Below are 115,343 nucleotides of genomic sequence, written 5' to 3' on the forward strand. Positions count from 1 at the left end.
TGACCACGCCCAGGATGCGGGCGCCACGGTCCAGCATCGATCTGGCCATCGCGAGATTGGACGTCAGCCGGTCGATATGAAGGACGGCATGGCAGCCTGCGACATCAACGGTCATAACGACCGGCCCGTACCGCTGTTTTCGGTTGCTTGCATCGTCTCCGCTCTGAAAATCCGACCGGAACCCGCGGGTCCCGGACCATTCACCGGCAATTGGCCGCCATCAATGGGCTGCTGCCGGGATGACCGCGGCGTCGGCCGGGCCATGGGCTCCGGCCGGGTCGGGGCCGTGTCCCGTTCCATGGTCGGCGCCATGGCCTCCCCCATGCCCACCGCCATGGCCGCCTCCGAAGATCGAGGCGATCGGGCTGGAATGCCCGCCGCCGTGATCCCCGCCATGGTCGTTGCTGACACCGAGCAGGCCGTAAATCACCAGCAGCAGGACGCTGGTGCTGTGGCCGCCGCCATGGTCGTCATCGTGGCTTTCGCCATGGCCCTTGCCCTTGCTGCGGTGCGCCGACGCATGCTTGACCTCGGCATGGACCGGCACCGCATGCCGGACTTGGCGGCCACTGTGCCCGCTGCCGCCGCCATGCCCACCCGCCGCAACGGCCGGAGCCGCCGCGACCAGGATGGCCATCGCCGCCGCCACCGCGGCGATGGCAGCGGAAATGGTTGTGGAGTGTGCGTTCCGCCTCATGCTTCGGCCCCCCTCCGTCATACCGTCAACGTCCTGCCGCCCGTCAGTTCATGCTGGCGGTGGCCGGCACGTTCTGGACGGTGCCGATCAGGTTTTCCGTGTAGACGACCTCCTTGGGCGCAAGCTTCAGCGCCTTGGCGGTCATCCGCTCCGCCTCCTCGCGGCGTCCCTGGGCGCTCAGCACCTCGGCCCAGCTCGAATAGACGTCGGAGAAATTCTGATCGGTCCGGCTGGCTTCGTCGAACTTGGCGTAGGCCTCGTCGATCCGGCCGGTCAGGGCCAGGGTGAAGCCCCATTCGCTCAGCGCCGCCGCCTTCACCGCCGGGCTCTGCGCCACGTTGGGGTGCTGCACCACCGCGGTGAAGTTCCGCACGGCCGAATCGTATTCGCCGAGCCGGGCATTGACGACGCCCAGGTTCAGGAGCGGCGACAGGAAGTTCGGGTCGAGATGCACCGCCTCCTCGAACTGGTGGATGGCGCCGTGGCGGTCGTTCTGCTGGTACAGAACCATGCCCCACAGATTGTGCAGCCAGGGGGCGTAGCGCGAGTCGTGCCCTTCCAGCTCCCGGCGAAGGATTTCCAGGGTCGGGGTGAAATCGCGCGACAGCCGGTCGCGCTTGAACTGGTAGGCGGCCAGAATGTAGGGGTTCACCACGCGCATCGCCTCATAGGCGGCGCCGTGGATCAGGCCCTTCATGTCGTCGACCGAGCCGTTGCGCGAGATGCGCGTCTTGTTGTGGTGGCTGTCGTAGCTGCGCAGGATGAATTCGACCTGCTGGTCGTGGCGCACGATTTCCCCGGAGAAGGTGAAGGGGATCATGTGCGCCGATTCCTGCACCACGCGGATCAGCGGGGTGACGCCGAGATATTCGCCCAGCACCGAGGTGGCGCTCTGGTCGGCATGCAGTTCGACCTGACGGGCTTCGGCCTTGGTGAAGGCCTGCCGCTCGATCTCCTGCATGTCGTCGGCCAGCTTGGTGATCACCACCGCCGGCGTCAGACCGGTTTCCTGGGAGATCGAATCGGGCACGTCGACATAGTCGAAATGGATGGTCTGGGTGTCGGTGAACACGGCGAAGCCGAAGGCCATCGCCAGTGTCACCAGCGGAATGGTGAGAAGGCCGAAATCCATGTGTTTCCCCCTGTCGCTCTGCTTTCGCTGTGCCGTCTGTCTGCTGTCAGGCTGCCGTGGACGCCGTGGCGGCGGTCACGAGGCGGCCTTTTCGGCGATGGACAGGAAGCGGCTGGGATGGACGTCGCGCACGTTGTAGACCCAGCCCTTGATCTGCTGGCTGACCAGAGATTTGGTGGAGAAGTGGTAGATCGGGATGACCGGGTCGTCGTCGATCATCGCCTTCTCGGCCTGGCCGAGCAGGGAGGAACGCTGGGCCGCATCCTCGCTGGCCGCCGCCTTGGCAAGCAGGTCGTCATACTTGCGGCTGCGGTATCCGGGATCGTTGCGCGGCGGCAGGGCGGTGGACAGCATCAGGTTGAGGAAGACGGTGGGGTCGGCGTAGTCGCCGATCCAGGCGGCGCGGACGATCTGGAAATCGCGCCGCGCGCGGCGCTTGAGATAATCGGTGCGTTCGACGCTGACCGGCTTGACCTGGATGCCCTTGCCGAAGGCGTCCTGCCACATGGAAATGACAGCGTCGGCGATGACGCGGTTGTTTTCCGACTGGTTGTAGAGGATCTCGACCGCCAGCGGCTGCATCGGGCTGAAGCCCGCGGCCGAGAACAGGCGGCGCGCCTCGCGCAGGCGGTTGTCCATCGGCTCGGCGATGAAGTCGGCGGTCTGGCGGCGATAGTTGGGGACGATGGGCGGCACCAGCCCATAGGCCGGCGTCTCGCCGGCGCGCGTCACCTTGTCGACGATGTTCTCGCGGTTGACCGCCAGCGACAGCGCGCGGCGCAGGTCGCGGTTGCTCTTGAACGGCTCGACCGTGAGGTTGAAGGCGTAATAGTAGGTGGCCAGGAAGGGCCTGTTCCAGAACACCTTCGGTTCGGTCAGCGAAATCCACTTCACCCGGTCCTGCGGCACCTCGTAGGTGAGGTGGAGGGTGCCGGCCTTGAAGCGGTCGACCTCCTCGGCGGCATCGTCGATGGGGAAGAAGTTGACCTTGTCGATCGAGATGCCGCTGCGGCCGTGGAAATTGGCGTTCCTGCCCAGGCCGATCTGCTGGCGGGCCCGCCATTCCTCAAGCACATAGGCGCCGTTGCTGACCATCTTGCCGGGGTCGGTCCAGCGCTCGCGCTGCGACTCGACGGTGCCGCGGTGCACGGGCAGGGCGCTGTTGTCGGCGGCGATCAGGTCGAGGAAATAGGGAGTGGCCGCCTCCAGCGCGATGGTCACGGTGCGCGGGTTCGGCGCCGCGACGCCCAGCGTGTCGGCCGGCTTGGTGCCGTCGATGACGGCGGCGGCACCCTTGATGACGCGCATGTTGGAGGAGGGCTGGATGCCGTCCTTGGGCGTCAGGGCGCGGCGCAGGCTGTAGACGAAATCCTCGGCCGTCACCGCATCGCCGTTGGACCAGCGGGCGTCGGCCCGGAGCTGGAAGCTGTAGAGCTTGCCGTCCTCCGAGACCTGCCAGCTTTCGGCGACGCCCGGCAGGATGCGGCCATCGGGGCCATACACCACGAGCCCTTCGAACAGGTCGCGCAGGATGTTCGATTCGATGCGCCCGTCCGTGCGGTGCGGGTCCAGCGTCGACGGCTCGCCACCGTTGCCGCGGTTCAGCACCGTTGCCGCCTGCGCCACCGTCCCGGCGAAAAGCGCAAGCCCGGCGGCAACCATCACCGCCGATACCTTCTTCTTTAGCTCTGTCACCGGTAGCCTCGCAATCTGGCGGTGGAATCGGAAAATGATCGGTGTCCGGCCCACCGGTCCGGGGCTGCAGGCCGCCAGGCGGCCGGACGCGCATCCCGGCAGTGGGCCGAATTCCTTATTGGGTGCCGGCGGCGCTCCAACTGCGGATCCTGGTTTCCAGGAAGGCGCCGGTCCGCTCCGCGGCCAGCCGGGCGCGGGCGTCGGCCAGCCAGGGTGCCGCCACCGGTGCGGCAACGCCGTCGAGCGACGCCATGATGTCGATGGCCGCCGCAAGTTCGCCGGCTTCGAGCCGGGCCGCCGTGGCCGCCAGCAGCGCCGGGGTCCTGGTTTCGGCCGGTTGGGGAGCCGCCGCTTGCGGAGCCGCCACTTGTGAAGCCGTGGTATCGGCCGCCTGCGGCGGCGAATCGGACGCCGATGCCAGGATGACCGTCGAGAGGCCGGTCATCCAGCCCCAGACGGTTTCGCGCAGTCCGCCTGCACCGTCCTGCACCTCCGCCTGGAGAGCGGACGGCACCAGCAGCCCGAAGGACGCATAGAGCTGGGTCCGGGTCGGCACGCCCTTGGCCGCGTAGCCCGACACCGAATCGAGCGTCTTCGAGAGTTCGGGATCCGCCGCAGCGGAGAGGCGCATCAGAGCGAGGTCGTCGGCGAAGGGATCGGACGTGCCGAGCGACTCCTTCAGCAGGCGTGCCGCCATCACCGATACCGCGCGGCCGGTGACGGACTGCTGGTCGATGCGCTTGCCGGTCGCCGCGACCGCCTGTTCCAGCGCCGTCAGCTTCTCCGGCATCGCCGTCAGCCCCGCGACGGTCCGCTCCAGCGTATCGAGCTTCAGCTGGGTGCGGCTCGGAGACAGGAAGGACGAGCGCAGGTCGTCGGAATAGAGAACGGTGCCGCACACCGCCGCCGCCGCCAGCAGGATGGTCAGGACGATGGGACCGTTGCTGCGGCTGGGCTGCACGATGGCGGGCGCGGTCTGGAGTCCGGGCGTGGCCGTTTCGGACGCCTGCCGGTCAATGCCGGATCGGCTGCCGGTTTCTTCTGTGGATTGGACGTCTTGCATACGATCACGCTCCGCTCGGGTTTGGCATGGCTGCTACGGTTCGCGAGTCACTGTCGACGACCGATTTCCAAGCCGGCGACAGGGGCGGCGCCGACGGTGCCGGGTGGCATCGTCTTCCTGCGGCATCGGCATGTGAAAAGGCGGTCCTTGATTCGAGTGTCCAGTAGTCCGCATATCTCATATCGGACAGGCTACCTCAATCAGGGTAAACGGAAAAGAGTTCACGGGAAATTTGCAGACTCCGGCGGTGTTGAAACTTTTTGTTCCGAATCAGAGTCTTATTGTTGTCTATCCGAGAAATTTTCATCAAAGGATGCAGTGGCTTATCACTGGCAAAATGTTAAGTTGAAAAGGTAATCGTCGACGATAACAAGGATTCTTGTCGCCGGATTCCTTGAAAAGTTACGGCTCTTAACAGTCTTGGCGGAGTGATCCCTGTCAGAAGATTTCGCAATCCTGCCGTTTATATTTCAGAACGTCGCATCCCAACATGATCATTCATAATTCGTTAGGCTTCCTCGGGTCCAATGACGGCAGGCGGGGTTTGCGCGCCGGCCGGGGGAAGCGGGTCCGGAAGCGGGTCCATATCCGGGACGGTCGTGCGTTCGCTGCTTTGCCGACCGGATCCGACATCATCGAACGCCGGAATCTACATGCCGAATGTGTTTGGAACGGTGGATCGCACCATGGCGGGCCAAGAACAGCCTCATGCCGTCGGCTCCGCAACGCCGGCGAAGGGCCCCCGGCAGCGGGGCCGGCAGCTGCCCGGCCGGCCGATGGCGCTCGTTCGGAGCGTGGGGCTGTCCCGCGCGGTGTCCTCGGCGGTTTCCGCCGCAATTCTTCTGGCATCGCTGTCCGCGGCACCTGCCGCGGCCTGGAGCCGTCACGGAACGGAAGCGGAGGATGAGGCTCCCGTCAGGGTGCGGCGCCCGCCCGCCGCTCCGGCCGTCACCTCGACTGCCGCCTCGTTCGCCGCCTCGTCCGCCGATGGGGCTTGGCTGTCCGGCACCGGCCAATGGATCGGCTCGACCGCCTGCTCGGCGGCAAGCGCGGTGGTGAACACGGCAACCGCACCGGTCGCGGCGGTCGGCAGCTATATATCCAGCGGATCGAACGCCCTCAGCCAGTTCAGCTGGGAAGTCGCCTATATGTTCGGGGTCAACCGCACCCCGGTCAGCCAGGTCCATGTCACGGACGCCGCGATGCCGGCGGTATCCGCGCAGGATCCTTCGGCACGGGAGGCCGGCCAGACCGCTCCCGCAGCGCCGTCACCCGTTCCGAACGCCGCGTCTCCGGCCGCTGCCGTTGCTTCGCCGTCGTCCCAACCTGCTTCGTCCCAACCGGCTTCGTCCGAACCGGTGCCGGAAGCAGCCGCGCCGAAGCCCCCGGTTGCAACATCCGAACCGGCAACGCCGCCGGTGGCCGCCGTGGCCGAAGCGGTGGCCGCCGCGCCGCAACCGCGCGCGACGGATGCGAAGCTGCTGGCATCGCTGGCGGTCGACAAGCCTCAGCGCAGGCCGGACGGCTCCTACTTCGTGCCGAAGCCGCTGCAACGGATGTTCGACATCCGCACGCACAGGGCCGACAGCGTGCGCACGCCGCTGACGGTCAAGCTGCCCGGCCGGATCGTGCCGGACCCGAACGCCCATGGCGATGTCGAGGCAAGCCTGCTCGGCCGCATCGAACCGCCGAAGACCGGCATGCCGGTCCTGGGGGAAACGGTGCGCAAGGGACAAATCCTCGGCTATGTCGCGCCGGCCATCGGCGTCGTCGATCGCAGCCAGGTCCGGCGCGAGGTCGCGCGACTGACCAACGAGATCCGGATCACCGCCGAGAGCGTGGAGATCCTGAAGCAGTTCTGGTTCGTGCCCTTCCGCGACGGCAAGGTGATGCAGGCGGAAGTGCGGCTGGAAGGTCTGCGCCGCGAGCGGGAGGCCCTGCTGCCGATGCTTCAGACCCAGGAGGTGCTGCGGGCGGCCATCGACGGCGTGATCAGCGCGTCGACCGCCATCAACGGCCGTATCGTCCATCCCGGCGAAAAGATTTTCGAGATCGTCAACCCGCAGCGCCTGTGGATCGAAGCGGTCGCCGCCGACCCGGAGGTCGCCCGCGGCACGCAGTTGGTCCAAAATGCCAGCGCGGTGACGCCGGAGGGCGACGCGCTCGACCTGACCTTCATCGGCAGCGGGCTGGCGTTGCAGCAGCAGTCGGTGCCCCTGATGTTCCGGATCGAGAATCCGATGGATGGACTTCGGGTCGGCCGTCCGGTGACCGTCACGGTCCGCAACGAATCGAAGATGCGTGAAGGCATTCCCATCGCCCGTGAGGCGGTGGTCAACGATTCGGGCGGGGCCGAGCAGGTCTGGGAACTGGTCGAGCCTGAGGTCTTCATGCCGCATACGGTCAAGACCGAGATGATCGATGGCCGCAGCGTGCTGATCTCCGCGGGATTGGAGCCGGGCGCCCGGATCGTCACCCACGGTGCCCGTCTGCTGTCGCAGTTCCAGTAACGCCGCCCTTCCGTTTCCGCCCGGCAAGACCGACGCCTGGCCGAGACGATGCCAAGCCAAAACAATGAACGCAAATACAGTGGAGGACGCCATGGAATTTCGCAGCAAGACGGCAGACTGGCTCCGTTGCGCCGCCGCCGGCACGGCGTCCGCCGTGCTGGCGGTGTGTCTGGCGACAGGGCTGACCGCCGGTTCCGCCGGCCGGGCGCTGGCCGATGAGGCCGGGACTGCCGCGTCGCCGCGTGTCGCGATGGTCTTGGACCTCGCCCGGACGATGGTGAGGGGGGCTGCCGCGGAACCCGTCAGCGTCGTGGTGATCGCCAACCAGAAGCGGCTGTTCGCCTTCGTCGACCGCTATGACAGCAGCGAGGCTTTGAGCGGAGCCGAACTGCGGATCGACACCCCGCGGCAGACGCTGGAGCTGAGCGAGGTTTCTCCCGGCATCTACCGCTCCGAACCCTACCTGCCGCCGGCCAGCGTCACGCCGCTGACGGTGAGGATGGCGCTGGCCGGGGCGACCGCAACCGGAGCCGCCGACCTGCTGGTGCCGCGACTGGCGGACACCGTCCCCGGCGCCGCATCCGCCCACCGGCCGATCGTTTGGGCGGGGGTGGCGGTCGCCCTGATCGTGGCCCTCCTGTGGCTGTGGCAGCATCCGGTGGCCATCCGCCGCCGCTGGCCCGGCAGGCCGGCCTGATCCTTCGCCACCTCCAGCCTTCCGGCCGCCTTCGGAGACGCCCGTCGTCATGTTCACCTTTCTCGTCGGAATCAGCCTGCGCCAACGTCCTCTCGTCCTGATCGCGGCGCTGCTGATCACCGGCTGGGGCGTTCTGATCGCGCGGGACATGCCCATCGACCTGCTTCCCGACCTGCATCCGCCGATGGTCACGATCGTCACCGAGGCCGGCGGCTATGCGCCCGAGGAGGTCGAACAGCTCATCACCTATCCGATGGAGCTGGTGCTGAACGGCATGCCGGGGGTATCGCGCATCCGTAGCGCGTCGAGTCCCGGCTTTTCGCTGATCTATGTCGAATTCGTCTGGGGCACCGACCCCAACCGCAACCGGCAGCAGGTGACGGAACGGATCGGCATGGTGCGCGAGCGGCTGCCGGCCGGCGTCGTCCCGCATCTGGCGCCGATGTCGTCGGTGATGGGGCTGGCGATGCAGCTGGTGGTGCAGGCTCCCGGCATGGATCCGATGGCCCTGCGCGAGGTGGCCGACTGGACCGTCCGGCCCCGGCTGATGGCGGTGGAGGGGGTGTCGCAGGTCTATGTCGTCGGCGGCGACGTGCGGCAGTTCCGCTTCACCCCGAATCCGGTCGCCATGAATATGCTGGGCATCACGCTGACCCAGGTGGAACAGGCGCTGACCGCTTTCGGCGGCAACAGCAGCGGCGGCTTCAACGACCTCTACAACACCGAATTCATCATCCGCAACGTCGCCCGCAGCCGCAGCCTGGACGATCTGCGCAGCCTCGTGGTTGCCTTCCGCGACGGCCGTCCGGTGCTGCTGAGCCAGATCGGCGAGGTCAGTTTCGCCGCCAAGGTGAAGCGTGGCGAGGGCAGCTTCAACGGCGAGCCGGCCGTGCTGATGGCGATCCTCAAGCATCCGAGCGCCAACAGCGTGGCGCTGGCGGAGCGGGTGGAGAACATGCTGGCGGAACTGACGCCCTCGCTGCCCCGTGGCGTGCAGGCCAACCGGATCTCCTACAGCCAGGCCGACCTGATCAGCGCCTCTGTCGACAATGTCGAGGATGTGCTGCGCGACGCCATCGTCATCGTCGCCGTCGTGCTGGCCGCCTTCCTGTGGAGCGCGCGCACCACCGCCATCTCGCTGCTGGCGATTCCGGTGTCGCTGATTCTCACCATCATCACGCTGAAGCTGATGGGGTCCACCATCAACACGATGACGTTGGGCGGCATCGCCATCGGCATCGGCCAGCTGGTCGACGATTCGGTGGTCTATGTTGAGAACACGCTGCGCCGGCTGGGCGACAACCGACGGCGCCACCGGCCGCTGGAGGTGATCGAGGTCATCATGCGCGCCTCGCAGGAGGTGCGGTCGGGCATCATCTACGCCACCGCGATCATCCTGCTGGTCTTCCTGCCGCTGTTCGCCCTGCCGGGGGAGCAGGGGCGGCTGTTCGGCCCGCTCGGCATCGCCTACATCGTGTCGATCTTCGCCAGCCTCCTGGTGTCGCTGACGGTGACGCCGGCGCTCTGCGCCTATCTGCTGCCCAACATGAAGCATCTGGAGGAGTCGCATGACGGCCGGCTGATCCGCTGGCTGAAGCGGTTGAACGGCCGGGCGCTCGGTTGGGCGCTCGACAATCCGCGCGCGCTGCTGGGCGCCGCCGCCGGGCTGGTGGTGCTGTCGGCGCTGGCCCTGCCGCTACTGCCGCGCTCCTTCCTGCCGCCCTTCAACGAAGGCACGCTCTATGTCCAGCTGCTGAACCGGCCCGGCATCTCGCTTGCCGAATCGAGCCGGGTCGGGGCGATGGCGGAACAGATCGTCCTTCAGGTGCCGGAGGTGGTGAGCGTCGCCCGCCGCACCGGCCGCAACGAGGACGACGAGGACGCCGATCCGGTCAACAGCAGCGAGTTCCCGATCCGCGTCCGGCTGGACGGCCGCAGCCGCGCCGAGGTGATCGAGGATCTGCGCGACCGCCTGTCGGTGCTGCCGGTCGATCTGACCGTGACCCAGTTTCTGACCTCGCGCATGGAGGTGGCTCAGAACGGCGTGCGCGGCGCCATCGTCATGAAGATCTTCGGCGAGGATCTGGGCACGCTGCGCATGCTGGCCGGCCGCTTCCGCGAGAAGTTCGACGAGATTCCGGGGCTGCGCGACCTGCTGGTCGAGCAGCAGGTCCAGGTGCCGCAGATCCGGATCACCCTGGATTACGAGCGTGCCAAGCTGTTCGGCGTGACGCCGGCGCAGCTGGCGCAGGCGCTGGAAAGCCTGTCGAACGGCCGGACGGTGTCGCAGGTGATCGACGGCGGCAAGCGGTTCGACGTGGTGCTGCGCCTGTCGGATGCCGACCGCACGCCGGAAACCCTGGCCCAGATGCGCATGGAAACCCCGGCCGGCTATGTGCCGCTGTCCTCCGTCGCCACCATCGTGAACGCCGCCGGACCCAACCAGATCATGCGCGAGGCGGGGATGCGCCGGATCGTGCTGACCGCCAACACCGACGGGTCGGACATGTCGGCCATCGTCGCGCAGATGCGGGCGAAGATCGCCGCAACCCCCTTGCCGTCGGGCTACAACACGCTGCTGGAGGGCAGCTTCCGCCAGGAGGAGGAGAGCCGGCCGGTGATGGCCGGGCTGTGCGCGGTTTCCATCGCGCTGGTGTTCCTTGTCCTGTACCAGCGCTACCGCTCGGTGGTGCTGAGCCTGATCGTGATGGCGAACATCCCGCTCGCCCTCATCGGCTGCGTTGCCGCCCTGGTCGTCTTCGGCCAGGATCTGAGCCTTGCCGCCATGATCGGCTTCATCGCGGTGACCGGTGTCGCGGTGCGCAACGGCGTGCTCAAGATCAGCCATTTCATCAACCTCGCCCTGCACGAGGGGGTTCCGACCGGCCGGGTGCTGATCATGCGCGGCTGCGAGGAACGGCTGACGCCGGTGCTGATGACCGCGCTGTCGGCCGGGCTGGCGCTGATCCCGCTGCTGTTCTCGTCCGATATGCCGGGGACGGAAATCCTGCATCCGGTGGCGGTCGCCATCTTCGGCGGGCTGATCAGCTCCACCCTGCTGGACACGCTGACCACCCCGGTGCTGTTCCAGTGCTTCGGCCAGGAGGCGCTGGAGCGGCTGCGCGTGGTGGCCGAAGGCGACCTCGCCAGCGAGACCTTCTGACCCACGAGGAGACAGCATCATGGAGCCGACCTCCCTGACCGTCCTGGTCGTCACCGCGTCGCTGCTCGGCGGCATTGCCATGGACGTGGGCATGAACACGCTCCAGAACTGGTACGACACCTTTTATCAGGACGCATTCTGGAGCAGCCGGAAGGTCAGCCCGGAGCTGGAGGCCCAGCTCGCCCGCGAAGAGGCGGAAATCGACCGGCTGATCAGGGCCAGTGACTTTGTGAACGAGGAAAGCGCGAAACCATGAATTCGACCCGTCCGGCCCTTCGTCCGCTTCCCCTGGCCGCCTTGGCTCTGTTCGTCCTGGCCTCGCCGTCGACGGCCGGGGCGCAGAGCGCGCGCGACACGCCGCCGGCGCAGGTCACGCCGCTGGACGGAGACTTCGTGGCGACCGCGCGGATCAATGTGCGCGAGCAGCCCTCGGCGCGGGCGGCACGCATCGAACTGATCGATGGCGGAAGCCGCCTGCGGGTGACCGGCAAGGTGGCCGACGCCCCCTGGTACAGCGTGGTGACGCAAAGCGGCCGGACCGGTTTCGTCTCGGCCGACCTGCTGCGTGCGGCTGCTCCGGCAACCGGCGGCGCCTCCGGCCCGGCAAACGCACCGGTTCCGGTCTCCACGCCGGTTCCCGTCGCCGCGGCGTCCACTCCCGCGCCGGCACCCGCCGATCCGGTCCTGCTGGAGCGGCTGGACAAACTCCAGGCCCGGTTGGACGAGATCGAGCGGAAACTGGCGGCGATGCCCGACCTTCAGGCCCTCGCGGATCGCGGTGCCGGAGATACCTCCCGGATGGAGACGCTGAACGCCACCGTCGAGATGGCGAAGGGAATGATGGAGACCCTGTCCGCGTTGCAGGAACAGGCATCGACCCGGCTGAACGAGCAGCGTGAGGAGTTTGGCAAAGTCAGCGACCGGCTGAAGTCGGTCGAGGAGGACATGCAGCCGGCCGTCGAGTGGATCAAGCAGTGGAAGGACAAGGCCCCGCCGCTGGCGGAGGAGGCGAAGGGATGGTTCTCGACCGCCACCGGGACCGTGTATGGCTGGATCGGCGCCTGGCTGCCATGGGGCGGGCGGGCGTCCTGACCCCTGTCGCCCCCCGGCGTTGCCGGCAGACGCATGAAGCCGGGGCTCTCCCGGCCGGCAAACCGCCGGCCGGAGGCAGGGTGCGTCAGGCGGTGCGGTCCTGGGACAGGTTCAGCTCCTCGATCATGGTCTGGCGCATGACGAATTTCTGGATCTTGCCGGTGACGGTCATCGGGAATTCTTCGACGAAGCGGATGTATTTCGGGATCTTGTAATGGGCGATGTTGCCCTGGCAGAAGGCGGTCACCTGCTGTTCGGTGAGCGCCGTCCCCGGCTTCGGCCGGATCCAGGCGCAGAGCTGTTCGCCATACTGCTGGTCGGGAACGCCGAACACCTGCACGTCGGCGATGTCGGGGTGGGTGTAGAGGAATTCCTCCACCTCGCGGGGATAGATGTTCTCGCCGCCGCGGATCACCAGATCCTTCAGCCGGCCGACGATGTTGCAGTAACCCTCTCCGTCGATGGTGGCGAGGTCGCCGGTGTGCATCCAGCCGGCTTCGTCGATGGCCCTGGCGGTCTGCTCGGCGTCGCCCCAATAGCCGCGCATCACCGAATAGCCGCGGGTCAGCAGTTCCCCCGGCGTGCCCGACGGGACGATGCGGCCCTCCGCATCGACGATCTTCACCTCCAGATGCGGCTGGATGCGCCCGACGGTCGAGACGCGCCGTTCGAGCGGGTCGTCGGTGGAGCTTTGGAAGCTGACCGGACTGGTCTCGGTCATGCCGTAGGCGATGGTGATCTCGCGCTGGTTCATCTCGGAGACCACGCGCTTCATCACCTCGATCGGGCAGGGCGAGCCGGCCATGATGCCGGTGCGCAGGCTCGACAGGTCGTAGCGCGCGAAGTCGGGATGGTCGAGCAGGGCGATGAACATGGTCGGCACGCCGTGCAGCCCGGTGCAGCGCTCCTCCTGCACCGCGCTCAGCACGGCGACGGGGTCGAAGCCCTCGCCAGGAATCACCATGCAGGCGCGGTGAGTGATGCAGGCGAGGTTGCCCAGCACCATCCCGAAGCAATGATAGAAGGGGACCGGGATGCACAGCCGGTCCTGTTCGGTCAGGCGCATCGCCTCGCCGACGGAAAAGCCGTTGTTCAGGATGTTGTGGTGGGTCAGCGTGGCGCCCTTCGGGCTGCCGGTGGTGCCGCTGGTGAACTGGATGTTCACCGGATCGTCGAATTGCAGAATGCCGGCCAGCCGTCCCAGCTCCGCCACGTCGGCCGGGCGGGCCAGTGCCGGCAGGTCGTCGAAATTCAGCATGCCCGGCGTCTTTTCCGCTCCCAGGCGGATCAGGTGGCGCAAGGTTGGCAGCCGTTGCAGCGACAGGGGCTTGGTGGCCGCCGCCTGCGCCAGTTCCGGCGCCAGTTTGGCCATCATGCCGAGATAGTCGCTGGACTTGAAGGACGGTGACAGGATCAGGGCGGCGCAGCCGACCTTGTTGATGGCGTATTCCAGCTCGTGCAGGCGGTAGGCCGGGTTGATGTTGACCAGGATCAGGCCGGCCTTGGCGGTGGCGAACTGGGTCACCACCCATTCGGCGTTGTTCTGCGACCAGATGCCGATGCGCTCGCCCGGCTTCAGCCCCAGCGCCACCAGCCCCGCCGCCACCCGGTCGACGGTGCGTTTGAACTCCGCATAGGTCCAGCGGACAGTCTGGTGACGGACGATCAGGGCAGGCCGGTCGGGGGACAGCGCCGCCATGCGGTCGAGATGGGCGCCGATGGTCTCGCCCAGCAACGGGGTGTTGCCCGCTCCGTGAACATAGCTCTGGGTCAGCGACGTGGTGTCGGTACTCAAGGCTGCTTCCCTTCCCCGGATAATTTATGGACCGGCGGTCCTTTATGGGCACCGCCCCCCGGTGGGAGCGGTGCGGTTCCCCTACTGAACCCGCGCGGAGGCGGCCTGTCGATCCCCCGTTCGGCTAGTTGGCCCGGTTGATGATTGTGAGCTGGGTGAATTCGGCCAGCCCCTCCTCGGCGAACTCGACACCCAGGCCGGACTGCTTGGCGCCGCCGAAGGGGATGGTCGGGCCGAAATCGAGATGGGTGTTGATCCAGACGGTCCCCGCCTCCAGCCGGCATGCCACCCCATAGGCCCGGTCGGGGTTGGACGACCAGACCGACGCGCCGAGCCCGTAGGGAGAGGCGTTGGCGCGCCGAACGGCATCGTCGATGTCGGTGACCTTGATCACCGGCAGGATCGGGCCGAACTGCTCCTCATCCACCAGCCGGGCGCCGTCGGCGATGTCGCGGACGATGGTCGGGCGGATGAACCAGCCGGGCCCGCCGGTGACGGCACCGCCGGCGATGATCCGGCCGTCGCGTCCGGCCTCCTCCAGGAAACCCAGAACCTTGTCATACTGCGCGCGGTTCTGGAGCGGACCGATCCGCACGTCCGGCAGCAGCCCGTCGCCGACCACCGCCGCCTCAGCCAGGGCGGCCAGCTCGGCGCAGACCGCGTCATAGAGGCGCTCATGCACATAGAGCCGCTTGATCGCCAGACAGACCTGCCCGGCATTCATGAAGGCACCGGCGAACAGCTTCGGCGCCACGGCCTTCGGGTCGGCGTCGTCCAGCACGATGGCGGCGTCGTTGCCGCCCAGTTCCAGCGTGATCCGCTTGATCGTCGCCGCGGCCGAGGACATCACCCGCCGCCCGGTCTCGGTCGAGCCGGTGAAGGTCACCTTGCGCACGTCGGGATGGCTGGAAAGGCGGGCGCCCAGGTCGTTGGCGTCGGTCACGATGTTGACGACGCCGGGCGGCAGGGTTTCGGCGCACAGTTCGCCGAAGCGCAGGGTGGTCAGCGGCGTGGTCGGCGCCGGCTTGATGACCATGCTGTTGCCGGCCAGCAGCGCCAGCGGCAGCTTGAAGGCGACGATCAGCAGCGGGTAGTTCCACGGAATGATCGCCGCGACCACGCCCAGCGGCCGGCGGTGCAGTTCGACCCGCCGCTGCTCGCCGTCCTCCACCACCCGAACCGGCAGGTCGAGCATGGCGAGGCTGCGCAGGAAGGCCTCAGTATAGGCAAGCTCGGCGGTGGATTCCGACAGGGGTTTCCCCTGTTCCCGGGTCAGCAGCCGGGCGAACTCTTCGGCGCGGCGGTTCAGCGCGTCGGCAAGCCGCAGGATCGCCGCGCGGCGGTCCGCGATGGGCAGCGCCGCCCAGCCGGGGAAGGCGGCCTTGGCGGCGGCGACCGCCTCGTCCATCTGGGCCGCCGACCCGCGCGGGCAGTCGGCGATCACAGCCTCCGTCGCCGGGTTGACGACGGGCATGGTGGTGTCGCCGGCGACCAGTCGGCCGCCGATCAGCAGTTTGTAATCGGACATCGGGATGTTCCGGAATTGTGGAGGGGCAGGCGATGCTCGGTGGGAAGCGGCGGAAGTATCGCCGTCGTGGGGCGCTCGATCTATCCGCTTTGCGAACTGATTAAAGGGCGGATGCTTTTCCCCACCCCCGCGGCGGCCAGGGCGTCAGACCAGACGCCGTTCCGGCCCGTGCCAGCGGGCGGCGCTGTGCAGATGGGCGAGAGCGGCCTCGCGCGACGGCGGGGCGGCGGCGGCCAGCAGGCCGGCGAGATGACCGACGGCGAGGCTGGCGCCGCCCACATGCGGGGCGCCATCCAGCCGGCGCGGGCAGGTGCCGAAAGCGGCGGGCAGGACGGACACCTCGCCGGGGGCGCAGCGGGCGTCGCCGGTCGCGGCGATGACGCCGGGATAGGCGGCGGGCCACACCGGGCCGCCGCGCGCCGGGCTGGCGGCGACCAGCAGCAGGCCGTGCGACAGCGCCTCTTCCACCGCGGCGCGCAGCACCGGGCGGTCGGCGGACAGGCCGAGGCTGAGGGTCGCCAGCCGGGCGCCGCAGCCGACGGCCCAGCGCAGGGCCGCCGCCACCGCGGCAGGCGAGGCGGTGATGCGGTCATGGAAGATCTGGGCGTCGATCAGCGCCGCCGTGGGGGCCTGCGCCAGGATCGCCGCGGCGACGGCGCTGCCATGGCCGATGCGGTCAGGGGCGGCCGGGATTTGCTCGATGCCGAGCGTATCTTCACGCAGCCGGAAGGCCGCGCGCTCGGTCGCCTGTGCGTTGGGCAACGAGATGCCGCTGTCGATCACTGCGATGCGCATGCGGCCTCCAGGGGTTGAGTGACCGGCTCCAGACGGCCATGCTCCAGGCGGTACACCGCATCGCAGCCGGCCAGCGCCTCGCCGCGGTGGCTGATGACCAGACGGGTGCGGCCGGCAAACAGGCGGTCCACATCGGCGATCAGCCGCTCGGCGGCGGCGGGGTCGAGGGCGGAGACCGGCTCGTCGAGGATCAGCAGGTCCGGCTTGCGCAGCAGGCAGCGGGCCAGTGCGATCCGTTGCCGCTGCCCGCCGGAGAGGGCGGAGGCCCAGGCGCCGACCGGCGTGTCCAGCCCGCGCGGCAGGCCGGCGATCCAACCGCTGAGCTGGGCGGCGGCCACCGCCTCGGCCAGCGTGTCCCGGTCGAGCGCCGCGCTCTCCGCTGCGGTCAGGCCGAAGCGCAGATTGTCGGCGATGCTGCCCGGCAGCAGCGGCGCGTCCTGGCCCAGCACCGCCACCCGGCGGCGCAGCAGGGCGGGGTCGAGGTCGCGCAGGTTGACGCCGTCGAGCGCGATGCGGCCCCGCTCCGGGTCGTAATGGCGGTGCAGCAGGTCAGTCAGCGTTGATTTGCCTGCGCCGGAGGGGCCGAGCAGCCCGACCTTGGATCCCGCCGGGATGGTGAGGGACAGCCCGTCGAGCACCGGCCGGGCGGGGACATGGCCGAAGACCACGCCTTCGACCGACAGCGCACCGCCCCGGCATGCCGGGATGACCATCCGGGCCGGGCGGTTTATGGCAGGGAATTCGGACAGCAGTTCGCCCAAACGGTCCAGCGACACGCGGGCACGCTGCGCCCCGACGATCAGGCCCAGAAGCCCCTGGACCGGACCGGTGGCGCGGCCGAGATAGGCGGAGAAGGCGATCAGCGCGCCCAGCGACAGCTCGCCGTCGATCACCCGCAGGCCGCCCCACAGGAACACCGCCGCCGTTCCGGCGGATCCCAGCAGGCCCGGCACGCCGCCGGTGACGATGCCGACGATCTGCTGGCGCAGAAGCTGGCCCAGGCAATCGCGGTCGAGGGCGGCGAGGCGGTCGGCCTCCTGGCATTCGGCACCCAGCGACTGGATCAGCTTCATGGCCGACAGGCGCTGCACGAAGAAGCCGGTCAGCGCTGCCATGGAGTCGCGGAGCGTGCGGGCGCTGCGCTCCACCCAGGGCCGGGCGCCGCGCAGGAACAGTGCCTGCGCCGGCAGCAGCAGGAAGGCGATCACGGTCAGCGCCGGATCGATCAGCAGCATCAGCGCCACCGCCCCGGCCAGCGTCAGCAGCGCGTTCAGCGCCGACAGCGGAGCATCGACGGCGAAGCGCTGCACCTCCGCCAGATCGCCGTCGAGCCGGCCCAGCACGTCGCCGGCTGACCAGCGGGCGTAGAAGCGCGGCGGCAGCGTCTGGAGATGGCCGTACACATGCTCCCGCATCGCGAACAGCACGCCGGCCGACGCACGGGTGTAGACCAGCCGGTTCGCCCCCGACAGCAGGGTGGAGACCAGCCCTGCCGCCAGCATGCCCAGCGTCAGCAGCACCAGAAGCCGGGCATCGCCGCCGGTCAGCCCGTCATCGACGATGCGCTTGGTCAGCCAGGGCTGTGCCAGCCCGATGCCGGTGCCGGCCAGCGACAGGACGACGCAGACCGCCAGACGGCTCCGGTGCGGCCGGACGAAGCCGCCGGCCCAGCGCAGGGAATGGGGCATGGTGGATATCCTGGGTGGCGAGGGCAACAAGTCGCCCTCTCCCAGGGCGGGAGAGGGCATTAACCTAGCGCCGGATCACCCGCAGGGAGGCGATGCCCTGGTCGGGGCAGCCGGCGATTTCCACCTGTCCGACGCGGTCGAGCGTATCGGTGCCGTAGACGCCGATGTCGCAGGCGGTGCCGCCGACATAGACTTCCTTGCCATCGCTGGAGACGTTGATCGAATAGTAAGTGTGCGGCAGGTCCACCCGCTTCACCAGCTTGCCGCCGTCGGTGTCGATCTTCGTCAGCTGGGTGTAGACGGAATAGGCCTCCGTCCGTTTCACCGGGCTGACGACGGACGAGAAGATGACGGCGCTGGTGTCCTCGAAATCCCGCATGTCCATCCGGCCGGTGGCGAGGTCGAGCGTCATCAGGCCGGTGCGGAAGGCGCCGGGATCGGTCGCGGCCAGATCGGTGCGGGCGGTGAAGTAAGGGGTGGAAAGCGTCGCCGCCTGTTCGAACTGCGGCCAGATGTCGAGCACGTCGGGCGGGCTGTGGTTGGCGCGGGTCCAGTTCAGCACCTTGTGCGTCTCCTTCACCGCTCCCGTTTTCGGATCGAGGCCGTAGAGGTCCCAGCCGAGCGCCCACAGCGTGCCGCCATCCTTGGAGAAGGCGAGCACGGCGACCCGGCGCGGTGCCGGCAGCAGGCGCACCGGTTTGGCGCCGACGCCGTCGGCGGTGCTGTAGACGGCGATGCGGGTGTCCTCCACCCGGTACTCGCCGGGCAGCATGCGCACCGGCGCCTGGAAGACGTACAACTCCTTGCCGTCGGGGCTGACGTCCATGCCGAACAGGCTGCGGACGCGCAGCTCTGCGGTCGAGAAGTCGGCGCGGAAGACCTGCTTGCCGCTGTCCAGATCGATGCCGGAAACGCTGCCCATGTGGTTGCTGACGACATAGGCGATGCGGCCGTCCGGCGAGGGCACGATGGTGCCGGGCGCCACCCCGCCGCCGGGGATGGTCAGCACCCGCTCCACCTTGCGGGCGGCGGCGTCGACCAGCACCAGCTTGTCGGGCTTGGCGCCGGTCAGCAGATAGTCCTTCGCCGCGGCGGGAGAGGCGGCGAGCAGCACAGCGGCGAGCAGCCCGCCGAAATGGGAGATGGAACGCCGGCTTCTCATCGGACGGACTCCGTTTGCATGGGTCTTCATGGCGGTCAGTCCTTCGGAAACACCGACTGGAGGGCGCGCCAGTCGTTCTGGGCCGAGGCCGCCTTGGCGTTCCAGTCCGGGTAGCTGTTGATGGTGTCGGGCACCTGCGCCGGCCACCAGCAGGGGTCGGAGCAGCCGTAGAGGTCGGCCTCCATCGGTGCGCAGAGTGCTGCGACGCTGCCGAAGGGATCGACTTCCCAGCCGGGATCCATGGTGGACGCGCAGCCGACCACCACCTGCATCGCCACCACCTCGTCCAAATGGCCGTTCTCTACGGCCTGATCGACCAGACGGGCCTTCTTGTTGATGGGCGTCAGATGCTTCATTTCATCCCCCTGCGCGGCGCGACGTGGCGTTCGATGAACTGCGGGTTGGCGACCATGATTTCGGCATACGCGCGGATGCCGAAGTCGATCCAGTCGCGCATCAGGTTGCAGTAGTGATAGGTCGGGTGCGCCGGATCGGCGTAGCGGGCGTAGGATTCGTGATAGCAGCCGCCGGCGCACAGCTTGCGGATCCAGCAGGTCTCGCAATCGGTGCCGGTCCGGTTCGCCATCCCTTCCAGGAAGCTGCCCAGACTGTCCTTGGCGATGCCGTCGTCGACATTGCCGTAGGTCGGCTGCGACGATCCGGTGAAGCGGTGGCAGAGATGCAGGTCGCCTTCCTTGTCCACCGCCAGCATGCCGAGCCCGGCGCCGCAGGGCAGCGACTTGGTCGTTCCCTCCGTCAGATCGGTCATCAGCTGGTGCATGTTGGAAAAGCCGGTGTTGACGCCGTGCTTGGCCGCCTCGACATAGGCCAGCCCAAGCGTCTTCATGTTGTGGAAGACGGTCGCCAACTCGTCGCCGGTCAGGTTGAAGGCCGACATCGCACCGGAGGTGACGGGGGAGAATCCCACTTCGAAGAAGCCCAGATCGGTCTTCAGATGGTCGTGGATCGCCACCACGTCGGTGACCCCGGCGGTCAGCGTCACCCGCGCCCCCACCGGGCGGGAACGGTAGCGCGACAGCAGCATCCGCGCCTTCGCCGCCACGACGTCGTAGGACCCCTTGCCGCCGACGGTGCGGCGGTTGCGGTCGTGCAGCGGCTTCGGCCCGTCCATGCTGATGGTGATGCCGAAGCGGTGGGCGTCGAGCCAGTCGACGGTCTCCTCGGTCAACAGGACGCCGTTGGTGGTCAGCGAGAAGTCCATGCGGACCCCGGCCTCGCGCCCGCGCTCCTCGGCATAGGCCACCACCTGACGGATCAATGGCAGGTTGGTCAGCGGCTCTCCGCCGAAGAAGACGACATTGACGCTGTCGCGGCCCCTGGCCTCCTGCAGCAGCAGATCGACGCTGCGGGTGGCGGTGTCGAACTCCATCCGCTCGCCCTTGGCGGGGGTGGTCAAATCCTCCTTGTAGCAGTAGGTGCAGCTGAGGTTGCAGCCGGTGTTGACGTTCAGCACGACGGTGCTGAGCGGGAACTCGCTGATGGTCACCGGCGGCTTCGTCCGCCTGACGGCCGGGCCGCTCTCGACGACGCGCAGCGTGATCAGTTCGCGCAGGCTGTCGATCACCTCGGCCGGATCGGCGACGCCGTCGAAGCGGCGGCGGACATCCTCCTCGCTGACCTCGCCCAACTCGGCGAACAGGTCGATCAGGGCACCGCCGACGCGGTCCAGCTCGAACAGGCCGCTGGTGGGGACATGGAACAGGACACGCCGGTCGCCGACCGTCACGTCGCGCAGGTCGTCGCGAACCAGATGAAGGGTTGCCATGGCTCTGCTCCTCAATGGATGGGCGGGTCGTTCCAGCGCTGGACCGTGCTGATCAGGCGGCCGGTGCCGGTCAGCGTCGCGGAACCGTCGATCACCGTGCCGACGACCTTCAGGTCGCCGATGTTGTTGGTGCCGAACTGGCGCTGCGGGTTGGGGCCGGCGCCGGCGGGGGTGAACAGGCCACTGGAGCCCATGGCGCCGGCGAACCTCACGTCCTCCATCTGCGCCGCGGCGTCGTTGAAGGGCTCGACGCTCCAGCTTGCCGGCATCGGGCCGACGCGCACGTCGTCCGCGGTGCCGGGCTTGCCGTCCGGGCCATTCAGATAGCCGACCGCCTCGAACTGCGCGGTCATCGGCGGGACCGGCCCGCCATTGCCGCCGACGCGGGCGATGGTGAAGTCCGGCTCCACCCGGATGCTGTCGAGCGTGGCATAGACCGCGAAGCCGCCGGCCTTGGCGCCGCCCACCGTCAGGCTGCGCGCACCGGGGGCGGCATCCGCGGCGGCCGTTGCCTCAACCGTTACGGAGGTCGGGCCGCGCGACAGGATCTTCGCCGACACGCCGGGGCCGAAGCCGACCTCGCCGCGGTCGAGCCCGCTGCCCCACAGGGTGATGCGGGCGGTGCTGCCCGCCTTCAGGAAGCTCTGGCTGGTGCCGAGGATCATGCTGTCGGCACCGCCGGCCCGCACCGCATGCAGGCTGCCGCCGACCTCGTCCTGTTGGGTGAGGAACCAGCGGCCGTCGAGCCGGCTGCCGTCGCGCGACGCGGCGAACACCTCGCGCACCGGCTTGCCGTCCAGCGTGCCGGTGCCGCGCCATTCATAGCCGGTGAACACCGTCGATCTGCCTTCGCCCTTGAGCGGCTTGCCGGCGGAATCGGTCAGGTCGTAGGTGATGCGGTAGCCATCCCCATCCCTGGTGGCCTCCTTGGCGATGGTCGCGGTGCCGCCATAGGAACCGATGCCGGCCCGGTGCCCGGCGACCGCCCAGCGGCCGGACAGATCGGGCTTGGGCGCCGCCTGCCAGCTGGTCCAGGCGTCGGTCTTGAAGGGGAACTTGCCGCCCAGCGTCTGCGGAACCTCGGTGGAGGCGATCTCCCACCATTTGCGGTCGCGGCCCTGGGCGGAATATTCGATGGTAGGCCACTGGCCGAGATGGAAGTTGACCAGACGGCGCCATTCGTCCTCATCGCGGCGCTGAAGCCCGACGCGGGCGACGCTGTGGCAGCGGGCGCACATCACCGACAGGTCGCCGTCGGTCACCGGCTCCTCCACCACCGACGGGCGGCGTTCGAGGACATAGCGGTAGGGGGCGGCCTCCTCCGGCGCCAGACCCTGGCGGTCGGCGAAATAGCGCACCAGCGTGCGCTGTTCCTCGTCCGACAGGGCGACGCCATGGAACTGGCGCATGCGGAACAGCGTCATCGTCCAGCCTTCGGGCGTCTTGCGCACATGATCGATGCGGTGCAGCGACCCGTCGGCCTCCTTCTGGTGACAGGCGGAGCAGCGTTCCTCGACCAGCGCGCGGCCCTGCATGCGGCCATCGTCGGCCAGCGCTTCCTGGGCAGCCGTCAGCGCACCGCCGAAAACCACGCCGCCGGCAACCGCACCCAGCAAAAGACCGGGCCAGCGGCCGGGCCCTCTCGGTTTCTGTCCCATCGGTACTCCCCGTTCTTACGAATTGGCGTTCTTCATCGTTGTCGTCATTGCCGAAGGCGGCTTTGTCCCGCCCGGCAGGAACCCGTTGTTCGCCAGCCAGGCGAGGGCGACCGCCACCCGTCCCGGCGGCTGGCCGAGCAGCCGGCCACAGCGCTGGGCCAGATCGCCGTCGAGTCCTCGGTCGCTCGCCACGCTGTCCAGCAGCGGGCCCAGCTCGACCCCGTCGATCGCCAGCACGCCGCGCGGCAGGGCGGGCGTGACCAGGACCGGGCGTTCCTCGATCCGGTCGTTCACCACCACGGCGCGGCGGCGGATGCCGCGGTCGGCGGTGGGCAGCGGGGCCGGCGGCCAAGCGGCGCGGCGTCGCCAGAAAGGGCGGCCGGACCAGCGTTCCTCGGCCCGGTAAAACTGCTTGCCGGCGTCGGCGGCGTGGGCGAACAGTCCGGCACAGCGATCCTCGACGAAGCGTTCGACCGCCGGCAGGGCCGCGGGGTCGGCGGCCAGCGTGTTGACGGCGGCGGCAGTGGCGAAAGCCCAGGCCACCGCGGCATAGACGCCGTGGCCGGACAGCGGATCGACGGCGAAGGCGGCATCGCCGATCCGCAGCCGGTCGGCTTCCACGCCGGGCGACCGCCGGATCGCGGTAGCGTCGCGCACCTCCGCCTCGCCCATCGGGGCGCAGCCGGCGATCCATCCGGCCGCCTGCGGCAGCGATGCGACCGTCGCCGCGTACCAGGCGGTCAGGTCGGCGCGGGCCGGGCTTTCGGCACCGTCGATGACGAGTTGCACGGCTCGCCGCCCATCGGGCAGGGCAGCCAGCCATGCCCAGCCGTCGGCGAAGGAGAAGGCGGCGCTGCCCACTTCTCCGCCCGCCTCTCCGCCCATGTCTCCGGTGGGGCCGAGGTAGAGACGGCCGACCGCCAGCGTGCGGGGGCCGGACTCTCGTGCCGGCGCGTTCGGCGCCCTGCGGCCGCGGGCCTCCACCAGAAACCGGCCGGAACCCAGCATCGTGCCCGCCGCATCGACCGCCAGCCAGCCATCCTTTCCGCGCCTGACCGCTGCCACCGTGCCATGGGACAGGACAACCGCTCCGGCACTGGCATCGCGCAGCAGGGCGGCGTCGAGGCGGCTGCGGTCGACCAGATGTTCGCCGTTCAAAGCGGTGTGCAGCCCGTTCCAATCGACCCGGCGCGCTGCCGGCATGCCGGCCGCCGCGACCGCTTCCAGGCAGCCGGCGCGCCGCAGCCCTTCGACGGCCCGCAGGGACAGTCCTTCCACCGCCGGGCGCCGGGCGCAGGTCACCAGCGTCACGCCATGCCCCAGGCCCGTCAGACGACGGGCGAGCACCGCACCTGCCGGTCCGCCGCCCAGGATCAGCACATCCGTCATGCCGTGCCCTCCCTGCCGCTTCCGATGTCCCATGGGGTCACCCCGGCCTGCCGTCTGTTTCGGCAGTGCCGTGGTTGACCGGGATCGTGCAATGGCGACCTGGGTTTGATCTATCCGCTTTGCGAAAATCTTCGGGAACTTGGCAGATTTTTCTGAATAGCCTTAGTGAAAATGAGAATCTCGGAGCGATGTTTTGGGGATAATCTTCGCTGATATATTTGAAGAACTGATGATTATCTGGTTGGTAGATTTATCGATGTGAAATTGTTCGATATTTTATTTCTGGTAGTCTGATTTTTTCCGATGTACTTACGGAGACTATAGGCAATGGCGATAATTTGTTTGCTTACCGTATTGTTTTGGGAGTCCGGCAATAACCCTCTCCTGAAACCGCTCTTGGCCGTTTGAAAATCGCACATGCGTTTGCAGGGTCGGCAAAATGGGCGGAAGCCTTAAAAATTTTCAACTCCGCCGGCATTTTTGTGACGATCGATCGTTAGTCAGCAAGGATGCATGTATTCGCCATTCTGCCCACGACTTTGGCAGGATATATTTTCACAAGGCAGCGAACTGTTCAAAAAATAGTCTTATCCGTTTTGCGAAATGGAAGAGATCATCCTTCTCTGTGTTTGACATCTTCTTGAAAGCGCGGAACATGGGCGTTCAGGCAAGACCGCTGCCTGGACATTGCCGCAATAGCCACACGAACCGGCCCAATCGTGCCGTGCCTGGAGCAACAGCGGATGGTGGAACCCAAGACCCTCCTGCTGGACACCGACATCGCGGAAGATGTGTGGGAGCAGGAAAAGGCTCTCGTCGGCTGGACCCAGCATTACCGCCAACTGCAGCCCGGCCGTTTCCTCGGCCGGCTGAAGGAGGTCGTGGCCCCGGGCATCAGCGTGTTCCAGGAGGACACCAACCTTCGCCTGCATCAGCACACGGCCCCGCCGCCCGACACGCTGGTGGTCGCCGTCCCGCTGCCGGGTTCGGCCCCGGCCCGGCTGGACGGCCGGCCGGTCGGCGAGAACGAGGTTCTGCTCCTGCGCGGCGGCACCTTGTCGGAGTTCCTGTGCAACGGCCCGATGTCGGTGCTGGCGCTCGCCATCGACCGCCGGCGGGCGGAGCAGCTGCGCGTGACGGTGCCGGATGCCGCCGAGGTGCCGGCCAGTTCCTTTTCATACGCGCGTGCCGGCGAACTGCGGGCGGTGCTGCAATGCGTGCTCGCCGCGTCGCCCGTCCTGCTGGAGCAGAGCGAAGTCCTTCTTCCGCTGCTGGACCAGTGCGTGTCGGTGGTGGAGGCCGGCATCATGCAGGCGGTCCGCCCGCCCACCATCGGTCATTCGCAGCGCCAGAAATTCGTCCGCCAGTTCCGCGACCATGTGGAGGCCCATCCGGACGACCGGCTGTCGGTGGCGCAGGTCGCCCAGGCCATCGGGGTGACGACGCGGATGCTGGAATACAGCTTCGCCGACGTCATGGGCGTGTCGCCCAAGGATTACCTGAAGATGGTGCGGCTGAACGCGGCGCGCCGGGCCCTGCGCGTTGCAGACCCGCGGACGGCGACCGTCGCCGAAATCGCGATGGACCACGGATTCTGGCATCTCGGACGCTTTTCCGCCTATTACAGCGAGATGTTCGGGGAGAAGCCCTCCGACACCCTGCGGGCGAACGCTTCGTTCGGATGAGGCGCCGTTGCGCCGTGTATCCATGCAACCGATCGAACGGCCGCTGCCATCATTCGTGGTGCACAGCTTTTGTCGGAGGGTGAGTCGCCCTATAGTGCCCCCCGTCTGTATTCCTGAAGGGGCATGAAATGGTGGAGCTTGGTGGCGCGCCGGCGGATGCGCGGCATCCGACGATCTCCGAGCTTTTGGGGGAGCGCCTGAACAGGGCGCCCCTGTTGACGGGCTTCTCGGACGGGAACATCCGGCAGCTGGCCTCCATCATGGACGGTCCCATCCGCGTCCCGCAGGGCCAGATCCTGTTCGAGGAAGGCGCGCCCGGCGACGCTCTCTACTTCATCCTGTCCGGCAGTTTCGAGGTTCTGAAGCGGGATGCCGGCGGCGCCGCCCTCCATCGGCTTGCCCTGCTGACGGCGGGGCAGTCCATCGGCGAGGTGTCGCTGCTGGACAGCGGTCCGCGCTCCGGTGCGGTGCGCGCGGTCGAGGACAGCGAGGTCATGGCGGTTCCCATCGCCCGCCTGCGCGAGCAGCCCGATCCGCCGCTCGACGTCGACAGCCGCCTGAAGATCAACATGGCCTATGAACTGGCCGCCCGCCTGCGCCGCACCAACGAGGTGACGGTGGAGACGCTGCGCAGCCGGTTGAGCGAGGCGGAAAACCGGGTGGAGATGAGCAGGTTCATCTTCCGCCTGCTGGTCGGCCTGTGTTTCTACATGTTCGCGCTGGGCGTCACCACGGCGTTGAGCAAGGTGGTTCCCGACACCTCCCTGATCAGCCTGCCGATCCTGACCGGCTTCGCCTTTGGCGTCTACCGCACGGTCAAGACCAGCCCGTGGCCGCCCAGCACCTATGGTTTCACGCTGAAGAACTGGCGGGGCAACGCGCTGGAAGGCATCGTGCTGTCCATTCCCGTCGCGGTGCTGATCGTGCTGCTGAAATGGATCGGCGTGACTTTCATCCCAGCCCTTCAGGGGCAGGCGGTGTTCGACTTCGCCCGCTCCACCGGCCTGTCGGTGGGCGAGGTTCTGCTGTATGGCAGCGCCTATTGCGCCTTCACGCCGATCCAGGAAACCATCGCCCGCGGCACCCAGGCGTCGTTCCAGCTGTTCCTGACCAGCAAATACAAGACGCTGGAAGCCATCCTCCTGTCCAACATGCTGTTCAGCGCCACCCATCTGCATGTGTCGATCCTGCTCGCGCTGGCGGTGTTTCCCTTCGGCCTCTATTGGGGCTGGATCTTCGCGCGCCAGGGATCGCTGGTCGGCAGCAGCGTCTCCCATGCCCTCCTGGGTGTCTTCGGCCTGATGATCGTCGGCATTCCGGTTTTCTGATACCGGTGAGCGGAGCCGCTGACTCACTGAGAGGGATTCCCAAGGCCGGCAATCCGTGATTCGATAATCCATCGCGATGGGGAAGAGTCTGGCTGTACCTGCGCGAGCGCTTTCTGTCCCATCGGCTCCTGGACGACTACGATGCCGTCGTCCAGGCCTGTTGTTACGCCTGGAACGCCCTCACCGCCACACCGGAGCGCCGACACTTCCTCACAAGCTACCCTTGGCTCCCATGTGTCAATGCTTAGGCGCGGCGATATAAGAGGCTGTTGAGAAGAGGACTGAGCAGATTTATTGCAATTCCGAAGGTGGACGAACAAGTCGCTTCACGAGAATGATGGCTCATTGCCATGTAAATGAATGTCTCCTCTGACTCCGGAAGGCGCTCGTAATCTTTTGACAAACGGCGATGTCTTCCAAGTCATGCGAATGTTCTTTCCGCGACCCAGCGGCGCGGCAGAACATGAAACCCCTTGGGAATTTCTGGAGGTTCCTGGCCAGGGGCGAGCCAAAAGCCCTGAATACCGGTCCACCAGTGCTTGACGACTTCGATGGTCCAGCCGAGCCGGTCTTTGGCCCAAGTTTTCAGGCCTTGATAATGCGTGTCCGCCCACACGAGTTGGATCGTAGGAAACCACAGGTGCAAGCCCGTCAGCAGGAGCATGCCCCCTACCTTGTCATGAAGATCGGCCGGATGTACCCGCACCTTCAGAAGATCGCCTTCCGTATCGACTAAGGTCTGCCGCTTCCGCCCGCTGACCTTCTTGCCACCATCATAGCCACGTGGGCCACCAGCCTCAGTCGTCTTCACTGATTGACTGTCGATGGCTGCCGCAGTTGGTTGGGCTTTGCGGCCACGCCGGGTTCGATACTGCTCGCGCAGCACCGCATTGACCTGTTCCCACTTCCCGCTTTTGCGCCAGCGACGGAAGTGATCGTACACGTCCGCCCAGGGTGGTAGATCATGAGGCATCATGCGCCAGGAGATGCCTCCACGCAGGACATACAGGCATCCGTCAATGATGCGCCTCAGATCATGTTTCCGCCGCGCTCCACGATGCTCACTCTTCGTGAAGAGTTTTGAGACCACAGTCCACTCTTCGTCCGTCAGATCTGATGGGTATCGGTTCGGTGACATGCGATTGTCTCCTGTGGCGGCGACATGGCATGTATTATCAACAGGGAAACTGCAATCAGCGTCTCAAACCAACTTCAACGCTGCATTTGTTGTATTTTTTTCTCAACAGCCTCTCAAGGCGTACCGGCGATGCCAGCGCACTGCCCAGAGCAAGATTTCACCCTCGAAGTAGCGACCTTTGAAGTCAGACACGGCTTGGCTCGGTCCAACCTTCAGCCATTCCGCCGCCTGCCGGCCAACTTTGCAACAGAGCACGGCAACAAGCGTCCCTGCTGCAATCAGCGCCCTCTCCATGGTTGAAAAATAAATCATAGTATAGTCAAATATAAATCCTGAGCGGTCGAAAATCATACATCGGTAATCATGGCGAAGTACATGGATTTGATGCCGCGCGATACCTTTGTATCCTAAGTAATGATTTTTGTTTGCTCAAGAATCAACGAATCATTGATTGGAGCAATTGACTTATGAGTGTTGCATTGAACCAACTCCAGAATGACCGGCTGGTTCATATCCTGGACGGACTGAAGGCCGGGAACGTCCCGTCGGCGGGCGATCCGGCGCACACGGCGTTCCTGCAGGACAACGCCGAACGCAGCGGGCTGACCCCCGCGCGCTACCCGGGGCTGTTCAAGGCCATCGGGAGCGGAGGCGCGGCGACGGACAGAGCGGCCGAGAGCAGCGGCGTTACCGACGGCCAGTATGTCGAGTTCATTTCGAGCAGTCAGAGCAACAAGGCGGTCACCGGCCGCGCCGTCCTGAGCCGGATCCGGCCGGTGGCCCAGGCCATCGTCTGGTTGAACGTCGTCAACGAGAACGGCGACACCAAGACCTCGCTGGCCTCCGGTGTCGCGGTCAGCTTCGCCACCCAGACGATCTTCGTGGAGACCAACCCGGAAACCGCCCTGCCGCCGCTGCCGACGGGCACGATGACCGGCATCATTTCCTTCGCGATCACCTACCTGGACGGCACGGTCGAGGTGTCCTCGACCGCGGCTCCCTGGGCCTCCCAGGCGTCGCGCGACCCGGTCGTCGTCGATCCCGCCATCCGCAGCGACCGCAAGACCGGCGACTTGAACGACATCGTCATCGGTCTGGCGCGCGGCTACGATAACAACCAAGGTACAAGGAATAAAACCGACGTCGATTACTGGTATTGGCAAAATATGCACGATCTTGGTACGAATCCTCTGCTTGTTCCGCTGTCCGGGAGCATGAAATTCGATTACAAGCTGGCTCCGCTCGACAGCTACCCCCCGTTCTTGGAGTTCTACCTGGCTCACAAGGAGGGCGGCATCTCCGAACTGAACGGCGGCGACGCTTCGCGCTACCTGCCGCACTTCCGGATCGACGATGCCGATCCCGAAGGGCGGACGCTGACGTTCGTGCTGAGGGCGTCCTACAACGATGCGGGCAACGCCATCGAATTCCCTTCCAAAAAATGGGCTGCGGACACGCAGGCCTTCTTCAGCGCCCGCGTCACCGTGACCTTCGAGGACTATGAAAGGCACGGATCGGGTTGGTCGAGCATCGTCAGCTCGCTGTCGCCGGACACCGATTCGAAGGACGGCGTCGCCTTCATCAAGCCCATCGTCTATGTCTGGCACTGCCTGGTCGCCGGCACGCAGATCACGCTCGCCGACGGCACGACCAAGGCGGTGGAGGACTTCACGTCCGAGGACGTCGTCGTCAGCGGCGATGGAACCCGGCCGGTGCAGGCGACCCTGGCGCAGCCGCACAGCGGGCCGATCACCGTGCTGGAGTTCGCCGACGGCGCCACACTCGCCGGATCGGCCACCCACCCGGTGGTGACGCCGGCCGGCACGGTCCATGCGGGGGCGCTGGCGGTCGGCGACACGGTGCTGACCCGCCACGGCACGACGACGGTGACCGCCACCCGCCAGGAGACCCAGACCAACGGCGGTCTGTTCAACCTGTGGCTCGTTCCCGAGGGGGCCGGGCCGACGACCATGATCGCCAACGGCATCGTGGTCGGCGACTACCAGATCCAGGTCCAGCTTCTGCGGGACGCCGCCCAGGACGACCGCGCCGTCCGGGCCAAGCTGCCGGAAAGCCTGCATGTGGATTTCGACAGCTGGGTGGCCGACCGGGTGGCGTCGGCCTGATCCAGGCTCACCGCATCCACGCTCACCGCGCGGCCCGGCGGCTCCAGAAGGGGGCGTCGGGCCAGCGGCCTCCGGCGGTGTAATGGCGGGTCCGCTCGGCCAGATAGCGGCGCAGCGTGTCCTCGGCGCGCCGGGCGTAGCCGATCGCGGCGTCGCGCGCCGCGGCGCCGTCGCCGGAGAACCAGCGCAGGATGGTGTCGGCGGCGGCCAGCGCGTCGTCGAGCGCCCCGGCAATGCCGGAGGAGGTCAGCGGGTCGAAGCCGATCAGCGCGTCGCCGACGGCGATCCAGCCGGCGCCGACCGCCCGGTCGACGTGCTGCGAGGCGGCCGAGAAGACCGCCGGGGCCGTTCCGGCGCCGGGGCCGTCTTCCGGCGGCGGAACCAGATCGCGCAGGCGCGCGGTGGCCGCCCAGGCGGAGCGGAAGGCGTCCGCGCCGGCCAGACCGCCGGCGCGGGCGATGTCGTCGTCGGTCATCAGCGTGACGATGGCGCGCCCGCCCGGCAGCACCGCCGCGTACCACCAGCCGATCTCCACCGCCTCCACGAAGGAGCGGCCGTGGAAGCCCCCGCCGGCGGGTCCGGCGGCCGGAGCGGCCTCGACCGCCAGGGCGATCAGGCGGTCGAGCCGCCGCCGCCTCGCGCCGAGCGCGGTCGCCAGCGGCGCCCGCCGGCCGCCGGCGTCCACCACCACGCGGGCGGTCACACTGCGCCGGCCGGCCGCGTCGCGCAGCCCGACGGTCCAGCCGCCCTCCGGCCGGCGTTCGATCCCGGCGAGGGTGGCGGGGGCCAGGAGGCGGGCGCCGCGCTCCGCCGCCGCCTCGCGCAGCCAGCGGTCGAAGCGGGCGCGGTCGAGATGCCAGCCGTGCCCGCTGCCCCGCCGCAGGAAGTCGTCGGCGCTCTCCCCGTCGCCGCTCCACAGGCTGAGATTGCCGTGGTAGGGGCGGTGGCCGAGCCGCCCGAGATCGTCCGGCAGGCCGAGCCGGGCCAGCAGCGGTCCGACGTTGGGCGTCGCCGATTCGCCGACCCGCAGCGCCGCCCGCTCCGGTGAGCCGTGGGCGGCGCGGTCGACCAGGACCACGCGCGGCACGCCGGCCGCGCGCAGGGCGAGCGCGGTGGCGGAGCCGGCCGGCCCCGCCCCCACGATCAGGACGTCCGCCGCGTCCGTGCCCGGAGGCGCGCCCGGAAGCGGGTCGCGCAACGCCTCGGGGGACAACGCTTCAGGGGACATCGGCCACCAGCGGCCGCGCCGGCTCGCCGATCCCCGCGGTGTCGCCCTGCGAGCCGGGCGTGCGGGGAAGCCGGCGCGCCACCTCGACGAAATAGGGATCGTCGGCGCTGCCGATGTTGAAGACGAAGCCGAGCTGGTCCCACAGCTTCACCATGTCCAGATCGTCGGCGAACTGGATGTAGTCGTCGGCCTTCTGGTTGTACTCGGTGCCGATCCACGACACCTGCGGCCCCAGGGCCGGACTGGGCTCGGCCAGGAGGGCCTTGGGATCGGGCGGCAGATAGACGAATTCCGGCCGCTGCGCCGGCCACCACCACAGGATCCGGCCCTCGATGGGCTGCGACGAGCATTCGTTGAAGTCGGCCTGCCAGGGGACGGCCATGTAGCGGCTGACGTCGCCGGGCTCCATGCCCGCCGCCGGATCGAAGCCGAGGCTGAGCGGGCCGGACACGTCCGGCCGTGCCTTGATGCGGAAGGGGCCGTCGTAGATGGCCGGGTTGCGGGAGATCCAGGTCATCTCGATGCCCGGCGAGAAGGCGCCGCCGACGCAGTTGGCCAGCACGCCGCGGGTGACCGGATCGCCGGCGGTCCCGGCCGGTTCGGCCCCCGGCTCGAACCATCCGTCGGCCCATTGCTGGAGGAGGAAATACTGGGTGTCGGTCAGGCGCAGGTACTTCGAGGTCGCCGCGGTGACGGTGCCGGGTTTCGAGGCGCCCAGCGCGTCGTCGCCGGCCAGATAGGGCATGGCGGTGGCGCCGGTGCTGGCGTTCACCAGGACGTTGTCCGCGCCGGGCGGGCGGATGATGTCGAGGATGTAGGCGCGGAAGCCGTTGAGCTTGGGATCCGGATTACCGAGCCTGGCGAAATCGAAGCTGTGCGGCTTCGGCGGGATCGCCGCGACCCAGGGGTAGCGGGCGACTCGCTCGAAGATCGGCTTGATGTCGGTCTCGAAGAAGGGCTTGTAGCCGGTCGGCCCGGTCTTCCACATCCCGTCCGCGAACAGGTCGGGGCGGAGCCCCTGCTTGCGCACCACGACGTCGAAAATGGTGTCGTACAGCGTCACCAGATTGGGGATTTGCGGCGCGTAGGAGGGCGGCCCGACCATCACCCAGGCGCCGCCGACCTCCACGTCGGGGGGGGCGTCCACCTCGTCCAGCAGGCTGATCTTCACCGACACCGGCCCGTCCGAGGTGTCGTCCCACCAGCCGTCGTTGTTGGCGTATTGCCCGATGTGGGGCGACGGCCTGTCCGATCCGGAATGCCCCAGCCCGCCCAGCACCAGAAGGCGGCCCTCTTCGTCGGTGCGCAGCTCGCCCAGCGTGTCGATGGGGTAGGGCTTCAGCCCCTCCGGCGGAAAGCTGCCGGCGTAGCCCGGCGGGATGGTGTCGCGCGAGAAGTGCTCGGCCGGGGCGTCGCTTCCCTCGATCGAGCGGGGACCGGCGTCGATCATCAGGGCGCGCCGATCCTCCACGCTGGTCCGGTCGGCGTTGCGCAGCGGGTGGTTCGACGCGTAGCCGTCCTCGCCCTTCGAGGTCTGGAACTCGTACCAGCTCGACTTCTTGTTGGCGAGGTGGACGTACCAGCGGATCGAGGCCACGCCCTTGCTTTTCAGCGTGACCTCCTCGGGCGGTCCGCCGTCGACGCTGCGCATCAGGCGGAAGCGCGCCGCCTGCCGGCACAGCCGGCCCTCGTCGTCGCGGAAATCCCGCTCCCCGACGGGGCTGCCGTCGGGCAGGGTGGGCAGGGCGCCCTCCGTCTCGGGGCCGATGTAGAAAGCCGTCGGCGCGTTGCCGACGCGCGCGATGCCGATGGCGGGGACGATGGAATAGACGGTGTTGGACATGGTTTTCCCCTCGCTGTCCCGATCTGGCCGGGTTGGGTGGTGCCGTTTGGGCAGTGCCGGTCGGGTTACAGCCCGAGTCCGATGGCGTCGGAACGGCTCTTCAGCGTCCGGACGCCGTCGATCACCCCGTGCAGCGCCTCCCGGTGCCTGGGGGCCGGGCCCGGCGGGGCGGGCGGGGCCACCGGGGCGACGAGCAGCGGGGGCAGCCCCTGGTCGGCCAGCAGTTTGTCGAGGACTTTCAGGGCCGCGAGGAAGCTGTCGAAGCTGGCGTCCTCGACATACTCGAAGGTCGGGGCGGCGTTGGGGCCGACGGACGGGTCGCCGTCCGGGAAGACGGGAAGCTGCATCAGCAGGTTGGCCAGGGTCGGCAGCTGGTTGTGCATCAGCGGCAGGGCCAGCGTGAAGTAGACGTCCGCCGCGCCGCCCGCCTTGGTGAAGGAGGCCTCCAGGTTCTTCAGCATCACGCTGTAGCCGACATTGAACGTCTTGACCGCCTGGACGGCTGTGGCGTTGGTGAAATCCGACACCCGCGGGTTGGAGACGATGGGAAGCGTGTCGGGGAAATCCGGCGCGTCGGCCACGCGCAGGAACTTGTAATAGTGCGACAGCTCGTAGGGCGTGCCGAGGATCGGCCCGTAGGTGCCGTCGGTGCGGGCGCCGTAATGCTCGTAGGCGCCGTAGGGCTGCTGGGGGACCAGAGGGTGGGTCGGGTTCACCGCGCCCTCGCCCTGCTGGACGATCTGCTGGATGCCGAGTTGGGCGCTGTCCGCGTCGGTCACCTTCACGGCCTTGCCGCCGAACTTGCCGAGGTAGATGTCGGTGCGCTGCTCGGCCATCGGATTCTCGGCGAAGACCGCCGCCGCGCCGTACTGCTCGACGCAGTGCTCGATGCCGTCCGACAGGGCCTTGTAGAGCTGGCCGATGGTCTGATAGTCGCTGCCTTGCGGCGGCGCGGTGAAGGGGGCGGGGGTCTCGATCGCCATGAAGACGTTGCGGAACACCGCCTGCGAGGCCCGGTACAGCCCGACATAGGGCGTGGCGGTGGTGCTGGCCGAGGGCAGATAGGCCGGGTAGACGGGCACCACGCTCCCGGTCAGCTTGGGCTGCCCGCCGATGCCGACCAGGATGTTGGCCGCCTGGTTGAGGTGGAACATCTCCTCCACCACGACGCTGCGCAGCGCCTGGTAGGCGGCCGAGCTCTTGTCGGTGATCGAATAGAGCGCCGTCAGATAGGCGGGCACCGTGGTGAATTCGACCTGGATCGCCAACTGCGCGGCGGCGCGCAGATCCGCAAGGGTCGAAATCGGCGTGTAGGCGACCGACAGCGGGGCCGCCGCCTTCCCCTGCGCCCGCTCCAGAAGACGTTGCTCAGTCATGGTCCGCGTCCCTCCCGCTCGGTGATGCCGCTCGCACGCCGCTGTTCCGGCGCGCGTTGATGCGTCGCGTGCGTCGAATATCTGCAAGAAATTTCAAATAATCAACGAGTCAATGTTCGGTTTTGAATGCGCATACCATGATATGATTTTGGATTGTTCGCATATTTCTCTGAATTTTATCTGAACGAGCACGAATAATTTTAGAATTTCCGGCATAGCAGATCATAGAAAATTAGATTTCTAAGTATATTGCCCTGAATTATTTGGTTTGATTTTCGAGAATGCTCCGACAGTATCGGACGATACGCAAAAATCGGGAGTTCATGCGCATGGCAAGCGTTCGCGTTGCGGCATGGCCAATCGTTATGATGGGCCTTTCCGTGTTTCTCACCTCCAAGGCGGGTGCCCAGCAGGCCAACATCACCGGAAGCGTGACGATCCAGCAGCAGGAGGTGATGAAGGGTAGCGTACCCCTGCGGCGGATCCTGGAATCCGGCGCTCATTTCTTCAGCTATCCCTACTTCCCGCAGGATGGCTGGGGCGAGGGCGCGGACGGCCCGCGCGCGTGGCAGCGCAAGGCGCTCTACCCGAATTCGCCTTTCAGCCCCTACGCGACGGCGGATGGGACCGTGCCGCCGCCGATCCCCTTCCTGCGCCTGAACGGCATCGACAGCCAGAGCTGCTACGAGTGCCACACGTCGATCGGCGCCACCGTCCAGCCCGACCTCGCCGGCGCCAACCCGCCCGGACCGGCGACCCGCACCCAGCCGGCGATCGGCGGCGCCGCCGGCATCGCCAACACTGCCTTCATCAACGGCCAGTTTCCCAACCCGCTGACCCAGCTGGTCCGCAACCCGCCGCACGTGTTCGGGACCGGCTACACCCAGGCGCTGGCCAACGAGATCACCGGGCAGCTGCTCGGGCAGCAGGCCCTTCTCGCCGACCATGCCCGCTACACACCCGACAAGCCGGTGACCCTGCCGCTGGCGGCCAAGAACCTGTCCTTCGGCTGGCTGGGCGCCACCTACGACAGCAAGGCGCAACGGATCGTCTATGATTACAGCCGGCTGACCGGGGTCTCCCCGGATCTGGTCGTGCGCCCGTTCCAGTGGAAGGGCATCGCCTCGTCGGTCCGCCACTTCGCAGCCTCCGCGACCCAGTTCCACTTCAGCATGGAAGGGGTGGAGATCGTCGGGGAGAACAACGACAACGACGCCGACGGGGTGATCAACGAACTGAGCTACGGCAACGTCGGGGCGCTGACGAGCTTCGTCGCGATGACCCGGCCGCCGGTGGTCGAGACGCCGACCGATCCGGCCGCCAAGGCCAGGGTGGCCCGCGGCGCGGCGCTGTTCGCCGGCACGGCGGCCGACGCCGGGCTTCCGGCCGGCATGTGCGCGTCCTGCCATGTTCCGGCGCAGACGCTCGACCGGCCGGTGGTGACGATCGAGTGGGGCACCGTGCTAGGGCATCCCGATCGGGCCGGCTCCGACGCCGGGATCGCGCTGCCCTCGCGGGTCCAGGGGCGTGCCGAGGAAACGCGCAGGCGGACCGTCGCCTCGCCGACCCTGGTCAACGCCTTGCCCGGCACCGACCATCTGCCGGTGGTGCGCGAGGCGCGGGCGCGGCTGGCCAAGGCGTCGGCGGATGCCGGCGCGGCCGTCCGCCAGGGCGCGCCGGACGCGGCGGTCGCCGCCCTCTACGCCAAGGCGGTCGCCGATGCCGACACCGTGGCGGTCGGCGGGCTGGAGATCAACCTGAACACGCTGGCGAGCCGGGCGGCCACGACGATGCCATGGCAAAATCTGGACGGCGGAAAGGCCGAGGATCAGGCAGGGCCGCTGCCGGCCTACGCCCGCGCCCGGCTGCCCTTCAAGACGCCGGACGCTCCCCTGGACGTGCCGCTGCTGAGCGACCTGCGCCTGCACGACATGGGCCCCTGCCTCGCCGACATCGCGCCGCAGGGCACCGACGTGGCGGACATCGCCGTTCCCCCGCAGCAATTCCTGACCCGGCCCCTGTGGGGCGTTGCCGACAGCTGGCCTTACCTGCATGACGGGCGCGCGCTGGATCTGGTCCAGGCGATCCGCTTCCATGGCGGTACCCGCCCGGACAGCATCGCAGCCGAGTTCCCCTATCAATGCGCCGGCAGCGAAGCGGACCCGGTGATCAACGCCTTCTACGCCTTGAACCCTGGCGACCAACAGGCACTGATCGCTTATCTGGCGAGCTTGCGTCTGCCGCCCCTGCCCGGAGCGGTGGTGCCGTTCTGACCGAATAGCGCGCTTCGGCTCCGGCGGGCGGAATGGTGTCGACGAGTTCGAGGATTCGCCGGTCATTGAAACAGTCGACCCATTCCAAGGTGGCGAACTCGACGGCCTCCAGACTACGCCATGGTCCGCGGCGCCGGATCGGGTTCCGTTGCAAAGTTTGACGGTGGGCGCGGAGAGGCGCGGCGCCCACGTCGTCAAGCGGCCCAGTTGGTGCTATCGGCGTCCTGCGCCGAGCGCGAGGGCAGCGCGACCACCTTGACGGCAAGGCCGCCACAGGATGTCTCGCGGTATTTCGGATCCATGTCCCTACCGGTCTCGAACATCGTTTCGATGACCTTGTCGAGCGAGACGAGCGGTTCGCTGGTCCGGTGCAGGGCCATGCGCGTCGCGTTGATGGCCTTCATGGCACCCATGGCGTTGCGTTCGATGCAGGGAATCTGCACCTGTCCGCCGACCGGGTCGCAGGTCAGGCCGAGATTGTGCTCCATCGCGATCTCGGCGGCGATGCACACCTGTTCGGGACTGCCGCCCATCAGGTCGGCCAGGCCGCCCGCCGCCATCGAGCAGGCGACACCGACTTCGCCCTGGCAGCCGACCTCGGCGCCGGAGATCGAGGCGTTCCTCTTGTACAGCGCGCCGATGGCGGCGGACGCCAGGAAGAAGCGCACGCAGGCGTCGTCGTCCAGCGGCTTGATGAAGTTGTGATAATAGGCGAGCACCGCCGGGACGATGCCGCAGGCGCCGTTCGTCGGCGCGGTGACGACGCGTCCGCCCGCCGCGTTCTCCTCATTCACGGCGAAGGCGAACATGTTCACCCAGTCGACCACATTCATCGGATCGCGCGACAGCGCTTCCGACGACGCCAGCTGGCGGCGCAGCAGGGCGGCCCGGCGGGGCACCCGCATCGGCCCCGGCAGCACGCCCTCGGTGGTCATGCCACGCTCCATGCAGGCACGCATCGTCTGCCAGATGGTGGAGAAATAATCGCGGATTTCCTGATGACTGTGCAGGCTGAGTTCGTTCTGCAGGATCAGGCCGGAGAAGGACAGGCCGGTCTTGCGGCAATGCGCCAGCAGATCGGCGGCCGAGGTGTAGGGGTAGGGAAGCTCCACCTCCTCTCCGCTCTGCTTGCCGAAATTCTCCTCGTCGACGACGAAGCCGCCGCCGATCGAATAATAGGTCTTGCCCAGCAGGAGCCGGTCGCCGTCGAAGGCCTGGATCGTCATGCCGTTCTCGTGCCGGGGCAGGTTGGACCGGTGGAAGGTGATGGCGGTCGGCGGGAAGTCGATCTGCCTGCCTTCCCGGCCAAGCGGAAGGCGGTGCGAATTGCGCACCTGTTGCAGAAAGGCGGGGATGGTGTCGATGACGACGCTGTCCGGCAGGTTGCCGGCGAGGCCCAGCATCAGGGCGGCGTCGGTGTGGTGGCCCTTGCCGGTCAGCGCCAGCGAGCCGTAGATGTCGACCGCGACGCGGGTGGTGACATCGACGCCGCCGCAGGAGCGCAAGGCATCCACGAACTGCCTGGCTGCCCTCATCGGTCCCACCGTGTGCGAGCTTGAGGGGCCGATACCGACCTTGTAGAGGTCGAACATGCTGATCATGGCTTGCTTCCTTCCTGTGGACGGCCCTGGGGCGATGGTCTTCTCTTCGCCGCTTCAGGCGGCGGCCCGTCACGTCTGGACGGGGCACCACCCGAAGCGGAAAGCGGTATGGGCGTCAGAGGCTGAGCAGGGAGTAGAGGATGGCGGAGATCGCCACGCTGCCGATGAACATCACCACCACGTTGCCCGGCTGGCCGGCATATTTGCGCATCGCCGGCACCTTGCGGATCGCGTACATCGGCATGATGAAGAGCAGGGCGGCGATGATGGGGCCGCAGAGCGATTCGATCATGCCGAGGATGCTGGGGTTCAGGGTGGCGGCGATCCAGACGGCGGCGACCATGAACAGAGCGCTGAAGCGGTTGATCGCCTTGAGGTCGATGGACTTGCCCTGGCCGCGCAGATGCTGGGAGATCAGCCCGTTCAGACCTTCGCGGGCGCCGAGATAATGGCCGAAGAAGGATTTGGTGATCGCCACGAAGGCCACGGCCGGGGTCAGCAGCGCCATCAGCGGGTTGTCGAACTTGTTGCCGAGATAGGACAGGATGGAGATGTTCTGGGCCTTCGCGTCGGCCAGTTCCTGCGGGCTCAGGCTGAAGACGCAGCTGAAGACGAAGAACAGGACGACCAGCACCATCATGACGACCGCGTATTTCTCGATGCGGGTGGTCTGGGATTCAGCCTCTTCGCCATAGTGGTTCTGCTGGGCGACGACGAACCGCGAGATCGCCGGGGAGTGGTTGAAGGAGAACACCAGGGCCGGGATGCTGAGCCACAGCGTCAGGCTGAACTGTCCGGCGGTCGGCACCTGGTCGAGGATCGCGCCGTTCCAGTCGGGGGCGAGATACAGGCCGATGCCCATCAGCACCACGACGAAGGGATAGACGAGCCAGCTCATGACCCGGACGACCATCTGTTCGCCCAGCTTGATGACGGCCATCAGTCCGAGAATCAGGCCGAGCGACAGCAGGATGCGGGGCGGCGGCACCATGCCCAGCTGATGCACCATGAAGCTCTGGACCGTGTTGGTCAGGCCGACGCCGTAGATCAGCAGGATCGGCAGGATGGTGAAGAAGTACAGCAGGGTGATGAGCTTGCCCGCGGTGCTGCCGAAATGCTCGGTCACGACCTCGGTGATGTCGCTGCCCGGCTTCGACGAGGACAGGATGAAGCGGCACAGCCCCCGGTGGGCCAGATAGGTCATGGGGAAGGCGATGACCGCCATGACCGCCAGAGGCCAGAAGCCGCCAAGACCGGCATTGATGGGAAGAAAAAGCGTTCCCGCCCCAATGGCGGTTCCGAACAACCCAAGCATCCACATGGTATCATGCTTGGTCCAAGACAGTGGAGGATTGCCGAGTCTCGTGGATTCCGTTGAGATGCTGACCATTTTATGCCTCCAGCATGCCTTCCATCGTGGATCTTCAAGCCATCACGGTAAGGCTGCGCTTTGTTGACCTGGAGGAAGCCTATCAACGCTCCGCTTGCAATTCCCGGCTGAACTCAGGAGCGGTGGAATAGCGAAATGAGCGGCGGAATGGAAAAATGAGCGGAGGCCGCCGGAAGTGAGCGGCGCGATGGAGGAATGGGCGGTGCGGCAGGCGGTGCCTTTCGCCGCATCTCCAACCCGGTCCCGACCGCCGCTTCTCCCTGGCCTTTCGGCCGCGAATGGGTCAAACCAAGCGCCTCAACCAAGCATAAGCCGTCGCTCGCCTGCCCGCACCGGACGGCCCGGACGCGCAGGTGCAGGGAGTCCTGACCGATGCAAATTGACCCCGTGGGCCTCTCGCTGGTCCTTCTCCAGCAGATGTGCGTCTATCTCGTGGTGGCCTATCTCCTCAGCCGGACGAAGATCTTCATTCCGCTGACGCACGCCACGATCCGGCCGCCGCACAAGCTGGCCTGCTACGTCATCTTCTCCCTGTTCTGCATCATGGGGACGATCCTCGGCATGCCGGTGGTCCATGCCATCGCCAACACGCCGGCGATCGGCGCGGTGCTCGGCGGCCTTCTCGGCGGGCCGCTGGTCGGGCTTGGGGTCGGCATCACCGGCGGGCTTCACCGCTATTCGCTGGGCGGGGCCTTCGCGCTCGCTGCCGGAATCGACATCGTTGTACAGGGGGTGCTGGGTGGCCTGATGCACCGCCATCTCATCCGGCAGGGCAGGACCCGCGCCCTGTTCGATCCCGTAAAGGCCGGTGCCCTGACCTTCGCCGGGGTGCTGCTGGAACTGCTGATCGACCTTGCGGTGGCGAAGCCCTTCGACCAGACGCTGGAGATCGTGCGGCTGATCGCGGTGCCGGAACTGATCGCCAACTCACTGGGTGCCGCGCTGTTCATGGGGATCCTGATCGACCGCCGCGCCCTGATCGAGCGGCAGTCCAGCCTGTTCTCCGCCAAGGCGCTGGCCATCGCGGCGCGCGCCGACGGCGTGCTGCGGCGGGGCTTCAACCAGGAAAACAGCATGACCGTCGCGCGGATCATCTATGAGGAGACCGGGGTGGGCGCCGTCGCCATCACCGACCGCGAGAAGATCCTCGCCTTCATCGGCATCGGCGACGACCACCATCTTCCCGGCACACCGATCTCGTCGCTGAACACGTTGGAGGCCATCGCGCACAATGAAGTTACCTATGCCGACGGCAACGAGGTGTCCTATCAATGCTCGATCAGCCCGACCTGCCCGTTGGGGGCGTCGCTGGTCATCCCGCTGGTCGGCGAGGACAGCCATGTCATCGGCACCATCAAGCTGTATGAACCCAAGACCAAGCTGTTCTCCACCATCAACCGGACGCTGGGCGAGGGCATAGCCAAGCTGCTGTCGAGCCAGATCCTGGCCGGCCGCTATGAACAGCAGAAGGCTTTGCTGGCACAGGCGGAAATCAAGCTCCTGCATGCCCAGGTCAATCCGCATTTCCTGTTCAACGCGCTGAACACCATCGCCGCCGTCACCTGCGACGAACCGGAGAAAGCGCGTGACCTGATCGGCGACCTGTCCACCTTCTTCCGCATGAACCTCAAGCGCCCCAGCGAAATCGCCTCGTTGGCCGAGGAGATCGAGCATGTGAACGCCTATCTCCAAATCGAGCGGGCGCGCTTTTCCGACAGCCTGACGGTGGACATCGACATCCCCGACAGTCTTGGCCGCGTACGGCTGCCTGCCTTCACGCTTCAGCCCGTCGTCGAAAACGCGATCAAGCATGGCACGTCGCAACAGCTCCGTCCGGGGTATGTCGCGATCAGCGCTCGCGAGGACGGCGATGAACTCGTCATCGACGTGCAGGACAATGCCGGACTTTACGAGCCGAAGCCGGCCGGGCAGGGGCTCGGCATGAGTTTGGTGGACCGCCGCATCAGGAACTGTTTCGGCCCGTCCTATGGTGTTACGGTCGCGTCCGACCGGGATGTCTTCACCCGCATCACGATCCGGGTTCCGCTGGAGGCCGCATCCAAATGATCACCGCCCTCATCGTCGATGACGAACCGTTGGCCCGAAAGGAGCTTCGACGCGTCCTCTCGAAGGCCGACGACATCGCCATCATCGCCGAATGCAGCAACGCCATCGACGCCATCGGCGTGATCAACCGGGAAAAGCCCGAGCTCGTGTTCCTGGACATCCAGATGCCGCGGGTGAGCGGCATCGAGATGCTGAGCATGCTCGACCATGAGAGGATGCCACATATCGTTTTCCTGACCGCTTACGACGAGTATGCCGTGCAGGCGTTCGAGCAGCATGCCTTCGACTATCTGCTGAAGCCGGTCAACCAGTCCCGCCTCGACAAGACCCTGGAGCGCCTCCGTCGCGACCGCGAGCCACAGAAGATCGGCCAGCTTCCGGGCGCCAACCAACTCCGCCAGATCCCATGTTTCGGACAGCACCATGTCCAGTTGGTGAGGATGGAGGAGGTCGAATATGTGGCGTCCGGTGTCAGCGGCGTCTGTGTGGTCACCACCGACGGCAGCGAACTGCCGACCGAGCTGCCGCTGCATATCCTGCAGGATCGAACGCCTCTGCTGCGTTGCCACCGGCAATATCTCGTGAACATCGACGTCATTGAGAAGATCAATTTTCTGGAGAATGGCTTGGCGGAGATTCGAACGAGACGCGGGCAGATCATCCCCGTCAGCCGGCGTTTCTTCCCGCAGATCAAGGAGAGGCTTGGAATCCTCTGATCCGGCTTGAGCCTGCGGGAAGTCGGACGGCTCTGTTGCAAAGTTTGCGGGCAGGCGCGAGATGATGGTTACCGGCATCATCGCCGACGCTATTCGTCCTGGAGTTCGAGCTGCTGGCTGATGAACCGGACGGCGTCGGCAAGCGCGCCGGGTCCGACGTTGAAGGCCCGTTCGACGAGGCGCGCCTTGCCCCGCATGTCGCGGGCGATGTTGACGCTGAACGCTTGGTCTTTGCGGAGCGCCCGCATCACCTCAAAGCCCTTGATCGTTGCGTAGGCCGTCTTCAGGGTCTTGAAGCCTCGCACCGGGCGGATCAGCTGCTTCAGCTTGCCATGGTCGATCAGCTCGCCGGGCCGTTGGCGGCGATCCGGATTTGTTCATGGTTGGGCGGTCGGACCGAGTCGGCGGAAGGCGGCCGCGTAGGACCGGAGCTTGTCGGTGGTGACCCGGGTTGGCGCGAAACCATGTTTCTTCAGCAATTTACGCATCAGCTTGCGGGCTGCGGCTTTATCGCGCCGGCTCTGGACCAGCACGTCGAGAACAAAGCCGTCCTGGCCCATCGCGCGCCACAAACAGTGCTTCTTGCCCGCGATGCCGAGGACGACTTCATCCAAGTGCCATTTGTCGCCTTGGGCCAGGCGACGTCGCCGGATGCGGGTGGCGATCGCGCGCCCGAACTTCAGGCCACACTGACGGATCACTTCATGGCTCACCGTGATGCCGCGCAGCGCCACCATCTCCTCGACCATGCGCAGGCTCAAGGGAAAGCGGAAGTCCGGGTACACCGCGTAGCTGATCGCCTCGGCAGGGAACCGGTAGCCGGCGTACATCGGATCGGGGCGCGCCGTCATGCCGGCCTATACCGTCACACCGGCGTCCCCGGCCAGCCCGAACTTGACGGTGCCCTCTAAACCGAGGCCGCCGCCGGTTCCATCAGGCGACGAGGAACCCCGATCCGACCGGGTCGTTGCGGTCGATGACCCAACGGGCCGTCCCCAGGATGCTGGCGGTGCCCTTGACGGTCGGCCGCACCGCGCGCACGCCGTTCAGGCGGGTCTCGCCGAGCAGGCAGCCTTCGAAGGTGCCGCTGCCCAGCAGGCCCTCGGAACGGATCGTCTGGCCGATGGTCATTTTGCCGCGCGCCTCGAACATGGCCATCATGGCGCTGGTGCCGGTGCCGCCCGGCGAGCGGTCCAATTGGCCGGCGCTGAACACATGGACGTTCTTGTAGAAGGCGCCTTCGATGGTCGGCTCATGCCAGAAGGTCACGAAGTTGAAGTTGTTGATGTGGGCCGAGGCCGGGTGCTGGATGGCGACCTTCTGGCGCAGCTGCTCGCGCGCCAGCACGCCGTAGCGCGACAGCGCCGTGCCGTTCTCCGGACCGATGCGCAGGGCGGTGCCGGTCAGGTCGATGATGCCGAAATAATTGCCGCCCCACACGATGTCGGCCTTCAGGGGGCCGATTTCGGGCAGCTCGAACGGCACGTCCTGGGCCGCGACATAGGCCGGTACGTTCTCGAACCGGGTCCACAGCACGGCGTCGCCGTCCGTCGCCACCTCGGCCACCACGAGGCCAGCGGTGGTCTCGAAGCGGATGGTGGTGCGGTCGCCCTCGCCGCGCCGGACCAGCCCCAGCGCCACCATGGCCATGGCCACGGCAATCGTGCCGTGCCCGCACATGTGGGAATACTGGGTGCCATCGATGTAGATCAGCCCGGCGTCGGCATCCGGACCGGACGGAGGCGTCAGGAAGACGCCGAACATGTCCTTGTGCCCGCGCGGTTCGCGCATCAGGGCGCAGCGCAGCCAGTCGTAGTGGGTTTCGAGGAACTGGCGCTTCTCCAGGATGCTGGAGCCGGGAGGATAGGGAATGCCGCTGTGGACGATGCAGAGCGGCTCACCCTCGGTATGGGTGTAGACAACGTCGAACACGTCTTGCTTGTGCATGACTTGAGGCCTCTCGGGGTGTTGGCGGGAAGAAAGGGGACCGGGACGGGGTCAGCGCCGCTTCGACAGCACGTGGAGCCCCACGGTCAGGTCGAGAAGAACGATGGTGACCGCGGCCACCGCGATGGTGATCGACGAGACCGCGGCGATGACCGGGTCGATGGTGTACTGGACGTAGTTGAAGAGCTTGACCGGGATCGTCGTCAGCTCAGCGGTGGTGTTGAAGATGCTGAGCTCGACGTTGATCCAGGACGAGATGAAGGCGAAGATCGCCCCGCTCGTCAGTCCGCCGCGGATCTGCGGCAGCACCACCAGCAGGAAGGTTTCAAAGGGCCGGGCGCCGAGATCGGCCGAGGCCTCCTCCAGGGCGCGCTGCTCGGGCGTCAGTTGCGGCAAGACGGAGCGCAGCACGAAGGGCGTCACGATCACCACATGGCCGACCAGCAGGGCCGCAAAGCTGCGCATCAGGCCCAGGGCGGCGCAGTATTGCAGCAGGGCCGCGCCCAGCACCACATGCGGCAGCACCAATGGCGACATCAGCAGCGACAGCAGCGTCCGCTTGGCCGGAAAATCATGGCGCGCGATGGCCAGGGCCGCCGGCAGGGCGAGCAGCACCGCCCCCGCCGTGGCCGCCAGCGCCAGCGCCGTGCTGGTTCCGAAGGCCGCCACGTAGGAGGTGTCGGCCAGCATCCGACCGTACCAGTCCAGCGTGAGGCCCTGAGGCGGGAAGGCCAGATAGCTGGTGGCGGTCAGCGACGCGCCGACGATGACCACGAGCGGCAGGACGAGATAGGCCATCACCGCCCAGGCGACGATCCGCAGGAGAACGCGCGCGATCATGACCGGTTGCCTCCGCCGCTGCCGATCCGCCCGGCCAGCGCAACCAGCACCAGCGTGAAGACCAGGAGGGTGATGCTGAGCGCACCGCCGTAATGGACGTCGAACACCGTGCTGTATTGCTGGAAGATCAGCATCGGAAAGACGGTGATCTTGCCGCCGCTCAGCAGCGCCGGCGTCACGTAGGCGCTCGCCGCCAGGGTGAAGACCATGATCACGCCCGCGATCAAGCCGGGAAGGCACAGGGGGAAGGTTACGGTCCAGAAGGTCGTGAAGGGGCTGGAGCCGAGATCGGCCGAGGCCTCCTCCAGCGTCGGGTCCACCGTGGCCAGCGCGTTGCCGACCGCCAGGACGATGAAGGGCAGAAGGATGTAGACGAGGCCGATCACGATGCCCGTTTCGGTGCCGAGGAAGCGGACCGGTCGTTCCAGCAGCCCGATCCCGACCAGCGTGTCGTTGACCAGACCGTTGCGGCCGAGCAGGATCATCCACCCGAAGGACCGGACGATGTTGCTGGTGAACAGCGGCAGCAGCAGCAGGATGACGCAGCTTCGCCGCAGGACGTTCGACGACACCACCCGCACCAGATAATAGGCCAGTGGATATCCCAGCAGCGTGACGGCCAGCGTGGTCAGCGCGGCGATCCGGAAGGTGACGGCCAGGACGTCCCAATGATACTGGTCGAGCAGGACGCGGGCGTAGTTGGCGAGGGACGGCGCACCGCCGGCCATGAGGCTGGAGGAGAGCACGACGACCATCGGCACGGCGAAGAAGGCCACGAAGAAGGCGACGGGGGCGGCCAGCAGCGGCAGGGCGCGGCGCAGGGCGGTGGGCGGCGCGGCGGCGGGGACCATCGCGGGGTCGCCGGTCAGGGCGGCGGTCATGGCGCCGGCTCGCCAACGACGACGTGCAGATGCTCCGGGCGGAAGCCGACGACGACCTGGGTTCCCCGGCCCAGGCCGGCGCCCGGCATGCCCAGGCGGCGGCTCGCCAGCAGGGCGTCGCCGACCCGGACCATCACGAGGGTCTGGCCGCCGGTGTTGATCACGTCCTCGACGATGCCGCGTTCGGTGAGGAAGCCGGGCGCGTCGGCCCGGTCGAGAAGCTCCAGATGCTCGGGCCGCAGCACGCCGGTGCGGCTGTGACCGGCGCCGGTGCCGGGCCTGGGGCTGGACCAGGTGCTGGGATGGGGGCCGGGATCGGGAATGGCCGCCGACCCGAAGGCCAGCCGCAGCCCACCGTCGCCGTCCACCGCGCCGGGCAGCAAATTCGCCTCCCCGATGAATTCGGCGACGAAGCGCGTGGCCGGCGTCGCGTAGACCGCCGTCCCCGACCCGACCTGCTCGATCAGGCCGCGATTCATCACGACGATCCGGTCGGCCATGCTCATCGCCTCCTCCTGGTCGTGGGTGACGAACACGAAGGCGATGCCCAGCTTCTCCTGCAGATGCTTCAGCTCGATCTGCATCCGCTTGCGCAGCTTCATGTCGAGCGCGCTCAGCGGTTCGTCCAGCAGCAGCAGCTTGGGCCGGTTGACCACCGCGCGCGCCAGGGCGACGCGCTGCTGCTGCCCCCCAGACAGCTCGCGCGGGTAGCGCGCGCCCAGCGCTTCCAGCCCGACCAGTTGCAGCGCCTGTGCTGCTCGCTCCGCTGCCTCGCCCCGCGGAACGCCGTGCCGGCGGGGGCCGTAGGCGATGTTGTCGAGAACGCTCATGTGTGGGAACAGGGCGTAGTTCTGGAAGACCGTGTTCAGGGGCCGCCGGTGCGGCGGCAGCCGCGTCACGCTGTCCCCGGCGATCCGGATGTCGCCGGAATCGGGGGTGAGGAAACCGGCGATGCAGCGCAGCAGCGTGGTCTTGCCGCAGCCGCTGGGGCCGAGCAGGGCGATGAACTCGCCATGCTCAACCTCCAGCGACACGCCCTTGAGCGCGTGGAATCCACCGAAACGCTTGCCGAGATCGCGGATGGACAGTAGGGCCGGGGGCATGCCTTGGTCCCCTTACTGGCGCGCGAGTTCGCGGTTCCAGGCGTCGGTGATCGCGCCCCGGTCGCGGTTGATGTCGGCCCAGTTGAAGAGTTGCAGGTTCTTGACCGATCCGCCGACACCCCAGGGCAGCTTGCGCTCGATGTCCGGCGCCACGGAGACGCCTTGCACGGACGGGCCGAGATAGAGCTTCTCGGCGAGGCAGGTGGCGGCCTGCGGGGTCAGGGCGGTGTCGATGAAGCGTGCGGCTTCGGCCGCACGGGGCGTGCCCTTCACCAGATGCAGGCGCGCGTCGGTCGCCCACACACCTTCCTTGGGAACGACGAAGCCGATCGGCAGGCCCTTGTCCGCCAGATCCCAGGCGCCGACGCTGAAATGGGCGCCGACGATCGCCTCGCCGCTCTGATAGGCGTTGGAGGCCGCGCCCGAGCTGTCGAAATAGAGCGCGGTGTCGAGGGTCTTCAGCTTCGCGAAGGTCTTGGACAGGTCGTTGGCCGGGTTGCCCCAGATCTTGTTGAGAAACAGGATGAAGGGAACACCCGACGAGTTGGCCGGGGACGGGATGGTGACGGCGCCCGCGAATTCCGGGTTCCAGAGATCGTTCCACGAGGCCGGGGGCGTCTTGACCTTTTGGGTGTTGTAGGTCAGCCCCAGCGAGTAGTAGCCGGTTCCCACCGCGAAGACGGTGCCGTCGGCCTTGTAGACCGCTTCGGGCGAGACTTTCGCGAGGTTCGGCACGGCCTGCGGGTCGATGGCGCCGGTGACGCCGGCGGCCTGCGCCAATTCGCTGATGCCGCCGTCCATCCAGGCGACGTCGATGGTCGGCGCGCCCTTCTGCTGCTGGAGCTTGGCCAGCGTCACCGTCGAGGTCCCGATCTCGGGGACGACCTTGATCCCGGTCGCCTTGGTGAAGGGTTCCGCGACGCAGGTCCTGAAGGCATCGCCCCAATTGCCGCCGTACCAGGCGACGGTCAGGGAGGTCTGCGCGGCGGCGGGCTGGGCGGCGGCAATTGGGGCGAAGGCGGCACCTGCCATCAGAGCGGCGCAACAGGTGGCAGCACGCAGAGAAGTCATGACGCTCTCCCTCGATGTCGGCCCTTGCGGGCGTGAAACCCTTGCAACAGGGTCGATGCTAGCCAGCGGGCGGCTTTTTCCGATAGAAGATTGCGGACGGATGCTTGAATAATTCCGACATGAGCAGCGAACACCCCGGCACCCGACCCCCTTCCGGCGCGGACCCAGGCATAGTCCCCGGTACGGTCCCCCGCCTGCGGATCGGCTTCGTCCTTCTGGATCAATTCACGCTGACCGCCTTTTCGGGGCTGATCGACGCGGTCCGGCTGGCCGCCGATCTCGGCGGGCGCAGCCGGCAGATCGACGCCAGCTGGACGGTGATGAGCGTCGGCGGGCAGGCCCGGCGGTCGAGCTGCGGCGTGCTGGTCACGCCGAACGAGGATCTGCGCGATCCGACGTCGTTCGACTACGTCGCGGTCTGCGGCGGCAACGATTACCTGAACGACGTCCAGCCGGCCCGTCTGACCGACTATCTGCGGCGAGCGGTGTCCGGCCGCGTCCGGCTGCTCGGCGTCTGCACCGGGACCTTCGCCATCGCCCATGCGGGCCTTGTCGGCAGCCGGCGGGTGTGCGTCCATTGGAACGTCCTGGACGCCTTCCTCGAGCGTTTCCCGACCGTCACCGCCACGGTCGACCAACTGTTCATCGACGAGGGCGACCTGATCACCTGCGCGGGATCGACCGCCGCCATCGATCTCGGCCTCTATCTCATCGGCCGACACTGTGGGGGTCAGAAGGCGCGGCAGGCGGTCCGTCACATGATGCTGCAGGACATCCGGTCCGCCGCGCTGCCGCAGGCTCATTTCTATGCCAACCTGGACGGCATCGCCGACATCCGCGTCCGGCAGGCGTCGCATTTTATCGAGCAGAGGCTCGATTCCCCACCGTCGGTCGAGGCCATCGCCCGCTATGTCGGGGTGAGCGCCCGACAGCTGGAGCGAGCCTTCCAGGCGGCGCTCGGCGTTTCGCCGGCGGCCTTCCAGCGCCGGTTGCGGTTGGATTACGGGCGTTGGCTGCTGGAGAACACGCGCCGCTCGATCACAGAAATCGCGTTCGATTGCGGGTTCGCCGATACCGCGCATTTCTCACGGGATTTCAAGGCCCAGTTCGGCCGCATGCCGAGCAAGGCGCGCGGCCCCGCGCCGGGTTTGTGAAAGCACCGTCAACTTGGAGTGCTGCCACAGGACGGACGAGAAACTATGGCAAGGATACAGAGCCGGAACATTGGGCATAACAGGGGCACCGTCAAGTTCGCGCTGGCAGGGGCGCCGACGGGATAGGGCCGGCATGACGACGCGCCCCAACCCGATGCCCCGACCCGATGTGCGTCGGCTACGCTTCACTGCCGAGGTGATCAGCTAGGCGGTGTGCCTATACCTCCGCTTTCCGCCGAGCTTTCGGATGCTCGAGGAGTTGCTGGGGCTGCGTGGGATCACGGTCAGCCATGAAACGATCCGTCAGTGGGGCCTGAAGTTCGGCTGCGAGATCGCGGATCGGTTGCGCCGGCGGGCGCCACGCCGGGGCGATAAATGGCACCTCGATGAAGTGATGCCGACCATTGCCGGCAAGAAGCGGTATCTCTGGCGCGCCGTCGACCGCGATGGCTTCGTGCTCGATGTGCTGGTGCAGAGCCGGTGCGATGCCAAGGCGGCCAAGCGCCTGTTTCGTAAATTGCTGAAAATGCAGGGCCGTGCGCTGCGGGTGCTGGTGACTGAACCGCTCCGGGTTTCCTGGAGGCCATGTGTGTTGAGTCACACCGCCATGGCGACGTCCTCGGTTTGGGCATAGTAGCGGGCTTCGGCATCGGCGGGCGGAATGTTGCCGATGGGTTCGAGGAAGCGTCGGTGGTTGAACCAGTCGACCAACTCGAGGGTGGCGAACTCGACAGCCTCCAGGGTGCGCCATGGCTCACGGCGCCGGATCACTTCGGTCTTGTAGAGACCGTTGATGGTCTCGGCCAAGGTGTTGTCGTAGGAATCGCCGACACAGCCCACGGAGGGCTCGACCCTAGCTTAGGTGAGACGCTCGGTGTAGCGAATCGCAACATATTGCGATCACTGGCGCCTCGTTGACTGTCGATGGCGGCCTGTCTCTGTGACTCATTCCGTTCGCCAGCTTTAAGGCAAGGAACCTTGCCCTGGCGCAGCGTCGAGCCTCCTTTGCAGACACCACCGGTCTCAGGGGTAAGCCGAAAGCGGCATCGGACAAAGACGTGAGATGGGATCGCGAGATTCCGATGGACGATGACAAATTTTTAATCTTAAAGTTATGCGCGATGTCAGCGTCCATCGTCTCAACCGCCATGCGCACATGCTCATCAAGCGGTTCATCAATGTTTGTCATGATCCGAACAAGCATTTTGTTCTGTATGTCTGGCGCGTTTGTTCTGCACAGAAAATACGCTTTCGGCAAATAGGCGGACGGATCGCCAAGATTTGTTTCGCGAGTGGCGTTACGGAACAGGTTGCGGTTCTTGCGCGCCTGCTGTCTCGCGGGAGGGTACGGCACCAGCAAACAAAACACGTCCATCTGGAAAGGATCCATGATGATGAACGTCATCACCACCAAGGACGGGACGACGGTCGCGGAACGCGATTGGGGCAAGGGACGTCCAATTCTGGCCCGCCACAGTCGATTACTGTCATTGCGATCCCGGAATCGGCCTCCCAATGGCCGGGGGAGTTCCATGATTGCAGCAATGGCTGCCAGTGCCGTTCCGGTCCGGCCACGGGCGGCCGGTATCGGCAGACTGCCTCCAATCATCCTTGCGATTGCCTGCCTGTGGCTGGCCGGCGCAAATGCCGGGGGGCCAGGCCCGGCCCATGCCCAGGCGGCCGGGGCTGGCGCACCGCCGGTGACGGTCAGCCGGCCGCTGCGCAAGGACATCGTCGAATGGGATGAATTCACAGGCCAGTTCCAGGCCGTGGATTCCGTGGGGATCCGTGCCCGGGTCAGCGGCTATCTCGATTCCGTCAACTTCCGTGACGGCCAGATGGTAAAAGCCGGCGATCTGCTGTTCGTCATCGACCCACGCCCCTTCGAGGCGACGCTCGCCTCGGTCCGGGCCGAACTGCAGCAGGCCGAAGCCAAGCTGGATCTGTCGAACCGTCAACTGGCCCGTGCGGCCGAACTGCGGCGTAGCGACAATGTCGCCGCCAGCGTCTACGATGAGCGGCAGCAGCAGGTCCGCGTCGATGCCGCCGGGGTCGAAGTCGCCAAGGCCTCCGTCCGCACTGCCGAATTGAATCTCAGCTTCACGCGCATCCTGGCGCCGCTTGCCGGCCGCATCAGCCGCCGCGAGGTCAGCGTGGGCAATCTGATCGCCGGCGGCGAAGCCGGGGCGGCGACGCCGCTGACCACCATCGTTTCCCTCGACCCGATCTACTTCACCTTCGACATGAGCGAGGCCGACTTCCTCGCCTATGTCCGTGCCGCTCAGAAAGGGACCCTGCGCTCGCAGCGTGACGGCGGCATCGAGGTTGAAGCCCGCCTGTTCGACGAGCGCGACTGGACGCTGAAGGGCACGCTCGATTTCGTCGACAATCAGGTGAATGCCGGGTCCGGTACCATCCGGGCGCGCGCCGTCTTCCGCAACCCCAACAATGTCCTGACGCCCGGTCAGTTCGGGCGTCTGCGCCTGCCGGGGTCCGACCGCTATACCGCGACCCTGATCCCGGACCAGGCGGTGGTCAGCGACCAGGCCAATAAGATCGTGCTGACGGTCTCCGACGACGGCACCGTGGTGCCCAAGCCGGTGCGGCTCGGCCCGATGGAAAACGGTCTGCGCATCGTTCGGTCCGGATTGGCGGACACCGACCGGGTGATCATCAACGGGCTGGTCCGCGCCCGGCCCGGCGCCAAGGTGACGCCGCGGGAGGGGCCAATCGAGCCGCCAAAAATCGAGCCGCAGAAACCGCCGGCCGGGTGAGGGGCGACCGTCATGAACATCTCGCACTTCTTCATCAACCGGCCGATCTTCGCGGCCGTCCTGTCCATCGTCATCACGCTCATCGGCATCTTTGCCTACCTGACCCTGCCAGTCGCGCAGTATCCCGAGATCGCGCCGCCGACCATCGTGGTGAACACGACATATCCCGGCGCCTCGGCGCAGGTGGTTGCCGACACCGTTTCCGCTCCGATGGAGCAGGAGATCAACGGCGTCGAGAACATGCTCTACATGACCTCGCAGGCGACCAGCGACGGCCGTCTGCAATTGACCATCACCTTCAAGCTCGGCACCGATCTCGATACCGCCCAGGTGCTCGTGCAGAACCGGCTTGCCGTCGCCGAGCCGCGGCTGCCGGAAGAGGTGCGGCGCATCGGCGTGACCGTGCGCAAGAATTCGCCCGACATGCTGATGGTGATCCACCTGAATTCGCCGGGTGGGGAGCGCGACCAGCTCTACATGTCGAACTACGCGCTGTTGCAGATCAAGGACGTGCTGGCACGTCTGGACGGCGTCGGCGACGTGCAGGTGTTCGGTGCCCGCGACTATGCCATGCGCGTCTGGCTCGACCCCGACAAGGTGGCGGCGCGCGGGCTCACCGCCGGTGACGTCGTCCGCGCCATCCAGGCGCAGAACGTCCAGGTGTCGGGCGGCGTCATCAACCAGCCGCCGGTTCCGACCCCCGGTGCGTTCCAGCTGAATGTGGAAACGCTGGGCCGTCTCACCGATGCGCGCGAATTCGGCAACATCATCGTGAAGACCGACGGCACCGCCGTCACCCGTCTGCGCGACGTGGCCCGCATCGAGCTTGGCGCCCAGGACTACAACCTGAACGCCTACCTCGATCGCCAGTCCGCGGTGCCGCTGGTGGTCTTCCAACGGCCCGGCTCCAACGCCCTGGAAACCGCCAACCGCATCCTGACGACGATGGAGGACCTCTCCAAGGGCTTCCCCGCCGGCATGCGCTACGATGTCGTCTACAACCCCACGGAGTTCATCGCCCAGTCGGTCGAGGAGGTCTACAAGACGATTTACGAGGCCGTCGTACTGGTCGTCGTCGTCGTCATCCTGTTCCTCCAGTCCTGGCGCGCCTCCATCGTTCCCATTCTGGCCATTCCGGTGTCGCTGGTCGGCACCTTCGCCGTGCTGGCGGCGCTGGGCTATTCGCTGAACACGCTGTCGCTGTTCGGTCTGGTGCTGGCGATCGGCATCGTGGTCGACGATGCCATCGTCGTGGTGGAGAATGTGGAGCGCTTCATCAGCCGCGGCATGAAGCCCAAGGATGCCGCGCACGAGACGATGAACGAGGTTGGCGGGGCACTGATCGCCATCGCTCTGGTCCTGACCGCCGTGTTCGTTCCCGCCGCTCTGGTCAGCGGCATTTCCGGCCAGTTCTTCCGGCAGTTCGCGGTGACCATCGCAAGCGCCACGGTGATCTCCTGCCTCGTATCGTTGACGCTCAGCCCGGCGCTCTGTGCCCTGCTGTTCAAACCCCACGAGGAGCACCCGGCCAAGCCGTCGCTGCCGATGCGGCCGGTCGCCGCCTTCTTCCGCGGTTTCAACGCCGGGTTCGAGCGGCTGTCCAACGGCTATGCCGGACTGACGCGGCGGCTGGTGCGGTTGCCCTTCATCGTCCTGCCGGTCTATCTGCTGCTGCTCGGACTGACCGGCTGGCAGTTCAACCGGGCACCGACCGGCTTCATTCCCAACCAGGACCAGGGTTACCTGATCACCGTGGTGCAGCTGCCGCCGGGCTCTTCGCTCGCCCGGACCGACGAGGTGGTGCGCAAATCGGTGGATGTGCTGCTGAAGACACCCGGGGTCGTCCATGCCGTTCCCTTCGCCGGCTTCGATGGCGCCACCTTCACCAATGCGCCGAACGCCGGGGCGATCTTTGTGACCCTTGCCCCCTTCGAGGATCGCATCAGGGACGGACATTCCGCCGATGCGGTTCTGGCCGATCTGAGGCAGCGGCTGGCCGTGATCGAAGACGCCTTCATCATCACCATCCCGCCGCCGCCGGTCCGCGGCATCGGCAATGCCGGCGGCTTCAAGATGATGGTGGAGGACAAGCGGGGCCGCGGCCTGCCGGCACTCGATGCGGCCGTGACGGAGCTGTCCGCCGCAGCCAACAAGATTCCGGGGCTGGTCGGCGTGTTCACGCTGTTCAACACCAAGACCCCCAAGATCTACGCCGATATCGACCGTCAAAGGGCGGAGATGCTGGGGGTGACCGCCGATCAGGTGTTCGAGGCGCTGCAGATCTATGTCGGCTCGGCTTTCGTGAACGAGTTCAATCTCTTGGGCCGCACCTACCGGGTCACCGCGCAGGCCGACGGCCGTTTCCGCCAGGACCCGCATGACCTCGCCAATCTGAAGACGCGCAACGAGCGCGGCGAGATGGTTCCGATCGGTGCGGTGGCTGCCCTGACCGACATCACCGGCCCTTACCGTGCCGCCCGCTACAACCTCTACCCGGCGGCGGAGCTGCAGGGCAACACGCTTCCCGGCTTCTCCACCGGCTACGCCCTGGCCGCCATGGAAAAGGCCGCCGCCGAGGTGCTGCCGGACGGTTTCGGTTTCGAGTGGACGGAATTGGCCTATCAGGAAAAGGCTGCTGGAAACAGCGGCTTGATGGTCTTCGGGCTGTCGGTGCTGTTCGTCTTTCTGGTGCTTGCGGCCCAGTATGAGAGCTGGACCATGCCGCTGTCGGTCATCCTGATCGTGCCCATGTGTCTGTTGGCGGCAGTGACCGGATTGATGATGCGTGGCATGGCTGTCGACATTCTGGCCCAGGTTGGCTTCGTTGTTCTGGTCGGTCTTGCTGCCAAGAATGCCATCCTCATCGTCGAATTCGCCCGCCAGAACGAACTCTTCGAGGGGAAGAACCGCTTCGAGGCGGCAGTGGAGGCGGCGCGTACACGGCTTCGTCCGATCCTGATGACCTCTCTCGCCTTCATTCTCGGCGTCGTGCCGCTGATGATCGCGCAAGGAGCCGGATCGGAGATGCGACAGACCCTGGGCACGGCGGTGTTCATGGGGATGTTGGGCGTCACCATCTTCGGCCTGATCTTCACCCCGGTGTTCTACACGGTCATCCGCCGTCTCTTCAGCAGACCCTTGGCGGTCAACCAGCATCCCGTCGCTAAGGAAGAGGTTGGTCTGCAGACGCGGCATCAGCCTGGAGAATGACAGCGTATCAGGGCAAAGCGGGGCTTAGGGAAGCTCCGCGGCGCCGATGGCACCGTCAAGTTCGCGCTGGCAGGGGCGCCCGGGTGACGGTATGGGGCCGGCATGACGACGCTCCCCGACCCGATGCACTGGCCCGATGTCCCGACCCGATTTACGCCGGCTACCGTTTCCCTGCCGAGGTGATCAGCTACGCGGTGTACCCGGACTTCCGCTTTCCGCCGAGCTTGCGGATGGTCGAGGAGATGCTGGGGCAGCGTGGGGTCACGTAATCACTTCTGTCCACCGGGCATTCCTGGTCATACCGCGCCCGCCATCATCACCGGTGCTGTCATACAAGGGAGCGCTCCCGTCTCTGCCGGCATTCCTACTCGTCCGGAGCACCGCCCGACAATCGGATTGTCCGGGGAGGCAATCTCCAGAGTGGGGTGGCGGACAGTGTGGCGAACTGTCGGGGAGTGCGCTTCTGCGTATCAAACCTTGGGCGGCATTTATCCGGGTGTGCTTGCCGAGTATGTCGCCATGCCGGAAGAGTGGTTCGTTCCGTCGACCGAAACGCTCGAGCCGTGGCAGGCCTGCACGCTTCCGGTCGCCGGTCTCACGGTCTGGTTCGCGCTTGTCGAACGGGCCGGGGTGCGGGCAGGCGACACGGTTCTGATCCCCAGCACGGGCGGGGTCGCCCTTTTCGGACTGCAGATCGCCAAGGCCAATGGTGCCAGGGTGATGGTCTGCGGTCAGCCCGACTGCGAGACGCGCGCGACGGCGCTCGGCGCCGACCACTTCATCGACGCTGGGAGTGATTGGATGGAAACCGTCTACAGGCTCACCTCCGAACGCGGCGCGCTCGACGGCTGGGACATCCAGGCACCGGCGATGCCCCTGATGATAAAGGACATCACGATCCACGGGATCGGAACCGGCAGCAGAAGGGCGCTGGAACGGTTCGTCCGTGCGATCGATCAAACGGGCATCAAGCCTGTCGTCGATTCGCGCCATCCGCTCGCTGATCTTCCTGCAGCATTCGACCGTCTGGACCGGGGACCGTTCGGTAAAATCGTTATCGACGTCACGTCATAGAACAGTCTGTGGTCCGGCTTGCCGCATGGAGTTCGATGCCCATCCGCCAGTTGGAAAGGCAGACGACGATAGGCGGGATCGGAGGAGGTCGACCGGGAGACGATGGCGGCGACCCGGCGCTAGGTCCGGGAATATCTCGACACGCTGGACGAGGCTGCCTGGGGGGCCGCCAGCGAGGTGAAGCCCAAGTTCGTCTCGCGCTCGGATCCGGCCGCGCAATGGTCGGGAGCGCACAAGCGCTATGCGTTCAGGGCCATGCCTTCTTCGCCTACGCCACCGACTACCTGTTCGACCTCGACCTCGACCACGCCGTCATCGTCGATGTCGCGGGTATCGAACCGAGCGAGAGGCGGTTCTCCGGGTACAATGCGGTGGTGGTGGGACGGGGGACCTGCCGTCTTGGAGACGGGGCGCGACAGCGGCAGGTCCATCCACGGGCGCCTGACGGAGATGATCAGGGGGCGACAGCGACTGCCCGCGCCCGCATGCCACCCATCACGACCAGGGCGGCCAGCAGCAGCACGATTCCGCTGGCGCCGAAGACCCCGCCGGCGCCGCTGACGCCGAAGATGGCGCCGCCCACCGCCGCACCGGTGGCGATGGCGAGTTGCACCGCCGCGACGAAGAGGCCGCCGGCGCTTTCCGCCTCGTCCGGCACGGTACGGGTGATCCAGGTGGACCAGGCCACCGGCACGGCGCCGAAGGCGACGCCCCACAGCGCGATCAGCACCGAGGCCACGCTCGGCGACCCGCCCAGCGCGGCCAGCCCGAGCCCGAGCAGCCCCATGGTCAGCGGCATGACCGTCAGGGTCAGCCGCATGCTGCGCGCCAGCAGCGCGCCGCCGAGATAGGTGCCGGCGAAGTTCGCCACGCCGAAGCCCAGCAGAATGCCCGACACGCCGCTGACGCCGACGCCGGTCACCGTCTCCAGGAACGGTCGGACATAGGTGAACAGCGCGAAATGCCCGGTGAAGACCAGGATGATCGACACCATGCCGAGCCCGACGCCCGGCCGCGCCATCACCTCGCCCAGGGTGCGGAGGCTGGTGTGGCCGTTCGGCGCCATGCGCGGCAGCGTCAGAACCTGCGCCACCAAGGCCACCAGCCCCAGCCCGCCCGCCATCAGGAACACCTCGCGCCAGCCGAGCAGGTCGCCCAGATAGCTTCCGACCGGGGCTGCGAAGACGGTGGCGGCGGACACGCCGCTGAAGATCATCGACAAGGCCCGCGGAATCATCGGCTCCGGCACCAGACGCATGGCGATTGCGGCCGACATGGCCCAGAAGCCGCCGAGCGCCACCCCCAGCAGCACCCGCCCGACCAGCAGCGACAGTAGGTCGGGGGCGAAGGCGACCGCCAGGTTGGACACCAGAAGCAGCGCCGAAAAGGCGAGCAGCACATGGCGCCGGTCGATTCGGCGGGTCGCGGCGGAGATCAGCAGGCTGGCGACCAGCGCCACCGCGGCAGTCGCGGTGACGGCCTGGCCGGCCATCGCCTCGGTCACATGCAGGTCGGCCGCCATCGGCGTCAGCAGGCTGGCCGGCAGAAACTCCGCCGTTACCAGTCCGAACACGCCGAGCGTCAGGGAGAAGACGGCACCCCAGGCGGGCTCCGCCGGCGCGGTGCCGGCCTGCCTCACAGGTTCCATCATGGTCTGTCCTCACAGGAAGATTATGCTGCGACGCAGAATAGAATGGAGTCTCCGGACGATCCATGCCATAACGTCCGTATCTTTTGATCGATAGTCCTGATATGCCCGACTCACCCCGTCTCCCTCCCACCACCGACCTCGTCAGCGAGCTTCTGCTCGGCATGCGGCTGACCGGCGTGCAGTACCGCCGCATGCAGGTCGCCCCTCCATTCGGCATCGGCTTCGGGACGGTGGAAGGGCGGGCGCAATTCCATTTCATCGCCCGCGGGCCGGTCGTGCTGAGGCTGCTCGCCGGCGACACCTTCTCGCTGGACACCGGCGATGCGGTGCTGCTGCCGCGCGGCGGCGCGCACGAACTGCTGTCGGCGCCGGAACTGCCGGCCCGCGACGTCGCCAGCTTCGCGACGGCACCGCTGTGCGGCAATGTCGGTGCACTCGAATCCTGCCCGCCGGACAGCTGCCGGACGAAGGATGCGGTGATCTTCAGCGGCTGCATGGAGTTCGACCTTGGCGCCATGCAGCCGCTGGTCGGCCTGATGCCCGAGGTGATGCAGGTCGGCACCCTGCTCGACCGCTACCCCGAAATCCTGCCGATGCTGGAGGCGATGGAGCGGGAGGCGCGGGCGGAGCGCGCCGGCTATGCCGGCATCCTGGCGCGGCTGGCCGACGTGGTGTCCGCCTCCATCGTGCGGGGCTGGGTCGAATGCGGTTGCGGCGATGCGCGCGGCTGGATCGACGCCCTGCGCGACCCGCGGCTCGGCCGCGTCATCACCGCGCTGCATCGCGATCCCGGCCGCAACTGGACCGTGGCGGAACTGGCTGCGGAGATGGGCGCCTCGCGTTCGGTCTTCGCGGAGCGCTTCCTGGAGGTGACCGGCGTGACCCCGGTCCGCTACGTGACGGAGCTGCGGATGCGGCTTGCCGCCCAGTGGATCGGCCGGGAGCGTCTGCCGATCGAAACCGCCGCACATCGGCTCGGCTACGGCTCGCAGGCCGCCTTCAGCCGTGCCTTCAAGCGCATCATGGGCTATTCGCCGGGCGCCTCGCGCAGTGCGGAATCATAGCACCGGCACGATCAGGATCAAGTGGGGGCAGCTCCTTTCGCAAGCCGGTCCCGCACGTCCTCGCGGGTGACTTGGCCAACTTTGGAACAGAGCCCGACGGTATGCGTCCAGCTATGGCGTGAAACAGCTTTCTCATCGGCAGCCCTTCGCCAGGAGATCGCGAAGCCGCCGGATCCCATTCTCAACCGCCTTTTGCAGGCCGTCTGCTTCCCGGCACAATGCGCAAAGTCCAGCTTAGGTTTTCGCCGGGTTGAGCAGCACCCACAGTCTGGCGATCCTGCCATCGACGACTTCCGCCACATCGCTTCCCGTGACCGCAACCGGGCCATCGGCCGGACCCGCTTTCCATGAAAGATATCCGAGACCGTGATGGCCCACGGCGTCGCCCTGCGGCTGGAAACGAAACGCAGGTCCGAACCGCTCCAGGAGAGCGCCCGCGACCTCCGAGATGGCCGCACGTCCCCTTACGATATCAGTCGGTTCGTACATGATCGGCTCGGCCACGAAGAGCTCTGCGATGGCTGCGGCGCGCTTCCCGGCGTCCCGCTCATTGAAGACGTGTTCCAGGTTCGAGCGCAGAAGGCGGTTGTAGTCCGGTTCTTCGGATGAATGCGCCGTGTGATCCGCATTGGACATTGTGCTTCCCCTTGCTGGAGCGGCCTGCCGGCCGCCGTGGAACGGTTCAGATTTTCACCAGGTTCAGAGCGGGGAGTGGTCCGCCGGGGAACTGGGTCAGGCGGCTGCCGAGGGCGAGCGAGCCGAGGTCGATGCCGAAGAAGCCGAGACGGTCGATCAGAGCGCCCACCCGGGCCTTGGCGTCGGCATCGTCGCCCGAATAGAACAGCACGCGTTTGCCGCCATCGCCGGACGGATCGCCGGAAAGCAGATGCGGCTGGAGATGGTTGAACGCCTTCACCAGCCGCGCACCGGGGACAAGACCGGCGACCACCTCCGAGGATGACCGGTCGCCAAGAGGCACGGGCTTGAACAGCGGTGCCTCGATCGGGTTGTTGGCGTCGACGACGATGCGCCCCGCCCAGTCGGGCAAACCGGCGAGTGCGTCCGGCAGCTTCGACCAGTTCACCGCGACGAACACCATGTCCTGGGCCGCCGCCTCGGCCGGCGTCCCCGCCCGTATCGACGGCCCGAGGTCAGCCGCCAGCGTTGCCAGGGTCTCCGGGCCGCGGCTGTTGGCGATAATGGCGGCGATGCCTCTGGCGGCGAGAGCCGTCGCAATGGCGCGGCCGATGTTGCCGGCGCCGATGATGCCGATGCTGGTCATGGATCATGCTCCTGCTTTGAAGGAATGGGGATCAGGCGATCTGGCCGCCGTCGACGGTGAGGGTCGCGCCGGTCGATCCATCCGGACTGGCGGAGCACTAGGGAATCGTCATGCGCTCCGTCCACACTGGCCGTGCGCGCCAATGGGCGATGCGTGACGCGGCAGGTGTCGAACTGCCGGCGATGCTGCCGGAGAGCATTGTTGTCAACGATCCGGCCGCCATGCGCGAGGCGGCACTGCTCGGGCTGGGCGTTGCGCTTCTCGCCGTACCGGACGTGCTTCAGCATCTTGAGCGAGGCGATCTGCTACGCCTCCTACCCCGGTGGTACGCGGACGCAGGCGCGATCTCGCTCTACTATGCGAGCCGGGCCCAGATGCCGGCAAAGACACGGGTTTTCATCGACACGCTGCTCGACCTGTTCCGCCGGGACCGTCTTACCGAGCGTTTTGCCGGAAGTTTGGGGTAATTGCTGCCGCGGAAGAAGCCCTCCCGCACACCGCCGGCCCGGCTATTTTGCACCAACGTCCGAGATCACGGCTCATCGGTCCGGACCGCCCGGAGCCTTGCAAGCGGCTATCGCTCGCCGTCAGCATGGCCTGATCCAACCGGCCATGCTTCCCGGCATCCATGGCACAGGCCATGGCCCGGTAGAACTGGCTGCCGTCGAGCGCGAACAGCAGAAGATCGACGCCGGCGTTGAACGCCTCGACGACAGCCCGGCACAGCCCGTACTGATAGACAGGCGTCATGAGCATGTCATCGGTGACGATCAGGCCGTCGAACCCCCAATTCCGGCGGATCACCCCGTCGATCAGCGGCCGCGAATGGGAGGCCGGCCGGTCAGGATCGACGGCCGCCACGATGGCATGGCCGACCATCAGAAGGGTCTGCGGATCGGCAGCCAGCACGCGGCGGAAGGGCAACCAGTCGGTCGCTTCCAGAACCTCGCGCGATTCGGCGATGACGGCGCGGAAATGGTGGGTGTCGCTTTGCGCCCGACCCAGCCCGGGGAAATGCTTCGCCGTCGGCCGGACGCCGCCGTCGATGACGCCCCTGGCATAGGCCGCGGCGACGTCGGCCACCACGTCCGGATCCTCGGAAATCGCCCGCTGGGCGATGAGGCTGTGGAAATCCAGCGGATCGGGCGGACGGTCGCGGCGCAGGTCGAGGACCGGTGCGAGGTTGACGGTCACGCCGATCGACTGCAGGTCCCACCCATGCGCCTGCCCGAGAGCGCGCGCGGCGGCCCGGCGCTCGTCGGAGGGCAGGCCGGCCAGTGCCGCCGGGGCCGGGCGATGCGGCAGCCAGGGCGACAGCCGGGACACAATGCCACCCTCCTGGTCGGCGGCCACCACCAGCGGCGGCAGCCCGGCCCGCCACCGGATCTCCTGCAAATGGCCGATCTCGTCGCGCAGCGCTTCGGCCGACCGTCCGGCCAGATTGTGGCGGGACACGAAAATCCCGCCGATCAGCCCGTGCGCCGCCAGCGCCTCGACCTCCTCGACCCGCCGGTAGCCGACGATGAAGTGCTGTCCCAGCTCGACCGCCAGCGGCTCCTGCATCGCCAGGACATGCACTTTGCGGATCTGGAACACCGCCTCCGCCCCCACCGTGCAGAGGGGTACGACCAGCCAGAGCAGCGCGAGCATCGGCCGCCGGCGAACGCCCGGCCGTCGCAGGGCGAGCAGGCCGCACAGCCCGGCCGCCGCGATCAGGGGCAACGACCAGCCCTTGACCGGGGTCAGGTAGGGATCGTGGATGTTGGCACCGGCGAGAGCCAGCAGCAGGCCACCAACCCACCAGGCAAAAGCCCTCACGGTTCCTCTCCCTGCCAATCCACGCGCTGGGTGACGGCCATGACCGCCGACAGGACCAGGAACAGGGCAACCGTCCCCACCAGCAGGGAGTAGTTTTCCAGCCCGATGAGGAGGTGGAGGAAGGCGAACAGGCCCCCCAGCGCCGCCGCGAAGACCAGGGTCGGACCGGCGCGACGGGTGACCGCCGCAGTGTAGGCCGTCGCCTGGACCAGGACGAGTGCCGCGCTGATCCAGTAGCCGGCGACATAGCCGAACGGTTCGGCGAAGGACACCAGCAGAAGGGAGAACAGCGTCATCGACAGCCCGAGCAGGCCATACTGGACGATGTGGATGCGCACGCTGGAGAGAAGCTCGAACAGCGCATAGACCGTGAAGGACAGCACGACGAAGAGGCTGGCGTATTTCGAGGCGCGGTTGATCATGCGGTAGGTGGGAACCGCCTCCAGCAGCTCGACACCGACCGAGGGGAGATACTGGGCATCGGCGGAGTCCAGCAGCGCCGCATCGGAGCGGAGCGGCGGCCTGGAATAGTCGGAGACGTTCCACCGCGCCTCGAAGGCATCGGCGGTCACGGTCGGGTCGGACGGTAGCACGGTGCCGACGAAGCTCGGGGTCGGCCACGGCGCCTTGATGGCCGCCGTCGCCTGCCGGCCGTCCAGGGTCTGGTGGAAGGCTCCGGTGCCGCGCAGCGTCACCGTCGCCTGGAACCTCATCTCCAGGTTAGTGGCGGGGGCCGCCGCCATCGTCGGACGGGCGGCGAGCGCGGCGCCCCAGCAGTCCTCGGCGCGGGCGACCAGCTCCTGGCACCCTCGCCAGGGGACGGTCTCTCCGTTCCAGACCACGCGGTCCTCGGCCGTCATGCCGGCCAGCCCCGACACCTGGAGCAGGAAGACGCTGTCCTGCCAGGAGATGGAGCCGCCGCGCCCGACCAGCTTCTCCAGGCTGGACGCGGACGGGACCGCGAAGCTGCCGGTCATCTCCAGCGCCGCGGTGTAGACGGTCGCGGAGAACAGGCCGCGCCTCTTGCGCTCCGGCACCAGCGCCGCCTGCGTCGCCAGGGTCGCGGGCGCGATCTTCAGGTAACCGCGGGTCTTGCCGTCGGCGGCGAGATAGGGCACCGCCAGGACCGGCGTCCGCACGGTCTGTTCCGGACTCCAGCTCCGCGCCAGTTCCTCCTGCATCTCGGCCTGCCGGTCGGAGCGTTCGCCGATGATGCCGGAGACCGGCAGGCCGGCGACGAGGGTCACCGCCAGAAGCAGGACGATCTGCAGGAACTTCGCGGACCGGCGATTGCGCCGCGCGGGCGGGGAATTGGCCGGGGAATCGGGCGGCACGGTCATTCGGACACTCCACGAGGGGATGGGAAGCAGGTTCCCAGCGTGGCGTCCCGGCATGCAGCAGCGATGACGCGGCCGTGCAGGCGGGAAGGAATCTCCGTGCAGAACTTGTGCAGATTATCGGGTAGGGTTGCGCAGCCATGACCAAGATCCTGCTGATCGACGACGATCCCCACATCCGCGACATCGTCCGCTTTGCCCTGAACCGGGAGGGCTTCGCCGTGGTCGAGGCCGGGGATGGCGTCCAGGGGCTGGCGCTGGCCCAGGCGGACTTCCCCGACCTGATCCTGCTCGACATCGGCATGCCCGAGATGGACGGCACCGAGGTCTGCCGCCGGCTGCGCCGGGACAGCCGGGTCCCCATCATCTTCCTGTCGTCGCGCGACGACGAGATCGACCGGATTCTCGGCCTCGAACTGGGGGGCGACGATTACGTCACGAAGCCCTTCTCGCCGCGCGAGCTGACGGCGCGGGTCAAGGCGGTGCTGCGGCGGACGGTCCCGCCGGAGCCGCCGGTTCCGGAGGGTCCGGCCCCGGTCCTCCGCCACAACCGCCTGCGGCTGGACCTGGACGGCGTGCGCGCCTTCTGGGACGAGACGGAGGTGGTGCTGACCGCCACCGAGTTCGGCCTGCTGCGCACCCTCGCCGACCGGCCGGGCAAGGTGTTCAGCCGCGACGCCCTGATGGACGGCGCCTATGCCACCGAACGCTATGTCGCCGACCGCACGGTCGACAGCCACATCCGTCGGGTCCGGGCCAAATTCCAGGCGGTCGGCGGCGCTCCCGTCGAAACCGTGCATGGGTTGGGCTACAAGCTGTCGGACTGCCGATGAAATCGCCGTTCGGGAGGTCGCCGTCCGGGAAGTCGTCATCCGGACGGCGGCCGTCGATTGCGACCGTTCTGCTGGTGATGACGGTGGCGGCACTGGTCCTGCCGCTGAGCGGCCTGTGGATCCTGCGTCTCTACGAAAGCGCCCTGATCCGCCAGACCGAATCCGAACTGATCGCCCAGGCCGGGGTGGTCGCGGCCTTCTACCGCGACGCCTGGCGCCGGGCCGGCGGACGTGCGGAGGAACTCGGCCCCCCGGTGGATCCGGCCTGGACACGCCCGCCGGGCTTCGATCCGCCCTGGACGCCCCGCTTCGCCAGCCTCGATCTGGCCGAGGATCCGATCCTTCCCCCCGCCCCCGATCCGGTCCCGGCGGCGGCGAGCGACCCGTCCGCCGCCATTGCCGGATCGACGCTCGGCCCGATCCTGCGCGACGCGCAGCGCATCACCCTGGCCGGTATGAGGGTCACCGATCGCCAGGGGGTGGTCGTCGCCAGCACCGGCGAGGAGATGGGGCTGTCCCTGGAACGGCAGGACGAGGTCCGCCGCGCCCTGGCCGGCGAGGCAGCCAGCGTCCTGCGCGAACGCACGAGCCATGACCGCCCCGGCCAGGAGAGAATCGGCTACCGGTCCGGTTCGGACAGCCCGGCCGTGCCGGACCGCAGCCGGTCGGTACGGGTCTTCACCGCCCAGCCCGTGCTCGACGACGGGCGCGTCGTCGGCGTGGTGGTGGTGTCGCGCACGCCGCGCAGCATCGCCGACACCCTCTACGGCAAGCGCTGGCACCTCGCCGGGCTGGCGGTGCTGCTGCTGGTGTCGGTGGGTGTGTTGGCGCGGCTGGGGACGGTCGCCATCGCCCGCCCGCTCCGGGCAGTCACGGAGCTGGCGAAACGCACGGCGGACGGCGAACGGGGCGTGATGGTCCCGCTGCCCCGCCCGGTGGTGCGCGAGGTCGCCGAACTGTCGGACGCGCTGACCCGGATGGCCAGGACGCTTGAGGAGCGGGCCGACTATATCCGCGACTTCGCCGCCCATGTCTCGCACGAGTTCAAGACGCCCTTGACGACCATCCGCGGCACCGTCGAGCTGCTGCGCGACCATATGGACAGCATGCCTCCCGAAGACCGGGACCGCTTCCTCGCCAACATGGACGCCGAGGCCGGGCGGCTGTCCCGCCTCGTCCGCCGCCTGCTGGAGTTGGCCCGTGCCGACGTGATGACCGTGACCGACGATGCGGTGACCGACGCCGTTCCGGTCGCCGCCCGTCTGGCCGGGCGCCATGGCGCGAATACGTCCCTGCCGGCGTCGCTGCCGGTCGCCATGGGTCAGGAGTCGCTGGAAAGCGTTCTGGCGAACCTGATCGAGAATGCGAGACACCATGCCGGCGCGGACGCGCGGGTGACCGTCACCCTGCGGGCCGAGGGCGGGCGGGCGATCCTGCGGGTCGCCGACGACGGGCCGGGCATCTCGCCGGCGAACGCAGACCGGGTCTTCGTCCCCTTCTTCACCACCGCGCGCGACCGCAGCGGCACCGGTCTCGGCCTCACCATCGCGCGGGGACTGGTGGAGGCGCATGGCGGCAGCATCGCCCTGCTGCCCTCCGAACGCGGCGCCCTGTTCGAGGTCGCCCTGCGCCGGGTCCTACCACTCAGGTAAAAATTCCGCCGGGCGCCGCACAGCGTTATGGTGGCCCCGCCCTGGTGGCGTCCGCACCCGGGAGTTGGCCCCAAGCCGAGGGAAGACATGCAGCCTATAATTGAGATCCGTGGGTTGAAGAAGACCTACGCATCCGGCTTCCAGGCCCTGAAAGGAGTCGATCTCGACATCCGCCGCGGCGAGATCCTGGCACTGCTCGGTCCGAACGGTGCCGGCAAGACGACGCTGATCAGCATCGTCTGCGGCATCGTCCGGGCGACATCGGGCAGCGTGACGGTGGACGGCCACGACATCCGGCGCGACTGGCGCGCCGCGCGGTCCCTGATCGGTCTGGTCCCCCAGGAACTGACGACCGAGGCGTTCGAGAGCGTCTGGGCGACCGTCAGCTTCAGCCGGGGCCTGTTCGGCAAGCCGCCCAACCCCGCGGTGATCGAGAGGATCCTGAAGGATTTGTCCCTGTGGGACAAGAAGGACACCAAGGTCATGGCGCTGTCCGGCGGCATGAAGCGGCGCGTGCTGATCGCCAAGGCGCTGTCGCACGAGCCGCGCATCCTGTTCCTGGACGAGCCGACCGCCGGTGTGGATGTGGAGCTTCGCCGCGGCATGTGGGAGATGATCGGGCGCCTGCGCGACAGCGGCGTCACCATCATCCTGACCACCCACTATATCGAGGAGGCGGAGGAGATGGCCGACAGCATCGGCGTGATCTCCGGCGGCCGGATCGTCCTGGTGGAGGAAAAGGCCGCGTTGATGCAGAAGCTGGGGAAGCGGCAGCTGACCCTGCAATTGCAGAGCCCCTTGAACGCCATCCCGTCCGAACTCGCCGACTATCCCCTGACCCTGTCGGAGGGTGGGCGGGAACTGGTCTACAGCTTCGACACGCAGCAGGAGCGCACCGGCATCGCCGGGCTTCTCCGCAAGCTGGGCGACCACGGCATCACCTACACGAACCTGCGCACCGAAGAGAGCTCCCTGGAGGAGATCTTCGTCAATCTGGTGAGGGAGCGGGCATGAACCTTCATGCGATCAGGGCCATCTATCTCTTCGAACTGGCCCGCACCTGGCGCACGCTGGCGCAGAGCATCGCCGGCCCGGTGATCTCCACCTCGCTGTATTTCATCGTCTTCGGGGCGGCGATCGGCGGGCGTTTCACATCGATCGAGGGCGTCAGCTACGGCGCGTTTCTCGTCCCCGGCCTCGTCATGATGTCGGTGCTGACGGAAAGCGTGTCGAACGCGTCCTTCGGCATCTACATGCCGCGCTATTCCGGCACGATCTACGAACTGCTGTCGGCCCCCGTCTCCGCCTTCGAGACGGTGATCGGCTATGTCGGCGCGGCGGCGACCAAGTCTCTCATCCTTGGAACGCTGATCCTGCTGACGGCGCGGCTGTTCGTGGATTTTTCCATCGCGCACCCGGTCTGGATGGTCGCCTTCCTCGTGCTGACGTCGGTGACCTTCAGCCTGCTCGGTTTCATTCTGGGCATCTGGGCCGACGGCTGGCAAAAGCTGCAGATCGTGCCGATGCTGATCGTGACACCGCTCGCTTTCCTGGGCGGGAGCTTTTATTCGATCAAAATGCTGCCGCCGTTCTGGCAGACAGTCACCCTGTTCAATCCGGTCGTCTATCTGGTCAGCGGCTTCCGCTGGAGCTTCTATGGCGCCGCCGACATGCCTGTCGCATTGAGCCTCGGCATGACCGCTCTGTTGCTGGCGATCTGCCTTGCCGTCGTGTGGTGGATTTTCCGCACGGGCTACAAGCTGAAGAACTGACCGGCCAACGGCTTGGCCTGAAGCAGGAAAAGAGAAGGCCCCGGCGGATGAACCGCTCGGGGCCGAGGCCGTGGGCCGAAGCCGGGGAGGAATGAGACGTAGCCCGGTGCTCAGCGCTGACGGACCAGGGCGCCCTGGCCGGCGGCGTTGCCGATGCCGGCGGCGAGGTTCTGCACGTTTGCGAGGTTCGGGGCGCCGAACGGCGTCCGGCCGCCGGAGCGCTGGAGCACCGTCACGCCCTGCATCGCCGAGTTGCCGATGCCCGCCGCGGTGTTCGACACGTTGGCGGCCGAGCCGCCGGGGAACAGCCCGCCGCTGCGCTGGCCGACCAGCACGCCCTGGCTGGCGGTGTTGCCGATCCCGGCGGCGAGGTTCGAGACGTTCGCCGCGTTCGGACCGCCGAACAGCCCGCCGCTGCGCTGCATCGTCGTGACGCTCTGGGTCGCGCCATTGCCGATGCCGGCCGCGGTGTTCGACAGGTTGGACACATTCTGCGCCATGGCGGGGGCGGTGAGCAGGGCCAGGGTGGCGAAGCCGGCGAGCAGGGAGGTGCGGATCATGGTGTGGTCTCCTGGGTGGGGTCGGTGCGGTGCATCCGGCGGGTTGTCTCGATGACATGACCCTAGCCGACCCCGCCCGCCGCCGATGTGAGCCGGACCACAACCGGCCGCATCTTTCACCACGCTCCAGAACTCCAGGGGGCTTCGCTGCAAAGTCAGCCGGCAGGCGCGAGGCGATGGTTACGGGCATCGCCGCCGACGCAATGCGTTCTGGAGTTCGAGATGCTGGCTAAGGTCTTGTCGACCCGCCAGCTGGTCGACCGCGGGCAGCGCCACTGCCAGCGTAGCCGCTTCCCGATTTCCGGCGCGTACCTCTGTGCCCAGCGGTAAATGGTCGGGTGACCGACCGTGACGCCGCGCTCGGCCATCATCACGCCGGCTGTCCGCCTTGCGCTCCCTCACCGGAATTGACGCGAGATCCGGCGGACTCTGTTTTCCGCCGATACGGCGGACGAAACGACAGTGTCGGTCATCTGCCGTCCATTGGCTGGGGATCGTTCGCCGCGCTGAAATATTGTGACTCGTCGAAGGTCCGGATGAGTCGCGTCAATGCGGGAGACAGCCGTGGTCGGTCGCGGACGATCAGTTGTACCCGACTGCTTTGCAGAATGGAGTTGGCAATTGGGCGGGCGATCAGACGGCCGTCCGCCAACTCCGTAGCCGCCGCCTGTGCAGAAAGGAAGGTCAACCCCAGACCCGCCTCGGCATAATGCTTCATCGGCATGACGGTGTTGGAAACGAAACTCGGCCGCAACTCGACGCACTCGTCGTCCGCTGCCGACTGGATCAGCGTACGCAGCCCAGTCCCCGGAGCGGCCAGAGCCAACGGGTATTTCTGAAGCAAGGCAAGGGTCAGCGGCGCCTCGATCCTGGAGCAGGGATGGTCGGGGGCCATGAGGGCACAGATCGGGTGGGCGCGCTGGCTGACGACATGAATGGCCGAACTTGTCGGCGGCGACAGGGCCAATCCCAGATCGCAGCGATCCTCGGCAAGCGCCCGCACCGTCTCGCTGGTGCCCCCGACCTCGACGGTGACCTCGACCCCTGGAAACTCGCCGCAGAAGCGCCCGACCACCAGCCTCATGACGGTGTCTACGAACCCGTCGCCCACCATCAGGTGAAGGCGGCCGCGCTTCAAGCCCTCAATTTCCAGGAGCTGGGTTCGCAGCGTATCGTTGCCGGCGACGCGATCCCGGCAATAGGCAAGGACGAGCTCTGCCGCTTCCGTCGGGACCACGCCGCGGCCGCGCCGCTCCAGCAGGCTCACCCCCAGATCGGCTTCCAGGGCGGCGACCTGTCGGCTGACGACGGACGGTTCCACGTTGCAGGCGTCGGCCGCACCGCGGACCGATCCCGTCCTCAGAACCTCCATGAAGTAGGACAGTTGACGGCTGCTGGGTCCGAGCGGCATCGGCACTGACTTTCGTTGCCTCAATCGCAACGTATCACAGCGTATTTTATCATTGTTGGCAACAGCTGGCAGAGGAATGCTGGTTGCAAGAACAATAGGTACCCGACAGGAGGTCTTCTTGAACGCGCACGTGACCACAATCGCCGGACCGATGGATCCGGCGGCGACCGACCGGGAGAAGGCGCGTATCTTTAAAAAGGTGGGCATGCGGATCCTGCCGTTGCTGATCCTGTCCTATGGGCTGGCCTATCTGGACCGCGTCAATATCAGCTTCGCCAAGCTGCAGATGCAGAGCGATCTGGGCTTTTCGGAAGCGGCATACGGGTTCGGCGCCGGCATCTTCTTTCTCGGCTACGTGCTGTTCGAAGTTCCAAGCAACCTCCTGCTCGCCCGGATCGGAGCGCGACGGACGATGAGCCGGATCATGGTGCTATGGGGGCTGGCCTCGGCCGCGATGATCTTTGTCCATGACGAGCGGACCTTCTACATCCTGCGCTTCCTGCTCGGCGTTTTCGAAGCCGGCTTCGGACCGGGCCTGCTCTATTACCTGACCCTGTGGTACGGCCGGACCCATCGTGGACGGGTGATGGCGACGGTGCTCCTGGCGAGCCCGGTCGCCGGGGTCGTCGGCGGTCCGCTGTCCACCGCGATCATGGCCGGGCTGAACGGAGCGCTGGGGCTCGCGGGGTGGCAATGGCTGTTCCTTGTCGAGGGACTTCCCTGCGTCGCCCTCGGCGTCTTGCTGTTCCTGGTGCTGTGCGACGGTCCCGAACAGGCTCCGTGGCTCACCGAGGCCGAGCGCGCCCTGATCAGGGCTGACCTTGCGGAGGAATCCGGCGGACAACGGCACGACGGCTTTTCCCGGGCGCTGCGCGACCCGCGCATCTATGCTCTGGCATTCTCCTATTTCTGCATGATCGCAGGGCTTTATGCCGTCAGCTTCTGGCTGCCCACGCTTCTGCGGTCTGGAGGCATCTCCGAGACGTTCACAATCGGGCTTCTCTCGGCGCTGCCTTATGTGGTTGCTGTGGCGACCATGCAACTGGTCGCCCGTCGCTCCGATCGCAGCGGCGACCGCTATGGCTACAGCATTGCAGGCTGTTTCATCGGTGCGGCGGGTCTGGCGGCTACCGGTGCAGCGCTCGGCAATGTGCCGGTGTCACTTGCCGCCCTGGTCGTGGCAACGGCCGCCATCTATTCGGCCTATACGGTCTTCTGGACGATTCCGGCGGATCTGCTCCGCGGCACGGCGGCGGCTGGCGGCATCGCGCTCATCAACAGCATCGGACTGCTTGGCGGCTTCATCAGTCCGATGGTGATCGGCACGATCCGCGACGCGACCGGGTCCCTGCAAGGCGGGCTCGCGGCAATCGCCTTGGCGCTGGCGGCTGGCGGCGTGGTGCTGATCCTGCTGCGCCGGCGGCGGCAGGCCGTTCCCGCCTGATCGGCCGGCCCCTCCATTTCGATCCATCCCTTGAGAAAACCATCCATCCCTGGAAAAACGATGAAGCCACTGCGCGTCTTCTCCGGTTCCCTGGCGACGGAGACCAACACCTTCGGTCCGATGCCGACCGGTGTATCGAGCTTCCACGAGCGGGCGTTCTTTCCCGCCGGACAGCATCCCGATGCAATGCAGATGCACAGCGGCCCATTGTGGGCCGCCCGCAAGCTGGGGCGCGAGCGCGGCTGGCACCTGTCCGAAGGTCTGGTCGCGGCTGCCGTCCCCAACGGGCTGGTGACGAAGGCCGCCTATGAACAGTTGCGCAATACGCTGCTCGACGACCTTCGGGCGGCCCTGCCGGTCGACATGGTTCTGATCGGGCTGCATGGCGCGATGGCGGCGGATGGCTATGACGATTGCGAAGGCGATCTGCTCACCCGGATCCGGACGATGACCGGGCCGGACGCCGTCGTCGGGGCCACGCTCGATCCCCACACCCATCTGAGTGATGCGATGGTCGGCAACGCCAATCTGCTGATCTGCTGGAAGGAATATCCCCACACGGACATCGCGGAGCGTGCGCTGGAACTGGTGGAGCGCTGCGCGGAACTGGCCGAGGGGCGTCTGCGTCTGCGCCCGGCCGTCGCCGACACCGGCATGATCGGTCTGCTCCACACCACCCAGGAGCCTGCCCGCGGTTTCGTCGACCGGGTGAAGGCCATGGAGGGCCGGGACGGGATCGTCTCGATCTCGATTGTCCACGGCTTCGCATGGGGCGATACGGCCGATATGGGCACCAAGATTCTCGTCTACGGCGACGCCGATGAGGATCGCGACGGCACCCGCGCCGCATCCGTCGCCGACGCCCTGGCCAAGGACCTGTTCGCGCTGCGGGACCGGCTTGCCAGCCCCATGCCGACAATCGATCAGGCCATCGATCTGGCCCTCGCCACGCCCGGTCCGGTGGTGCTGGGCGACGGCAGCGACAATGCCGGCGGCGGTGCTCCCAGCGATTCCACCTTCATCCTCCGGCGGCTACTGCAGAGGGGCGTCGGAAATGTCTGCCTCGGCCCCCTCTGGGACATGGTCGCCGTCCGCATCGCCTTCGACGCCGGTGCCGGCGCGAGGATTCCGCTGCGCATCGGCGGCAAGATCGGTCCGCTGTCGGGCGATCCGGTGGACGGGATCTGGGAGGTGAAGGCGCTCAAGCGCGACATGACGATGACGGGGCTTGCTGGCACGCCCGCGAAGCTCGGCGACTGCGCGCTGGTCGCCTGCGACGGCATCGACGTTGTGCTGACGAGCTTCCGCTGCCAAGCCTTCGGCCTCGACCTGTTTACCCAGCTCGGCTGCGACCCGGCGGACCGGCGGATCGTGGTCGTCAAGTCGTCGCAGCACTTCCGCTCGGCTTTCACGGCAATCGCCTCGCGGATCGTCATGGTCGATGCCCCGGGCGTCGTCACCCGGGATATCACGACGCTGCCCTTCCGGAAGATCAGGCGGCCGAAATGGCCATTCGACGCAGCCGCGGAGCGTCCGTCGTGAAGAAAGTCGATGTCCTCGTCGTCGGTGCCGGCGTCGTCGGTGCCGCAACCGCCTTGCACCTGCAGATGCGCGGACGGTCCGTCGCGCTGGTGGACCGGCGGGGTGCGGCCGGGCGGGAGGCGTCCTATGGCAATGCCGGTCTCATTCAACGCGAGGCGATCTTTCCCTATGCATTCCCCCGCGACATGGCGACGCTTCTGCGCGTCGCCGGCAACCGGGGGAGCGACGTCCATTACCATGCGAACGCCTTGCCTGGGCTCGCTCCGTTCCTGCGGCGCTACTGGCATCACTCGCATCCGCTCCGGCACGCGCGGATCGCAAGGGACTATCACAGCCTGATCGCCCGCTGCCTGGAGGAGACCCGCCATCTGGCCGGAAATGCCGAGGCCGGGCATCTGTTGCGCCCGACCGGCTGGCTGAAGATCTTCAGAACCTCCCGCCGGCAGGACGCGGAACTGCAGCAGGCCGAGGAATTGCAGCGCCTTTTCGGTGTCCAGGCGAGGCCGCTCGACCGGACCCGGCTCGCGTCGCTGGAACCGGACATCGACCCAGGGGTGTTGGGCGGACTTCACTATCCCCAGCCGCTCACGGTGACGGACCCCGGCCAGCTTGTGGATTCCTACCGGATCGCGACGGAACGGCTGGGCGGACTGTTTCTGACCGGGAACGCCGGCTCGCTCCGGCAGGTCACTGGCGGCTGGTCGGTCGAAACGCAGGACGGTGCGGTCCAGGCGGGTGCCGCCGTCGTCGCCCTGGGCGCCTGGTCCGATCAGGTGACGGCGAGGCTGGGGTATCGCTTTCCACTTGCAGGCAAGCGCGGCTATCACATGCATTTTGGTTTGCAGGCCGGGGTGCAGCTTGGGCGACCGGTCCTCGATGCCGAGCGGGGATATGTCCTCGCTCCGATGCGCCAGGGTGTGCGCCTGACCACCGGTGCCGAGTTTGCCCGACGCGACGCCGAGCCGACACCGGTTCAGATCGACAGGGCTCTGCGGCATGCGCGGCGCCTCGTCCCGTTGGGAGAAGCGTTGGATTCCCGGCCATGGATGGGCATCCGGCCCTGCCTGCCGGACATGCTTCCGATCATCGGCCCCGCTCCACGGCATCGGGACCTGTGGCTCGCCTTTGGGCACGGCCACCAAGGATTGACGCTTGGAGCGATTACCGGTCGTCTGATCGCGGAGTCGATTGTTGGCGACGATCCGGTCGTTGACCTGGAGCCGTTCCGCGCGGATCGGATTGCACTGCGATGATGGTGGGGCCAGCAGATGTCATCGACTTCGCGCCCTGCTCAGTCCTCGTCCTGCCACCTGCGCAGGTCAGTCTGGTCATGGTAGGCCATACGGTCCGGCGTGGTGATGAATTCCATCGTCGTGCCCCAGGGCATGCGGCAGTAGCACACCTTGTTTCCAGGACCTTTCTCGGTTGCATAGGGAATTGCGCGCGGCGCGGTGAGGGGGGTACCTCCGGCCTTCTCGAAGCGCTCGACCGATGCGTCGATATCGTCGGTATAGAGAGCGAAGTGCGTGATGCCGAAGTCGCTCGCCCGGATCGGCTGGGCTTGCTCGGGGCCGTGCATTTCGAAGAGCTCGATATCGGGTCCGGTTCCGATCTTGACCATCGCCTGCGCACGCACGACCGTTCCGGGGAAAGCGCCGACGGCCCGCTCGAATTCGGGTCCCCGCCGCGGTGGATCCTGCGGTCCGAAGGATTGGTAGATCACCCGACCGCCAAAGGCTTCCACCAGGAAGGATTTTGCCGCTTCGATGTCGGGCACCGTGATGCCGATGTGATTGACGCCGCGAATGAGGGGTGCAGTCATGACAGTCTCCTTGATTTTGTCGATCCGCTCGGCCCGCGACGGCCCGGGCGCAGAGTTTCAGCTGGCCTTGAGGAAATCGACCAGGGCGGCCGCGACTTCATTGGGCCGCTCATCCGCGACATAGTGGCTGCACCGCGCGATCGAGCCACCTGTCACATTGCTGGCGAACTCTTTGAGCATCGGCACCATCTGCGCACCGAACCGCTGGTCCCCACCCAGACCGAGCACCGGTATCCCGAGGGGGTTCTTCTTGTACTCAAGAGCAGCCGCATGATCGGCGGCGAGGGTGCGATACCATTCCATGCCGCCGCGCGTGCGGCCGGGAAGAGCCATCGCCTTCGCGTAGATCTCGATGTCCGCCGGATTGAAGGTGCCGTGATCGTAGAACCGCTCTGCCATGAAGGTCGAAACATAATCATATTCGCGGCCATGGATCAGGCGCTCGGGCAGATCCCGGTTCATATGGAAGCTGAAGTGCCAGAGCCTCGAAGTCGTCGCCTCCCATCCGGTCCAGCCGGGAAGCGGCACATCCAGGACGGCCAGGTGGGTGACGGCCTCCCGGTAGATGGCGGCCTGCGGCAAGGCGACCATTCCGCCGATGTCATGTCCGCACACGGCGTAGCGGTCATGCCCAAGGGCGATCATGACCTCGTGCGCGTCGCGCGCCATCGTCGCCTTGTCATAGCCGTCGAGCGGGCAGTCGGAAAAGCCTGCGCCGCGCAGATCCATCGCCACCACGCTGAAATGCCCGGCCAGCAGCGGCATCACCTTGTGCCATTCCCACCATGTTTCCGGCCAGCCGTGAAGCAGAAGGATCGGCGGGCCCGAGCCCCCCGTGACAGCGTTGATCTTGATGCCGTTCACCGGCACCAACTGCTGGGTAAACCCCTTCAAAGTTGCGATCATGATCGCTTTCCAGTCGGTGTTGACGTTCAAACAGAGCTTGCGGCGAGCGTCAGGGCTGATCGGCGCGTTGTGCCGCGGCGAGCGCAAGGCGCCGTCCGAAGCCGCTTGAGCGGCCGGTGATGAGCCAAGTCTTCATCATGTCCTCTCCGTGTTGCCTTCAGACGGTGCCAAGCCGTCGCCGCCGCGAACCGTCATGTCGGCCATGATCGACCAATCCTTTTTCCCGAAGCCCGCCGAGACAGCTTTGCCGAGCCCCTCGCGGACAGCTTCGAGCATCGGGAGCGTGCGTCCGATCTCGTTGACGGCCTCGGTCGCGAGACGCATGTCCTTGAGCGCGAGCTCGGCTTTGAAACCCGGCTCGAACGACCGTTCCGTGATCTGCGCGCTGTAGCTCTCATAGGCGCGACCCGAGAAAAGGGTGCCCAGGATGAGCTCGAAGAAATCCGCACGGTCGAGGCCGACGCTCTCGGTCAGCACGACACCCTCGGCCATCGCCTCGATGGCCATGGCGATCATCATATTGCAGGCCAGCTTCGCCGTATTCGCCCGAGCGGGGTTCTCCCCCAACTTCCAAACCTTTTTGCCGAGTGAAGCGAGCAGCGGCTCGACCGCTGCAACTGCATCGGCCTTCCCGGCCGCCAGGATGTTGAGCTGGCCACTCGCCGCTACGTTCGGTCGCCCGAGGACCGGTGCGGACACGTAGCCAAGGCCTGCCTCTTCGTGCAGCAGCTCCAGTTCCCGAGCGAAAGCCACCGAGATCGTCGAGGTGACAACATGGGTCAGCCCTGGTTGCGCGCTTGCCAGCAGGCCGGCATCGAGGATCACCTCCCGAATGGCAGGGTCGTCGGATAGCATCGTGAAGACTGCGTCAGCCTGGAATGCATCCGCCGCGCGCTTGACCAGCTTTACCCCGGGAATGCTTTCCTGTGCGACCTTGCTGCGGTTCCAGGCCCGCACGTCATGGCCTGCCTTCACGAGGTTCAGGGCTATTGCCGAGCCCATATTGCCGAGACCGATGAATCCGATCTGCATGTTCTTTCTCCTGTTGTTCGGATGAGGGCTGTGCTCGGGACCGGACTCAGGCTGCCGGGCGATCGCGAGGCCGAGACCTGCGCCGGCAGATTGGCCAGCATCGGCGCACGCCCTGCCGAGTGCGTAGAAGACACCGCCGATCACGGTGACGCCGGCCGGGGCGCAGACCTGGAGAGATCAGCGGCCCCCGCAATCGACAGGCACCCCCGTGCCGCTCAGAGCGGCTTAACGATGTTGCGTTGCGGTTTGACGGCGGTGACGATGTCGACGTCAGCCATGACCTGGGCGGTTTCCGGCGACCTGAGCGCCGCATCCATGGCGGCTTCGTCGCGGAAGTTGACAATTCCGACCGCGATCAGCCCGGCACCATCACCTTGCGGGAAGAACCCTCCGGCGCTGACCAGCCCATAACGTCCCCAGCTTTCCCGGACGAGCGGGAGGTGCAGGTTGATCCAGTGGTCGCGGTCGAATGGCGTTTTCTCATCGCCCGCATAGGTCACCAGCATCGTGATCATCGTCGAAGTCCTCATATGCGAGTATCGGGGCGGGCCGCCGCGTTCCGCGACCCCTCAGGGAAATCCTCTCTGTTCAGTCCGGACGAGCTTTCCTTTGGTCCCGCAGCCAGGGTCACTGTTCCTTCGCCCAGGCGGCGGCCCGCATGGGTCTGGCGGATCCGCAGCAGGGCCTTTGTCCAGACGATGAGAGCAATCTAGGCATTTAGATTTGTTCCATAAGTGACATAACTGTACTCTCGGCGTTCAATTTTGTGCGGGTGGGCGTGATGGAATGGAGTGATGTCAGGGTCTTTCTCGCCATCGCGCGATCCGGCACGCTGGGTGCCGCCGCGCGGTCTCTCCAGACAAGCCATCCGACCGTCGGCCGGCGCCTCCGTGCACTTGAGCAGGCGATCGGCCACACGCTCTTCCAGCGAACCGCGGACGGTCTTGTACTGACCGAAGAGGGCCACGGGATCATCGCGCTGGCGGAGCAGATGGAAGAAAGCGCGCTGGCGATGGAGCGCCGGCTTGCGGGGCAGGAGCAGAATCTCAAGGGCAATCTGCGCATTTCATCCGCGGACTGGTTCGGGGCCTATGTCCTGCCCCCCATCCTGGCGGATTTCTCGAAAGCCCACCCCAACGTCGACATCGAGATCCTGACCGGGACGCGCCTGTTCAACCTCGCCCAGCGGGAGGCCGACGTCGCTTTTCGTATCGTTCCGTTCGACACTGCCGACGTAGTTCAGCGACGGCTCTTCCGCCTTGAGTATGGCGTTTACATCGCGGAGGAGGCGCAGGAGCCGAAATATGGCGATGGGACCGGCTTCCGGCTGATCACCCACGACACGTCCACCGGCCATTTTCCTGACATTGCGTGGCTCATCGAGAGTTTCCCCAACGCGAGACCGGTCCTGCGGTCGAACAACCGCAACGTCCAGGGGCGCATGTGCAGGCAAGGCGTCGGCATCGCCGTCCTGCCCCGGGTGGTGGGCAATCAAATCCCGGGTATCCGCAGACTGGAACTGCCGACGCCGCCGCCGGCGCGAGACATCTGGATGGGATATCACCGGGACCTACGGCGTCTTCAGCGTCTTCGTGCGTTCATCTCGACCGTATCGGACCATCTTGTGAATGCGACCGCGTGATTGTCCCGTCGGCGCTGGACGAGCACCTACAGAACTTCACCTTCATCATCGACGGCCCGGCACAGACACATCATACCGGTGAGCGGAGCCGCTGACTCACCGAGAGGGATTCCCAAGGCCGGCAATCCGTGATGCGATAATCCATCGCGATGGGGAGGAATCTGGCTGTACCTGCGCGAGCGCTTTCTGTCCCATCGGCTCCTGGACGACTACGACGCCGTCGTCCAGGCCTGCTGTGACGCCTGGAACGCCCTCACCGCCACACCGGAGCACCGACACTTCCTCACAAGCTACCCTTGGCTCCCATGTGTCAATGCTTAGGCGCGGCGGTATGCGGCCAAATCATCCGGCCCGGAACCAGCGGGAGAGTGCCGACAGCCACGGGTCGCTTTCGTCGCCGGCCTCGCCCGCCGCGATCCGGCGGGCGAGGCGACCCAGCGGTCGGTCGGCCGGAATCATGTTCAACACGGCCTGCACTGCCGCCGCCAGGGGAGGGGACAGCCCGCAGGCTGCGGCAAGCGCCTTCGCCCTTGCTTCGAATGCCGGGCGCGGCTGGTTGGGCTCCTCGTCGGCCAAGGCGGGGCCGACCCCGTTGATGGCGTCGAGCACCGTCCTCTTGCGCTCCGCCAGCGGCAGGCTCGCCAGTTCCTCCGGCCACAGCGGCCGGCCGATGTGGATGTCCTGGCGGGCGAAGCCGAGGGGGAAGTCCAGCCGGCCGGCTGCCGGTTCGACCGGCAGGGCGCCGGCGAAGCGGACGGGAACGATGGGGATCTCCAGCCGCGCCGCCAGATCGAGGAAGACCCCCGACAGGCGGCTGACCGGCGTGCGGCAGGAGAGCGAGCGCGTGCCCTCGGCATGGACCATGATGGACAGCCCGTCCCGCGTCACCGCGGTGCGCGCCTGCTCCATCAGCCCCAGCATGGCGGCGGGATCCTCGCGGTCGAACAGCATCATCATGGCCGGCAGGCGAAGCTCCGGAGCGCTGCCGCTCAGCGTCAGCAGGCGGCCGAGCCAGGTGTCGCGGTGTTCGGCCTTGGCGACGGTCAGGATCGGTCGGCCGGTCAGGGCGGCGCCAACCAGCGCGAAGGTGAGGGACTCCACCGCCACCTGATGGTTGGCGAGGAACAGCGCGCCGCGCTCGCCGATGCGGGCGAGCTGGTCGGGAGCCGCCACGCGGACCTGTCCGACGAACTCGCCGGCCAGCGCCAGGAACAGATCCTCCACCGGCCAGTCGCCGGTTCCCAGATGTGCACGCCAGAACCGTTGCAGCGGGGCGAGGTCGGGGGCTGCGGAAGCCGTGCCGGTCACCAGCCAGTCGGCACCCTCCTGCGCGATCGACAGCGGGACCGGGGTGAGCGGCGCGGCAGGGCAGCGGGCGATGCCGTCCTCGACCGTCACGGTGCCGGGGTGGACACCGAGATGGGCGCCGGCATGCTCCTTGGCGGCAATGGCGCGGGCCATCTCGGCGGGGGTGCCGGACACGCCGTAAATGGTTTCCAGCGTTCCCGGCAGCCAGTTGCTAGCTGCGACCTCGCGGGCGTTCAGGCGGGTGATGCCGTCCTCCGACCGGGACAACCGCAAGCCGGGAGCGGCTTGGCGGTCACGCAGGAAGGCCTGACGGGCCAGGGCGGGTGCGTTGCCGAGCGCGCCCTTGGGGAACAGCACGTCGGCCAGTTCCATCTCGGCCCAAACCCGGCCGCCGGCCAGCCATTGCAGGCGGGAGCGGGCGCGGCCCTGGCCGTCGAGCGGCAGGGCGCGCACCTCGATGCGGATCAGGCCGTCGCACGGCGTCGGGCCGAACAGGCTCAACCGTTCGATGGCGCTGGGATAGGCCAGCATCCCGGCTGCCCGGTCGCCCCACCAGAGTTCGGGCGCATGGCGGGGCATGGCATGCAGTCCGGCATCGAGCAGCGCCGGGCCGATCGGCCCCGGCACCTGTGCCGCCTTGGCCGCATCGAGCGTGGCGGACGCACCGCGCGGGCCGGTGCGCAGGTCGCTCAGGATCTGGAAGGCGGGTCCGTGGAACAGCTCGCCGGCGCTGTAGGGGCAGGGGGAGGGGCGGGCGTCGTCCAGCGGGGTGAAGGGCTGCGGCGGAGCCGGCCAACCGTCCGCCCGGATCACCCGCCCGGTCGCCACGGCCGCGCCGCCGTCCCGCAGGGTGACGCGACCGTCGTGCTCCGCTTCGGGGCGCAGCGTCACCGGCACCGTCACCCAGCGCTGGACCCGCACATCCTCAAGGGCCACGATCCGCCCGCCCGGCACGGCGGCAGCCATGGCGTCGGCAAGGCAGGTCAGCGGGACCGCCGGAGCGGTGTGGGTGGGGCGATGGTCGCCGAGCCAGGGGGCGCTGTCCAGATCCAGGCGGAGGTCCGCCGGTTCATCGCCGCTGGGCCCATCGCAGTTGCGGGGCACATCGCCGCCGGGCACGAGGCGGGCGGCGAGGCCGTCCACCTCGTAGATGCGCAGATCGTCCGCCCACAGGCTGCCGCGGGCAACGGCGAGGATGCCGCGCTCGTCGCGCTCGATCCGCACAATCTCGATTTCCGTGGAGACAGTGTGGTTGGTCGGCACGACCTGACCGCGATATTTCCAACGCAGCGGCTCGTCCAGCGCAGCACCCTCGAAACGGGGCGACGGCATTTCGCTGTCGAGCCCGGCCAGCAGCATGGCGCGTTCCAGCAATTGCAGCAGCGCCTCGACACCCAGCGAGCCGGGCTGCACCGGGTCCTGGAAGAAGTGGGCCTTGAAGTACCAGGATTCCGGATCGACCGCCTGCCGGCCGCGGACAAGCCCCAGGCCGGCGGCTCCCCCCTGCGGCCACCAGCCGGTGACCTCGTCCACCATGCGCAGCTTGCCCTCCGCCAGTCTGGTGTGGCGGGGTTCGATGGGCGGCGTCGCGGGCGGAATGCCACGGGCGGTGTCGGCAGGCAGGGTCGGCAGGCCGTTCTGTTTCGCCAGGGCGGCGGCGGCGAAGAAGCCGAAGGCGGTCTCCAGCTCCATCAGCGGCCGGTCGTCCACCCAGGCGCGGACCTTGAAGGCGATCAGGGTGATGCCGCCGGCACGGGAGAAACGGGTCAGCGTCGCTTCGGTCCGGACGCAGGCGTCGGCGGGCGTCACCTCGGCAAAGACGCGGGCGGCGTCGCCGTCCAGGTTGCGGATCGCCGAGATCCTCGGTGGAGGCGAGCGCGAAGCCCATGTAGGACGCCAGCCAGCCGCAAGGCTGGAGCAGCACCTCCATCAGCACGCAGAAGGGCATCACCGGGGCGGCATTCTCGGCGAAGTACCAGGCGTCCGGCTCCACCGCGCAATCGACGAGGATGGTGCCGCCGACGGTCGGTTCCCCGGCCGGGCAGTTCACCGACACGACGCTGGTCATGAAGTGATAGGGCGGCCCCGGCAGGCGCGGCACCCGGCCGGCGTCGAAGCGGGCATACATGCTGCCGAAGGCGGCGGACGGCGCCCCCCAGGCGCAGGCCAGCAGCGCCTCGTGATCGCCGCGCACGTCGCCGCGGGTGCCGACGATGCGCGGCGCCTCCAGCCGTGCCGGCAGGGCGTGGCGGCCCTGGCCGAGCGGCCAGTCGGGCACCAGCCGTACCGCGAAGGCGCGGCAGTGGAAGACCTTGAAGCCGTCGGCGCTGCACAGCAGGGCGGCGCGGACGATGGGTGTCGGACCGTCCTCGATCTCCTCGACGAAGACCTCGTAGACCAGACGATGGCCGGTGTCGGGGATCACCTGCCCGCGGCAGACGAAGCGGGCGGGCTCGTCCGGCACCGGTTCGAACCGCCAGGAATCGCGGCCGATGGTGAAGCCGCCCGCCGCCATGAAGGTCGCCACCGCCTGCACCGCGCCCTCGGCCATCAGGGTGCCGGGCATGCAGGGATCGTTCTTGAAATGGCCGGCATAGAACCACGCATCGGCCGGCACATGGCTTTCGGCGCGCAGATAGCCGCGGCCCCAGGGACCGCCCTGCGGTTCGAAGACGGTCACGCTGTCAATCAGGCGCATGCGGCCCTGCGGGATGGCCGGGGTGCGCTGGTGGCTGCCGGCCAGCTCGAACCCCGCGCCGAAGCAGGCGAAGGCCCGGCCGGCGGTCCAGAGGTCGAGCTGTTCGGCGGTGAAGGAGCGGTGGCGCGACGGGCAGGGCAGTGGGTCGAGGCGGGCGTCCTCCCTGGGCCGATCCTCCTCGGCGCTCCACAGCACGCCGCCGGAGTTTGCGAGTTCCCGGTCGGTGAAGAAACCGGCCTGACCGTTGCGGACCGACAGCACCAGCCGGTCGCCGATGCGGCAGTCGTAATGGAAGAAGAACAACCCGACCTCGCCCATGCGGGCATGGCCGTCGATGTGGATGTCGTAGCGCAGGGTGTCGCCGACCCTGGGCAGACCACCCTCAAGGTAGGTCATCTCGCAGCCGAGCAGGCGGTAGACGCGCTCGCCCCTGTTGCGGAAATCGGCGCCCAGCCAGGAGACCAGCAACAGGTCGGCCTGCCCGGATTCGATGGCGATGCCCACCGGCATGCGGCCGTTGTGCAGATACCAGGCGTCGGCCGTGACGTCGGTCTCGGTGACGATGGAGCCCATGCCCATGCTGCCCGGCTCGCCGGCGATGGAGACGACGCGGTCGACCAGCAGCAGCGGCGGTTCCGGCATGCGGACCTGACGCGCGTAGCCGTCCTGCTGCGCGAACAGCGGGCCGAAGATGTCGGAGACCTTGCCGGAGGCGAGGGTTTCCAGCTGGGCGCGGTTCCAAAGGGGGGCAAGTCCCCTCTCCCCCCCGGGGAGAGGGTTAGGGTGAGGGGGAACCACAGCGACCGTTTCCCGAGAATCCACCCCATGCATCCCCCTCACCCCGACCCTCTCCCCGGGGGGGAGAGGGAGGGCGGACGGCGTCGGCACGCCGAAGCCGTGCAGGTAGGTCCGGTGCAGGTCCGACGCGATGGTCAGGTAACCGGTGTGAAGCTCCGCCGTGCGGGCGAGGATGCGGGCAATCGGGCTGTCGGCCGGCGGGACCTGCGCTGACACCGTTTCGGACACGACCGGCTCCGGCACCTCGTCCAGGGGGCGGCGTGCGGCCAGATCGGGGGGCGGAAGGCCGGCGACCGGCGGCAGGGGCGGTGCGGGGGGCATCGGTTGTCCGAGCGTCACCACCACGGGGGCGGCATGGGCGGGGAAGGTCAGGGGCTGGGCCGGCGGTGCCGCAACCGGACGCTCCAGGCGATGGGCGACCTCGGCCATGGCAGGGTCAAGTCCGGCGGCGAACAGTTCGGCCGCGACATGCGCCAACTGCTCCAGCGGCGCGCGGCCCGGATGGTCGAGGCTGACCGCCAGATGGTCGCGGCCGGACAGGATCGCGGCGATGGAGCGGGTCAGGGCGTTGCGCGGGCCATGCTCGACGAAGATGCGCACGCCATCGTCATGGGCGCGGCGGATTGTGCGGGGGAAGTCCACCCGCTCCACCGCCTGCTGGGTCAGCGCCTCGGCGCAGAGCTCGATGGACGGCGGATAGGCTTGGGCGAAGGCGTTCGCGTAAAGGGCGACGCCCTCGGGCGCGGTGGTCTGTCGCCGGTGGATGCGGCGCCAAACCGGGGCGCAGGGCTCCAGTTCGGCGCAATGCACCACCATGTCCTGGCCGAGCGGCAGCGCGCGGTGAGCGCCGAGGCGGGCGATGGCCTGCCGGCAGGATTCGGCATCGCCGCCGATCACGCAATCCTGCGGCGCGTTGACGATGGTGATCGAGACGCGGGGCAGGCCGGCCAGCGCCGCTTCGACCTCCTCGACGGGGGCGAGCAGGCGCCAGTTGCGCCAGTCCGCGGCACCCGTCCGTCCCCAGCTTTGGGAGGCGGCGAGGCAGTCGCCGGTCAGATGACGGCCATAGAGGCCCGATGCGTCGATCTCCGCGAACATGGCGTCCATGTCGGTCCAGACACCGGCGGCGAACAGCGCGTTGGTCTCGCCGGAGGACAGCCCGAGCATCGCCTGGGGCCGCAGGCCGAGGATGCTGCGGCTGACCTCCGCATGGGTCTGGCAGAGCAGCGCACAGGTCTGCAATTGCGCCATGGCGTCGAGCGGGGCGGCGGAACCGTAGAGCCGTTCCGCAGCGTGGGCCAGGACGGGGAAACGCTCGGTGACGGTCCGGCCGACGTCGGGCATCGACAGGAACAGGTCGCGGCCCATGCCCTCGTAGGCCGCAGCGGCCCCGGTGAAGGCGAAGGCGAGCGTGCCGCCCAGCGGCTGTTCCCGGAAATGGATGCCGTCGGCGACGGCCGCGCGGCCTTCGGCCAGGGCGAGCGCGCGGGACAGGGTATCGGCTTCCCGGCCGGATTGGCAGGCGAAGGACAGGCGGACGGGGCCTTGCCCGCCATCCTCGCCGCGCCGGATGCGCCCGCACAGGTCGGCCCGGCTGCCGGCGGCAAACCAGCGCAGGCGGACGGCGGGGGGAGGCAGGGCCGGCCGGACGATGCCGCCGCTTTCGACCAGCAGCTTGTCGGCGGCTCCGCCCAGCGCCTCGACGGTGACACGGGTGCGCAACGGTCCGGCGCCCAGCCAGGGACGGGCGGGGCCGTCCGCGGGCTGCATGCGCCCGCGGCAGGCGACGATGGCGGCGGCGACATGCAGCAGGCCGGACGCGGCATGGGCATGGCCGAAGCGGCGGGTGACCGGGCTGGCGCCCTGCGGGCCTGCGAGGGTGAATTCGGCGCCACCGGCATCGGACAGGTCAAGGATGGCGTGGATCGGCTCCCCCGCGGCCTCGGCGCACTCTACCCGGCGCAGCACCAGGGCGACGGCGGCGTCGCCGGCCGTCGCGGGGTCGGGGTGCAGGGCGGCCAGCGCGCTGCGATGGACCGGCTCGCAGGACAGGTCGACCGCGCCGACGACCGCGGCGTCCAGCTCTCCCGTGACCAGAGCGCGGGCGGCGATGCGCAGCCCGGCGAGCCCCGACAGCTCCTCCGCCGACACCGAATGGCTGGGGCCGCGCCAGTCGAACTGTGCGTTGAAACGGTTGGCGACGATGTTCGGCATGGTGCCGATGACGCCGGCCGCGTTCAGCGGCGGGCCGAGCTCGACGCTGGCCTCCGGGCCGCAGAGGCCGGCAAGCCGCACGCCCAGCCCGCGTCGCGCCACCTCGGCATCGCAGCCCATGCCCATCAGCACGCCGGTGGTGGCCGCCGCCAGGGGGGGAGCGGCGGCTACCGCCTGCGCCACTGCCTTCATCGCCAGCAACTGCTGGGGCAGGGCATGGCGCAGGTCGGCGGGAGGGACGCGGGCGGTGGCGAGGTCCAGCGAAATGCTGTCCAGGGCGCGCTGGCCGTCCCCGGCCGGTGGGGCTGCCGACAGGGCGGCGGCGAAATCGTCCGCGGCGGTGACGACGGCCAGCCCGACGACGGCCACGCGCAGAGGGGGCGGCGCGACGGCGGCCACCTGCACGGACGGAGTGGCGGGATGCCATTCCTCCAGGATCAGATGCGCGTTGTTGCCGCCGAAGCCGAAGGCGCTGATGGCGGCGCGGCGGGGACCGTCCGCCTCCCATGGCTCCTCCCGGTTCAGCAGGCGGAAGGGCGAGGCGGCGATGCCGTCCAGCGGGGCGGAGCCGGCATGCAGGGTGGGTGGGCGGATGCCGGCCGCCATCGCCTGGATCACCTTGACCATGCCGGCCAGCCCGGCGGCGGCGATCAGGTGGCCAAGGTTGGATTTCAGCGAACCGATGGGGACGCCGTCCAGCCCTTGGAAGATCCGGCCCATGCTGGCGATCTCGGTGGCGTCGCCCAGCGCGGTTCCGGTGGCGTGGCATTCGACCAGCGACACCGCCTCCGGACCGAGGCCGGCCTGGGCATAGGCCGCGGCCATGGCGCGTTCCTGCCCGCCGGCATCGGGGACCAGGAAGCCGCGGCTGCGCCCGTCGTTGGACAGGCCGATGCCGCGGATGACGCCGAGGATGCGGTTGCCGTCGCGCACGGCGTCGTCCAGCCGCTTCAACACCACGCAGGCCGCTCCCTCGGCGGGAATCAGCCCGTCGGCCTCGCGGTGGAAGGGACGGCTGCGGCCGGTCGGGCTGAGGGCGTTGAGGGCGGTGAAGCCCATGTGGAGGAACAGATCGTCGCCGCGGTTGACGCCCGCTGCGATCATCAGGTCGGCATGGCCGTCGCGCAACTGGTCGCAGGCGAGCTTGACGGCGTAGAGCGAGGAGGCGCAGGCGGCGTCCAGGCAGAAGGCCGGACCGTCGAGGCCGAGCGCGCGGGCCGCCAGCCGGGCCGGCAGGCCGGAGGAGAAGCGGTTCGCCGGATTGGGCCGCTCGCGGTCGAGCCACACCGCCTCGGCATAGGCGCAGAGGCTGGCGGTGGGGTAGGACAGGTTGCCGGCGATCAGGCCGCACCGCCCCTGCGGCGCAACGGTCAGCCCGGCCTCGCGCAACGCCTCGCGCCCGCAGTGGACCAGCCAGAGCACCAGCGGGTCGAGGCCGGCCAGATCCTCGGCCGGGCAGACGAAGCCGCTGGGATCGAAGACGGCATCGAAGCCCTGGACATAGCCGCCGCGGTCGGTGGCCGAGCGTTCCGGCGCCTGCGGCGACAGGGCCTGTGCGGTGTCGACACGCCAGACGCCGGGCGGCACCGGACGCAGCAGGTCCCGCTCCTCGACAACGGCCCGCCACAGCTCCGCCGGGCTGAGGGCGCCCGGCAACACGCAGCCGTGACCGATAATGGCGATGGGCGGAACGCGGCTCATGCCGAGCGGCCGATGCAGGAAACGACCGGGTTTCTCGCAGGGGGCTGGGCCAGTTCGCGCAGCATGAAGGCGGCGCCGTCGTCCGGGGCGATCAGGCCGACGGACATTCGGCGGAAATGCTGCTTCAGCGCCGGTCCGACCATGCCGCCGTCCCACGGCCCCCAGGCGATGGCCTTGACCGTGCAGTCGGGGCGGCGCGCCGCCTCCGCCCGCGCCACGGCGTTCAGGACGCCGTTGGCCATGGCGTAGTCGCACTGGCCGGCATTGCCGTGTAGCGACGCGATGGAGGAGAACAGGCAGATGACGCGCACGGGGTCCTGGCGGGTCGCCTCCAGCAGGTTGGCGATCCCGTCCACCTTGGTGCCGAAGACGGCGTCGAACTGCTCGCGGGTCTTGTCGCCGATGCGCTTGTCTGCCAGCACCCCGGCGCCATGGACGATGCCGGAGATCGGGCCGGCCTCCGCCCGGACCGTCGCCAGCGCCTGGGCGACGGAGGTGGCGTCGCGTATGTCGGCGCGGCAGTAGCGGACGCGGGCGCCGGCCGCTTCCAGCCGGCGGAGCGTGGAGCGGGCCTCGTTGGCGGCGAGGATGGTTCTGACCATCGCTTCGATCTCGCGCGGCGGCTTGCCGGCACCGGGGCCGGCGATCACCGCCCGGCGCACCGCCGTCTCGTCAGCATCCTCGGAAAGGCCAGGCAGGACCGGGGCGGCGCCGGGGTCGCTGCGGCCGAGGATGACCAGGGTCGGGCGGATATGGCGGGACAGCTTCTCCAGCGCCACCGCGGTCACGCCGCGGGCGCCGCCGGAGACGACGATCACGGCACCCTCCGGCAGCGAAAGCGGGCCGTCCGCCGCTTCTTCCTGACGGAGAGTGCGGACGAGACGCCGGCCGTCGGCGGTCAGCCGCAACTCGGCATCGCCGTCGCCGGTTGTGAGTTCGGCCGCCAGGATTTGCGCCAGTTCGGCGGCGGAGCGGCTTCCGGCCTCCAGGTCGATGGCCTTGACCCGCGCCGCCGGCCATTCATGCGCGGCGGTCAGGACGAGCCCGCCAAGCCCAAGCCAGGCATCCCGGCCATTCTGGACGGTGACGAAGGCGCCGCCGGCTTCGCCCAGGCGGAGAGCGACGGCCTTGGCTGCGGCAAGCGCGCGCCAGTGCAGGTCGGCGCTCGACGCGGCATCGGCGCCGTCGAGGCCGGCCAAAAACAGCACGCCGTCGTCCTGCGCGCCCGGCTCTTCGGTGAGGCGGGCGGCGATGCCCTTGGCAGACAGCAGCGTCACCAGCTCGGCCGCGACGCCGTCGGAATCCGGAATGACGGCGATGCTGGTCAGGCCGCGCAGCATGTCGGCTCCGGGAGCTTTCCGGTCCTCCAGCACTGCGCAGGTTCGGAGGGTGCCGGACGATAACGCGGGCAGGGCCTGCGACTGCGGCGTCTGCGGGGCGGTGGGAGCGTCGCCCCTGATGCGCGCGATCACGGCGCCCACGGTCTTCAGCGCGGTCAGCTCGCGCATTTCGACCGAGGCGAGGTCCGGCAGCCGTTCGACCAGAGCCGAGAAGATTTCCACCTGCTTGATGGAATCGATGCCGAGGCCGGCTTCCAGCTCCATCTCCGGGCTGAGCATCTCGACGGGGTAGCCGGTCTTCTCTGCGACCAGCCCCATGAACAGCGTGCCGACATCGACGGAGGGCGCGGCCGGTTCGGTCACTGGCGTCACGGCTGCGGGCGCTGCCGTGACGGGCGCCGGGGCCGGAGTGCCGCCGCGGCGGTCGGCGATGGCGAGAATCTGGCCGATGGTCTTCAGCGCGTTCAACTCGCGCATGTCGGCAGTGCCCAGTGCCGGGATGCGCTCCTGCAGGGTCGAGAAAATCTCCACCTGCTTGATGGAATCGATGCCGAGCCCGGCCTCAAGCTCCATCTCCGCGCTCAGCATCTCAACCGGGTAGCCGGTCTTCTCGGCGATCACCGCCAGAACCGTGTCACGGGCGCTGGCCGCAGGCGGAACGGGGACTGCCACAGGCTGCGGGACTGTTGGAGCCGGCGCCTGCCGGTGCATCGGCGGAGTGGGTGCCGCCACGGGGGCGGGAGCCAGGGCCGGCATTGGCTGCGGAGCGGCGATGACCGGTGCGCCCGGCATGACCGGCGCAGGCGGGACGGTGAACGCAGGCTGCTGCGCCGGAACGCCGCTGAGGCTCTGGATCGCCTGACCGGCGACGGCGAGGAAGGCCTGATGGCTCTCGGCGATGGCGCGCTGGAAGGCGGCGTGGGCATCGGCGACATGGTGATAGATCGTCTCCACCGACGCGGTGGCGACGGGGGTGGGCGCCGGCTGCGGAGCGGGGGAGTTCGTGACCATGATCGGGGCTTCTTCGATGGGCTGGGACTGGACGGCGGCGGATCGGACCGGTGCCGGGGAAGCCGGCGCGGCCAGAATTGGCGCGACCGGTGTGGGAGCGGGCCGCGGCGGGTTGGGCTTGGGCAATGCGGAGGCGCCGCCCTGGGGCGGATAAATCTTGCCGAAATTGGCGCCGGAGATTTGGACCGCGGCGGGCGACGGCTTTTTGGGTTTGCGCTCTTCGGCGAAGCCGGCCCACAGCGCTTCGAAATCCAGGCGCACGCCATGCACCGCCAGGGCGCCCAACCCGTCCAGCAGGCTGAGGACGCCGTTGGCTCCGCGCCGGTCGAACGACACGGCCAGATGCGGGCGGCCGTCCAGGCATTGCGCCACGAGACCGGTCAGCACGGCACCAGGGCCGACCTCCACGAAGGTGCGGACGCCGTCGGCATACAGCGCCTCGATCGTTTCGCGGAATCGGACCGTGCCGGCGATCTGCCCGGCCAGCAGGTCGCGGGTTTCGCTGTCGCTATAGGGGGCAGCGGTGAGATTCGCATAGACCGGGATGGCGGCGGTGTCGAACCGCGTGTTCTCGAGGACGGTGCGGAAGCTCTTCGACGCCGCTGCCACCACCGGAGAATGGAAGGCGCTGGCGACCTTCAGGCGGACGGCCCGTAGCCCCTCGGCCTCCAGCAGGACGACGGCGCTCTCGACCGCCGCGCGGGCACCGGACAGAACCACCTGTTCCGGCCCGTTGTCGTTGGCCAGAACCACGTCCAGCCCGTGCAGAAGAGGGGCGACACGCTCCCGTCCGGCGGCCACCGCGATCATGGCGCCGTCGCTGCCGGCCGCCGCGGCTTCCATGCAGCGGGCACGCTCGCCGGCCAGGGTCAGGGCCGTGTGCCGGTCGATGGCTCCGGCGGCGCAGAGTGCGGTGATCTCACCGAAGGAATGGCCGGCGACGGCATCGGCGCGGAGGCCGGCGCGCTCCAGCACCGCCAGCAGGGCGAGGCTCGCCGTCCCGATGGCGGGCTGTGCATGCAGCATCCGGGTCAGGAGGGCATCCTGAGCGTCGGCCTCCTCGCGGGTGAAGGCGGGCGGCGGGAAGACCACGCGGTGCAAGGGCGGCTGGCCGGGGGCGGCGGGCAGCGCTGCCTGGGCATCCCAGACGGCCCGCGCCTCGTCGAAGGCGACGGCCAGATCGGCGCCCATGCCGACATACTGGCTGCCCTGGCCGGGAAACAGGAAGGCGATCTTGCCGCCGGTGGCTTCGCCCACCGCCAGATGGATGCCGGGGGTGGAGAAGGGACCGGACTGGCTCAACGCCGTCGCCAAGCGCGCCTCGAACTGGGCGGCGTCGGCGGCGACGATGGCGAGGCGATGACGTGCGGCAGGGTCGAAGGCGATCCGGCTGTCTCGGGCGACCGCTTCCAGCCCTTCCGCTTTCACGCGCTCGGCGAGTGTGCGGGCGGCATCGGCAAGGGATTGCGCGTCGGCACCGCCGGCCAGCACCAGCGCACCGCCGGCCCACAGGCGGGAAGCGGTGCGGGACCCGGAATATTCCTCCAGCGCCACGTGATAGTTGCTGCCGCCGAAGCCGAAGGAGCTGACGGAGGCGCGGCGGGGGCCTCCACCCTTCACCCAGGGACGCGCGCGGGTGTTGAGGTAGAAGGGGCTGGTTTCCAGATTGAGGCGGCTGTCGGGCCGCTCGACCTTGATGGTGGGCGGCAGAACCTTCTGGTGCAGCGACAGCGCCGCCTTCAGCAGACCGGCGGAGCCGGCAGCGGCCTTGGTATGGCCGATCTGCGATTTGATCGAGCCGATGGCGCACCAGGACTCCGTTTCCGCATCCGCTTCGCGGAACACCTGGGTCAGGGCGGTGAACTCCGCCAGATCGCCGGCACGGGTGCCGGTGCCGTGGGCCTCCACCAGTTCGACGCTGCGCGGACCATAGCCGGCGTCGGCATAGGCGCGGCGCAGGGCGACCGCCTGCCCTTCGGGACGGGGAGCATAGACGCTGGTGGCGCGCCCGTCCGACGAGGAACCGATGCCGCGGATAACGGCATAGATGCGGTTGCCGTCACGCTCGGCATCCTCCAGCCGGCGCAGGGCGAACAGGCCCAGCCCCTCACCGACGATGGTGCCGTCGGAGGCGTCGGAGAATGGCCGGCAATCGCCGCTCTTGGACAGGGCCGGCGTCTTGCTGAAACACATGTACATGAAGATGTCGTTCAGCGCGTCGACGCCGCCGCTGATGACCATGTCGGAATGGCCCAGCTCCAGCTCGTTCATCGCCATCAGCAGGGCCGACAGCGAACTGGCGCAGGCGGCGTCCACCACGCAGTTGGTGCCGCCAAGGTCGAGGCGGTTGGCGATGCGCCCCGCCACCACATTGCCGAGCACGCCGGGGAAGGTGCTTTCCTGCCATTCCACATACTGCGAGGCGATGCGGTCGCAGAGGGCGGTCACCTCGGCTTCCGGCAGGCCGGCTTCGCGCAGGGCCTTGACCCAGACTGGCCGTTGCAGCCGTGCCCCCATGGTGCCGACCAGTTCGGTGGCGGAGGCCACGCCCAGCACGATGCTGGTCCGGCTGCGGTCGATGTCGCGGAACCGGGAGCGGCAGGCCTCGTCCAGCACCTCCTTGGCGACGATCAGCGCCAGAAGCTGCGCGGTGTCGGTGGCGGCCAGCGCCTGGGGCGGGATGCCGAACTCCAGCGGGTCGAGCGTGGCCGGCGGCAGGAAGGCGCCGCGCCGGCAATAGGTCTTGTCCCGCGCCGTCGGATCGGGGTCGTAATAATCCTCCACCAGCCAATGGGTGGCCGGCACGTCGCCGATGCAATCCCGTCCGGCGAGAATGTCGCGCCAGAAACCGTGCGTGGTGCCGGAACCGGGGAACATGGCGCCGATGCCGACGATTGCGATGGGATGGCGGTTCTTCAAGGCCGTCTCGGAGGTTCGAAAGGGAGGATCAGGGGGGCGAAACCGGCGCGTCGGCGGGTCAGGCCAGCCGGCGCGGCACCCAGGTGAAGGCGGCGGCCGGGACCGGCAGGCCGGCCGTGCGCATCTGCTGGGCGCGGGTCACCACAGCGGCACCCTCCAGCAGGTTGCGGGCGATCTGTCCGACGCTGCGGTTCTCCGCGGCTTCCAGGAAGCTGCCCTTCACCCAGTCGTTGAAGGCGCCCATGGCCGGGCCGCACCAGACCTGGAAGTCGTGGCGCCGGGCGGCATCGTCCAGCATCGGCCAGCGCGCGGCGTTGAACAGATACCAGCGGAAAACCAGCGCCATGCGGTGGCGGGGATCGGCCTCGGCCCGGGCCAGTTCCGCCGGGTCGCGGACGGCGAAATGCTCGCGGGTCTGGCGCCAGATCTCCTCCAGCGGAGCCTGGAAGACGTCGCGTTCCAGGGTCGCGCGCTCGGCCGCCGGCAAATCGTCCAGGCCGGAATGGCGACAATACAGCTCGTACAGGCGCTGGGCGCGGAAGGGGAACAGGGTGCCCCGCTTCATCACCTGCACCTTCACGCCCATTTCGAACATGTCGGCGGCCGGCGCCATCGTCACGTCCGTGCTGGACAGGTCGGCCAGCATGCGGCGAACCGACAGCGGCTGACCGGACTCCGCGGCCGACTGGTTCACCGAGCCGACGACGACATAGGCGGCCCCCATGGCGAAGGCGGCGGCGATGGCGGCGGGGGTGCCGAGACCGCCGGCGGCGCCGACGCGGATGTTGCGGTCATAGCCATGGGCAGCCACCAGCTCGTCCCGCAGGCGCTGGATGATCGGGAAAAGGACTGAGAGCGGGCGGTTGTCGGTGTGGCCGCCGGAATCGGCCTCCACCGTGATGTCCTCGGCAACCGGGATGGTGGAGGCGAGGTCGGCCTCCCCGGCGGTGAGGAGGCCTTGGGCGACCAGATCGGCCAGCATGCGCCGCGGGGCCGGGGCCATGAACTGGCGGGCGACCTCGGCGCGCGAGACCTTGGCGAAGATGTGGGTCAGGCGGCGGACCGCGCCGGTGGCCGGATCGCGGCTCAACCCCCTGGCGGCCAGCTCGACCACCGACGGGGTCAGCATCATGAAGGCGGAGGCCGAGACGCGGCGCACGCCCTGCTGCCGGAACAGGCGGCAGATTGCGGTTTCCAGCGAAGGGTCGTTGGGGCTGTGGATCAGGTTGGCGCCCCAGTTCGGCGCCTGGGTGCCAAGGGCCGCGTGGATTTCGGCGATCCCCTCCTGCACGCGCTGCGGCGACAGGCCGGCGCTGCCGTAAAAGCCCAGCAGGCCGGCACGGGCGGCGGCCACCGCCATCGCCGGCGTGGCGATGCCGCGTGCCATCTCGCCGGCCACATAGGCGAAGCGGCAACCATGGGTTTCCGGAAAAGCGCGGTCGCCCAGCCACTCTGGATAAAGCGGCGGCAGGGTGGCGACGGGATGAAGCTCGCCGCCGGCAAGATCCGGGGGAAGGCTCGAAGCTCCCAGCCGGCCGTCCCGGTTCCGCAAGATGTAAAGCGGTTCCCGCGCCCTTTGAGTCAATTCCAGGAGCTGTGACGGATCGAAGCTTGCCGTCGGCGACGCCAGTGGCGGCATTGCCGGCTCCAGACAGGTCATATCCACACCAACCCCTGATTATCTTTTTTCTTTATAAACAGCGGGCGGATTCTACCACAGATATAGTGCCGCGAAAACGGGTTACGAAGGGATGAACGGAATCCGGTGCGTAGCGTGCAGTGCGGTGAATGCTCCGGGGGGGCCGACAGGCCGGCATTCGGGCCGGCCCGTCAGGGTGCGCTTGTCCGGACTCTTAGAATGCCAGACGGGTGTCCAGCATCAGGATGTGCGCGCGGTCGGTCAGGTCGCCGCCGCTGGCCGCAGCGCCCGACAGGGTCGAGCGGACATAATCATACTCCAGCCCGGTGGTCAGGCCGGGGGCGACGGTCCAGGTGACGCCGCCCTGCCAGACATCGGCCTTGGCCGGCGTCGTCATGGTCGCCATGTCGTTGCCCAGCGCGCGCATGTAATTGGCGGCGAACAGCAGCGGGCCGCTGGTGTATTGGGCGCCGACGATCAGGTTCTGCTGGTTGCGCGACTGCGGGGTCCCCTTGGCATAGCCGCTGTCGCCGCTGTAGGCGTAGCTGACGCCGACCTTCGCCGGCCCATAGCCGACATTGGCGCCGACATGGAACGAGTTCAGATCCTCGAAGGACTGGCTGGCTATGCCGTCGCTCTGCCGCACCGCCTTGCCGGTCTGGTAGAAGGCGCTGGCCTCCACCGTCACGTCGCCGAAGCTGTTCTGGAAGGCGGCACCCGCCTCGACCACGTCGCGGAAGGCGAGCGCATCGCCCAGCGCATCCACCTTGCGGCGGTTGATCGACGTGTTCGAATCGCCGGTGCGCGGGGTGTAGGACACCGCGGCCTGCAAGCCGCCGAAGCTGGGGCTGATGTAGATGAACTTGGTCCCGGTGTCGTAGGACACCAGCGTGCGCAGGCTGGTCGCCGCTAGCGGCAGGCCGGCATAGGTGGACGAGCCGTGGAGGAACAGGATGCCGTTGCTGTCCGGGCTGCCGGCGATGCCCTCCGTGTTGGGGCCGATCATGCCGTATTCGTCGGACAGCCCGTTGATCACGCCGGCCTGGATGGTGCCGAAGGACCCGTTGGCGAAGAGGAAGGCGCGGTCGTTCTCCACCGTGCGGCTCGACACCGAGGGGTCGCCGTTGCCGGAGACCAGACGCAGCCGGGCGCCGTAGGTCAGCCCGTTGTCGGTGGTGGCCGACGGGGTGACGGTCAGGCGCAGGCGGTTGGAGAACTCGGTCGAGCGCAGCCCGCTGTCCTGCTTCTGGCTGACATAGGCGCCCTGGAAATAGGCGTCGCCGCCGATGGTCAGGCTGAACTCGGCCTCTGCAAGGGCCGGGGCGGCCTGAAGCGCGACGACAGCGGTGCCGGCCAGGGCTGCGGTGCGGAGAATGGAGATCTGGGACATCGGGCGCATCGGGATGGTCATTCCGGGAAAGAGCGGCAGGCGTCAGGCCGTCTGGTCAATGGGGAACCAGCGGCGGCCGAACGGGGTGAGGTTGTCGTCGGTCAGGCGGGCGAGGCAGAGGATTTCGACACTGTCGGCCCAGCGCGGGTTGAGGTGGCGGAACTGGGCGACCGCCGGGCTGTCGAGCTTGGCCTCGCTGATGGCGCGGGCCTCATCCGTCAGGCCGTAGCCCTGCCATTTCCAGTCCACCGTCCCGGTGTCGGGGTCGTAGTAGTGCGCGAAGCATTCGCGGCCGATATGGTCGCGCAAGGCCCGGTCGAGGTCGTCGAGCGTCCGGTCCGCGCTGGGCGTGTGGCGGTTAAACAGCATCGGCATGTAGCGGTAGGAGCGGTAGCCAACGGCGCTGTAGCTCCAGTACCAGAGCCGCCCCGACCGGTCGGCGCGCGCCCGCCCGACCATTTCGGCGACCATGGCGCGCACCAGCCCGTTCGACCCCCAGAAGCGCCGTTCCAGAATGCAATGGGCGGTGTGGAAGGCGCCGACGGCGGTGCCGGCGATCTCCGTTTCCTGACGGTAAACGGTGGCGAAGCCGACCAGCTCGCCGGTATCAGGATCCTCTTGCAGGACGCAGTGGTCGAGGTCGCCCAGCTCCTCGTTGAAATACTCCTCGCCGTACCCCTCGAACCAGACGCTGAGCAGGGCGAACATCACCGCCCGCCGTTCGGGAGTCAGGGCGGCGGGTTCGACGATGCTGGTCATCAGGGGGTGATGAGACGCGCGCGGCGTCATGCCGACGCTCCGGGCAGATCGCTGGCGGGCAGATCACTGGCCGACAGGTAGCTGGCCGCACCCGCCTCGCGGACATCGGCGCAAATGTCCTCGTAGTTGCAGGTGATCTCCTCGCCGGCGGCGATGGCGCGGCGGGTGACGAAGACCCGCCAGTCGCCGGGGTCGGCCCGGCCGATGGACGGCTCGTCGTCATGGTTGAGGAAGCGGGCGTCGTCGCCGGGAAGCAGGACGCCGACCCCGTCGATCACGCAGCCATGGAAATCCACCAGCCGGGAAAGCTGAGGGAACTCGTCCAGCAGCGCGTCGTCGGGGGCGAAGAGGCGGTCGATGCGGGCATCGAATCGCCACACCGGCGTGCCGGCCGCGACCGGCTCCTCGGCGAAGAGACCCAGCCCGTGGATCGGGCTGGATGCGAGGCGGGTGGGAATGAGGAGCGGCATGGCGTTTCGTTCCGGCGGACCCGTTGGCGCGTCAGGCGGCGGCGTTGGCGGGGGACAGCGACTCGTCGAACTCGAAGCTGGCGGCGTCGTCGACGAACTGCTCCTCGACGGTCGTGCGCGGCTGCTGCAGGCAGACGCCGATGTAATCGGCGAAGCGCGGCGGCGGGGCGAAGCCCTCTGACAGCAGGCGGCTGTTGTCGAAAGCGATGTCCTGGGCGGTGAAGCGGTGGTACTTGCGGCCGCCGGCGGCCATCGTCCGGTGCAGGATGTCGCGCTGCGGGAATGCCAGGCGATAGGCGCGGTCGAAGGGCTTCCAGCCTTCCGGACCCTTCGGGTCGAAGAAGCTGTAGGGGCGGGTGCCCTCATGGCCGTGATTGGCGAAGGCTTCCTCGAAATCGACCCAGGTGGTCCGGCTGCCGAGGCCGGCGGAGATGTGGTAGAGGTTGTGCTTCAGGTCGGGCTTGCGCAGCAGGTCGTGCAGACGGGCCGACGCCCAGTCGACGGGGACGATGTCGATGAAGCCGTCGGGCGAGCAGGGCAGGATGCCGGTGCGGTCGACCAGACGGAAGAACCAGAAGATGCTGGCGCTGGGACGCACGCCCAGTTGGGTGTGGCCGACGACGATGGACGGGCGGCAGACGACGATCGGCAGGTCGGGGAAGCCGGCGGCCAGAGCGCGCTCGGCGGCGGCCTTGCTGCGGGTGTACTCGACGATGTGCGGGGTGTCGTGGCCGGGGGCCGGGGCCTCGCTCACCATCTCCAGCCACGGCGTCTCGCCGCAGCAGAAGGCGGTGCCGATGTGCAGGAAGCGCTGGAGATGCTTCATCCGGCGGGCGCGGGCGGCGAGCGCCAGCGTGCCGTCGACATTGATCTGCCAGACCGAATGGCGGCTGTCGAAGGAGGTGTCGGCGGCGACATGGACGATGTGGGTCACCGCGTCCAGCCGCGGGTCGGTGCTGGTTGCCAGCGATTGCAGGTCGCCCGGCAGGATCTGGCACAGGCCGGCATAGGCATCGGCCGTGGCGCGGTCGACGCAGCGCGCGAGGTTGGAGGCGAGACGGGCGCGGCAGGCGGCCTCGTCGGCGCCGCGGATCAGCAGAAGGCAGTCCGCCGCGGACCCGTTCTGCACGGCGTCGAGGTAGAAGGAACCGCCGAGAAAGCCTGTGCCGCCGGTGAGAAGGATCATGGTGTGCCTCTGTCTCGCGTCTGGGTGATGGGGGCAGGGGAGGAGGTGGACCCGTCTCAGGAAGAGACGGGAAGAAGGTCGGGGGCAGGAATGCCGCCCGCGGGAACCGTGGTGATGAGCTGGCGGATGCCGCCGCGGTCGACCTGGAGCTGCACGTCGGCCGCGTCGAAATAGGCGTCGTCGTGGGTCACGGCGATCACGGTGATGCCGCGCGCCTTCATCCAGGGAATGATCTCGCGGTAGAACTTGCGCCGGAAATAGGGCGACTGGTCGGCCGCCCACTCGTCCAGCACCAGCACCGGCTTGCGCTCCAGCAGAGCGGCGATCAGGGCGAGCCGCTTCTTCTGGCCCTGCGACAGATCGACGGTGGTGAAGGCACGGCCGTCGATGGCGACCTTGTCGGACATCTCCAGCAGGTCGAGAAGCTCTTCGGCGAAGCCGTCGTCGAGCGTCGTGGCACCATAGAGCTGGCGGGTCACATGGCTGTCGGAGAAGACCACCGCGAAGCGGTCGCGATGGGCGGCAAGGCCGTCCGGCCCGACCGTCACGCCATCCACCGACAGGCTGCCGCGCTGGATCGGATAGAGCCCTAGCAGCATGTGGATCAGCGTGCTCTTGCCGGCACCGTTGTGGCCGGTGATGAAGACGACGCTGCCGCGCTCGACCGTCATGTCCACCGGGCCGACGGTAAAGGAGCCCGTGCCGTCCCGCCCGGCATGGCGGAAGGTGGCGCCTTCCAGGGAGATGGTGGAAAAGGGATCGTCCATGCCGCTGCTGCGGCCTGGAGTGACCGCCTGCGGCCCCGCCTTCAGCTCCGCTTCCACCGCCAGATAGGAGCGGGCGGCGGTCTCGGCGCTGATGTAGGACGGGTAGGAGGCGACGATGGTGATGACCGGGTAGGCGATGAAGGCGGCGGCATGGCCGGCCAGGATGACCGTGGCGATGTCGGTGTTGGTGACCGCCGGCAGCAGGAAGATGATCCCGGCCAGTGCGGCGTAATAGGTCAGCTCGCTGATGGTGAAATAGTGGCTGTACTCCGCGCCGAACCGGTGGCGTTCCTTGCGCAGGGCTTCGGCGCAGGACGTCGCGTCGGCCAGCGCGTTGGCGGCGCGGCGGCGGTTAAGCTTGCATTCGCGCAAGGTCTGCAGGATGTGGTCCGACCGTTCCGACAGGGCGCCTTCGGCCTCGTGGATCGTCTCCGACATCAGTTCCAGCCGGATGACGGAACGTCCGATCAGGATGCCGCCGACCACCAGGAAGCAGAGCACGATCAGCACCGCCGCACCCGACAGGGTGGAGAGATACAGCAGGCACAGCAGGATGGCGGCGACCGACTGGAAGCTGATGACCAGGGTCGGAACCGCCTGGGCCAGCATCTGCAGCTCCCCGCCCGCCACCTGGGCGAGGCGGGAGGAGCCGACCGCCATCGCGTCCGGCAGGTCGGCGGCCACCGCGCGGCGCAGCAGGTCGACGCGCAGCACGGCCAGGGCGGCCTGCATGCGCTTGGACGCCGCGTTCATCATCCAGCCCTGGGCGATCCGCCACAGGAAGGCCGACAGCAGGAAGACGATCAGCAGACGCTGCAGGCCCTCCGGATCGTCCAGCGCCAGCAGCGCGTCGTTCAGCGAGGTCAGCAGGGCGAGGTTGAGCGCCGCCGCCAGCACCGCCAGCAGCAGCAGCGGCTGCATGTTGCGCAGCGCCTCCCGTCTCAGAATGCGCCAGAGATCCATCGCCGCCTCACTTCGACTGGATCATGTCGAGGAGCTTGGACGGCGACACCTTCGACAGGATCGGCGCCGAGGCCGCGGTCTTGGAGCCGTCCTTCGCGGGTTCCGGCTTGGCGGTCGGAGTCGGAGCGGGGGCCGTCGGATGTCCGGCCGCGGGGGCCGATTCGCCGCCGCCGGTGTTCAGGCTGGGCATCTGACCGATGGGGGTCTGGCCCGGCGTTCCCTCTCCGCTCAGCGACGGCAGCTGCGAGACCGGCGGCACGGCGGCACTGGTGGGCACCGAGGTCAGCTTGGCGTTCGGCGAGGCCGGCGGTGCGCCCGGTGCGGCGGCGGTGGCGACCGGTGCCGGCAGGGGGTTCTGGTTGGAGGCGGCGTCGAGGATCAACGGAAGCCCGCCGCTGGCGGCGTTGCCGATCACGACGATCTTGGCGTTGGGCGAATGGGCCAGTTCCAGCGTCGCCTCGATGCCGCGCCAGCGCAGGTAATTCTCGGTCAGGTTGGCCTGCACGGTTTCCTGGAATGCGCGGATGCCCTGGCCTTCCAGCTGTTTGCGCTGGCTTTCGAACAGTTCGCGCTGGAGGCGGAACTGGTATTCCTGCGCCGCCTGGTCCTGCTGAATCTTGCGTTCGATCGACGCCATGATCGCTTCGGGCAGGGCGACGTTGCGGATCAGGATGTCCTGGATCAGCAGATAACCGGTCTTGGTCCGCCCGTCCGGCTTCGGCACATTCTCCGCGCCGATCAGCTGGGCGTACATCACGCGGTCGGCGACCTGCTCGTAGGTCTCCGTCTGCACCCGCAGGCGGCGGTGGGCATAGAGTTCGTCCGCCTTGAAGCGCGACACGATCTCTCGCGAGACGGACCCGACCTCCGGCACCAGCAGGACTTCCAGATACCGTGGGCCGACGTTCTTGTGCAGGGCGGCCAGCATCTCCGCATAGGGGCGGTAGCGGACCGTGATCTCGATGCTGACGTTCAGGCCGTCGTTGGCGATGGCCGAATAGGAGCGGGTGTCCTCCTGCAGGCGCAGGTCGTAGACCTCGATCTTGTCCCAGGGGAAGATGACATGCACGCCTTCGGCGAGCGCCGGACCCATCTGGGTGCCTTCGTGGAACCGCTTCCACAGCACGCCGCCATGGCCGGCGGGGATGAAGACGACGATGGACGGAGCGAAATAGAGGAAGATCAGGATGCCGACCAGCAGCGTGCACAGCAGGGAACGGCGGTGTTCGTCGTACCAGTGGCCCAGCAGCGCACGCAGGCGCGACTTCGGCTTCGGCAGCGCATCGGCGTCGTCGATGGTGAAGGCCTGGTCAGCCATATCAGGCGGTCTCCTGCAAGCAAGCCATGGCGGGGTCCGAAGCGGAACCCATGTCGGGTCGGGACGCGGCCGTCGCGGCCGGCATGTCCGTTGACCCGTCGATTGTTTCGGTGTTCGTCATCCGGCCATTCGTCATTCGGCCGTTGGTCATCCGGATGGTGACGTCGCAGACCGACGAGACGTCGCCGTCGTGCGACACGAAGATCACGGTGCGGCCGAGGGCCCGCAGCTTGCCGATGATCTCGTTGGTGAAGCGGGTGCGGAATTCGGCATCCTGGTCGGACGTCCATTCGTCGAGGATGACGACCGGCCGACCTTCCGCCACCGCCACCGCCAGGGCGACGCGCCGGCGCTGCCCCTTCGACAGGTCGCGGTTCAGCAGCCCGTTGCCGGTGTCCGGAACCAGATGGTCGATCTTCAGATAGGCCAGCATCTCGCGGAACAGCTCGGCATCGAAGCCGGGCCCCTGCGGCAGCCGGGTGAACAGGTGGTGGTCCTGGAACACGGCGCAGAACAGGTCGCGGTAGGCCTCCAGCCGGTCGGTCTCCACCGGCTGCCCGTCGAGCAGCACCTGCCCCTCGTCGGGGCGGAACAGCAGCGGGATGACGCGCAGCAGGGTGGACTTGCCCGACCCGTTGGAGCCGACGATGCCGACCACGCTGCCCGCCGGGATGGTCAGGTCGATGGGACCGATCACGAAGGGTTCCGGCCGCAGTCCGGCGCGGTAGGCGAAGCTGACGCCGCGCAGCTCGATGCTGGAGAAGCGGCGCGGGGCGCGGGCGGTGCGCGACGGCTCGTATTCCAGGGCCGGCATGGTGCCGAGCAGGGCCGTCAGCTGTGCCGCCGCATCCTCCGCCGCCACATAGTCGGGAACGGCGTTGAGGAATTTCGACAGCGGGCGGGCCAGGAACAGGATGACCGAGGTGACCAGCGGAAGTTCGGACACCGACATCGCGCCCATGCGCGGGAAGATGAAGACGAAGACCGCCGAGAAGCCGATGATGATCGTCGCGATCCAGGAGAACAGCTCGCCCAGATTGCGGCCATGGCGGCGCTTCAGCTCTTCCCAGCGGGCGACGTCCGCCTCCACGGCCTGGGTCAGCTCGTCGCGGCGCGCCTTGCCCAGCTTGACCTCGGCATTGCCGCCGACCAGTTCGGAGAAGCCCTGGAGCATCCGAAGCTCGGACTCCTTGGCGTCGCCGAGCAGCGAGCGGGTCCGCTGCGCCTCGCGCACGTACCAGCCGCCGACCAGCAGCGCCGCCACCAGCAGCAGCGTGGCGCCGACGGTGGACAGGGTCCACAGGTAGAGATAGGCGACCGCCGCCACCAGCATCATATTGGCGGCGATGGACAGGTTGGGCAGCAATGCTGCGATGCGCTCCAGATGATGGTTGCCGAGATCGAAGGACCGCTTGGCCTGTAAATCCAGGATGTCGGCGTGTCCGCCCAGCGTGACGTGGCGGAGGAAGCGCCGCCGCACCTCTGCCAGCGCGCTGAAGGCTGTGGTCAGCGTCAGGGAGACGAAGCGCTTGGCAAACGCGTAGGAGACCAGCAGCGACAGGCAGAAGATCAGGAAGGGGGTGTCCAGCACCTCGCCGCGCATCCAGCCGCTCAGCTCCGCGCTGAGGCTCATCAGGCTGATGAGGTTGGCGGTGGCGGCAACGCAGCCGGTGATGACCAGCCGGGTCAGGATGCTGCGGTCGGCAAGGCCTATCAGCGGCAGCAGCGAGGACGGCGGTCGGCTGGGAGGGGGCATGCGCTTGGCCATCGTCCGGTCACTCCGCCAGCCAGCCGTCGAGAATGCGGGTAATGGTTCCGTTGTCGCGCAACTTGACGAAGGCGGCCTGCAGCCGTTCCGCCTTCTCCTTGCGCGCCTTGGGCAGGGCGATGTAGCGGGGGATCAGCCCGACCGGCTTGGGCAGAACGCGCACGTCCTTCAGACGGCCGTCCTGCTTGGCCATATAGTTCAGCACATGCAGGTCGCCGACGATCACGTCCACCCGGCCGAGGATCAGGCGGCGGAAGTTGACCACGTTGCTGCTCGACGCCACCTTCTCCAGATATGTCGCCGCATCGAAGTCGGCGGCGTAGGAGAAGCCGTCGACCACGCCGATGCGGTAGGAGGTCAGATCCTCCAGCCGGTCGAAGGTGATGTTGGAGTCCTTGCGCACCATGAACACGGTTGTGCCGGTGCGGAACGGGCCGATCATGTTGTACTGCGCGAAGCGGGTCGGCGACGCGATGAACTGGAAGCCGATGTCCGCGGTGTTCTCGTCCATCGACTGGACCACCTCCGTCCAAGACAGCGGGCGATGGACCGGGGTGACGTTCAGTTCCTTCAGCAGCGCGTTGACGATCTCGGTGTCGATGCCGGTGCGGTTGCCGTTGAAGGAATAATTGTAGGGTGGGAAATGGTCCTCCGACGCGACGGTCCAATATTCGGCGCGGGCCGGAGTGCACAGCACGAGCAGCGCCAGCAGGGCCAGCAGCAGTGCCGGCAGTCGCCGAGGCGCGTTGGAAGGGAGCATGGTCATGGCTGCGGTCACGCCTTGGCCGGATTCTTGCGGCGGCCGGTGAGCAGGATCATGACGAGGAGGGCGCCGGGCGGCGTCAGAACCACCGCCAGGAAGGCGTAAAGCAGGAAGCCGCCGCGGCGGCCGATCCCCAGAAACCCGACCAGCAGGCAGAGACCGATATAGATCAGCTCGAACACGGCGATGCTTCCTTCTTTGCCCGGCGTTCAGGCGTCAGCCGGCCTTCTGGACCGGCTGCTCGTCCATCTGCGGTGCGGCGGCCGGAGCGTCGGCGGCGGCCTCACCCTTGGCGGCCTCGAACTCCTTGCGGAAATACTCGCGCATCGCATCGATGTCGAAATCCAGCAGCGTGCCGCCGGTCTCGAAATGCTGGGCGAACACCTGGCCCAGAGCCCGGGTCGCCGCCAGCGACAGCGCCGGCATCACCGCCACGCCGAGCGCGGTGCCGATGAAGGGGACGGCCTTGACGGCGGAGCCCAGGACGCTGGAGCTGAGAGCCCCCGGCATGACGCCGCCCAGCAGGGCGCCGACGATGGCGCGGGTCCGCTCCTGCGCGAACTCGACCCCATAGAGCTTGGCGAGTTTGTGGACGAGGTTCAGCTGCGCCGCGCTGACGGCGGCGACGTCGGCGCCCGGAACGGGGATCAGCCCGAAGGCGCCCGAGGCGTAGCTGTGATACTTGATCAGGTCCTGGGCGCGTTTCTTACGGTCTACCATGATCCGAAGCCTTTCTCGGGTCGGGAAGAGTTGATCTGCGGTGGAAACTTCGACACGAACCACACGTCTCCGCCTGGGCCGTGCCGCCAAGCCGAGCCTCCCGGTGGAAGGCAGCAGCCGATCGTCAATTGCAGTCACGGCGATTGACAAACGAAAGGCGTCGGCTGCTCGCGGCAGCCATAAAATTAGTTAATGATGATTAGATCGTAAGCTTGGCAGGAAATACCTGCCGGTCGGTCTATATAGGATAGTCTGTTGATACGGTTTTATTGATTAAAAACATGTTAAGTCACTATTGGGGTTATCAGGATTTTTGGAGGGACATGGATCGGTTTGCTGCGATATGTGACCAAAGATGTCATTAGCTTTTCTTGTGACTAATGATTCGCTCTACCTTGAAGGGAAGCGGGACGGCAGGTCCAAGGCTTTCACCGGCAGGGTGGATCGTGATCCGGCGGCAATGGACGCCGTCATGAACAGGACCGTATCGCGCACCGGCTCGCCGCCGATTGTCTGGGTCGGCAGGACGACGCGCAGCAGGGCACCGTCGCCGCTCGTGGAGGCCGACCGCCCCTTCAACAGCCGCAGCAATGCCCAGGGGCCGCGTTCGACCAGCGTCAGCGTATCGCCGGCCGCCGCCTCCGCTTCGCTCGCCATGGCGTTCTTCGGGCGATAGGGCGAACCGGCGGCCCAGCGGAAGCTGAGGAGCAGCGGTTGCCCCGCTTTCCAGACCAGCGCATCGGAACCGGCGGAGGCGCCGACCGCGCTGGTCCCCGACCGCACCGACCAGTCGATGATGTGCTCCGCCCCCAGTTCCTGCGCCCGGTTGGTGCCGTAGCTGAAACGGACAGTGACCGGTGCCGAACGGGAGACCGCATCGAACAGGGGACGCACCGCCTCCATTTTCTCGAGGAAGGCCGCGACGTCAGGCGTCGCCGTCTTCATGACGGCAGCCCGGCTCTCGTCGAGCTGCTCGTAGAAGCGGCGCACGTCCTTGGGATCGGCATCCGGCGCGCCGCGGGCAAGCTCCGGACGGACGAAGGGGAAGCGTCCGGCAAGCGATTGGGAGAACACTGCATCGAGCCTCGCCACCGCCGCCTCGGGCGCAGGCGTCGCGGGCGCCGCAGATTCCGGGGGGAGGGCCGGAAGGGTCGGCAATGGCGGCAACGGGGGCAGCCGGGCCGGTGGTGGAGCCTCGTAGGGCGCAGGCGGCGGGCTGGCGACCGCCACCTGCTTGGGCGGCGCGGGAACGGGTTCGGGAGCCGGCACAGGAGGGGGCGGCGTGGGGCGCTGCTCGACGACCGGCGCCACCGGAGCGGGGGCCGCGGGCTTGGCTTCGGAAGCGGCAGCTTTGGCCGGCGGCGGCTCGTCCTTGGGCTTGACCGCCACGGCAGCGACCAATTGTGCCGGCAGGGCGGCGACCGCAGGGTTCAAGGACAGCGCGCCGCCCTCGCCGCTGGTCAGCAGGCGTCCGACCGACGGGGTGTCGAGTGCCAGGACGGCGGCACGGGCCGCGGTGGCTGCGGTGGACAGTGCCTCGGTGATGCGGTCGGTGGTGTCGCGGCCGGGCAGATCGGCCATCGCCGCCTTCTGGAGCGCCAGCTTGACGGCATCCGGCAATCCGCGCGCGGGATCCTGCAAGGCGGCGGCAATCGGCCAGCCGGCGGCCTCGGTGACGGCATCGACCAGCCGGCCGAGGTCCACGACATCCTCTTCGCTCGGCGATTGCGGCAGGTCGCGCAGCCGGTCGGCCAAGGCCTGTGCCCGCAGACGCAGGGGGTTGCGGGTGTAGAGTTCCTCGGCCAGCGGAGCGGCGAGCTGCACCGATTCAGCCCGCAGGGCGACCGCGATGGTCCTGGCATCCAGGTTGGGAAGGTCGGCCCCGGCGGCAATGCGCGTGATGAAGCCGTCGGTCGCCGCGATGGGCGGGCGCGGCACGGCGTCATAGACGCTTTCGGCCAGCGCCAGCAATTCGTCGAACCCGCTGTTGCGGCGGAAGCGGTCGTAGCGCTCCAGCGCACCGCGCCGGCCGCCGATGCGGTCCAGCTGGGCGGCCAGCCGGCGGAAGGCCGGCAAATCCTCGACGCGCCGGGGATTGCTGACCGGCGGCAAATCGGTCAGGGCGGAGCTGGGCAGCAGGGCGTCGCGGATCGGCCGCAGCACCGCCCGGCGCAGGGTGACCGACGCGAGCCGGCGCTTGTCCTCGTCGACTCCGCTGAACAGCGAGGTCGGCAGCAACGGCGTCGCCAGCCGGTCGCGCTCCATCACGGCGGCGGCGGCGATAACACGGCCAACCATGGGGCCATCCACCAGGGCGTCGCGCGACAGCAGCGCCCGCCGCAGGTCGGCAACCGGGGCCGCCACCGCAGTGCTTCCGGCCGATACGCCCGCGAAGCCCTGCCAGGCGGCGACCGACAGGACCGCCACGGAGGCGGCCAGCGCGGCCTGCGCGATCCGGCGATGCCGGCGGCCTTGCAGGAAGGCGGCTTCCGACGGGCGTCCATAGCCGGGTTCGGCGAAGGCACGGCCGGGCAGCAGGTCGCGGGCAAAGGCCGGGCGGCGCCCCCCGTCGCGGTCGCACAGGCACCAGTCAGGGCGATGCCGCGCAGCGGGAAGGGCTCGGCCGCCTCGTCGCCACCCAGCGCGCCATCCAGGAACAGCGCCAGCGGATGGTGCAGCGTCTCCAGCGATGCCGGGAGAAGCGGCAGGCGCACGCAGGCGGTCCCGGCGGCGGTCACACCGGCGAGCGCGTCCGCCTCCAGCAGGGCGAGGTCGGATTGGATGGCGTCGAAGGCTTCAGCCACACGGGCGGGCTCGAAAGGCGCCAGCCAGTCATGCGGGCTGGTCCATCCCAGAACGCTGTCCAGCATGGCCGCGGGAATCGTCGCGCAGAGGTCGCCAAAGCCGTCGAGGGACTCCGCGCGCACCACCGCCACATGCACCGGGCAGACCATGCCGAGATCGTCGCGGATCGAGCGCAGCCGTGCGCGCAGGGACTCCGCCCGCCTGGCCAGCGCCCGGCGCGGTGCCTCGCGCTCCGCCGCGGCGCGCAGCTCGTCGGCGCCGACCAACAGCAGGATGCCGTCCAGCGGCCGGCGCATCGGCCGTTTGCGGATCGCCGCGACCAGCGACGGCCAGGACGAGTCCAGTTTCGTGCCATCGGCGGAATCGGCGCCGGCATGCAGGATCGCCGCCCCTTCGCAGAACCACCAGCAGCCGTTCTCGGTGTTGCCGTCTTCCGGCCAGCGCACATGGGTCGGGTCGGTGGCGAGCAGCGCCGGGCCGCCGACGCCGAAGGCGAGGAACCAGGGAATGTCGCCGCGCCGCAGGGGACCGCGCATCTGCCGGGCCAGAATGTCCAGCCCTTCATTGTAGGTGCGGGCCAGCGGTGGCTTGCCGGCGGTTGCCTTCGACGGCGGCGGCGGCTCCGCCCGGACATGGAGCGCCGAGGACGGCATGGGCTTGCGCGTCGGCGCCTTGGCGCGGACTGCGGCCTTGGCAGGCTTGCGCCCGCGGCGCAGCCGGCTGCGCAGCTTCGGCCAGACCGACCGGGCCGCCCGATAGAGGATGTAGAGAGGCAGGGCCGCCAGCAGAAACGGCAGATAGGCGAAGACGAAGGACAGGATCCAGCCGATGGCCGAACCGATGCTGGAGATCACGAGTTCAATCGTCAGGATCAGTAGGACCATGACTGCCCCATATCCTCGACCGCGGACCGGGCGCCGCGCAGGTCACGCTGAAGATCGTTGACGGCGGTGGACCACAGCAGATGGGACACCAGCAGGAACAGCGCCGCCACGCCGCCGACCGCCACCCACCAGCGCCGCGCCGACGGGCGGAAGCCGCCGACCACCGCACCCATCGGCGGATCGTAGGCGCGCCGGCTGGCGAGGCCGGCCTGCGGCTGCTCGGTTCCGCCCTCCCTGCCGGTGACGATCCGGTGCAGCGGGGAGCGTCGCGCCGCCGCCTGGGCATCGTCGGGGAAGCCGAGGGCCAGGGCCGCCAGATAAACCGCGGCAAGCCCGCGGTCGGCCTTGACGCCCTGGCGGATCAGGTCGTCGGCCTGGACGAACAGGGTTTGCAGGGTGGCGTTCGCACCGAACAGGCGGCCGGCGACGACGGCGTCGGCCGGCTTCACCTGGGCAAGCGCCCGGTCCGCCAGCATCGCCATCGCGAAGGCCGCCTTCACCACGGTGCCATGGGCGGCGGGACCCTGGGCGGTCGCCGAGGCGCTCATGCCGTGGAGCATTGCGACCAGCCGTTCGGCGACCGACCCGGCCGGGGCCTGGTCCTGTGCGCAGGCGGCCAGCAGGTCGGCGTGGAAGGCGCGGAAAAGGGCCAGGACACCCGGACCGGCGGCGCGTGCCGTATCGGCGGCAGCAGCGACGGCGGCAGCAGCGGCCGGAGGCGCGGAGGGCGAGGGGGCGGGCCGTACGGTCACGGTGCGGTGTCCTTCGGCAGCGGAGCCACGGTGAAGCCATCGCGCCCCAGCCGGATGTCGAGCGCGATCATGCCGTCCAGCGACTGGCGGTGGACCCCCGGCATGCCATAGCGCGCGAAGACGATGGTTGCGGTGGGTGTGGCGGCAAAGGGGGGAAGGCTGCGCAGGACCACGCTCTGGCCGGGAACCAGCTCCCAGGACGCGATGGCGATCCGCCCGGCAGCCTCGCCGTTCAGGGCCGCCCGCTCGCGGAACCAGCTTGCGGCGTCGAGCGAGCCGACCCGGCGCGCCAGGGCGCCGTCGGCCACCCGGACCACGTCGACGGCCACCGGACGCCGGCCGTTGGCCTCGGCATCGGCGACGATGCGGAGCACCGGGGCCGGATCCGTCCCGCCATCCGTGACGCGCATGGACCCGTCGGCGGCGCAGCCGGCGAGCAGCAGGGCGATTGTCAGAGCCGTGCGCTTCATGGTCAGCCGCCCGCCCCACCGGCGCAGACATAGCCGGCCGGCGTGTGGCGGTACCAGTTGCCTGCCGCCCCGGTGCAGGGGGTCAGCACCCGGTCGTTCTGCTGCGGGGCGGCCGGTTCTGCTGCCGGAGCCGGCGCGGCGCCGTCGGCAGCCCGGCCCGTCACGGGGCGGTTGGCGAGGGCGAAGGACTCCTCGTCCTCCTCGACGATCATCACGTAGCGGGTGCGCTTGGACGGGTAGCGGATGCCGACGTCGTAATCGCCGTCGCCCACCCGCTCCAGGATCGCGGCGGACTTTTCGCTGCCGAAGGGGGCGCAGGCTGAACCGGCGAGCAGGACCGGCAGCAGCATCGTCGCAGTGACGCAGCGGCGGAGGGGGCGTGTCATCGGGATGCTCCTGCTCATGCCGGAACGGTCGCGTGCGGGATGGCTGCGGTGACGACCGCGGCGGCGGCGCCCGCCTCCAACAGGTCGGGCGGGGTCGGGTCGATGCCGGCGTCGGCCAGCGTCCGGTAGACGGACCGCCAGACCAGTTCGGGCACGGCGAAGCTGGCCTCGTGATCCTTGACGCAGAAGAACAGGTTGTACTTGCACAGCCACTGTCCGTTGACGGCGCGGAAGCCGTCATAGCGGACGAAGGGCAGCCCGCCGGTGTCGCTCGGCATTACCCGGTCGGTGGCGCGCAGCGCCGTGGTCAGCAGCCCCCCCATGTGGCCGGGGTCGATGCTGGCGTCGGCGAAATATTCCAGCTTCATCGAAACGCGCTCGACCGAGCTGAAATTGACCACGGTCGCTTCCGACACTTTGGCGTTCGGCATCGCGACGATGAAGCCGGCGACGTTGCGCACCCGCACCGTCCGCCACGTCATGTCGACCACGACGCCGCGGACGACGTCGGTGATCTGGATGCTGTCGCCGATCTGGAACGGCCGTTCGATGTTGAGGATGATGCCGGAGAAGACGTTGGCGATGTTGGCCTGGATGGCGAGGCCGATGACCATGCCGACGAGGCCGGAGGCCGCCAGCAGGCTGGTGATCGGCTGCTTCAGCACGAAGGCCATGATGCCGCAGCCGGCGAAGCCGAAGACGATCAGGGTGGAGAAGCGGCGGACGATGGCCGGGATGCGGCGCTGGGTGCGGATCTCCAGCGGGGTCCAGACGAAGCGTTCCATCGTGCGGTCGACCAGGATGGCCGGCACGATCCACCACAGCACGTTGATGCCGTTCACCACCATGGCGATGCCGCTTGCCGGCAGCGTCGCCACCGCTTGGTCCAGCACGATGTTGCCGGCCGACATCAGCAGGAGCGGCCAGGACAGGATGCGCATGAACAGCGTCTGGATCTTCCAGAACTGGCCGCGGTCGCGCCGGTCCATGAATGCTGCGAAGACCGCCAGAACCGCGCTGAAGATGGCGATGTAGACGAAGAAGTCGCGGTGGATGAAATCGCGCGCCGCAGGCGCGTCCGGCGTCGCCACCACGCCGAAATCGACGCGGGAGAAGTCCGGCTGCGGCCGGCCGAAGCCGACATAGTTGGGATCGCCCTCGCTGCTGACGCTGGTGACGTCCTGGGAGATCCAGGCGCGCGACAGCCGCCAGCCCGGCGACGGGGCCAGCACCCGCTTGGCGCGCAGCTGGTCGAGCAGGGTGGAGCTTTCGCTCTCCCCTTCCAGCGCCCGGCGGAAGCGGTCGGCGAGGCTGAGGTCGGCGGCCGACGCGGTTTCCGCCGCGGCCATCGCCTTCAGCTTTTCCACGAAGTCGTTGGTGTTCACCAGCGACATGCCGAGCACGTCGGTGACGAACATCACCGTGTTGCGGTTCTGCGTCCGGTGGCGGAAGCTGACGCCGACGGAATGGCTGCCGTAGGGCGGCCGCTGGTCGGAGAAGTTCAGCGAGAAGCGCCCCTCGATCCGGTAGGCGACGTAGGTGGTGACCTCGCCGCGCTCCTCGCGGTAGGGCTTGCCGAGTTCCACCGGCTTGACCGCGTTGGTGAAGACGACGTCGGCCGGGTTGAAGGCGCCGCGGTAGCGGAACCAGATGGTCAGGTTCAGCGTCGCTTCGTTGGCGTCCGGGTTGAGGTCGCGGATCTCGTGCAGCTGGACGCCGGTGTAGATGACGTCCGTCTTGTACATGAAGCGGTCGTTGACGTAGAGCGCCCGCCCGCGCTGCACCTCTTCCAGGAAGTTGGAGACGCCGGCCTCGCGGATCGGTTGCAGCTGGGTCAGCGCCGCCACCGGGTTCAGGCCGTTGTAGGTCGCCATCATCACCGGCAGCGTCGCCTGCCCGCGGGCGTCGAAGGTCCAGGTTCCGGCAGTCGACTGAACCGCGGTCTCGGCACGGTCGTGGCCGGCGATGGCGAGACGGAGCGCGTCCCCATCGGGCTTGCCGGTGCCGGCGGGGGAAGCGGCGATGGCGCCGGCGATCAGATCGACGCCGTCGGCGCCCAGCGCCGCCGCCCAGTCGGGCACGGCGTTGAAGCGCTTGACATATTGGCCGTAGAAGCGCTGCGCCCGCTCGTTCGCCGTGTCGAACAGCACGGGCGAGGCGACCAGCAGGCCATGGCCGTAGGCCTCCGGCGTCAATGCCTTGGGGTTCGCCTGGGTCTGGGCGACGATCTCGGTGCGGAAGGCGGCGGTCGCCATCTCCGAGCTGCCGGCGATCAGGTTGCGCACGCCGACGTCGCGCAAGGCGACCACCACGCGCGCACTGTCCACCGCCGAGCCGATGACGACGATGGCGCCGGTCGGCATCCGCTCCTTCACCGCCTGGGCGAGCGCCGGCAGGGCGCCGGCCCCGCCGCGTCCGGGGGCGTAGGTCCACTGGTTGACCAGCTTGGTGCCGAAGCGCTGGAGGATGCTGTCGAACTGGCCGGCAAGCGACGCCGCCTGCTCGCTGTCCTCGCGGATGATGGCGACGGTCGGCTCGCCCACCACGTTGCGGACATAGTTGGCGAGGAAGCGGATTTCGTGGGTACGGTCGAAGCCGATGCTGAACAGCCACGGGCTGGGCGCGCCGTCCGTCGGGCGGACCAGCGGGCGCGGCGCGATCAGCGGGATCTTCTTCTGGGCATAGATGGCGGCGGCGCTGTCGGTGGCGTCCGGCGTGTGGCCGACCACCGCGACGATTGCCGGGTCGTTGGCGATGCGCCGGGCGATCTCCAGCGACTTGCCCTTGTCGCCCTCGTCGTCGAAGGGCCTGACCTCGACCGGGCGTCCGCCGATGCCTCCGGCCGCGTTGATGGTGTCGGCCCGCAGTGCCGCGCCCTTGCGCAGAGCCAGTCCGAGCGCCGCGTCCGGTCCGCTCAGCGGTCCCACCACGGCGAGCGCCAGCGGCTCCCCGGCGCGTTCCCCGAGGAAGCCGGCCCGCACCACCAGCGACACCAGAACGGTGACCAGCATCGCCGCCGCCAGGATCAGGGCGAAGCGCGCCTTCTTGGTCATGTGCGACCAGCGCAGCGGCTGCCGGGAACGGGGCTGGAGCGAACTCAGCATCGGGGGATCCTCGGGGGAGGGATAAGTCTCGTGATCGCAGCCATCCTCACCGCTCCTGCATCGCATGCTGGAGGCCGTTGAGGACCGGCGAGAAGACGTAGTCGAGGATCGTGCGGCGCCCGGTCAGGATGCTGCAGGTCACCCGCACGCCGGGGAACAGCTCGTAGGTCTTGCCGCCATAGTCGAAGCGCGTCACCGGCAGTTCGACGCGGACCTTGTAGTAGGACTGCTTGTTGGCATCGAGCAGCGTGTCGGGGCTGATCGTCCGCACCCGCCCCTCGATATGGCCGAAGCGCGAGGCGTCGCTGCCGGCCAGCGTCACCACCACCGGCTGGTCGGCGCGGACATAGCCGATGTCCTGCACCGGCAGGCGGGCGTCCACCACCAGATTGCCGTCGCGCGGCACCAGCTCCACCACCGTCTCGCCGGCCTTGACGACGGCGCCCTTGGTCGAGACGGCCAGCGTCTTGACGATGCCGTCCATCGGCGCCCGCATGCTGGAGCGGTCCAGGCTGTCCTGATAACGGGTCAGGCGCTGCGACAGTTCGTTGTGGTTGCGCCGCGCCTCGTCCAGGGCGTTGCGGCCCTCTTCCTCGTACTTGCGGCCGATCCACACCAGCTTGCTGCGCGCCTCCGCCAGGGCCGCTTCGGCCTGGGCCAAAGTGGCGCGGTCCTCGGCGATGGAGCCGGTGATGCGGGCGTCGTCGCGCAGAAGCTCCAGATGCTTCATGCGGTTGGTGATCTCGCGCTTCAGCAGGCTTTCGCTGATGGACAGCTGTTCGCGGATCAGCCCCTGCGCCACCTGGGAGCCGGAGATGCGCGCCCGGACGGCGGCCATCTGCTGCTCGCGCTGGATGATGTCCTGGCGCTGGATGTCGATGTCGGAGGCCAGCCGGTCGCGCCGGGCGCGGAACAGGTCCCGGGTCTGCGCCACCAGATCCGGCCGCTCGCGGGTCAGCGTCTCGGGAAAGTCGATGCTGTCGCGCCGCGTGACTTCGGCCTCCAACCGGGCGATGTCGGCGGAGAGCGAGCCGAGGCGCAGGCGCAGCTCTTCCAGATCGGCGCGGGTCTTGGTCTGGTCCAGTTCGACCAGCACCTGCCCGGCCTTCACCGAATCGCCTTCCTGCACCAGGATGTCGCGGACGATGCCGCCTTCGAAATGCTGGACCGACTGGTTGTAGGCCAGCGGCACAACGTCGCCGGGCGCGCTGCTGGAGACGTTCAGTTCGGCGATGGAGGCCCAGCCCACCGCGGCGAGGAAGGCGGCGATGCCGACGGCGAACAGGCCGTCGCCGAAGCGGCTTTCGGTCTCCGGCGCTGTGGCGGTGGCGAAGGGCAGTGCCGGTGCCGCCGCACCGCCCAGGGGGAGGCCGGGTGGAAGGCCGGGTGGAAGGCCAGAGGCCAGGGCAGAGGGCAGGGTGGGGCTGGCGGCCCGCTTGCGGGTCAGCAGGGGAAGCGGCTTCATGATGCCACCAGTCCGGCCGGGTCACGGCTCATGGCCAAATCCTGCGACTGATCGAGGTCGAGCACCAGGGAGGCGCCCTGGAGGATGCGCGGATCGTGCGAGGCGATGACCACCGTGTGGCCGGCGCGCGCCAGTTCGATCAGCGTGCGGTAGACGACGGCGGTGCCTTCGGCGTCCAGACCGTCGGTCGGCTCGTCCAGCAGGATCAGCCGGCCGCCGACCGCCAGCGCACGGGCGAGCGCCAGCCGGCGCCGGTGCCCGACCGGCAGCTCCTGGCCGAAATTGCGCAGCGGCGTGTCAAGCCCCTGGGCGCAGTCGGCCACCGCGCGCTCGGCGCCGGCGCGGTGCAGGACGGCCTGCAAGTCCGTTTCCGACAGGCGCGGGTTGGCGAGCAGCAGGTTCTCCCGGATGGTCCGGTTGAGGAAGACGGGCTCCTGCGGCAGATAGCCGGTCTGCTGGCGCCACCAGAGGGGGGCGAATTTGCGGATGTCGACGCCGTCGGCCAGGACGGCCCCCTCCTGCGGATCGACAAGCCCGGCGATCAGGCGGATCAGCGTCGATTTGCCCGAGCCGTTCCGCCCCTTCAGCACCAGGATGTTGCCGGCGGGAACCGACAGCGACAGGCGGCGCAGCAGCGGGGTGACCGCGCCGGCCGGGGTGTAGGTCAGGTCGCGCAGTTCCAGCGTGCCGTTATAGCGGGGCAGGCTGGTGCCGGTCGGCGGCTCCACCGCCGTGCGGGCGAACTGCTCCAACCGGCTCTGCGCCTGCCGGGCCATCGCCAGCGATTCTCCGATCTGCGCCAGTCGGGTGAAGGGAGCCAGCGCCCGGCCGACCAGCAGGTTGACGCCGATCAGCGAGCCGACATCCAGCTCGCCGCGCACCACCAGCACGGCCCCTGTGGCGATGACCGCCACGCCCTGGAGCGCCTGGAGGCTCTGCGCCATCGACTGGGCACGGCCCTGGCGCATCGACATGCGCTCGCGCAGGGTCCGGAGCGTTTTCGCTGCGCGCTGCCAGTCGCCCAGCAGCGGCTTGGCGCCGCCGAACAAAGCCGCCGCGTCGCGGCCGACGATGGCCGAGGTGACAAGACCCTGCGCATCGGCGCCGGCCTGGGCCAGATCGCGGCCGACCGCCCGCATGTCGGCCTGGGCCAGCAGGCCGGCGGCAATCGACAGCAGGGTGAACAGCACGCAGATCGCCGCCAGCGGCCAGGAGACCAGCGCCACCACGAGGATGAAGCCCAGCGCGAAAGGCAGGTCGAACAGCGTCGCCAGATTGGCGGAGCCGAGCGCCGCGTCGATC

General features: G+C 68.0%; 82 protein-coding genes and 10 pseudogenes (2 of these 92 cut by a window edge). 28 read left to right on the forward strand and 64 right to left on the reverse strand.

Going from position 1 to position 115,343, the window contains the following annotated elements; all coding sequences use genetic code 11:
* From alr to ABNQ40_RS00510, 5 genes are all read right to left on the reverse strand, one after another.
* Window positions 1-115 carry the 5' end (the start) of an alanine racemase gene (gene alr, locus ABNQ40_RS00490; protein ID WP_109050749.1) on the reverse strand. The gene continues 1,073 nt to the left of window position 1, outside the view, so only the first 115 of its 1,188 coding nucleotides appear in the window; its start codon is at window positions 113-115; its stop codon lies beyond the left edge, outside the window.
* Between the two features lie 105 nt (window positions 116-220).
* The gene (locus ABNQ40_RS00495) at window positions 221-697 is read right to left on the reverse strand and encodes a hypothetical protein (RefSeq protein ID WP_247879895.1); all 477 of its coding nucleotides are present in this window, start codon (window positions 695-697) and stop codon (window positions 221-223) included.
* A gap of 43 nt (window positions 698-740) precedes the next feature.
* The gene (locus tag ABNQ40_RS00500; RefSeq protein WP_109050747.1) at window positions 741-1,829 is read right to left on the reverse strand and encodes a tetratricopeptide repeat protein; all 1,089 of its coding nucleotides are present in this window, start codon (window positions 1,827-1,829) and stop codon (window positions 741-743) included.
* A 75-nt stretch (window positions 1,830-1,904) separates the two neighbouring features.
* The gene (locus tag ABNQ40_RS00505) at window positions 1,905-3,524 is read right to left on the reverse strand and encodes a peptide ABC transporter substrate-binding protein (protein ID WP_109050746.1); all 1,620 of its coding nucleotides are present in this window, start codon (window positions 3,522-3,524) and stop codon (window positions 1,905-1,907) included.
* Window positions 3,525-3,639: 115 nt separating this feature from the next.
* A complete protein-coding gene (locus ABNQ40_RS00510) occupies window positions 3,640-4,587 on the reverse strand; it encodes a mitofilin family membrane protein (protein ID WP_199235361.1) in 948 nt (315 codons plus the stop codon).
* A gap of 686 nt (window positions 4,588-5,273) precedes the next feature.
* Here ABNQ40_RS00510 and ABNQ40_RS00515 point away from each other — a divergent pair.
* The 5 genes from ABNQ40_RS00515 to ABNQ40_RS00535 all read left to right on the forward strand — a co-directional run bounded on the left by ABNQ40_RS00515 (window position 5,274) and on the right by ABNQ40_RS00535 (window position 12,049).
* Complete coding sequence (locus ABNQ40_RS00515) at window positions 5,274-7,097, forward strand: efflux RND transporter periplasmic adaptor subunit (protein WP_391345305.1); 1,824 nt, start codon at window positions 5,274-5,276, stop codon at window positions 7,095-7,097.
* 91 nt (window positions 7,098-7,188) lie between these two features.
* The gene (locus tag ABNQ40_RS00520) at window positions 7,189-7,794 is read left to right on the forward strand and encodes a hypothetical protein (RefSeq protein ID WP_199235360.1); all 606 of its coding nucleotides are present in this window, start codon (window positions 7,189-7,191) and stop codon (window positions 7,792-7,794) included.
* Window positions 7,795-7,843: 49 nt separating this feature from the next.
* Window positions 7,844-10,957, forward strand: coding sequence for an efflux RND transporter permease subunit (locus tag ABNQ40_RS00525; protein WP_109050744.1), 3,114 nt, complete (start codon window positions 7,844-7,846; stop codon window positions 10,955-10,957).
* A gap of 19 nt (window positions 10,958-10,976) precedes the next feature.
* A complete protein-coding gene (locus ABNQ40_RS00530) occupies window positions 10,977-11,213 on the forward strand; it encodes a hypothetical protein (protein WP_109050743.1) in 237 nt (78 codons plus the stop codon).
* Entirely contained in the window at window positions 11,210-12,049 is an 840-nt protein-coding gene (locus ABNQ40_RS00535; RefSeq protein ID WP_109050742.1) for an SH3 domain-containing protein, read from the forward strand. The genes ABNQ40_RS00530 and ABNQ40_RS00535 overlap by 4 nt, the downstream gene beginning before the upstream one ends.
* Window positions 12,050-12,134: 85 nt before the next feature.
* On the opposite strand, the gene ABNQ40_RS00540 is transcribed toward ABNQ40_RS00535, so the two are convergent.
* The 9 genes from ABNQ40_RS00540 to ABNQ40_RS00580 all read right to left on the reverse strand — a co-directional run bounded on the left by ABNQ40_RS00540 (window position 12,135) and on the right by ABNQ40_RS00580 (window position 23,850).
* Complete coding sequence (locus tag ABNQ40_RS00540; RefSeq protein WP_109491046.1) at window positions 12,135-13,823, reverse strand: AMP-binding protein; 1,689 nt, start codon at window positions 13,821-13,823, stop codon at window positions 12,135-12,137.
* A 145-nt stretch (window positions 13,824-13,968) separates the two neighbouring features.
* On the reverse strand, window positions 13,969-15,372 hold the full coding sequence (locus ABNQ40_RS00545) for an aldehyde dehydrogenase family protein (RefSeq protein ID WP_109050741.1): 1,404 nt from the start codon (window positions 15,370-15,372) through the stop codon (window positions 13,969-13,971).
* Window positions 15,373-15,516: 144 nt separating this feature from the next.
* Window positions 15,517-16,167: a S8 family serine peptidase gene (locus ABNQ40_RS00550; protein ID WP_109050740.1), complete on the reverse strand. Its 651-nt coding sequence runs from the start codon at window positions 16,165-16,167 to the stop codon at window positions 15,517-15,519.
* A complete protein-coding gene (locus tag ABNQ40_RS00555) occupies window positions 16,152-17,855 on the reverse strand; it encodes an ABC transporter ATP-binding protein (protein ID WP_109050739.1) in 1,704 nt (567 codons plus the stop codon). The genes ABNQ40_RS00550 and ABNQ40_RS00555 overlap by 16 nt, the downstream gene beginning before the upstream one ends.
* 64 nt (window positions 17,856-17,919) lie before the next feature.
* Window positions 17,920-19,017 (reverse strand): quinohemoprotein amine dehydrogenase subunit beta, encoded by a 1,098-nt coding sequence (peaD, locus tag ABNQ40_RS00560; protein WP_109491045.1) that lies wholly within the window; start codon window positions 19,015-19,017, stop codon window positions 17,920-17,922.
* Window positions 19,018-19,052: 35 nt separating this feature from the next.
* Entirely contained in the window at window positions 19,053-19,373 is a 321-nt protein-coding gene (gene qhpC / locus ABNQ40_RS00565) for a quinohemoprotein amine dehydrogenase subunit gamma (protein ID WP_109050738.1), read from the reverse strand.
* Window positions 19,370-20,803: a quinohemoprotein amine dehydrogenase maturation protein gene (gene peaB, locus ABNQ40_RS00570; RefSeq protein ID WP_109050737.1), complete on the reverse strand. Its 1,434-nt coding sequence runs from the start codon at window positions 20,801-20,803 to the stop codon at window positions 19,370-19,372. Before peaB ends, qhpC begins: the two co-directional genes overlap by 4 nt.
* Before the next feature lie 11 nt (window positions 20,804-20,814).
* Window positions 20,815-22,461 carry a quinohemoprotein amine dehydrogenase subunit alpha gene (gene peaA, locus ABNQ40_RS00575; RefSeq protein ID WP_109050736.1) on the reverse strand — a complete coding sequence of 549 codons (1,647 nt, stop codon included), beginning with the start codon at window positions 22,459-22,461 and terminating at the stop codon, window positions 20,815-20,817.
* Between the two features lie 15 nt (window positions 22,462-22,476).
* Window positions 22,477-23,850, reverse strand: coding sequence for an NAD(P)/FAD-dependent oxidoreductase (locus ABNQ40_RS00580; protein WP_391345309.1), 1,374 nt, complete (start codon window positions 23,848-23,850; stop codon window positions 22,477-22,479).
* Between the two features lie 743 nt (window positions 23,851-24,593).
* Here ABNQ40_RS00580 and ABNQ40_RS00585 point away from each other — a divergent pair.
* Window positions 24,594-25,535 carry a helix-turn-helix domain-containing protein gene (locus tag ABNQ40_RS00585; RefSeq protein WP_109051153.1) on the forward strand — a complete coding sequence of 314 codons (942 nt, stop codon included), beginning with the start codon at window positions 24,594-24,596 and terminating at the stop codon, window positions 25,533-25,535.
* A 215-nt stretch (window positions 25,536-25,750) separates the two neighbouring features.
* Complete coding sequence (locus ABNQ40_RS00590; protein ID WP_247879952.1) at window positions 25,751-26,863, forward strand: cyclic nucleotide-binding domain-containing protein; 1,113 nt, start codon at window positions 25,751-25,753, stop codon at window positions 26,861-26,863.
* A gap of 244 nt (window positions 26,864-27,107) precedes the next feature.
* Here ABNQ40_RS00590 and ABNQ40_RS00595 read toward each other — a convergent pair.
* Together ABNQ40_RS00595 and ABNQ40_RS00600 are read right to left on the reverse strand one after the other, a co-directional pair.
* Window positions 27,108-28,001: pseudogene (locus tag ABNQ40_RS00595) on the reverse strand (IS5 family transposase).
* A gap of 102 nt (window positions 28,002-28,103) precedes the next feature.
* The gene (locus ABNQ40_RS00600; protein ID WP_146255419.1) at window positions 28,104-28,352 is read right to left on the reverse strand and encodes a hypothetical protein; all 249 of its coding nucleotides are present in this window, start codon (window positions 28,350-28,352) and stop codon (window positions 28,104-28,106) included.
* A gap of 116 nt (window positions 28,353-28,468) precedes the next feature.
* On the opposite strand from ABNQ40_RS00600, the gene ABNQ40_RS00605 reads away from it, so the two are divergent.
* The gene (locus tag ABNQ40_RS00605) at window positions 28,469-30,127 is read left to right on the forward strand and encodes a Hint domain-containing protein (protein ID WP_146255420.1); all 1,659 of its coding nucleotides are present in this window, start codon (window positions 28,469-28,471) and stop codon (window positions 30,125-30,127) included.
* Window positions 30,128-30,149: 22 nt separating this feature from the next.
* On the opposite strand, the gene ABNQ40_RS00610 is transcribed toward ABNQ40_RS00605, so the two are convergent.
* The 3 genes from ABNQ40_RS00610 to ABNQ40_RS00620 form a co-directional block, all read right to left on the reverse strand.
* Complete coding sequence (locus ABNQ40_RS00610) at window positions 30,150-31,355, reverse strand: FAD-dependent oxidoreductase (protein WP_109048650.1); 1,206 nt, start codon at window positions 31,353-31,355, stop codon at window positions 30,150-30,152.
* A complete protein-coding gene (locus ABNQ40_RS00615) occupies window positions 31,345-33,198 on the reverse strand; it encodes a LodA/GoxA family CTQ-dependent oxidase (protein ID WP_109048651.1) in 1,854 nt (617 codons plus the stop codon). The genes ABNQ40_RS00610 and ABNQ40_RS00615 overlap by 11 nt, the downstream gene beginning before the upstream one ends.
* Before the next feature lie 65 nt (window positions 33,199-33,263).
* Complete coding sequence (locus ABNQ40_RS00620; protein ID WP_109048652.1) at window positions 33,264-34,574, reverse strand: ferritin-like protein; 1,311 nt, start codon at window positions 34,572-34,574, stop codon at window positions 33,264-33,266.
* A gap of 380 nt (window positions 34,575-34,954) precedes the next feature.
* On the opposite strand from ABNQ40_RS00620, the gene ABNQ40_RS00625 reads away from it, so the two are divergent.
* The gene (locus tag ABNQ40_RS00625; RefSeq protein ID WP_146255421.1) at window positions 34,955-36,847 is read left to right on the forward strand and encodes a di-heme oxidoredictase family protein; all 1,893 of its coding nucleotides are present in this window, start codon (window positions 34,955-34,957) and stop codon (window positions 36,845-36,847) included.
* Here the strand turns inward: ABNQ40_RS00625 and ABNQ40_RS00630 are convergent.
* The 3 genes and pseudogenes from ABNQ40_RS00630 to ABNQ40_RS00640 all read right to left on the reverse strand — a co-directional run.
* Window positions 36,744-36,986: pseudogene (locus ABNQ40_RS00630) on the reverse strand (hypothetical protein); the annotation flags it as partial. The gene ABNQ40_RS00625 and the pseudogene ABNQ40_RS00630 sit on opposite strands and share 104 nt — an antisense overlap.
* 55 nt (window positions 36,987-37,041) lie before the next feature.
* Complete coding sequence (locus ABNQ40_RS00635) at window positions 37,042-38,448, reverse strand: L-serine ammonia-lyase (RefSeq protein WP_109048654.1); 1,407 nt, start codon at window positions 38,446-38,448, stop codon at window positions 37,042-37,044.
* Between the two features lie 115 nt (window positions 38,449-38,563).
* On the reverse strand, window positions 38,564-39,838 hold the full coding sequence (locus ABNQ40_RS00640; protein WP_109048655.1) for a serine/threonine transporter: 1,275 nt from the start codon (window positions 39,836-39,838) through the stop codon (window positions 38,564-38,566).
* Between the two features lie 372 nt (window positions 39,839-40,210).
* On the opposite strand from ABNQ40_RS00640, the gene ABNQ40_RS00645 reads away from it, so the two are divergent.
* Together ABNQ40_RS00645 and btsR are read left to right on the forward strand one after the other, a co-directional pair.
* Window positions 40,211-41,905, forward strand: coding sequence for a sensor histidine kinase (locus ABNQ40_RS00645; protein WP_109048656.1), 1,695 nt, complete (start codon window positions 40,211-40,213; stop codon window positions 41,903-41,905).
* The gene (gene btsR, locus ABNQ40_RS00650; protein ID WP_109048657.1) at window positions 41,902-42,621 is read left to right on the forward strand and encodes a two-component system response regulator BtsR; all 720 of its coding nucleotides are present in this window, start codon (window positions 41,902-41,904) and stop codon (window positions 42,619-42,621) included. The genes ABNQ40_RS00645 and btsR overlap by 4 nt, the downstream gene beginning before the upstream one ends.
* Before the next feature lie 89 nt (window positions 42,622-42,710).
* Here the strand turns inward: btsR and ABNQ40_RS00655 are convergent.
* The 6 genes and pseudogenes from ABNQ40_RS00655 to ABNQ40_RS00680 all read right to left on the reverse strand — a co-directional run bounded on the left by ABNQ40_RS00655 (window position 42,711) and on the right by ABNQ40_RS00680 (window position 48,463).
* Window positions 42,711-43,472, reverse strand: a pseudogene (locus ABNQ40_RS00655) (IS6 family transposase).
* Window positions 43,473-43,554: 82 nt separating this feature from the next.
* The gene (locus tag ABNQ40_RS00660; RefSeq protein ID WP_109048660.1) at window positions 43,555-44,568 is read right to left on the reverse strand and encodes a proline racemase family protein; all 1,014 of its coding nucleotides are present in this window, start codon (window positions 44,566-44,568) and stop codon (window positions 43,555-43,557) included.
* A gap of 51 nt (window positions 44,569-44,619) precedes the next feature.
* Window positions 44,620-45,408 carry an ABC transporter permease gene (locus tag ABNQ40_RS00665; protein WP_109048661.1) on the reverse strand — a complete coding sequence of 263 codons (789 nt, stop codon included), beginning with the start codon at window positions 45,406-45,408 and terminating at the stop codon, window positions 44,620-44,622.
* A complete protein-coding gene (locus ABNQ40_RS00670; RefSeq protein ID WP_109490792.1) occupies window positions 45,405-46,259 on the reverse strand; it encodes an ABC transporter permease in 855 nt (284 codons plus the stop codon). The genes ABNQ40_RS00665 and ABNQ40_RS00670 overlap by 4 nt, the downstream gene beginning before the upstream one ends.
* Window positions 46,260-46,285: 26 nt before the next feature.
* Window positions 46,286-47,392 carry an ABC transporter ATP-binding protein gene (locus tag ABNQ40_RS00675; RefSeq protein WP_109048662.1) on the reverse strand — a complete coding sequence of 369 codons (1,107 nt, stop codon included), beginning with the start codon at window positions 47,390-47,392 and terminating at the stop codon, window positions 46,286-46,288.
* A gap of 12 nt (window positions 47,393-47,404) precedes the next feature.
* Entirely contained in the window at window positions 47,405-48,463 is a 1,059-nt protein-coding gene (locus tag ABNQ40_RS00680) for an ABC transporter substrate-binding protein (RefSeq protein ID WP_109048663.1), read from the reverse strand.
* A 119-nt stretch (window positions 48,464-48,582) separates the two neighbouring features.
* Between ABNQ40_RS00680 and ABNQ40_RS00685 the strand changes: the two genes are divergently transcribed.
* Complete coding sequence (locus tag ABNQ40_RS00685) at window positions 48,583-49,617, forward strand: GlxA family transcriptional regulator (protein WP_109048664.1); 1,035 nt, start codon at window positions 48,583-48,585, stop codon at window positions 49,615-49,617.
* Window positions 49,618-49,771: 154 nt separating this feature from the next.
* A pseudogene (locus tag ABNQ40_RS00690) lies at window positions 49,772-50,188 on the forward strand (IS6 family transposase); the annotation flags it as partial.
* Window positions 50,189-50,214: 26 nt separating this feature from the next.
* Here ABNQ40_RS00690 and ABNQ40_RS00695 read toward each other — a convergent pair.
* Both ABNQ40_RS00695 and ABNQ40_RS00700 read right to left on the reverse strand, forming a co-directional pair.
* Window positions 50,215-50,517 (reverse strand): annotated as a pseudogene (locus ABNQ40_RS00695) (integrase core domain-containing protein); the annotation flags it as partial.
* Complete coding sequence (locus tag ABNQ40_RS00700) at window positions 50,471-51,022, reverse strand: hypothetical protein (RefSeq protein WP_199235625.1); 552 nt, start codon at window positions 51,020-51,022, stop codon at window positions 50,471-50,473. The gene ABNQ40_RS00700 and the pseudogene ABNQ40_RS00695, both read right to left, overlap by 47 nt.
* Window positions 51,023-51,149: 127 nt before the next feature.
* Here ABNQ40_RS00700 and ABNQ40_RS00705 point away from each other — a divergent pair, with 127 nt between their 5' ends.
* From ABNQ40_RS00705 to ABNQ40_RS00725, 5 genes and pseudogenes are all read left to right on the forward strand, one after another.
* On the forward strand, window positions 51,150-52,391 hold the full coding sequence (locus tag ABNQ40_RS00705) for an efflux RND transporter periplasmic adaptor subunit (RefSeq protein WP_247879647.1): 1,242 nt from the start codon (window positions 51,150-51,152) through the stop codon (window positions 52,389-52,391).
* A 12-nt stretch (window positions 52,392-52,403) separates the two neighbouring features.
* Entirely contained in the window at window positions 52,404-55,601 is a 3,198-nt protein-coding gene (locus ABNQ40_RS00710) for an efflux RND transporter permease subunit (RefSeq protein ID WP_158285546.1), read from the forward strand.
* A gap of 128 nt (window positions 55,602-55,729) precedes the next feature.
* A pseudogene (locus ABNQ40_RS00715) lies at window positions 55,730-55,864 on the forward strand (IS6 family transposase); the annotation flags it as partial.
* A 214-nt stretch (window positions 55,865-56,078) separates the two neighbouring features.
* On the forward strand, window positions 56,079-56,675 hold the full coding sequence (locus ABNQ40_RS00720; RefSeq protein ID WP_109048668.1) for a hypothetical protein: 597 nt from the start codon (window positions 56,079-56,081) through the stop codon (window positions 56,673-56,675).
* A 123-nt stretch (window positions 56,676-56,798) separates the two neighbouring features.
* Window positions 56,799-57,001: pseudogene (locus ABNQ40_RS00725) on the forward strand (hypothetical protein); the annotation flags it as partial.
* Window positions 57,002-57,129: 128 nt separating this feature from the next.
* Here ABNQ40_RS00725 and ABNQ40_RS00730 read toward each other — a convergent pair.
* A complete protein-coding gene (locus ABNQ40_RS00730) occupies window positions 57,130-58,326 on the reverse strand; it encodes an MFS transporter (RefSeq protein WP_109048669.1) in 1,197 nt (398 codons plus the stop codon).
* A gap of 101 nt (window positions 58,327-58,427) precedes the next feature.
* Here ABNQ40_RS00730 and ABNQ40_RS00735 point away from each other — a divergent pair, with 101 nt between their 5' ends.
* Window positions 58,428-59,390, forward strand: a complete 963-nt coding sequence (locus ABNQ40_RS00735) for an AraC family transcriptional regulator (protein WP_109048670.1) — start codon at window positions 58,428-58,430, stop codon at window positions 59,388-59,390.
* Between the two features lie 234 nt (window positions 59,391-59,624).
* Here ABNQ40_RS00735 and ABNQ40_RS00740 read toward each other — a convergent pair whose 3' ends face one another.
* Complete coding sequence (locus tag ABNQ40_RS00740) at window positions 59,625-60,026, reverse strand: nuclear transport factor 2 family protein (protein ID WP_109048632.1); 402 nt, start codon at window positions 60,024-60,026, stop codon at window positions 59,625-59,627.
* Between the two features lie 46 nt (window positions 60,027-60,072).
* Complete coding sequence (locus ABNQ40_RS00745) at window positions 60,073-60,672, reverse strand: NADPH-dependent F420 reductase (RefSeq protein WP_109048633.1); 600 nt, start codon at window positions 60,670-60,672, stop codon at window positions 60,073-60,075.
* A 65-nt stretch (window positions 60,673-60,737) separates the two neighbouring features.
* Between ABNQ40_RS00745 and ABNQ40_RS00750 the strand changes: the two are divergent.
* Window positions 60,738-61,139, forward strand: a pseudogene (locus ABNQ40_RS00750) (LysR substrate-binding domain-containing protein); the annotation flags it as partial.
* Here ABNQ40_RS00750 and ABNQ40_RS00755 read toward each other — a convergent pair.
* The gene (locus ABNQ40_RS00755; protein ID WP_391345320.1) at window positions 61,108-62,490 is read right to left on the reverse strand and encodes a glycoside hydrolase family 3 N-terminal domain-containing protein; all 1,383 of its coding nucleotides are present in this window, start codon (window positions 62,488-62,490) and stop codon (window positions 61,108-61,110) included. The pseudogene ABNQ40_RS00750 and the gene ABNQ40_RS00755 sit on opposite strands and share 32 nt — an antisense overlap.
* Window positions 62,487-63,830, reverse strand: a complete 1,344-nt coding sequence (gene creD / locus ABNQ40_RS00760; protein WP_247879643.1) for a cell envelope integrity protein CreD — start codon at window positions 63,828-63,830, stop codon at window positions 62,487-62,489. The genes ABNQ40_RS00755 and creD overlap by 4 nt, the downstream gene beginning before the upstream one ends.
* Before the next feature lie 137 nt (window positions 63,831-63,967).
* On the opposite strand from creD, the gene ABNQ40_RS00765 reads away from it, so the two are divergent.
* The 4 genes from ABNQ40_RS00765 (at window position 63,968) to ABNQ40_RS00780 (ending at window position 68,084) form a co-directional block, all read left to right on the forward strand.
* Window positions 63,968-64,660 (forward strand): response regulator transcription factor, encoded by a 693-nt coding sequence (locus ABNQ40_RS00765; RefSeq protein WP_109048638.1) that lies wholly within the window; start codon window positions 63,968-63,970, stop codon window positions 64,658-64,660.
* A complete protein-coding gene (locus ABNQ40_RS00770) occupies window positions 64,657-66,312 on the forward strand; it encodes a HAMP domain-containing sensor histidine kinase (protein WP_109048639.1) in 1,656 nt (551 codons plus the stop codon). The genes ABNQ40_RS00765 and ABNQ40_RS00770 overlap by 4 nt, the downstream gene beginning before the upstream one ends.
* An 87-nt stretch (window positions 66,313-66,399) precedes the next feature.
* Entirely contained in the window at window positions 66,400-67,326 is a 927-nt protein-coding gene (locus tag ABNQ40_RS00775) for an ABC transporter ATP-binding protein (protein ID WP_109048640.1), read from the forward strand.
* Window positions 67,323-68,084 (forward strand): ABC transporter permease, encoded by a 762-nt coding sequence (locus ABNQ40_RS00780; RefSeq protein ID WP_109048641.1) that lies wholly within the window; start codon window positions 67,323-67,325, stop codon window positions 68,082-68,084. The genes ABNQ40_RS00775 and ABNQ40_RS00780 overlap by 4 nt, the downstream gene beginning before the upstream one ends.
* Before the next feature lie 110 nt (window positions 68,085-68,194).
* Here the strand turns inward: ABNQ40_RS00780 and ABNQ40_RS00785 are convergent, their stop codons facing one another.
* The 3 genes and pseudogenes from ABNQ40_RS00785 to ABNQ40_RS00795 form a co-directional block, all read right to left on the reverse strand.
* Entirely contained in the window at window positions 68,195-68,644 is a 450-nt protein-coding gene (locus ABNQ40_RS00785; protein WP_109048642.1) for a hypothetical protein, read from the reverse strand.
* A 262-nt stretch (window positions 68,645-68,906) separates the two neighbouring features.
* Window positions 68,907-69,015: pseudogene (locus tag ABNQ40_RS00790) on the reverse strand (IS6 family transposase); the annotation flags it as partial.
* Window positions 69,016-69,113: 98 nt separating this feature from the next.
* A complete protein-coding gene (locus ABNQ40_RS00795) occupies window positions 69,114-70,055 on the reverse strand; it encodes a LysR family transcriptional regulator (protein ID WP_158285544.1) in 942 nt (313 codons plus the stop codon).
* A gap of 151 nt (window positions 70,056-70,206) precedes the next feature.
* Here ABNQ40_RS00795 and ABNQ40_RS00800 point away from each other — a divergent pair, with 151 nt between their 5' ends.
* The 3 genes from ABNQ40_RS00800 (at window position 70,207) to ABNQ40_RS00810 (ending at window position 74,294) form a co-directional block, all read left to right on the forward strand.
* The gene (locus tag ABNQ40_RS00800; RefSeq protein WP_109048643.1) at window positions 70,207-71,499 is read left to right on the forward strand and encodes an MFS transporter; all 1,293 of its coding nucleotides are present in this window, start codon (window positions 70,207-70,209) and stop codon (window positions 71,497-71,499) included.
* Window positions 71,500-71,568: 69 nt separating this feature from the next.
* On the forward strand, window positions 71,569-73,041 hold the full coding sequence (locus ABNQ40_RS00805) for a M81 family metallopeptidase (RefSeq protein ID WP_109490789.1): 1,473 nt from the start codon (window positions 71,569-71,571) through the stop codon (window positions 73,039-73,041).
* Entirely contained in the window at window positions 73,005-74,294 is a 1,290-nt protein-coding gene (locus ABNQ40_RS00810; protein WP_391345324.1) for an NAD(P)/FAD-dependent oxidoreductase, read from the forward strand. Before ABNQ40_RS00805 ends, ABNQ40_RS00810 begins: the two co-directional genes overlap by 37 nt.
* 38 nt (window positions 74,295-74,332) lie before the next feature.
* On the opposite strand, the gene ABNQ40_RS00815 is transcribed toward ABNQ40_RS00810, so the two are convergent.
* From ABNQ40_RS00815 to ABNQ40_RS00830, 4 genes are all read right to left on the reverse strand, one after another.
* Window positions 74,333-74,863 carry a VOC family protein gene (locus ABNQ40_RS00815; protein ID WP_109048645.1) on the reverse strand — a complete coding sequence of 177 codons (531 nt, stop codon included), beginning with the start codon at window positions 74,861-74,863 and terminating at the stop codon, window positions 74,333-74,335.
* Between the two features lie 57 nt (window positions 74,864-74,920).
* The gene (locus ABNQ40_RS00820; protein ID WP_109490790.1) at window positions 74,921-75,769 is read right to left on the reverse strand and encodes an alpha/beta fold hydrolase; all 849 of its coding nucleotides are present in this window, start codon (window positions 75,767-75,769) and stop codon (window positions 74,921-74,923) included.
* 135 nt (window positions 75,770-75,904) lie between these two features.
* Window positions 75,905-76,945 carry an NAD(P)-dependent oxidoreductase gene (locus ABNQ40_RS00825; protein WP_391345327.1) on the reverse strand — a complete coding sequence of 347 codons (1,041 nt, stop codon included), beginning with the start codon at window positions 76,943-76,945 and terminating at the stop codon, window positions 75,905-75,907.
* Window positions 76,946-77,016: 71 nt separating this feature from the next.
* Window positions 77,017-77,316: an EthD family reductase gene (locus ABNQ40_RS00830; RefSeq protein WP_109048648.1), complete on the reverse strand. Its 300-nt coding sequence runs from the start codon at window positions 77,314-77,316 to the stop codon at window positions 77,017-77,019.
* Window positions 77,317-77,582: 266 nt separating this feature from the next.
* On the opposite strand from ABNQ40_RS00830, the gene ABNQ40_RS00835 reads away from it, so the two are divergent.
* Window positions 77,583-78,443, forward strand: a complete 861-nt coding sequence (locus ABNQ40_RS00835; protein WP_109490791.1) for a LysR family transcriptional regulator — start codon at window positions 77,583-77,585, stop codon at window positions 78,441-78,443.
* A gap of 342 nt (window positions 78,444-78,785) precedes the next feature.
* Here ABNQ40_RS00835 and ABNQ40_RS00840 read toward each other — a convergent pair whose 3' ends face one another.
* From ABNQ40_RS00840 to ABNQ40_RS00945, 22 genes and pseudogenes are all read right to left on the reverse strand, one after another.
* Window positions 78,786-81,443: a 1-acyl-sn-glycerol-3-phosphate acyltransferase gene (locus ABNQ40_RS00840; protein ID WP_391345329.1), complete on the reverse strand. Its 2,658-nt coding sequence runs from the start codon at window positions 81,441-81,443 to the stop codon at window positions 78,786-78,788.
* Window positions 81,444-82,113: 670 nt separating this feature from the next.
* A pseudogene (locus ABNQ40_RS00845) lies at window positions 82,114-87,162 on the reverse strand (beta-ketoacyl synthase N-terminal-like domain-containing protein); the annotation flags it as partial.
* A complete protein-coding gene (locus ABNQ40_RS00850; protein WP_391345331.1) occupies window positions 87,159-92,432 on the reverse strand; it encodes an SDR family oxidoreductase in 5,274 nt (1,757 codons plus the stop codon). The gene ABNQ40_RS00850 and the pseudogene ABNQ40_RS00845, both read right to left, overlap by 4 nt.
* A 58-nt stretch (window positions 92,433-92,490) precedes the next feature.
* Entirely contained in the window at window positions 92,491-94,092 is a 1,602-nt protein-coding gene (locus tag ABNQ40_RS00855; protein WP_109051149.1) for a PfaD family polyunsaturated fatty acid/polyketide biosynthesis protein, read from the reverse strand.
* Window positions 94,093-94,285: 193 nt separating this feature from the next.
* The gene (locus ABNQ40_RS00860; RefSeq protein WP_109491096.1) at window positions 94,286-95,461 is read right to left on the reverse strand and encodes a porin; all 1,176 of its coding nucleotides are present in this window, start codon (window positions 95,459-95,461) and stop codon (window positions 94,286-94,288) included.
* A gap of 42 nt (window positions 95,462-95,503) precedes the next feature.
* Window positions 95,504-96,250: a hypothetical protein gene (locus ABNQ40_RS00865; protein ID WP_199235391.1), complete on the reverse strand. Its 747-nt coding sequence runs from the start codon at window positions 96,248-96,250 to the stop codon at window positions 95,504-95,506.
* Complete coding sequence (locus tag ABNQ40_RS00870) at window positions 96,247-96,690, reverse strand: SET domain-containing protein (RefSeq protein ID WP_391345334.1); 444 nt, start codon at window positions 96,688-96,690, stop codon at window positions 96,247-96,249. The genes ABNQ40_RS00865 and ABNQ40_RS00870 overlap by 4 nt, the downstream gene beginning before the upstream one ends.
* Window positions 96,691-96,721: 31 nt before the next feature.
* Complete coding sequence (locus ABNQ40_RS00875) at window positions 96,722-97,876, reverse strand: SDR family oxidoreductase (protein ID WP_109051147.1); 1,155 nt, start codon at window positions 97,874-97,876, stop codon at window positions 96,722-96,724.
* Window positions 97,877-97,932: 56 nt separating this feature from the next.
* Entirely contained in the window at window positions 97,933-99,606 is a 1,674-nt protein-coding gene (locus ABNQ40_RS00880) for an ATP-binding cassette domain-containing protein (protein WP_109051146.1), read from the reverse strand.
* 7 nt (window positions 99,607-99,613) lie between these two features.
* Window positions 99,614-100,924: a prohibitin family protein gene (locus ABNQ40_RS00885; RefSeq protein WP_109051145.1), complete on the reverse strand. Its 1,311-nt coding sequence runs from the start codon at window positions 100,922-100,924 to the stop codon at window positions 99,614-99,616.
* 1 nt (window position 100,925) lies between these two features.
* A complete protein-coding gene (locus ABNQ40_RS00890) occupies window positions 100,926-102,692 on the reverse strand; it encodes an ATP-binding cassette domain-containing protein (protein ID WP_109051144.1) in 1,767 nt (588 codons plus the stop codon).
* A gap of 7 nt (window positions 102,693-102,699) precedes the next feature.
* Window positions 102,700-103,458, reverse strand: a complete 759-nt coding sequence (locus ABNQ40_RS00895; protein WP_109051143.1) for an ABC transporter substrate-binding protein — start codon at window positions 103,456-103,458, stop codon at window positions 102,700-102,702.
* A gap of 8 nt (window positions 103,459-103,466) precedes the next feature.
* The gene (locus ABNQ40_RS00900) at window positions 103,467-103,637 is read right to left on the reverse strand and encodes a hypothetical protein (RefSeq protein ID WP_199235390.1); all 171 of its coding nucleotides are present in this window, start codon (window positions 103,635-103,637) and stop codon (window positions 103,467-103,469) included.
* 34 nt (window positions 103,638-103,671) lie between these two features.
* Window positions 103,672-104,175: a YcjF family protein gene (locus ABNQ40_RS00905; protein ID WP_109051142.1), complete on the reverse strand. Its 504-nt coding sequence runs from the start codon at window positions 104,173-104,175 to the stop codon at window positions 103,672-103,674.
* A 390-nt stretch (window positions 104,176-104,565) separates the two neighbouring features.
* Window positions 104,566-106,539, reverse strand: coding sequence for a hypothetical protein (locus ABNQ40_RS00910; protein ID WP_391345339.1), 1,974 nt, complete (start codon window positions 106,537-106,539; stop codon window positions 104,566-104,568).
* Entirely contained in the window at window positions 106,440-107,864 is a 1,425-nt protein-coding gene (locus ABNQ40_RS00915; protein WP_391345340.1) for a type VI secretion protein IcmF/TssM N-terminal domain-containing protein, read from the reverse strand. Before ABNQ40_RS00915 ends, ABNQ40_RS00910 begins: the two co-directional genes overlap by 100 nt.
* Window positions 107,852-108,616, reverse strand: a complete 765-nt coding sequence (locus tag ABNQ40_RS00920) for a DotU family type IV/VI secretion system protein (RefSeq protein WP_109051141.1) — start codon at window positions 108,614-108,616, stop codon at window positions 107,852-107,854. Before ABNQ40_RS00920 ends, ABNQ40_RS00915 begins: the two co-directional genes overlap by 13 nt.
* The gene (locus ABNQ40_RS00925; protein WP_109051140.1) at window positions 108,613-109,086 is read right to left on the reverse strand and encodes a hypothetical protein; all 474 of its coding nucleotides are present in this window, start codon (window positions 109,084-109,086) and stop codon (window positions 108,613-108,615) included. Before ABNQ40_RS00925 ends, ABNQ40_RS00920 begins: the two co-directional genes overlap by 4 nt.
* A 2-nt stretch (window positions 109,087-109,088) precedes the next feature.
* On the reverse strand, window positions 109,089-109,472 hold the full coding sequence (locus ABNQ40_RS00930; protein WP_146255513.1) for a hypothetical protein: 384 nt from the start codon (window positions 109,470-109,472) through the stop codon (window positions 109,089-109,091).
* A gap of 14 nt (window positions 109,473-109,486) precedes the next feature.
* Window positions 109,487-112,576 (reverse strand): ABC transporter substrate-binding protein, encoded by a 3,090-nt coding sequence (locus ABNQ40_RS00935; protein ID WP_109051138.1) that lies wholly within the window; start codon window positions 112,574-112,576, stop codon window positions 109,487-109,489.
* 46 nt (window positions 112,577-112,622) lie between these two features.
* Window positions 112,623-114,041, reverse strand: a complete 1,419-nt coding sequence (locus ABNQ40_RS00940) for an HlyD family type I secretion periplasmic adaptor subunit (protein ID WP_109051137.1) — start codon at window positions 114,039-114,041, stop codon at window positions 112,623-112,625.
* Window positions 114,038-115,343, reverse strand: partial view of an ATP-binding cassette domain-containing protein gene (locus tag ABNQ40_RS00945; RefSeq protein ID WP_109051136.1) — the 3' portion only. 377 nt of this gene lie beyond the right edge of the window; the window shows 1,306 of its 1,683 coding nt (coding positions 378-1,683); its start codon lies beyond the right edge, outside the window; its stop codon occupies window positions 114,038-114,040. The genes ABNQ40_RS00940 and ABNQ40_RS00945 overlap by 4 nt, the downstream gene beginning before the upstream one ends.

Origin of the sequence: Azospirillum sp. A23 (genome assembly GCF_042938965.1) — a bacterium.
Lineage (GTDB): Bacteria > Pseudomonadota > Alphaproteobacteria > Azospirillales > Azospirillaceae > Azospirillum > Azospirillum melinis.

Bases quoted from the DNA above. Each gene is read 5' to 3' on its own strand.
- ABNQ40_RS00665 (WP_109048661.1), bottom strand. From the start codon at position 45,408: ATGATCGCGCGCGTTCTCCTGCGGATCGTCGCCTGGGCGGTGATGGCC.
- ABNQ40_RS00885 (WP_109051145.1), bottom strand. From the start codon at position 100,924: ATGGCTGACCAGGCCTTCACCATCGACGACGCCGATGCGCTGCCGAAG.
- ABNQ40_RS00745 (WP_109048633.1), bottom strand. From the start codon at position 60,672: ATGACCAGCATCGGCATCATCGGCGCCGGCAACATCGGCCGCGCCATT.
- ABNQ40_RS00935 (WP_109051138.1), bottom strand. From the start codon at position 112,576: ATGCTGAGTTCGCTCCAGCCCCGTTCCCGGCAGCCGCTGCGCTGGTCG.
- ABNQ40_RS00555 (WP_109050739.1), bottom strand. From the start codon at position 17,855: ATGCCCCATTCCCTGCGCTGGGCCGGCGGCTTCGTCCGGCCGCACCGG.
- ABNQ40_RS00930 (WP_146255513.1), bottom strand. From the start codon at position 109,472: ATGACACGCCCCCTCCGCCGCTGCGTCACTGCGACGATGCTGCTGCCG.
- ABNQ40_RS00770 (WP_109048639.1), top strand. From the start codon at position 64,657: ATGAAATCGCCGTTCGGGAGGTCGCCGTCCGGGAAGTCGTCATCCGGA.
- ABNQ40_RS00860 (WP_109491096.1), bottom strand. From the start codon at position 95,461: ATGTCCCAGATCTCCATTCTCCGCACCGCAGCCCTGGCCGGCACCGCT.
- qhpC (WP_109050738.1), bottom strand. From the start codon at position 19,373: ATGAAGCATCTGACGCCCATCAACAAGAAGGCCCGTCTGGTCGATCAG.
- ABNQ40_RS00580 (WP_391345309.1), bottom strand. From the start codon at position 23,850: ATGACGGATGTGCTGATCCTGGGCGGCGGACCGGCAGGTGCGGTGCTC.
- peaA (WP_109050736.1), bottom strand. From the start codon at position 22,461: ATGGGACAGAAACCGAGAGGGCCCGGCCGCTGGCCCGGTCTTTTGCTG.
- ABNQ40_RS00835 (WP_109490791.1), top strand. From the start codon at position 77,583: ATGGAATGGAGTGATGTCAGGGTCTTTCTCGCCATCGCGCGATCCGGC.
- ABNQ40_RS00815 (WP_109048645.1), bottom strand. From the start codon at position 74,863: ATGACTGCACCCCTCATTCGCGGCGTCAATCACATCGGCATCACGGTG.
- ABNQ40_RS00700 (WP_199235625.1), bottom strand. From the start codon at position 51,022: ATGACGTTCATCATCATGGATCCTTTCCAGATGGACGTGTTTTGTTTG.
- ABNQ40_RS00615 (WP_109048651.1), bottom strand. From the start codon at position 33,198: ATGTCCAACACCGTCTATTCCATCGTCCCCGCCATCGGCATCGCGCGC.
- ABNQ40_RS00530 (WP_109050743.1), top strand. From the start codon at position 10,977: ATGGAGCCGACCTCCCTGACCGTCCTGGTCGTCACCGCGTCGCTGCTC.
- ABNQ40_RS00870 (WP_391345334.1), bottom strand. From the start codon at position 96,690: ATGCCGCTCCTCATTCCCACCCGCCTCGCATCCAGCCCGATCCACGGG.
- ABNQ40_RS00535 (WP_109050742.1), top strand. From the start codon at position 11,210: ATGAATTCGACCCGTCCGGCCCTTCGTCCGCTTCCCCTGGCCGCCTTG.
- ABNQ40_RS00710 (WP_158285546.1), top strand. From the start codon at position 52,404: ATGAACATCTCGCACTTCTTCATCAACCGGCCGATCTTCGCGGCCGTC.
- ABNQ40_RS00740 (WP_109048632.1), bottom strand. From the start codon at position 60,026: ATGTCCAATGCGGATCACACGGCGCATTCATCCGAAGAACCGGACTAC.
- ABNQ40_RS00890 (WP_109051144.1), bottom strand. From the start codon at position 102,692: ATGGCCAAGCGCATGCCCCCTCCCAGCCGACCGCCGTCCTCGCTGCTG.
- ABNQ40_RS00880 (WP_109051146.1), bottom strand. From the start codon at position 99,606: ATGGATCTCTGGCGCATTCTGAGACGGGAGGCGCTGCGCAACATGCAG.
- ABNQ40_RS00640 (WP_109048655.1), bottom strand. From the start codon at position 39,838: ATGGTCAGCATCTCAACGGAATCCACGAGACTCGGCAATCCTCCACTG.
- ABNQ40_RS00645 (WP_109048656.1), top strand. From the start codon at position 40,211: ATGCAAATTGACCCCGTGGGCCTCTCGCTGGTCCTTCTCCAGCAGATG.
- ABNQ40_RS00875 (WP_109051147.1), bottom strand. From the start codon at position 97,876: ATGATCCTTCTCACCGGCGGCACAGGCTTTCTCGGCGGTTCCTTCTAC.
- ABNQ40_RS00785 (WP_109048642.1), bottom strand. From the start codon at position 68,644: ATGATCCGCACCTCCCTGCTCGCCGGCTTCGCCACCCTGGCCCTGCTC.
- ABNQ40_RS00500 (WP_109050747.1), bottom strand. From the start codon at position 1,829: ATGGATTTCGGCCTTCTCACCATTCCGCTGGTGACACTGGCGATGGCC.
- ABNQ40_RS00780 (WP_109048641.1), top strand. From the start codon at position 67,323: ATGAACCTTCATGCGATCAGGGCCATCTATCTCTTCGAACTGGCCCGC.
- ABNQ40_RS00525 (WP_109050744.1), top strand. From the start codon at position 7,844: ATGTTCACCTTTCTCGTCGGAATCAGCCTGCGCCAACGTCCTCTCGTC.
- ABNQ40_RS00820 (WP_109490790.1), bottom strand. From the start codon at position 75,769: ATGATCGCAACTTTGAAGGGGTTTACCCAGCAGTTGGTGCCGGTGAAC.
- ABNQ40_RS00675 (WP_109048662.1), bottom strand. From the start codon at position 47,392: ATGCCCCCGGCCCTACTGTCCATCCGCGATCTCGGCAAGCGTTTCGGT.
- ABNQ40_RS00735 (WP_109048670.1), top strand. From the start codon at position 58,428: ATGCCCGACTCACCCCGTCTCCCTCCCACCACCGACCTCGTCAGCGAG.
- peaB (WP_109050737.1), bottom strand. From the start codon at position 20,803: ATGGCAACCCTTCATCTGGTTCGCGACGACCTGCGCGACGTGACGGTC.
- ABNQ40_RS00730 (WP_109048669.1), bottom strand. From the start codon at position 58,326: ATGATGGAACCTGTGAGGCAGGCCGGCACCGCGCCGGCGGAGCCCGCC.
- ABNQ40_RS00705 (WP_247879647.1), top strand. From the start codon at position 51,150: ATGATTGCAGCAATGGCTGCCAGTGCCGTTCCGGTCCGGCCACGGGCG.
- ABNQ40_RS00925 (WP_109051140.1), bottom strand. From the start codon at position 109,086: ATGAAGCGCACGGCTCTGACAATCGCCCTGCTGCTCGCCGGCTGCGCC.
- ABNQ40_RS00600 (WP_146255419.1), bottom strand. From the start codon at position 28,352: ATGATTTTCGACCGCTCAGGATTTATATTTGACTATACTATGATTTAT.
- ABNQ40_RS00605 (WP_146255420.1), top strand. From the start codon at position 28,469: ATGAGTGTTGCATTGAACCAACTCCAGAATGACCGGCTGGTTCATATC.
- ABNQ40_RS00865 (WP_199235391.1), bottom strand. From the start codon at position 96,250: ATGACGCCGCGCGCGTCTCATCACCCCCTGATGACCAGCATCGTCGAA.
- ABNQ40_RS00940 (WP_109051137.1), bottom strand. From the start codon at position 114,041: ATGAAGCCGCTTCCCCTGCTGACCCGCAAGCGGGCCGCCAGCCCCACC.
- ABNQ40_RS00840 (WP_391345329.1), bottom strand. From the start codon at position 81,443: ATGGAGCTGGAGACCGCCTTCGGCTTCTTCGCCGCCGCCGCCCTGGCG.
- ABNQ40_RS00830 (WP_109048648.1), bottom strand. From the start codon at position 77,316: ATGATCACGATGCTGGTGACCTATGCGGGCGATGAGAAAACGCCATTC.
- ABNQ40_RS00895 (WP_109051143.1), bottom strand. From the start codon at position 103,458: ATGACCATGCTCCCTTCCAACGCGCCTCGGCGACTGCCGGCACTGCTG.
- ABNQ40_RS00765 (WP_109048638.1), top strand. From the start codon at position 63,968: ATGACCAAGATCCTGCTGATCGACGACGATCCCCACATCCGCGACATC.
- ABNQ40_RS00915 (WP_391345340.1), bottom strand. From the start codon at position 107,864: ATGGTCCTACTGATCCTGACGATTGAACTCGTGATCTCCAGCATCGGT.
- ABNQ40_RS00775 (WP_109048640.1), top strand. From the start codon at position 66,400: ATGCAGCCTATAATTGAGATCCGTGGGTTGAAGAAGACCTACGCATCC.
- ABNQ40_RS00855 (WP_109051149.1), bottom strand. From the start codon at position 94,092: ATGACCTGTCTGGAGCCGGCAATGCCGCCACTGGCGTCGCCGACGGCA.
- ABNQ40_RS00810 (WP_391345324.1), top strand. From the start codon at position 73,005: ATGGCCATTCGACGCAGCCGCGGAGCGTCCGTCGTGAAGAAAGTCGAT.
- peaD (WP_109491045.1), bottom strand. From the start codon at position 19,017: ATGAGAAGCCGGCGTTCCATCTCCCATTTCGGCGGGCTGCTCGCCGCT.
- ABNQ40_RS00585 (WP_109051153.1), top strand. From the start codon at position 24,594: ATGGTGGAACCCAAGACCCTCCTGCTGGACACCGACATCGCGGAAGAT.
- ABNQ40_RS00680 (WP_109048663.1), bottom strand. From the start codon at position 48,463: ATGACTTCTCTGCGTGCTGCCACCTGTTGCGCCGCTCTGATGGCAGGT.
- ABNQ40_RS00510 (WP_199235361.1), bottom strand. From the start codon at position 4,587: ATGCAAGACGTCCAATCCACAGAAGAAACCGGCAGCCGATCCGGCATT.
- ABNQ40_RS00800 (WP_109048643.1), top strand. From the start codon at position 70,207: ATGGATCCGGCGGCGACCGACCGGGAGAAGGCGCGTATCTTTAAAAAG.
- ABNQ40_RS00670 (WP_109490792.1), bottom strand. From the start codon at position 46,259: ATGGTCCCCGCCGCCGCGCCGCCCACCGCCCTGCGCCGCGCCCTGCCG.
- ABNQ40_RS00635 (WP_109048654.1), bottom strand. From the start codon at position 38,448: ATGATCAGCATGTTCGACCTCTACAAGGTCGGTATCGGCCCCTCAAGC.
- btsR (WP_109048657.1), top strand. From the start codon at position 41,902: ATGATCACCGCCCTCATCGTCGATGACGAACCGTTGGCCCGAAAGGAG.
- ABNQ40_RS00520 (WP_199235360.1), top strand. From the start codon at position 7,189: ATGGAATTTCGCAGCAAGACGGCAGACTGGCTCCGTTGCGCCGCCGCC.
- ABNQ40_RS00620 (WP_109048652.1), bottom strand. From the start codon at position 34,574: ATGACTGAGCAACGTCTTCTGGAGCGGGCGCAGGGGAAGGCGGCGGCC.
- ABNQ40_RS00905 (WP_109051142.1), bottom strand. From the start codon at position 104,175: ATGGTAGACCGTAAGAAACGCGCCCAGGACCTGATCAAGTATCACAGC.
- creD (WP_247879643.1), bottom strand. From the start codon at position 63,830: ATGACCGTGCCGCCCGATTCCCCGGCCAATTCCCCGCCCGCGCGGCGC.
- ABNQ40_RS00610 (WP_109048650.1), bottom strand. From the start codon at position 31,355: ATGTCCCCTGAAGCGTTGTCCCCCGAGGCGTTGCGCGACCCGCTTCCG.
- ABNQ40_RS00545 (WP_109050741.1), bottom strand. From the start codon at position 15,372: ATGTCCGATTACAAACTGCTGATCGGCGGCCGACTGGTCGCCGGCGAC.
- ABNQ40_RS00795 (WP_158285544.1), bottom strand. From the start codon at position 70,055: ATGCCGCTCGGACCCAGCAGCCGTCAACTGTCCTACTTCATGGAGGTT.
- ABNQ40_RS00515 (WP_391345305.1), top strand. From the start codon at position 5,274: ATGGCGGGCCAAGAACAGCCTCATGCCGTCGGCTCCGCAACGCCGGCG.
- ABNQ40_RS00495 (WP_247879895.1), bottom strand. From the start codon at position 697: ATGAGGCGGAACGCACACTCCACAACCATTTCCGCTGCCATCGCCGCG.
- ABNQ40_RS00550 (WP_109050740.1), bottom strand. From the start codon at position 16,167: ATGCGCATCGCAGTGATCGACAGCGGCATCTCGTTGCCCAACGCACAG.
- ABNQ40_RS00685 (WP_109048664.1), top strand. From the start codon at position 48,583: ATGAGCAGCGAACACCCCGGCACCCGACCCCCTTCCGGCGCGGACCCA.
- ABNQ40_RS00660 (WP_109048660.1), bottom strand. From the start codon at position 44,568: ATGCACAAGCAAGACGTGTTCGACGTTGTCTACACCCATACCGAGGGT.